Raw genomic sequence first — 115,343 nt, forward strand, 5'->3', positions numbered from 1 at the left:
GAGCCAATCATGAATGTTGACGTGTTCACTCCAGAAGATCACGTTGGTGATGTTATTGGTGACCTTAACCGTCGTCGTGGCATGATGAAAGACCAAGAAGCTGGTTTAACAGGCAGCCGTATTAAAGCTGACGTACCGTTATCAGAAATGTTCGGTTACATCGGTACACTACGTACAATGACATCTGGTCGTGGTCAGTTCTCTATGGAGTTCTCACACTACGCTGCATGTCCAGCTAACGTAGCTGAAACTGTAATCGCTGCAGAAAAAGAGAAAAAAGCTGCTAAGTAATTAGCTCTTTAACTCTTTAAAAAAACCCGCACATGTTGCGGGTTTTTTATTGCCTATAATTTAGGGGAGTAGCGTTATAGAGGAATTTAATACCAATCTGCTTATGTATGGGGTCTATTTAACGTTAAGGAAATTACACTAGAACTAGGCAAAAATTTTTGTATCTAGTTGTTCTAAATAAAAAATTTTTAACGACGTTATAGTGCAATTTAATTCGGTAAATTGATCAAAGATTTATGCAGGTTGGTATAATTCGTTAAATTGCGCAAAGATTTATGCAGATTGGTATTACATAGGTATTAAATTACTTAAGATTATTATTACTGAGTGCATAAAAGATAGCTCTAGGTTAACTAATAGATAGAAAGTAATTTTATTTAGATAACAAAAAGGAGCGATTAATCGCCCCCTTTTATTTTTTAACGCGCTAATTAACCTTTCTTTATAGCTTTAGCTTTTAGCGCTTTTATCTTTAGTCCGCGTGGCTCACTAAAAGACTGTATAGGCATGGTAACCAATTGCTCTTGTGGTAGTGCTGGTATTGTTTGTGGGTAAACACCTTCCTTTGGTACCGAAATTTCTTTTAGGTGAGTTTTAAGCGCTTCTAGTGTTGAATCGTTATCAACTTCGCTAGGGCAAATAAATATACCTAATTTTCTTAGCTGTACACCGAGTTTAATGCTACTGGTATAACGGATAATCGGAGCACCCAGTACCAAGCCTAATAATATAGGCGATAACCACCAGAAGAATACTGGCGTGAAGTAGTAAGCAATACTGCCCCATGCAATAGCTACAATAGTTGAAAATAACGTATAACCAAACGCTTCTTTCCAAGGAACCATACGACCTTCACGAGGCTGAGCATCCCACTTTACTTTTTTACCTAAAAACACGCAAACTACAAAGTAAGCATGAAATACCATCATTAATGGGGCAACAATAATAGCAAATACGGTTTCAATGATTGAGCCTAGTATTAGCTTAATTGAGCCACCAAAGCGTTTGTTTCTATGTATTAGAGTGACAATTATGCCCATTAGCTTAGGCATTAATAAAATAACGATAGTTAAGTACAGCAGTGAATCAATAAGATCCGTTTTAGCTATTTGCCATGTAGGGAATAACTGATAAACACGGTTAAAGTATACATCACTATTTAATGCGCGAGTCACTGCATCAATTGTGCTGAGCGCTAACATTGAGAGCCAAATTAGCGACGAAATATAAGCTGTTGCACCTAATAAAAAGTGTAGCTTACTCATTAGTTTTAATTTTGACGACGACAACAAGCCTAAGTGCTGAATATTACCTTGCACCCAGCGTCTATCGCGTACAGCGTAATCTAGGATATTACTTGGTACTTCTTCGTAGCTACCTTCAATATCTGATAGCAACAATACATCCCAACCAGCACTGTGAAGTAGTGAAGCTTCTACAAAGTCATGACTTAAAATTTCGCCACCAAAAGGTGCATTACCTTTAAGTGTAGGTAAGCCACAGCAGGTTATAAATGCTTCAACTCTAATGATTGCATTATGACCCCAGTAGTTTGCTTTATCAGTTTGCCAAAAAGCAGAGCCAGTAGCGAGCATTGGGCTATACAGCACTGATGCAAACTGTAAAAAACGGCCAAAAAAGGTATCTTGACGAACAGGGATCGGAATTGTTTGAATAAGGCCTGCTTGTGGGTTATTGAGCATACTTGTAGTAAGCTCTAACATACATTTTCCGGTCATTACGCTATCTGCATCAAGCACAATCATATGGTCGTACTTACTGCCCCAGCGTTCACAAAAGTCGGTTAGGTTACCAACTTTACGATGTTTGTTATCTTCTCTGCGACGATAAAAAACGTGTTTTGCTGTATCACCTAAACGTTCACACAATGCATGCCATGCACTTAGCTCGTTTTTAGCTATTTCTGGGTCTTGCGTGTCACTTAATAAGTAAAAATCAAAGTTTGCAAGTTGACCTGTTTCTTTTAACGATTGCAGACTAACTTCAAAACCCGCGATAACACGGTGAGTGTCTTCGTTATAAATAGGCATTACAACAGCGGTTTTTTGGGCGTTAATTGCTTCACTATTAAACTCAATGGGTTTAATACGCTTTAGCGTAAGTGGGTCAATTCGCAATAGCTGTAATACAAAGCCGATTGTTCCACTACAAAAAGCAGTTACAATCCATGCAAAGGTGATTGAAAATAATACAAGTAAAGCATACTCAAGCAATGTCATACCGTTTGAGTTTAAAATTTCAAACATGATAGATATGCCGTAGCCCGATGTGCCAAGTGCCGCAATAGCAAATAGCCATACTCTTAGTGTTTTGAATGGCATTGGAGTGCCCTTACCTTTATTACTTGATGTCATTTGGGTACCAAACATAACTCCATACCTCGCTAATTTCTTTATCACGTAGTTTTAACAATAAACGCATATCAACGGGTTGATCGTCCTGTGGTGCAATTTTAAAGGCGACACGCCATCCTCGTGAATCAGGTAGTTTTTGTACGTTTACATCGGTTACTTCGCCCGTTGTAAGTTGAATGTCTGCATCGAGTTTTAATTGATCAGAAAGTTGATTTATTTCTGGACCTGTAAAATCAACAGTAAATTGACGATGACTTGGCGGCGGCGGGTTGTCTTCACCAGGTAAAGCGGCGCTACCGATTCTTGTGCGTAGTACGCGTGCTTTTTCGTGCTGAGTTAAAGCTGCATTAAAGGTCGTCATTTTGTAGCTTAGCTTTAATGAATCTCCAGCTTGCATTGGCTTTTCTGGTACCCAGTAACTGACGATATTGTCGTTAGTTTCTGTATCAGTAGGTATTTCTACAAGCTCTACACGGCCATTTCCCCATTCACCTTGTGGTTCGATCCATAGGCTAGGGCGGTTGTGATAATGTGCTTCGGTATCTAGATAATTATTAAAATCTCGGTCGCGCTGTGCTAAACCAAAACCTTTAGGGTTATTGTATGAAAATGATGTAACACTCAGTTGTGAAGGATTGTTAAGCGGACGCCATACCCATTTATCATCGGCAGATTGCGTTAGTAAGCCATCTGAATCATGAACTTCAGGGCGGTAATCGTCAAAAAATTTGGTGCTGTTTTCGCCGTGGTAAAACATGCTCGTTAGTGGCGCTACGCCGAGCTTTTTAATATCTTTACGCGCAAAAATCTGCATATCTACATCAACAAGCATGTTTGTTGTTGGATCAACATTAAACTTATAGGCACCAGATATAGATGGGCTATCAAGTAATGCAAAAATAGTAATATTTGTTTGCTCAGCTTTTGGCTTAACTAACCAAAATTCTTTAAATACTGGGAATTCTTCACCTGAATTTTCAGCAGTATCTATTGCTAAACCACGGGCAGACAAACCATAAACTTGATTAGGACCGACTACTCTAAAGTACGATGCACCCTGAAATACCATTACTTCATCTTTATATTCATTAGTATTTAACGGGTAATGTAAACGAAATCCTGCATGGCCTAATTGAGTGCCCGCTACACTTTTAGCTATTTCTTCTTGAAGTGGCGCTGCAGTTCCATCGTATTGATAAAAATCGGTGCTAAAAGGCAAGCGACTACGTTTTGAATCGCTATCAACTGTATTTATAGTGACAGGTGTTTTGTATAAAAACCCCGGATGGAATAGCTGTAGTTCGTAAAGACCTTCATCTTTCCAAACCGCTTTGTCCTTTTTAAAGCGAATTGAACGGTAATCTTGATAATCAATATTATTTAATGCTTCAAGCTCGATGCTTTTAGGCGCCACGTATTCTTCACTTGCTAACTTTTTAGCGCGAGCGCTAATTACGTCAAATAAGCTACTTTGTGGGATTGCTACATCAACGGTTGCAGCAATCGCTTGGTTGCTATTGCCCCAAGTCGAAAAAATAATAAGTAGACCCAGTAGTGGTGCTGACTTTTTTTGCCATTTAGGCAGGTTTTGGGTTAATTGTTTCATTCTCATTCCTTTATAAAAACACGACTTATTTTTACGTTCAGGGTAAATATTAATTTCTTTGTAAGTATCTTCTAGATTACTAATAGCAAGAAGTGGACCCTTTAAAAGTTTATATTTTTCAGTAGGTAAACTTATCACATGTAACTCATTGAGGTTTTTTGTATAAAATTCACTCAAATGTATGTAGTTGTTACTGATTAATTACTAGAAGATTTACAGATCGTATGAACATAGTACGTGGGGTTTAATGAAGCTTGTCTGAATTACATTTGTATAAAATAAAAAAGCCGCATGCGCGGCTTTTTAAATGTTGAGATTAAAGTTGGTTATTTCTTTTTGAATCTACGCACTATTGATAGTGGTGCTAAAAGAAGTGATAACCATAATAATGAACCTGAATCGTCATCATCAGAGCTCGCTTCAGTGATGTTAATTGTCACCGCTACCGAATCAGACACGTTATCTGCGCTATCTTTTGCTTGCACTGATAGTGCAATTGTACTTTCAACGTCAAAATCAAGTTCACCGGTTACAATAAGTTGACCTTGTTCATTAACTGTAATTATCTCACTACCCGACACTATAAATTCAACCACTGGCGATACATCCGCATTCGGATCACTGAATTCAAGCGTGCCGATAATTGTGTCAATTGCGCTATTTTCATCAATTGCAAAAACTTGGTCAGCAGCAATTATTGGTGTTTGTTCCTCAGGAGTTAAAATTACCTCAGATTTAATATCAATAATTACAGGATCGTGATCTGATGCGCGGTATGCACTTTCAGAGTACAAGCTAGATTGTTGCCCTTCGCTTTTAAACTCTACATTGTAATCAAGTGAAATAGGTTCATCTGCGTTGATATGCCAATCTGTTGCGGAGACAATTTTGTTTAGTAGTGATTGGGTCGCTACTGCATGATCTAAACTACCTGCACGACCAGAGAAGCTATAAGAGTAACCAAGTGTATTGCCATCAAGCTCTGCAACTACATTTTTATATCCTTTATCTGCAAATGCACGTATTGGATCTTCCATTGCGTAAGCATTCATATCGCCGACTAAAATAGTATCTTCATCGTCAACACCGGTTGGTTTGCTATCAAGCCAATTTGCGAATGCATTAGCACCTTCTGTGCGTATTTCATTCCAACAGCCTTGTCCATCATCTGAATCTGCATTGTTTCCAGAAGCACTACCACAGCTTTTAGATTTAAGGTGTGACACAGCAACAGTAAATACTTCATCAGTTTCTAAAGATTTAAAGCTTTGTGCAATTGGAGCACGGTTACTAAAATCAAATGGAGCCTCAGTCGTAATAGCAGCAGTACCTACTTCCTCTACCTTGTTAGCACGATAGATAAGTGCGGTAGTAATTGCATCGGTACCAATTTGATCTACGTTAAAGTCAACAAATGCATAGTTGTTAGTACTATCAGCTTCGTTTAATGCATTTACTAAGCTTGCAATTGCACTAAATTCGCCAAAGCCATCATTTTCGATTTCCATTAAACCAACAACATCGGCCTGGATAGCGCTAATTGCACTTACAATTTTAGCTTCTTGACGAGTAAGTTCAGCTTCTGAATCTGCACCTCGAGCTGTAGGAAACCCTTCACCTTGGCCATCACCATTAAAGTAATTAAGCACGTTAAAGCTAGCCACACGTAAATCTGCTTCAGCATTAAGCTCTGGCGCATCTTCACGTGCATTTGTCGCAATAAACTGAGGCGCTAAAGTTGGGTGAATTCGGTAAAGGCCAAAGCTATAAGCAAGTGCCCCTGTAACAGTATTTACTGTATCGCCAGTGCGTAATGTATTTTCTGCAGATAAGCCTGGAGCTGGGTAAGCTGTCGGGTCTAAGTTTTGTACTGTAGAGCCATCATCTAGTAAAATCTTTTTAAGTAGATTTTCTGTTTCAACTGCATTAGCTGCATCTCCAGGTAATGCAATTTGAGTCCCTTGATATAAGCGCTCTGTAGCTAATTCAACTTCACCATATCGACCAAGACCAAAGTTATTAGTGACTATTAATGGTTGCTCTAATGTAACTAGCATACCTTCAAAAGCTTCTAAATCAGTTGTATCAGCTAAAGGTAAAGTGATTTTTGTAGCTGCTACAGCTAAACCTGTATCACAAATTGCTACTTGGCTTACGCTGCCAATTTGTGTTGCATCAAAATACTCTTCAACAGTCCCTTGTACGCGCACATGGTCACCAACATTTACATCAGTATCTGCATAATAAACAAATACACCTTCAGAGCTTAGTGGGTTGGCATCTATATCAGCAGCAAGTGAGCTAACAAAAAAGCCTTTTAGTTGATCATCACCTTGAAGATCTGCGGTTACAACACCCTCAAGTTCTACTAATGTATCAACAAGTGGGCTTGCAGAGCCATCACCTTGAATAGCGTTAATTAAAACTTTCTCTGCACCACAAACAAGTGGAACAAGTGGTTCTGGCTCAGGCTCTGGTTCAGGTGTTGTTCCACCATTACCTGCGTGCGCACCTAATCCATCAAAATCATCTTTTTCAAACTGCACCCATTCTTCACTTGGATTAAATGCTGCATCTGGTGTTGTTCTACCTACAGTAATGCTGTCTTTACGACGAAGTGTTTTATCTTGTGTTTGTACTCCACCTTCAGACCAAAAAGAACCTGGATCTACACCACGCTGCCCAAAGCTGTCCACTACAGTACTGCCTTGTATTAAAACTAATGCATCATCACCATTAAAGTTAGCAACACTATGTTCTAAATCGGCTTTGCCTTTTAGATCATCATTTGAGCTTGAATTAACAATAACTAAGGTGCTGTTAGCAGCTAAAGTACCAGACAGATCAAGAGTTGATTGAATTGTTGTTTTACCATTTACATATAAATTTAATGAGTATTGATCAAGGGCTAGCGCAGATGACGAGTTATTATAAAGCTCAATCGCTTTATTATTACTGCTTCCTTCAACATATTCAGAAATGATTAGATCAGCGGATGCTGGAGCACTTAAACTTGCTATAATAAGTGCGAGTGGCGTTATTTTTGTTTTAAACATTTTTTATTATTCCCGTGTATTTAAACCCCAAATGGGGCACCAGTTTAGAGAATAAATATGACGGAAATAATACAAAAATGTAAACGAATGTGAATAAAAAGGCGGTTTTCCGCCTTTTTATAAATTTTTTACTTTTTAGCGAGGTATTGTGCGGCTTGCTTTGCAAAGTAGGTTAAAATTCCATCGGCACCTGCGCGTTTAAAGGCAAGTAAAGATTCCATTATAGTCGCCTCTTCGGCCAGCCAACCATTATCAATTGCCGCCTTGTGCATTGCATACTCTCCACTTACCTGATATGCGAAAGTAGGTACACCAAATTCGTCTTTCACACGGCGTACAATATCTAGATAAGGCATGCCAGGTTTCACCATGACCATATCAGCACCCTCTTGTAAGTCTAATGCGACTTCACGTATTGCCTCATCAGAGTTAGCAGGATCCATCTGATAGGTTTTTTTATTGGCGCCTTTTAAGTTTCCAGCAGAGCCTACCGCATCTCTAAAGGGTCCATAGTAGCTAGACGCATATTTAGCAGAGTAGGCCATAATACGAGTATGAATAAATCCATCTGCTTCAAGTGCTTCACGAATTGCAGCAATACGACCATCCATCATATCAGAAGGGGCAACAACGTCGGCACCTGCCTGTGCATGAGAGAGTGCTTGTTTAACTAAAATCTCTGTAGTGACATCGTTAATAACATAGCCTGAATCATCAATGATGCCGTCTTGCCCATGCGTCGTAAATGGGTCAAGTGCTACGTCAGTAATTACACCTAACTCAGGAAAGGCTTCTTTTAAAGCTCTTACGGTACGTTGCGCTAAGCCATCATCGTTATATGCTTCTTCGGCAAATAATGATTTTTTATCCGTAGGCGTTACCGGGAAAATAGCTATTGCCGGTACTCCAAGTTCGACCAACTCTTTAGCTTCAATGAGTAGCAAATCTATTGATAAGCGTTCAATACCTGGCATTGATTCAATTGCTTCGCGACGATCTTTACCATCAAGTACAAATACAGGGTAAATTAAATCGTTTACGCTAAGTTGGTTTTCGGCCATTAAGCGGCGAGAAAAATCGCTGCGACGCATTCTGCGCATGCGAGTATACGGGAAAAGGTCTAATCCTGATTGGGCCATATTAATATGCTCCTACTGTGGTAATGGAAAAGTGATTACTTGATTACGGCCATGCTGCTTTGCGTAATAAAGCGCTTTGTCGGCGCACTCAGTGAATATTTGAGGATTGCTAACATCATCAGCAATACTGGTGTATATACCTGCGCTAATTGTAAATTGAATATCGTTATTGGCAACCGTTACAGTGCTTGCTGAGATAGCAGATCGTATTTTTTCTGCTATATCTTGTGCACCTTCATTGGGGGTATTAGGTAATAACACCACAAACTCTTCGCCGCCGTAACGGGCAACTTCATCTAGTGGGCGCTTTAAATGATCTTTTATAAGGTCAGATACAGCTCTAATAACTTGGTCGCCAATAATATGTCCGTATGTATCGTTGATGGCTTTAAATCGGTCTATATCTAGCATAACAATGCTAAGCGGTGTTTGTTCTCGACGAGAGCGGCGAAGCTCCATTACGAGTTTTTTATCAAAAAAGCGTCTGTTTTTTATTCCGGTTAAAGCATCTTCGGTATTAAGTAGCTCAAGGGCCCGGTTTTTTTCTTCAAGCTCTCTGAGCGTAATTTGCAATTCAAAGGTGCGTTCGTCCACTTGTGATTCTAGTTCTTGGTGTGTTTTTTCTTGTAACTTTAAGCGCTCTTTAAGTAGCGTATCTTGGGCTGCATTTTTAGCAATCAAGGTTTGTTGAGCAGTTACTTCTTCATCACGCTGTAAAATAAATAATTTCATAACGCTGTAGCATAGACAAACAGTGCAACTAAAAAAGCATACAAATACAAATGCGAGCGAACTTCTGCTAAATGCGTATAGCCCCACTACTGCAACAGTAAAATAAAGCATCACAACCAAGAAAAAAACTAATACGAGCAGTAGCGCTTTATTAGGTTTAGAAGGCGTTATACGCATGCACATAAGTGTAGTTGCAATATAAAAGCCTAAAACGATTGGGATAGTAGTTAAGCAAAATACTGTCACTATATGGTTTGGAAGTAACCAAATAAATAATAACGAAATGGCAAAAGCGTTAACTATAACTTTTTGAACAGTTAGTAAAAACGATGGCCGTGGATGGCAAATTTGCTTTTGCAAGGGCAAAAACATTAAAGTAATAAGCATGAGTAATACAGGGATCATAACTTGCTGTAACGCTGGCAAGTTAGGATGAATATATCTTAAGCCAAAACCACAAAGATAAGCTAATACACTGTCTAACGTGAGAGTTATAACACCAGTATAAATAAAATACCGTTTACGTGAAAAACCATATAAAACTAAGCAGCTGACACCTAAAGAAAATATAAAACCAATTAATAAGCCATAGAGTAAATTAAGTTTACCTTTATGTGCTAAATAAGCTTCTGGTTGCCATAGTGTTAAAGGGACTCGCAAACCTGAGCTATTCGCCACTTTCATTATAATAACCGTTTCGCTATTTGCAGGGCTGATCAGTTTAACTAATAAAGATTCACTCTTGATCGTACGTTTATCAAGGGTATAGGCATCACCGATTTGGGTGTAAGAAAGTAATAGCGAGTTATGTAACTGATATACTTGGACGTCGTTTAGCAGGGGATTGTTTAGCGATAATAGTTGCTCGGTATTATAACCAAGAGGGTTTTTTATTTTAAATTTTATCCATACAGAACGCTGCTCAAGGCCTAAATTAAGAGGTTTTCCTATATTTTTTTGCCACTTTATATCGCCACTTTGCTGTGCATTTAATAGCGACGTAGGTTTAAATGAGTAGTATAGATTATTGATGTTTTGAGATCTGAAATCATCTTTTATTACGACGGGGTTTGCGAAAGAGCAAAAAGTGCAAAGGAATATTAGTAGGCTTAATAATGCCTTTGCATAGGCCATTAACGATCTAATAAACCAAAAACACGATAAAAGTTTTCTGTAGTTTTGCGAGCTATTACTTCTTCATTTGTTTGATAAAGTTGTGCGACTGTTTGGCAAATGTAAGGGAGTAGGGCTGGTTCATTTTTACGTGATTTAGGCTTTGGTTTAACTGTTCGTGGGATTAAAAATGGCGCATCAGTTTCTATTAATAATCGTTCTAGAGGAATACTAGGCACTAGCTGTTGTAGCTCTTTACCACGGCGTTCATCACATACCCAACCTGTTATACCAATATAAAGACCTAAATCTAAATATTGCTGAAGAGCTACTGAGTTACCCGTAAAGCAATGAAGTACACCGCGAATATCAAATTCTTTGAGAATACTCAACATATCGTCACTTGCATCACGTTCATGTAAGTAAACAGGTAAATCTAACTTTTCGGCAAGTACTAACTGGCGTCTAAAAACACTACGTTGTACATCGCGAGGCGAAAAGTCACGGTTATAATCAAGGCCGCATTCACCAATCGCTATGACCTGCTTATTATTTGCAAGGGTAGTTAATTGTGCTTCTAATTCATTCGTCGCCGATTTAGCATCATGCGGGTGCACACCCGCCGTAGAATATTGAAGATGTTTTATCGCAAGTTCAAGTGATTGCTGACTACTAGCAATATCACAACCTATAATAAGCATATTTGTAACACCCGCTTCATTGGCATGGGTAATTACATCATGATGCTGGTCATCAAATTGATGATTAGTTAAGTTAACTCCAGCATCAATTAAAGTATATGACATTATTTAGTGCGTTTAACGCGAATAGAGCGGTTTTTACCCTCTTTCTTCAATAGAAAAGAGCTGAATGCACCGCGGCTAATTACAATTGTATCGTCTTCTTTTAAACGCATGCTGTCAGAGCCAATTTGACGCCATTGTTGACCGTTATCTAGCGAAATAATTAACTCGCCATAAGCTGCTTCTTTCACTGAAGTAACCATAGCTTTAATTTCAGTCTCTTTTTCTACCTGTGATTCTTTGTGCTCTAAGCCAAAATCGTCAGTTTTTGCCTTTACTTGCATTGGTGCAGCAGCTACGACTTGAGGTACATTGTTAGCTGTTGGTGGGGTGAGCGTTTTTGTTATTGTTGGCTTTGTTAGTGATTTACCAGCAATTGTATTGTCATAGCAAAGCAATCGGCTAAAGTCATTTTCAATAAAGCTACATGCTTGTAACGCTTGAGTATTAAATTGCGTTTGCGCAGCAAAGGTAGGTGCACTTATTAAAACCAATAATGAGAGTAGTTGTTTTTTCATTTTATTCCTCAGATTCTTTTTGTGGTTTGGCGGTATAAAATTTTGCTAAAATCAGACCTAGTTCAAACAAAAGAAGCATCGGAAATGCTAATAATGTTTGTGATAATACGTCGGGCGGTGTTAAAAACATTGCTACTACAAATACACCCACCACAATATAAGGGCGCTTTTCTTTTAAGCTTGTTGTTGTTGTTGCACCACTCCAGCATAGCAGCATTATTGCCACTGGAATTTCGAAAGCGACACCGAATGCAAAAAATAGTTTTAATACAAACCCTAAATAGCTACTTATATCTGGCGCAAGAGTCATCATCTCTGGGCCGGTACTTGTAAAAAAGCCTAAAATAATTGGCAGAACTACAAAATAACAAAAAGCTATGCCGCCATAAAATAATATTATACTTGAGGCGAGAATGGGCATGAGCATTTTCTTTTCGTGCTGATATAACCCCGGTGCTATAAAGCCCCAAATTTGATGCAATATCCATGGAATCGACGCAAATAAAGCGACAAATAAAGTAAGTTTGAAAGGTGCAAAAAAGGGTGCAGTTACATCGGTTGCAATCATAGTCGCAGTACTTGGCAAATGCGAAACTAACGGCTGTGCAACAAAGGTGTAAATGTCATTCGCAAAATATACAATGGCAATAAAAATAACAAAAATACTCAATAGTGCTTTTATTAGCCGATCACGTAACTCAATTAAATGCGCTACAAACCCCGATTTTACTTCCTCAGCCATTATTTTTTATACCATGTAGTAAGTTGACCGCAAAGTGAGAGATAAATTTCACTTTTTTTCATCAAGTTGTTGGTTATTTGGTGTATCAGGTTGTTTTTTCTTGTAGCTGTGAGTAACTGACTCAGCTGCTTTTTGTAGCTCTGTTAATGAGCTTTGTAGCTCAGGGCTTAAATCTTTTAGTTCTTGTTGTTCTGCTTTTTTAAGGTTTTCGTGAAGTTCATGAATACGCAGTTCTTCACTTACCTCAGCTTTTACCGAGTTGGCAACCGACTTAGCTGTTTTAATCCATTTACTCACTGTTCTAATAGCAACAGGTAAGCGCTCAGGACCGAGCACCACTAAGCCAACAATAAAAATAACAACAAGTTCCCACATACCCATACTTATTAAACCTTATTGTTATCTTTGGTTTTTTCAGTATTGATTGATTCGTCAGCGGTGCTTTTTTCTGATTGTTGAATTTGCTCTGATTTTTCTTGCTCGTTAGCTTGATCATCCGACATTGCTTTTTTGAAGCCTTTAACAGCGCCGCCAATGTCTCCACCCATACCGCGTAGCTTTTTTGTGCCGAAAAGTAAAACTATGATCGCCAAAACAATTAATAATTGCCAAATACTAATACCACCAAAACCCATGGTTTTCTCCAATATATAAAATGGTTAAATTTTTATTTTAAATACTAATTATACGCCCAATAGCGTAAATAGCACTTAGTTTATGCGCTGCGCCATGCTGCTATAAAGCTAATGGACGATAAGCCTATTGCAATACTTGCAGCTATTAAATCGTGTTGTAAATAACAAAGTGTTGCCATAATCATTGTAGCACTACCAAATAAACCTAAAATTAAAGATTTATAAGATACCTTTTGTTCTAGAGGCTGAACGTGTGGTGCACGCTTTAAATTTTGGTAAATTAGATCGGGTAACTCAGGCATTTTTTCAGCCCAAAATGGTAAGTTAGCATACATTTGTTTCAATATAGATAATGGGCCGACTTGTTGCTTTACCCAATCTTCTAGAAAGGGCTTTGCGGTTTTCCATAAGTCGAGTTGCGGATACAACTGACGCCCTAATCCCTCAACGTATAATAAGGTTTTTTGTAGTAGGACTAACTGTGGTTGTACCTGCATGTTAAAACGACGTGCAGTATTAAATAAATTTACGAGCACGTGACCAAATGAAATTTCAGCAAGGGGCTTATTAAATATAGGCTCGCATACAGTGCGAATCGCAAATTCAAATTCTTCAATGCTAGTATCGTGTGGTACCCAGCCAGAATCAACATGCAACTGTGCAACTTGGCGGTAATCGCGATTAAAAAAAGCGATAAAATTTTCAGCTAAATAGCGTTTATCTTCTTTGCTTAAAGTGCCAACAATGCCGCAATCAATACCGATATACATCGGGTTTTCAGGATGCTCGCGAGAAACAAATATATTACCAGGGTGCATATCGGCATGAAAAAAGCTGTCTCTAAACACTTGCGTAAAAAATACCTCTACGCCGCGTTCAGCCAATAACTTCATATTGGTGTTTTGCGCCATAAGCGCATCTTTATCAGATACGGGTATACCGTAAATACGCTCCATTACGAGGATATTACTGCGGCTGTAATCACTATACACTGCAGGGATATACAATGACTCAGAACCTTCAAAGTTACGCTTTAGCTGTATGCCATTGGCACCTTCTCGCATTAAATCGAGTTCATCAAGAAGCGTTTTTTTATATTCCTTAACAACCTCTACAGGACGAAGACGCTTTGATTCGTTATGGACTTTTGCAAGTACCTCTGCGAGCTTTTCCATCAGCGCCAAGTCGGCATTAATTTGCTCGTGAATATTTGGTCGAATGACTTTAATTACGACATCTTGCTCAATGCTGTGTTCATCAATCAGCTTTGCTGTATGTACTTGTGCTATTGATGCTGACGCTAATGGTGTTTGTGAAAACTCACTAAACAATTCGCTTATATCGTTAATTTCGAGTGCTTTTTCAATTATTTTTTGGGCTAGCTCACCTTCAAAAGGTTCCACTTGGTCTTGTAAAAACGCCAGCTCTAAAGCGATATCATGCGGAAGTAAATCACGACGGGTTGAGAGCATTTGACCAAATTTAATCCAAACAGGGCCAAGCTCTTGCAGTGCTAAACGTAAGCGCAAACCATGAGATTTTTCTTTGTGTTGATTACGTAGCCAAAATAAACTGCCGCGAGCTACTTTACCAAACCAAGGTATCTTATGTTTCGGAATTAGCTCGTCTAACCCATAGCTAAGTAACGTTTTGGTGATGTTATATAAACGTGCAGTCGACACAAAAAATCCTTAGCGGGTGTTTGAAGGTAAAAAAGAGTTTAAAAGGGCATTAATACGTTGCTCAACGGCAGCCACTTGCCCTTTGAGCTCTCTATTTGTTTGTTTAAACTGCTCAAGCTCTAATGGATGAATAGTAATTGCGAGCTCATCTTGGCATAAACTTGTAAGCATTGTACTTATTTTAGTGTTGGTTTTACTGCCGTTTTGTTTTAGTTTTTTTAAGTGCAGGTATAACTGCTGAGCGGGGGTATCGCCAATGTATTTAGAAAACTGCTCAGGCCAATCAATATCAATGCCTGAAAACGCATTACTATAAGTTTGCGCAATATTTAAGTCGCCTTGCAAGTCGAGCTTATCTTGGCGAATTAATTGGGTAAGCATTGCTGGATTTTTGAGCGCTAAAAGCGTCTCTATGTCGGCGCTGATCATACAATCTGCATTTTCATTGCTTTGGGCACTGTATAAGTGTAATTGCTCAGCGCTATAAACAAGTTGGATGCTTTGTTTCCAGTCTCTTACTTCAACCACTAAGCGCTGATGTTTAACTGAGCTTAGCTTTTGAGGTAATTGTGGGTCAAGGCTAAGTGCTTGATTTAGTATACGCTCAATAAGCGAGAGTACAAAGTTAGGTAACATAAAAAACTCAGATGTCATTGCACCATTATTGCTTTTTGCTGTTTTCTCAAGCGCCATAACTGCTAGCCTTAATATTTAAAACCACGATGCAGCGCAACAATTCCGCCAGTGAGGTTTTGATATGTTGTTTGCTCAAAGCCCGCATCTTCCATCATCGCTTTTAGCGTATCTTGATCTGGATGCATACGAATCGATTCAGCCAAATACTTGTACGACTCACTGTCGTTAGCAACAAGTTTACCCATTGTTGGCAATAAATTAAATGAGTAAAAGTCGTAAGCTTTGCTAAGTACTTCATGCTCTGGTTTCGAAAACTCTAAAACAAGCAATCGGCCACCTGGCTTTAAAATGCGGTACATAGAGCGCAGAGCTTTGTCTTTATCGGTAACGTTACGTAAACCAAAGGCAATAGTGATCACATCAAAACTATTATCTGGGAATGGTAGCATTTCGGCATTCATTTGTACGTAGTCGATATTGCCCACTAACCCAAGGTTATGTAGTTTCTCACGACCAACCTTGAGCATAGATGAGTTTATGTCACCTAATACTACTTGACCGGTTTCGCCCACTAATTGACTAAACTTTGCGGTTAAGTCGCCAGTGCCGCCGGCTAAATCGAGAACATGATGCCCTTTACGAACACCTGAGCTTGCAATAGTCTGACGTTTCCATAAACGATGCACCCCAAAAGACATTAAATCATTCATTACATCGTATTTTGCAGCTACTGAGTGAAATACATCAGCAACCATAGAAGCTTTATCGTTCTCGGCTACTGTTTTATAACCAAAATGCGTGGTCTTTTGTTCGGTTTCGTTCATGATTAATCTCTATCGTGACAATAGAGGTTAGTGTACTTTATTGTACGCAGTAGGTGCAATTTTAATATGATTTATCAGGTAATTTATTGCCCTGCAGTATAACTACTTTGACCTAATGAGCGTGCTTTAAAAGCGGCATGAGATGCTTTTTTTGCCAATTGATTAAAATCATCATCTTGTTGATGCTGAGCAATTCCAAGCGATAATCCTATGCTAGGCAATTTGGTGCCTGTTTTTGAACTAACAAAGCGAAGCTTTTCGACTCCATTTCGGACTTTCTCAGCAATAACATTGGCTGTATCTGGGTCTATGTCGGCTAATAAAACAGTAAATTGATCTTTCGCTGTACGGCCAGGTAAACCACTTTGAAAAACATATTTTTGTACTTGCTTAGCTACTTTATTCAAAATGACTTCACCAATAATATCACCGTGATTTTCAGTAAAATGATCAAGATTATCTATTTGAATCGCTATAGCGCAGATAGATTTTTTCTGATTAGTCCATACTTGGGTTTGTTGGGTTAAATAATGGCGCTTATAAAGCCCTGTTTGGCTATCAACTATATATTGTTTTCGAAGGTATGTTAGCTGCTTTTGTGTTTTTTCGTGTAGTTGCTTAGCTTTACCTAGTTCTTGCTTAAATTGCTTATGTTGATTTAGTAATTCAGTGGTTTGATTATGAAGTACCTCAAGCGCTTGACGGCTTTGCTCTATGTTGTTCTCATCTAGCGAATGTACGCAATCACTTACATGACCCGCAAAGCGAATTATTTGCTTTTCAGTGGCTTGAGAATTTTGAGAAAGTGAATTTATAACACCATCAACGTTTTGAATCATGCTGACTTGCGCTGCGTGACCCGTATTTAAAAACTCAGCATGTAGCTGTTCAATTAAAACGCTGTCAATACTATCTTCAACCGCAATAGCGCGATCTAAGGCTTTATTGAGCTTAATATTAGTCTGGCTGGTGTAGGTATAAACAACCTGATAATTAAGTGGCGTAGGAGGGAGCGAATAGCGCTCTAAAAACATACACACTTTAGTCATTTTTTCTTGAGCAATAGCCATGGAATCATGGAACATCATTTTAAATACCAACTAAGTACGCATAAGTGCAAATTTTAAATATCTCATTCCATGAGGCGGTTATGCATCCAGCTTTTTATTATTTTTTACTACAGTAATCGTTATGCGAACTATTTAAAAGTAAAAAAGGAGAGTTAGGATACTTAAATTTAACTTTAACGACTCAACCGCTGCTTTTCTCATCAATTAGACTGGTTTTTAGCTGTGTTAACGTAAGTAATACTTTAATTACACTTATTGTTTGTAATGTTTTAACGCGTCAGTTTGTCTCATTTACTTGCTATTTATTTACCCTACGATAGTTTTATGAAATCTATTGCATCATCAAGTTACATAATAATGAATTATTTTTTACCAAAAACGCTTCGCCAATCTCTTCTTGGTATAACAATTTTATGCTCATTAAGTGCATGTCAAATAACCATGCCTAATGCGAATGAACAGTTTACTCAAGTCGCTCAATCTATTGTTCAATATAGAGAAAGTATAAATCCTTATAGTAGTTCAAAGGGCGTTGACGGTTACCTACTAGCAAATTTGTCGCCAGAATCTTTAGCGCAGCAATATAAAAATAAAACGCAATTACTCGCTGATTTAGATGCCGTAAACGCAGCGAAACTGAGTGACGAAAATCAGATTAACTTAAGTATTATTCGCGCTCAGGTACAAAATAGCGTGGACGAATATGTGTTTAACGCACATTACATGCCGCTTACATCAGAGTACGGTTTTCACTCTGGGTTGTCGTACATCATTAATAGCTCTCAATACAAAGAAGAGCAAGATTTAGAAACATATCTTGCACGTTTGGCGCAAATACCGCGATTTTTTCAACAAAACATACATTGGATGAAAAAAGGACTCGAAACCGGTCTCACCCAACCAAAAGCTGTATTAGAAGGGTACGAAGACTCTATAAATACGTATATTGTTGATGATGTAACCCAATCAGAATTTTATAAACCGTTTTTAACTAATACTGCTAGCATAAGCGAGAGTGATTTTTATGCACTTCAACAGCAAGCTAAAACAGTTTTAAAAAATAAAGTAATACCAGCATATAAAGGCTACTTAACGTTTTTCACTGAGCAGTATCGGCCAGGTGCTCGCACAAGTATTGGTATTTCAGAAACTCCTAACGGTAAAGCTTTTTATAAAAACCGTACTAAGTATTACACCACTACCGACATGACACCAAAAGAGATCCACGAGTTAGGCTTAAAAGAAGTTGCTCGTATTCGCGGTGAAATGGAAGATGTAATTAAAGAGGTGGGATTTAAAGGCACGTTTGCCGAATTTATCCACTTTTTACGTACTGATCCGCAGTTTTACGCAACAACACCTGAGCAGCTTTTAAAGGAGGCAGCCTACATTGCTAAAAAAATGGATGCGCAACTGCCTAAGTTGTTTCATACCTTACCGCGTAAACCTTATGGCGTAGCACCCGTACCAGCAAGCATTGCCCCTAAATACACAACAGGTCGATATTCTGGTTCTAATCGAGATGATGAAGCCGGATACTACTGGGTTAATACCTATGCATTAGATAAACGTCCACTTTATGTTTTAGAAGCGCTGACTCTGCACGAAGCTGTGCCGGGACATCATTTGCAAATATCACTCAATGCTGAGCTTGAAAATCTGCCGAGCTATCGTCGTGATGCCTATTTATCGGCATTTGGCGAAGGCTGGGGGCTTTACTCTGAGTATTTAGGTTTAGAAGCGGGCTTTTATCAAGACCCATATAGTCGTTTTGGTCGCTTAACTTATGAAATGTGGCGAGCAGCACGTTTAGTTGTTGATACGGGTATGCATATGTATGGCTGGAGTCGCGAGCGTGCAATGAACTTTATGAGCGAGAACACAGCGCTTTCGCTGCACAATGTTAAAACAGAAACAGATCGTTATATATCGTGGCCAGCACAGGCACTATCATACAAAATTGGTGAATTAACTATTAAGCGTTTGCGTGTTGAAGCCGAGCAAGCACTTGGGAAAAATTTCGATATTCGCGAATTTCATCATCAGGTTTTGCGCCATGGTTCAGTGCCCTTGTCGGTATTAGAAACACAAGTACGTTTATACATAAAAAATGAGCTTACTAAGTTACAAAACTAGTCTTGTAAGGGGTATAAACCTTGAACAAACAAAGGTGTTGTGTCATTTTGACAGCAACACCTTTTTTATACCAAGAGACTTAGGGCGTGTTGACCTTTCGTGATTGATTTTGCAGCAGACTGTTTGGTATTTAGGGAAGGCAGAGCCTATGTAGTGTGGTCATTCCCCATAAATAGGCGATAACGCAGCATAAATGCCAAACATGCGCTGCCCTTTGGGTTCTTTCTAGGGGCGATTAACTTTTTGTTGCTCGGTTTTTACTTAGCGCACTAGGTTACAAACCTCGCGCCGCGATTTAATCGACCCTAGATTGAACAAATTTCAATCCACAAAGATCAATACGCCCTAGTAATAGAGCTTATTTTAACGACTCTAATCGTCAAAATATCCACAGACTAGGCAAATTGGTATTGTTTAAAAATATAGCCATCAAGGGGCCTTAGATGAGCAGTTTTATAATGTTTAGTATTGACGTATTTGCGAGTATTTTTATTATCGCACTTGGGTTAATTGTTCTTACTATTATTGTTTTTTACTTTCGTGATATTACGCAAACAAAACATGCTATTAGGCGTAACTATCCAGTAATTGGCCGTTTCCGGTATTTTTTTGAACGCCAAGGTGAATTTTTCAGACAATACTTTTTTGCTCTCGATAGAGAAGAAATGCCGTTTAATCGTGCTGAACGTAATTGGGTTTACCGCGCAGCAAAAGATGTTGATCGCACAGCTTCATTTGGTTCAACACAAAGCTTAGAAGTAACGGGCACGGTAATGTTCATGAATTGTGCGTTTCCTACTTTAGATGAAGAGGCACTCGATCCAAGTAATGTAACGTTGGGTCCATATTGTAAAAAACCTTACACAACGAATTCGTTATTTAATGTGTCAGGCATGAGCTTTGGGGCGCTTTCAAAACCAGCTGTACGTGCTTTATCAAAAGGGGCAAAACTAGCGGGTTGCTGGATGAACACCGGAGAAGGGGGGTTAAGCCCTTACCATTTAGAAGGTGGCGCCGACCTAGTATTTCAAATTGGTACTGCTAAATACGGTGCTCGTGATGAACATGGAAATTTAAGTACCGAAAAACTGAAAGAAATTGCAGCTCACGAACAGGTTAAAATGTTCGAACTAAAAATGAGCCAAGGTGCAAAACCTGGTAAAGGCGGAATGCTTCCAGGACGTAAAGTTAATGCCGAGATAGCTAAAATCAGAGGTATTCCAGAAGGGCAAGACTCGATTAGTCCTAATGGGCATCCTGAAATTAAAAAGCCAAGTGATATTCTCGATATGATTGCCACTGTGCGTAATGCCACCGGTAAGCCAACGGGCTTTAAAGCGGTTATAGGTGACTACACGTGGTTAGAAACTTTATTTGCAGAAATAAATCACCGTGGCGTTGAATCAGCCCCTGATTTTATAACCATTGATAGTGCAGACGGTGGCACCGGTGCCGCACCGCAACCGCTTATGGATTCAGTGGGTTTACCTCTTCGCGAAAGCTTGCCGCTTGTCGTTAATATGCTTGAAAAGCACGGCCTTAGAGAGCGGGTAAAAATTATTGCTTCGGGTAAATTAATCGTTCCATCAAAGGTTGCATGGGCATTAGCGCTCGGTGCTGATTTTGTTGTATCGGCCCGTGGTCATATGTTTGCATTAGGGTGTATTCAAGCTATGCAATGTAATAAAGATACCTGCCCTACAGGGATTACTACGCACAATACACATTTACAAAAAGGTCTTAATGTAGCTGATAAGGCGCAGCGCGTAGCTAACTATAATAAGTATATTCATTACGGAGCTGGTTTAATTGCTCACTCATGCGGTGTAACTAGTGCGCGTGAGTTAGGTCGTAAACATGTTCGAATAGTCCAAGAAAGTGGGCTTTCAGAGCCGCTGGATAAAATTTACGAAAATTATAAATAGATTTCTTTAGAGAATATTAAAGGCGTATTTAGCGCCTATTCAACATCAAAGGAACTACTTATGCCAAATTTAACCATTACAGCTTTGCAAAGCTCGCTTCACTGGCTTGATAAAGACGCTAATTTAGCCATGTTTAATAAACAACTTGAGGCAATTACTAATCAGCCCGATTTAATTTTATTACCAGAAACATTTTCAACAGGCTTTGCTATTAATTTAGATTGTGCAGAACCCGAAAACGGTAAAGTACTTACTTGGCTAAAGGCACAGGCTCATAAACATAATGCGGTTATTGCGGGTTCAGTACTTGTTGCGCAAGGTGATAAAAAAGCCAATCGGTTTTATTGGGTAAAGCCCGATGGAGAGGTGAGTTATTACGATAAGCGCCATTTATTTCGTCTAGGTAGTGAGGGCGATTACGTTGTAGCAGGGCAAGCGCGCAAAGTTTTTGAAATCAACGGCTTTAAACTGTTACCACAGGTATGTTACGACTTACGTTTTCCGGTATTTCAACGTAATAATAACGACTACGATGTAATGATAAACGTAGCCAATTGGCCTGCTGTGCGCCGCCATATTTGGGATACGTTACTTATGGCACGTGCAATGGAAAACCTATGTTACGTAGTAGGCGTTAATCGCGTGGGTGAAGACGGTAATAATATCGCACACAATGGCGGTACAGCAGTATACGACTTTAAAGGCGATGCTTTGACTAAAGCGCAAGATAACACCGAGCAGCTAGTAACTATAACACTTGAAAAAGCACCACTGGATGAGTTTAAAGCAGCGTTTCCTGCTTACTTAGACGCTGACTCTTTTACATTAATATAAATACGTTAATTTAGTGCAGAGCCAATAAAGTGTTAAAATAGTCGCTGATATTTTTTGTTGGCGGCTAATGTACATTATGAACACTTTGATCACTCCTGTAATTTTAGCCGGTGGCATAGGCTCTCGCTTGTGGCCGCTTTCTCGCCAAGCAATGCCTAAACAATTTTTACCACTGCTTAATGGAAATACGTCATTGCTGCAAAGTACATTAGCGCGAGTTTCTAATGACTTGTTCGATAACGCTATTTTAGTGTGTAATGAGCAGCACCGATTTATTGCTGCAGAGCAAGCAGCAAGCTCAACTCCTACTGCATTATTACTCGAACCCACAGGTAAAAATACAGCTCCTGCTATCGCATTAGCCGCCCACTATGCACTGCAAAATGGTATTACCGGACCGTTATTAGTGATGCCTGCCGATCACCATATTGAAAACTTTGGTGTATTAACGGCTAAGCTTCCAGAAGCTGTAAAACTTGCTGAGCAAGGTAAGCTTGTTACGTTTTCGATTACGCCTAAAGAGCCGCATACTGGCTATGGTTATATAAAACAAGGCGCAGCTATCGCGGGTACCGGTTGTTACGATGTTACCCAATTTAAAGAAAAGCCTAACCTAGATACAGCGAAATGTTATTTAACCCAAGGTGGTTATAGCTGGAATAGCGGCATGTTTTTATTTACCCCTGCGGCATACTTAAAAGAGCTCGAACGATTTGCGCCAAAAATAGCAAAGAGTGTCGCTGCAGCGGCACAGTTTATTAAAGATTTAGGCTTTACCCGCCCAAGCAGCAGTTCGCTTGAACATTGCCCAAGTGATTCAATAGATTACGCTATTTTAGAGCGCAGCAATAACGTAGTTGTTATGCCGGTTGACTTACAATGGAGTGACGTAGGCAGCTTTTCATCTCTTGATGCACTTACAAAAAAAGATGAACACGGTAATAGTTTAAATGCTAATTATATGGCTCAAAAAAGTACTAACAACTTAGTAATAAACGAAGCGGAGCACACAATTGCCACGCTTGGAGTAAGTGATTTAGCGATTATTCATACTCATGATGCCACGTTAATAGCAAATCAAAATGAGCTAGATTTACTGCCTTTGTTGCTTAAGCAAGTTGCGACAACACAGGCTGATAAACTTAGCCACCATCAAGTCGTTTTTCGCCCATGGGGGAATTACCGCACTTTAGTTGAAGGCATTGGCTTTAAAGTTAAAAAAATCACTGTTAACAGCGGTGCTAAGCTTTCGACACAGCGCCATCAGCACCGAGCCGAACATTGGGTTGTGGTTTCAGGTATTGCAGACGTGTGTATTAACGAGCAAGCGCATACGTTAACTCACGACCAATCATGTTATATCGCCGCAAAGCAAATTCATAGCTTGGCTAATAATCAAAAAGAGCCGTTAATAGTCATTGAGGTGCAAACCGGTGCTGTACTTGATGAAAGCGATATAGAGCGATTTGATGATAAATATGGAAGAGGCTAATAATTAGCTATTTTTTAAAGCTAATTAACTATTACTCTAACTGCCCACGCACAAACTTTAAATACTTCTCTAAGCTTCGTTGCCACAGATCTAACGCTTCATCAAGCATGTCGTTGTGTGGTTTTTTATCGAGTAAACGGCGCTCTATTTTTTTAAGCTCTATACCATAGCGATTAAAACCCAACTGCAGCGCGGTACTTGCTTGGCGATGTAAAAGCTTAATGCATTGCTCTGGCTGTTGATCAATGAGCTTTTGACAGCGAATTAGCTTGTTACGCGCCGAAAGCACAAATTCATTATAAATCGAAGATACTTCATCTTCACTAAATGAGCTGGTGAGTGTTTCGGCTGCTGTTTTATCATACAAGGTATCAATTAATTCTACGGCTATGCTAGCGGTTTGATTTGACTGCGAATCGCTAAGTGCTTGTCGAAGCTTTTCGTGCTTAATAGGCTTACCTACAATGTCTTTTATTCCTAATTCTAAATATTCTTTTACTTCGTCAGGGCTAAGGCTTGCAGTAAATGCGAGTACTGGAGTTCGTTGATTTTTATGATCAAGGCGTTTTAGACGTTTAAGTACTTCTTGGCCTGTTAAGTCAGGTAGGTTCATATCAAGTAAAACAACATCAAAGTGATGAGCTTGCATGAGCTCTATGGCGCTTTTCCCATCTTTTGCGAGCTTAATTTTGTGCTCATCGTCGGCCATAAATTCTATAGCAATTTTTTGGTTTAAATCTAAATCTTCAACCAGTAGTACATCAAGACCTGTTAAGTAATCTTTAGTTTGATGGCGCTGCTCTACAAGGCTCAATTCACCTAAAGTAAAGGTAACGGTAAAGCTAAATACACTGCCTGTACCAAGCTGGCTGGCTATTTCGAGTCGGCTACTGAGCTTTTCAAGCAGGCGACTGGTAATAGCTAAGCCAAGGCCAGTTCCGCCTTTCTCTTTTCCAGCACTACTTTGTACATAAGGTTCTGTTAAGTATGCTATTTCATCGTTTTCGATTCCTGGTCCTGAATCTTTTACGCTAATTTTTATGGTGTGTTCAAGTTGCTTTTCTAAGACCAAATCAACTTGAATTTTAACGGTTCCGTGGTCTGTAAACTTAATGGCATTACCCACTAAATTAATAATTATTTGCCTAAGCTTTTGCTGGTCGCAGTAATAACAGGCCTGCTCAGGAATATTATAGATAAGCTCAAATTTTAGCTGTTTTTGCTCGGCGAGTGGGCTTAGTAATAAGCATAAATTATTAAGCCACGTTTTAAACTCTACATCTTCTTCGTAAAGCGCTTCATCACTTTGATCTAAGCTCGCGTAATCAAGGACTTTATCTACCAATAAGTTAAGTGATTCGGCAGAATTTATAATCGCCTCGCAGTAAGCTTTATTACGTGTATCACTTGTTTGGTTCATAACAAGTTGAGCGCTGCCTAAAATACCGTTAAGTGGAGTACGAATCTCGTGGCTTATCGTTGATAAAAAGAGTCCGCGTATCTCTAAATCTTTTTGTGCTTTATCGGCTAATTTATTAAGGTGCTGCTCTCTGCGCTCATTACATAATAGCGCCATACCCGAAGCGTAAAACATGGGAGCAATTACCCCATTTAAAAATAATAAAGCGCTAAACCAGCCGTTTGTTAAAAGGTTTTTTTGTTCAATGTTATCCATAAATAACGAGCGGCCAATAAAGCTAAAAGTAACAAGCGTTAAAATGGTTATGTATACAATGCTGCCGTTAGGGTAGGGCTTGCGGGCATATTTAATAAATATAAAGAGTAAAAACCCAGCTTCTGCTATGTGCTGTAAATCGGATGCAATAATTCTTTCGCGCAAAGATGGGTCAAAAAAGGTGTAATAACCAAGCGTTATAGCGCTAAAAGCGGTAACGGAGCAAAGTAATTTAAAACCTATACCATGATAGTTTAAAAACTGGCTGAGCGATAAACAATGTACTACTGATGCGGCAAACATCATGCTACTCGCTACGCTAATAATAACTAAATTATGTGCCTCACCAACAAGAGTAAAACCAATAACAGAACCTAATAGTAATAGAGGATAAAAAATGTATAGCAGTGTGCCTGGAATTTGTTTGTTTGTTCGCCATGTTAAAAAGTTAAGTAAGGTCATTACAACCATAATGGCTATGCTGGCAAAGTAAAGAGTGAAAGAATCGAGCATTAATATTCCAGCAAAGTAGTTTTTAAACCAAGATTATCAAAAGTATACATTTATACCAATCCTCAAAGTAGTTAACTTCGTAAGCGAATTGGTATTAAATAAATATGTAACACATACAAAAACAGACACTTAAGTGTCTGTTTTTTAATATTTAGTTGAAATACGTATTTAGCGAATTTCGTCAGGTATATTTTGTTGTGCCCAAGACAGTAGCTCAATACGGTTACGACATTTAGTTTTTCTAAATGCACTGTATAAATGTGTTTTTACAGTATGTGGGCTAATGCTAAGTTCTTCAGCGATTTCTTTATTTTTAGAGCCATTGCTCATTAATGAGATAATTGCTTTTTCTCGCTTAGTAAGCTTAACCGGCTCTATATCACCTTCAGTAAGTTTGTGTAGTGCGTCTTTGTTAAACTGCAACATACGATTTAATGCATTACACATAATATCGCGACGATACCAAAGTTGATCTTCCATGAGTAGGCGTATACCTTTCATTAATACATCCGCGTTATCGGTTGTATAAAATACGCCGCGAATACCACTCAATAGTGCACGGTTAGCAAGCTCTGGGTTTTCGTCTAGGTTGAATAATATGATATCGCATTTAATACGTAGGTTTACTAGTTGTTCTTTTAGTTTTCCCCATGCATCTTTACTTGATGTTTCAATAAACAGAAGTCGAGTCCCTTCAGGCACATCTAAGATATTTGTACCGGTAGTTACGTCAAGGCCTTGCGTCTTTAACAAAGGTTCTAAAACGTTTATGCCAATAGTGTTAATTGGCTCTTGATCTAATAACAAAAAGGCTGAGCTGCTCATGTTTTTTATACTCTTTTATAAAGCTGACTGACTAAGTTTACCACGACCTCCGCAACTTTTGTATTAGAAAATCACTGGTGTACTCAATAACAAATACGATTTTACGATTATTTAAACATAAAATGTTGCAAATAAGTAACTATTTCTTATTTATAACTATGAAACCCATAGTATTTATAACTAATTAATTGAGCTGATAATATAATAAAATTTTAGTTAATTTCCTTTTTTTTATTTTGATAAGGGGGCCATCCCATTTCTTTACCGCCAAGCATATGTAAATGTATGTGATAAACAGTTTGGCCTCCATGCTCGTTACAGTTCATAACCAGGCGGTATCCATCGTCAGCAAAATTATGCTCTTTAGCTAATTTAGCCGCAACAACGTATAAATTGCCTACTAAATGTGAGTTTTCAGGATTTATATCATTTATAGTAGCAATTGCTTTTTTGGGGATAATCAACACATGGAATGGCGCTTGTGGGTTTATATCTTTAAATGCGAGGGTATCTTCATCTTCGTAGACAATGTCAGCCGGAATTTCACGATTAATTATTTTGGTAAAAATAGTTTCTTGGCTCATAGTGTGTTCCTAATTAAGTATTATGAATTTTAAGCTCACTAATGACAAACTTTCAAAGCAGTGTCAAACTGAAATCAAATAAAGGAGTTAATATGCTTAAACCAATTTTAATAAGTAGTGCAGTTGCATTACTACTTAGTTTTTCGGCTAATGCTGAGAATATTCACTTTCCAGAAGAAATTGTACCACTGCAAGTGGGCGATAAAATGCTAGAAAGCTCTTTGTTTAGCCGTATTGATGATGTAGAGCTTGCACCAGGCACTTATCAGCTTAGGCTAAAGTACACCGATTTATATGAAGATGATTACGACACGCATGAAGTTGTGGAGTCTGAGCCATTTTGGGTTGATGTAACCGTTGAAGCGGGTAAAGATTATACCTTAGTGTTTAATCGTGCAGCGAATGCAGTATCTGCAAAAGTATTTGCAGAAGCCCCTCAAGTGAGCTTAAAAGCAAAAAGTAGCGCTATTGCTAAACCTTTAAGTGTTATTCCTGATACGCAACTAGCAATCAATAAACCGGCAATGCAAAATACGATGCCAGCAGAGCCTTCGCGTTCAAGCCGACCAATAAAGCCAATAGCACCAGTTACAGGTAAGGGCATGCCAAGTGCGCCGCAAATGCTTGATTTTTGGTGGCAACAAGCCACAACGGCGCAGCGCAAAGCTTTTTTGGAAAAAGTGACAAAGTAAAAAACAGGAAAACAAAAGGGCCAAACTTGGCCCTTTTTAGTTTCTAATTAACGCTATTACTTATTCAAACAATGCGTCAATAGTACCTTGTGCAAGAGGGTGATACCCAGGGCGTGCTTTTAAGTACACGCTTTGTGCCCAATCTTTTTTGCCGTTAGTGATAAGTGATTTATATAACGGCACAATTAACTTACGACGGCCAATACCTGATAAGTGCTTATTAAGCGCCGGGTAAATTGGTTGATAACCATTACCTACTGCTAGCATAAACCAAGCAAACGCACGTTCAGCGTTAGTTGATTGCGTTAGGTTAAATTCACTATCAAGCTCGCTCATTTTCTCTATGCTTAAATCACGTGGTAAGTTATTTAAAAAGTGTAACCACTCATGCACAGACCAATCAGCCGTTGGTAGTTGAGCTGCTGTTGTGTCGCCTTTTAACCATGCTGCTGTTGCAGTATCTACTTTATCAAATGCATCAGAAGTAGGGTTTGGCGCATCACTTGGTAAGCCAGGCTCAAATATCCATTCGTTTACTTTGTCCATGCTTACAACACCAGGATACTTTTCAATTAAGTTAGCTTTTAAGTAAGTAACAAATTGTGCAGTAGTCAGTGATTTAAACGAAAACTCTTTAAAGTACGCTTTTACAAATGGGTCAAATTTATCGCGACCGTATTTGTTTTCTAAGTAAATTAAGAATAACTGACCTTTAGTGTAAGGCACTGAGCTAAATGCATCGTCTGGATCGCGTCCGTTAAGTTTTAAATTAAGGCGAGTGTCTGGCGCGTCAATTGTTTTAAGTTGCGCACGTAGTGATGCAGAATCAAGTGCTTGTTCCATAACCGCACGGTCACGGCCAAATACTTCTTCCATAATGCGGTTTTCAACGTACGAGGTAAAACCTTCGTTTAACCATAAATCTTCCCAAGTTGCGTTAGTGACTAAGTTACCTGACCAAGAATGAGCAAGCTCATGGGCAATAAGGTTAACTAAGCTTTTATCACCGGCAACAACCGTTGGGGTTATAAATGATAAGCGTGGGTTTTCCATGCCACCAAACGGAAAACTTGGCGGTAGCATTAATAAGTCGTATCGACCCCATGCATATTCGCCGTACATAGCGTTTGTTTTGTCGATCATGGCTTGGGTGTCGTCAAACTCAGCAACTGAGGCATCTAAAATTGTAGGCTCAGCAAATATGCCCGTTTGACGCGACATTGCTTTAAATTCTAAGTTACCTGCGCCAATAGCAATTAGGTAAGGTGAAATTGCTTGTGGCATATCAAAGATATAGTCGCCATCTTTATAAAGCGCATCTTTGTTATCGGCACTCATTACAGCACGTATATCTTTTGGTGTATGAATTCGCGCAGAGTAAGTTACACGCATTGCAGGTGTATCTTGCACTGGGATCCAACTACGCGCATGAATTGCTTGCGATTGGCTGTACATAAATGGATGCGTTTTACTTGCCGTTTGCTCTGGTGTTAACCATTGCAGGCCAGATGCTTCTGGACGACTGTTGTAATAAATACGCACTACTTCAGCTTGGTTTTTAAACTTAATAGTAAGCTTTGAACCTTTAACGTCATCACGCTTAGCTAAATCAAAAGTTGCTTTTTTCCAGTTACCGCTTTGATCTTTGTACATTACTTTATCAATGTCTAAGTCGCGGGTATCAAGTACAAGCGTTCTACTTTTGCTGTTGTTCCACTGAAGAGTATGCTCAACAAAACCTTCTAACTGCTTGTCGGCAAAGTCGACATCTAAATCAAGGTTTAAGTGAGTAGTAACAACATCATCAAGGTTAGCATACGAGTTTTGGTCAATCGCATTAGCCATTGCTTGCGAACACATACCCGCCATAGCGAGGCTTAAAAAAAGAGGTTTAATTTTCATCATTACTCTGAACACAAATAAAAAAAGTGCTGGTTTTATATCACGATTGAGACGGTGGGTTGAGTGATTTTTACAATCTAGTGCCACATTTGCGACGATGAGGTAAACTATTGCGATTAGTTACCGGTATTATTTGAGAGCTTTGTGGCGCATTCATTACACTCCTTACATACATTCGCATTAAACAGCCAATGCCAAAATTTTGTTGAAATTACTCAGCTTGAGCAGCTTAAAACGCAAAGCTTTAACACGCCATTTTGCTTATTAGGTGAGGGCAGTAATACTATATTTTTAGACGATTACGTTGGTAGTGTTATTAAAATGGCAACCAAAGGTATTCAAATTACCGAACGTGAAAGTGATGTGTTAGCAAGTGTTGCCGCAGGCGAAAACTGGCATAAGTTAGTAAGTTACTTACTTGATAAAAATATTCCCGGACTTGAAAATCTAGCGCTTATACCGGGTACGGTTGGCGCATCGCCGGTGCAAAATATTGGTGCTTATGGCGTTGAGATAGCTAAATTTATTGAGTCGGTAGAATACTTTGATATAACCACTAAAACTATGCACTCGCTAAATAATACGCAATGTGAATTTGCCTACAGAGACTCAATATTTAAACATGCTCTCAAAAATAAAGCGGTGATCACGCAAGTGCATTTAGCGCTTCCAAAAAAGTGGCAACCAGTTTTAAATTATGGCCCTCTGCAGCAGCTAGATGTTATTACACCGCAAGCAGTGTTTGAGCAGGTTATAAAAACGCGTAATAGTAAATTACCAAACCCATATACATTGCCAAATGCGGGCAGTTTTTTTAAAAACCCAATAATAACCAACCAGCAATTAGCTGAGCTATTAAAGCAATTTGCAGATTTACCTCATTACGAATATGGGCACAGCCATCACAAGGTAGCGGCTGGTTGGTTAATCGATCAAAGTGGTTTAAAAGGATACCGCGAGGCAGGTGTAGAAGTGCATCAACAACAAGCGCTAGTGCTTGTTAATCACGGAAATAGTGAAGGCAGTGACCTAATAAAAATGATTAAACATATTCAGCAAGTTGTTTATACGCGCTACAACATTATGCTTGAGCACGAAGTACGTTTAATTAATCAAACTAGCGAATGCCATATTAACGCGGAGCCTGAGCAATGAAAGCACCTGATGGAAACAAACTCGCTATTTTAAATGCACTCAACCAAGGGGGCTTTGTATCTGGGCAAGCTTTAGGTGAAGAGCTTGGAATTAGCCGGGCTGCGGTTAGTAAACATATTAAAACGTTACAAGAAATGGGTTTGGATATTTTTAAAGTAACCGGCAAAGGCTATTGCTTAAATAGCCAAGTGGGCCTTTTAAATAAAACACAAATTGATCAGCACTATAAAGCATTAGGTGATAATACGGCCAATGTAGAAGTACACCCTATTATAGATTCGACCAACAGCGAGCTTATGCGCCGCATACAGGCTAAAACTGAGCTTGGGTCTGGCACTGTAATTGTTGCCGAAATGCAGCAAGCAGGGCGTGGCCGACGTGGCCGTGTTTGGCAATCGCCATTTGGTGCTAATTTGTATTACAGTTACTTTTGGCGTTTAGATGACGGGCTTCAAGCTGCAATGGGTGTATCAATTGCGGTAGGTCTTGCTGTTTATGATGCAATTAAAGCGTTATACCAAATTGACGTAGAGCTTAAATGGCCTAACGATATTTATATAAATAAGCAAAAGCTTGCAGGTGTATTAGTTGAACTCGACGGACAGCCGCAAGGGCCTTGTCAGCTCGTGATTGGTATAGGTATTAATTTACAAATGCCAGACAGCTTTAGCCAACATATAGACCAAGCATGGACCGATTTAAATCAACACACCCAAAAGCTTGATAAAAATCAGCTGGTGGCGTCACTTACTCACCACTTAGAGCAGCGTTTAGCAAAGTATCGTCAAACTGGCTTACAAGATATGTATGAGCAATGGAATTCGCTTAATGCGTTTGCTGGCGAATACGTTGAGCTAAATACTGGGCACAGAAGCTGGCGTGGAATATGTGAAGGCATTGACCCACAAGGTGGAATACGAATTCGCCAAGACGGTGAAGTAAAAAGTTATTACGGCGGGGAAGTCTCTCTTCGAAAGGCGCAAGTATGAGATTACTGATCGATGTAGGAAATACATCACTAAAAGCTGTGCTGTGGCATAACGAGCAAGCACAACCAGCAGATATAAATAATCTACCTTGGGTGCAAATAACCGAAGTGATTTATGCGTGCGTAGGGCGCAGTGATTTACTAAACAATATTCTCGCGCAAGCGGCTAGCAATAATATTACTTGCTTTGAAGCCAAGGTAACCAAAACGCTTAGAGATCTTGTATGCGCTTACGAACATGTGGGTAACTTAGGTATCGATAGATGGCTAGCGCTTATTGCAGGCTTTATGCTATACCCAAATAAAGCATGTATTGTTGTTGATGCAGGCACTGCGACCACAATTGACGTGCTTAATGGCGAAGGACAACATTTGGGTGGCTGGATTTTACCTGGGCTTGATTTAATGACCTCATCGCTTACACAAAACACCCAACGTGTTTTTGATGACGGTAAAACACCATTTACTAATGAATTGGGTAAAAACACGCCAAATGGTTTAAAAAACGGTGCTTTAGTAGCAACCATTGGTGCAATTGAGCAAGCTAAGGTACATTTAACGGCTCAAAAAACAGAACAAGCAACACAAATTATTTTTGCTGGTGGCTATGGCTCACTATTACAGCAGCAATTTGCAGGAAGTATTTTTGATTCATTACTCGTAATGAAGGGACTAAATTATTGGCGCGAACTAAGCAAAATAGTATAAAAAAGTGCAAAAAACGTGTTTTCGCGTGAATATTGAGCATTTAAACTAAAAATTTACACTTTTTTTAATTTTATTGTTGCATCCCAATAAACCTTACTCTAATATCTCGCCCCGTACTAAAGCAGTGCCGACTTAGCTCAGCTGGTAGAGCAACTGACTTGTAATCAGTAGGTCAACCGTTCGACTCGGTTAGTCGGCACCACTTTCCTTTTACCGGAAGTGAATTAGTAGAGAATTATCGTGGAGGGGTTCCCGAGCGGCCAAAGGGATCAGACTGTAAATCTGACGGCTCAGCCTTCGCTGGTTCGAATCCAGCTCCCTCCACCACTTTATTCTTGACGGTTAGAGGTAGTTTAAGAACAGATTTTTATGCGGGCATCGTATAATGGCTATTACCTCAGCCTTCCAAGCTGATGATGCGGGTTCGATTCCCGCTGCCCGCTCCAGTTCTTGTGTTGCTGATATAGCTCAGTTGGTAGAGCGCACCCTTGGTAAGGGTGAGGTCGGCAGTTCGACTCTGCCTATCAGCACCAGTCCTAAGAATCTCCTTGATTACTTCCTTTATCTGTCAGAAAATACTATTTGAAAAAAATTAACTTAATCTACCTCTGGTGGATTATTTTCATATGTAATTTAGATACACAAAACTGATAGGTTCCGTCATGGCAAAAGAAAAGTTTGAACGCGTAAAACCGCACGTAAACGTTGGTACAATCGGCCACGTTGACCACGGTAAAACTACACTAACTGCAGCAATCACTAACGTACTTGCAAAAGTATACGGCGGTGTTGCTAAAGATTTCGCATCAATCGACAACGCTCCAGAAGAGCGCGAACGTGGTATCACTATTTCAACGTCTCACGTTGAATACGATACACCTACACGTCACTACGCACACGTAGATTGTCCTGGTCACGCCGATTATGTTAAAAACATGATCACTGGTGCTGCTCAAATGGACGGCGCGATCTTAGTAGTTGCTGCGACAGATGGCCCTATGCCACAAACGCGTGAGCACATCCTTCTTTCTCGTCAAGTTGGCGTTCCTTACATCATCGTGTTCATGAACAAATGTGACATGGTAGATGACGAAGAGCTACTTGAACTAGTAGAAATGGAAGTTCGTGAACTTCTTTCAGAATACGATTTCCCAGGTGATGACTTACCTCTAATTGCTGGTTCTGCGCTTAAAGCGTTAGAAGGCGAGAAAGAGTGGGAAGATAAGATTGTTGAGCTTGCAAACGCACTTGATTCTTACATCCCAGAGCCAGAGCGTGACATCGATAAGCCATTCATCATGCCTATCGAAGACGTTTTCTCAATCCAGGGTCGTGGTACTGTTGTAACTGGTCGTGTTGAAGCTGGTATCATCCGCATCAATGACGAAGTAGAAATTGTTGGTATCAATGATACAACTCGTTCTACTTGTACTGGTGTTGAAATGTTCCGTAAGCTTCTAGACGAAGGTCGTGCTGGCGAAAACATCGGTGCACTTCTACGTGGTACTAAACGTGAAGACGTTGAACGTGGTCAAGTACTAGCTAAGCCTGGTTCAATCAACCCACATACTACATTCACTTCAGAAGTATACGTACTTTCGAAAGATGAAGGTGGTCGTCATACTCCATTCTTCAAAGGTTACCGTCCACAGTTCTACTTCCGTACAACTGACGTAACTGGTGACGTACAGTTACCAGATGGCGTAGAAATGGTAATGCCTGGTGATAACATTAAGATGACAGTAACTCTAATCGCACCAATCGCGATGGATGAAGGTCTTCGTTTTGCTATCCGTGAAGGTGGTCGTACTGTAGGTGCTGGTGTTGTAGCAACTATCGTAGCGTAATTATTAGCCTAGCTAATTGTTACCAAAAAACCCGAGCTTAGTCTCGGGTTTTTTAATGCCTGAAGAAAAGTGTTATATGAAGGTGGCGCTCTTACCTTAGGCGTAGGTACTTTGTAGCAACTATCGTAGCGTAATAATTAACTTTAAAGTTAATTATTAGAAAAAGGTCACTTAGGTGGCCTTTTTTAATGCCTGAAGAAAAGTGATTGGCTTTTCGTTATAATTTTCTTGGCGTAGCTTGGGTTGAGTTTTACGAAACCCGAGGAAAAAGATTGCTGAAAATAACTGAGCTATTATACCAATCCGCAATAATACTTAATCATTTTGCGGTGCTAAACGTGTAGCTACCTGCGTTAAAAAATTCTCATTTACGACTGCATGGATGCAGAAGGTAGAGCAATGCAGGAGCAATTGCCGAGAACAACTAAATAGCAAATTTTTTGCCTAGTTATCAACACGTTTTTCCATCCTCAAAATAGATCACTTAATTAAGCGAATTGGTATTAAATATAAAAAAGCACGGCTAGGCCGCGCTTATATTGAATTAGCTTTTGGTATTTTAGCCAATAACTAATATATGCTAAAAAGCTTTAATTTTTCTTCGCATATTCTTCAGCTTGCTTTAAAACTCTTAATAAATTACCGCTAAGAATTTTTTTAATATCAGCATCGCTGTAATCTCTATCCATTAAGCCTTGAACAAGGTTAGGGTAGCTAGATACATCTTTTAAACCGATAGGCAATGAATCGCCAACTCCATCATAATCAGAGCCAATACCTACATAATCAATACCAATTAGCTCAACTACGTGATCAATATGATCAAGTACTTGCTCAAGGCTTGCAAATGGGTAAGGGTTTTTAGCACGGTATGCAGCATCAAAATCTTTGCTTAATTTAGTCCCGTCTTTTTTAACCGACTCTTTTGTGCTTTTTAATTGCTTGCCCCAACTACCTGCTTTAGCGGTAACAAAGCTTGAGCCAAAGTTGATTTGAATAACGCCGCCATTTTCTTTAAGTGCCAATAGCATGTCGTCATTCATATTACGCTCAAAGCCTGGCGTGTATTTACGAAGTGATGAATGCGAGGCAATTACGGGGGTTTTAGATAGCTCCATTACTTGATAAAACGCATCATCAGAAATATGTGATACGTCAATTAACATACCAATATTATTCATTTCTGTAATTAGCTTTTTACCAAATGGGCTTAAACCTTTCCATTTACGGCGAATATCATAAGACGAATCTGAAATATGGTTGCTCTGCGAGTGCGCTAGCGTGATGTAGCGAATACCACGGTCGTAAAAGTGCTGAAGGTTTTTCATATCCCCTTCAATTGGAGAGCCATTTTCCATACCCATCGCAATAGACAGCTTACCTTGCTTAAACTGCTCTTCTATATCAGTGCTTGAGCTGGCAATAGCAAACTTATCGGGCGCGCGCTGGGCTATAGCTTCCATACTATCAATCATTTGATTGGCTAGCTGATAGCTTTTTCCTTTACCTTCAAATTCCAAATGCGCAGGAATATAAATCGACATAAACGGTGCGTTTAAACCGCCTTTTACAGCGCGAGGGTAGTCAAAATCGCCATCAGTTGTTGCTTTGGTTACATCAACCCAATTTTCGTGAATTCGATAAGGTACATCAATGTGGGTATCAATTAAAATGGTGTCTTTAGCGAGTTTAATTGCTTTGTCGGATGCTGTTATTGTTTGTTCTGCATGGACTTGACTAGTTAATGCTAGTGATACGGCTACCACTAGAGTGCTGAGTTTTATCATGTTTTGGCTCTTTGGGTAAAAAGCCATTGTGTACGTTCAATTCAAAAGTTACAAGTGCTAATCAAACGACTCTGCTTGATGCTCTTCACTTTGCAGCGCTTTAAATTCGCCCTTAGAAATAATAGTAACTGACTCATGTAATTCTGAGAAAAACACCATTGCTTCGCCATTTTTAAGCTGCGCCTTAACTTGGTTAACTTTAGATTCAATGCTTGCTTCTACTTCACCATAATCAGTGCCTTCACGCAGTACATAGCTTTCTATTAGATTGTAAAGAGTGTCTTTATCGAGTTGTTCAAAAGGGATAATCATTACTGCTCGTTACTCACTTTATTTAGTACATGTTCCCCAAAGTAGCTGGGTACGGCTTTCTCTAACCAAAATATAGGTTTAAACGGATTTTTACCGCTAATAAAACCAACGTGTCCGCCCTTGTCAGAGATGCGCAGCGTAACATGCTCACTAACATCTTGCCTACTCGGTACGGCCTTAATTGAGAGCATAGGGTCGTCTTTGGCATGAATAATAAGTGTGGGTACAGCGATATCTTTTAAATACGGCATAGCACTGGCTTTACGATAGTAATCGTGGGCATTTTCAAAGCCATGTAACGGCGCTGTAAGTTGGTTATCAAACTCTAATAAATCATCAATATTCATTAATTGATCGGTAGTTATAGGAATTTGCTGCTTAATTTGCGGCAACTTACGTTGCATCGACTTTTTCATTCGATCGAGCAAATATTTTTGGTAAATTTTACCTAAGCTTTTACGAATAACATCACTTGATGACGACAAATCATAAGGCGCCGATACCACTGCAGCTGCATTAAGGGGGCAGTTTGTATTCTCTTCGCCTAAGTACTTAGCAAGCACATTACCACCAAGCGAAAAGCCTACGGCAACCATCGCTCTATCTGGGTATTGCTGCTTAAGATGATTAATAAAAAAAGCTAAATCGGCAGTATCACCACTGTGATAAGCACGTGGAAGGCGGTTTACTTCAGTTGAGCAGTTTCTAAAGTGCATAAGCACCACTGCGTAACCTTGTTTTTTTAAAGCTTTCATCATGCCTTTGGCATAAAAGCTATTTATATTGCCTTCAAGTCCATGCAAAACAACGGCAAGTGGAGCTGTTTCGTTATGTGGAAGTGACCATGCGAGCTCAATAAAGTCACCATCGGGCGTATCAAGTTGCTCAAGTTCGTAGCGAGTGTGGTGAAATGGGCGGAAAAAACGCGGCATTATGGTCTGAACGTGACGATTGGTCATCCACCATGCTGGTTTGAACTGAGAGATCATGTTTGTACTACGCACTTTGTATTAAACGAAAAGCTAGTGTACCAAATTTTTCGCTTCAGAAAATAAAAAGCGCCTAACTAGTAAACTAATAAGGCGCTTTAGTGCGTCGTGCTTAATTTTGGTCAGGAATTTCTGCATCATGTATTTTTTTCAGAAAGAAAAAAGCAAAAAAGATACACAAAGAAACAACGATAGTTAAAAATCCAAAAGACATAAATAAAACTGGATCTGTAAAAAAATCTCTAAAGAATACGCTCATGATTTGCTCCCCTCGTTGTTGATGGGTTAATCATAAGCGGTGTTTAGAAGGCCCAACGTGATCGAGATCAAGTTATTTACATAAGCAGATGTAGGAGCGAAGCTAAGTTGATTTAGATCATATTTTAAGGGCTAATAAGTTATTACTACTGAGAGCAAGGATGATTTTTGCACAAAGAAAAGAGAATGAGCAGTGAAAGGGGGGTATAAAAACGAGCAGCCTAAGTGGCTTTCACATATAGCTCAATATTGTTTGGCTCTGCATGCTCGACTAATTCAAACTCATTTACTGCTTCAATCAATATATGTTGCTGTTGTTTTTCAAGCTTTAGCTCAGCGCTTAGTAACTCTGCGCGTATCGTGGCGTAATCATTTATTGTATTTTGGTTCGTTTTTAAATAGCTACGTGCAGCACGTAGCGGTTGCAAAGCTTGGTTATCAAACTCATTAATTACGTTTATTAACGTACTTAATTGCTCGGCGTTAACGCTTAAATTTAATGAATCTAAATAAAGTAGTAACAAGCACAAATTTACATTTTTACCTTGCTGGTTTTGTAGTGCCAGCAAGGTTGTTTGTTGCCCAGGCTTTGCGTACAAGGTGCACGCAAATTGCCAAAAATGGTCGCTATTGAGCAAGTTCATCGGCGAATGCCTGTTCTTTTTCTTCCATTTCTTCAAGTGCCATCAGTAGCTCTTCTTCAACGTCGTTAAGTTTAGGCGTAAGCGTTGCTTGCTTGGCCAATAACTCTTTGAGTTTGGCTTTGTTGTCGTCGTTGTAGAGTTCGTTGTCGCCAAGGGCTACTTCCACTTCGCTAAGCTCTGCAGTAAATTTATCGAGTTGCTTTTCAAGCTTTTCAATTTGCTTTTTAAGTGGCTGAGTGGCTTTTCTAAACTCAGCCTCTAAGCGCTTTTGCTCTTTACGGTTAACACCAGGATTAGCTTTAGGCTCGTCGCTTTGCTGCGCTTTAACAGCTTCTTTATTGGCGTTAAGTAGCCATTGATAATACGCATCTAGGTCGTAACCAAATTGCGTTACTTTGCCATCATCGACTAAGTAAAACTCATCGGCGGTATTTTTAAGCATATGGCGATCGTGCGATACGGTAACCATAGCGCCTTCAAAACCTTGTAGTGCCATAACAAGCGCGTGGCGCATTTCTAAATCAAGGTGGTTAGTTGGCTCATCGAGTAGTAATAAGTTTGGTTTTTGATATACCAACATGGCAAGCACTAAACGTGCTTTTTCGCCGCCCGAAAACGGGGCTACAGGCTCAAGGGCTTTATCGCCAATAAAGGCAAAACCACCTAAAAAGTCACGTAGTGATTGCTCAGTAGCTTTAGGATCGAGTCGTTGTATATGCGTTATTGCACTGGCTTTTAAATCAAGAGATTCAAGCTGATGCTGCGCAAAATAACCAATATTTAAACCATGGTGCTGCACAACTTCGCCCGCTTGTGGCTCTAAGTCGCCAGAAAGCAGTTTAATTAACGTTGATTTACCCGCACCATTTCTTCCAAGTAAAGCAATTCGGCTGCCTGGTACTAGGTTTAGTTCTATATTATTTAAAATGGTGACGTCACCATAACCCGCTTTGGCTTTATCTATTGTCATTAGTGGGTTTGGTAATGCTTTTGGCTCTGCAAACTCAAAGTTAAATGGCGAGTCGGCATGTGCTGGTGCTAATTTTTCCATGCGTTCAAGCGCTTTTACACGGCTTTGTGCTTGTTTAGCTTTACTGGCTTTTGCTTTAAAGCGCGTTATAAACTGCTCAAGGTGCGCAATTTGATCTTGTTGCTTATCAAACATTGCTTGTTGCTGTAGTAAGCGCTCAGCTTTTTGGCGTTCAAACTGCGAGTAGTTACCTTTGTACACGTTGATAAGTTGTTTATCTACATGCCAAATTTGATCAACCACGGCATCTAAAAATTCACGGTCATGCGATATAAGTACAAGTGTGCCGGTGTAAGCACGTAAAAAGCGCTCAAGCCAATAAACAGCATCTAAATCAAGGTGATTCGTTGGCTCATCGAGCAGAAGTAAATCGGCGTCGCGTATTAATGCTTGGGCAAGGTTTAAACGCATACGCCAACCACCCGAAAACGAGCTTACAGGGTTTTCTATTAGGTTATTAGCAAAGCCTAAGCCGTGTAATAGCTCACCAGCGGTTGATTCAATGCTGTAGCCTTTAATGTTCTCAAGCTGAATATGTACTTTGGCTTGTGTGTCGCCATCGTTGTTTTTCTCGGCCTCACGCAGTGCTATACGCATTGCATAGTATTCTGGGTGGCCTTGAAGTACATAATCAATGGCGCTTATTTCAAGGGCAGGGGTTTCTTGTTTTACTGAGGCAATAGACCAATCTTTTGGGATACTGCAATTACCGGCATCCAGTTGTAATTCAGATTTTAGTAAACCAAATAACGTAGATTTACCACAGCCATTAGCGCCAACAAGGCCTACTTTGTGCTCTGGGAATAACGTAGCTGATGCGTTTTTTAATAAGGCTTTTCCGCCACGAAGTAGTTCTATTTCTGATATTTGGATCATGAATGCGTTACTTTACTATGCCCTTGTTAAGTTGGCGCTATCATAACATAGAACTTAATGCTCTTATCAAGCGTATCAACAAGTGAAGTTATACGATAAAATAGCGACAGTTCAAACCACAGGAAAAATGTTGTGAGACAAAAGAAGAGATTTATTGCTGGTGCATCGTGCCCTGAGTGTAAAGCCATGGATACTATGATGCTATACAGAGAACATGATGTTGAAAAAGTAGAGTGTGTTGAGTGCGGTCATAAAATGGCGCAACCCGATAACGCTGTTCAGGCGTCTACTCGCCAATTTGAACAAGTAATTGGTGTATTTAAACCGGGCGACTAACCCGGTTTTTTATTGCCTGATTTTTACCGGCTTTAGTAATGCGGTGGAGGCGGCTCAGGTACTTCAGACATCATAGACGATGATGACTGCGACTCTTTAATTTTTTCTGCTAGCAGCTCTGTTTGGCGTTTCATTTTTGCTAAAAGTTGCTGATGCACTTTTATTTCATCATTTAAAACTTCAATCGTTTCGTCTTGAAAAGCCACTTTGGCTTCAAGTTCCATTAAGCGATGTTCAATTGTGTTCATTATTCTCTCGTATAATAAATCGCTCTGCGATACCGCTGGAGCTTTCGGTTAACAACGACTTATCGTTATCTGTAAATGTCACATCTAGCACCACCGCCGATTTAGGCTTACTGCCTTCGCGCGGGGTAACCTGCCAAGTTTGAATTTTTTCGCCGCTTAGTATTTGCCATAAATCAACGCGCTTATTTGGCGAGCCGGTTGCAAGCAAAGTGCCTTGTTCGTTAAAACGCACGGCAGTAAAAATTTTCTGACGCGCAATATACTTCAGTTTACTCACAAGATCACCTGTAGTCAGCTTCCATACATTTGCTTGTGCCATACTATCGGCCGTAAATGCATAGCGACCTTGTGGATCGAGCGTTACTTGGGTAACACGCGTTGGGTGATTAAATCGATGAATTACTTGCCCTGTACGTGTATCCCAAAAGTAAGCAACATAATCGTTAGAGCCACTTAAGGCGTAGCGTCCGTTAGGAGACAGGTCAACAGTGTTAACTTTATCCTGATGACCTAAGAACTCAATACGACGTCCAGTTTCTAGGTTTACAAATACGACAACGCCATCACTACGGCCGTATAAAACACTACGACCTTGATTACTAATGGCAATATCGCGAATACTGGCTTTTTGTATTTTGTAATAACCTTTATTTTTACCTGTGGTTATATCCCACACAGCAAAGGTGGTTTTTTCGGCGGTAACAGCCACGCTGTTATCAAAAGCAATAGCAACGGCGTATACCAAACTGTCTTGATCTTGCTGCTGAAACCATTGGTATTTTAGTACCTGCTGTTGATTATCCCACAGGGCGACCCCATGGTTGATAGAGGAGATTAAACTGTATTTACCATCGTTTGACAGCGCTGATGAAAACGCACCTTGTGCAGCATGTTCGTAACTTGCTACAGCGTGTTGTTTTTTATCGGTACAGGCGATGGCTAAAAAACAGCTAAATACGATTAAAAAAGTACGAAATATCGACATATTACAGGTATTTCCCCTTAACTCTTAGTGACTGAGAGGTTAGACTAGGACGCGTTAAATGCCTAGGTTGTTTGTCTAATCACTGGATATGTTTTTAGTTTAGCTAACAATGTGGAATTTAGTCATTAAACAAGCAGCCTATCATGTGGGCCGTTAATCTTTAACTAGTAATAATACATTAAAATGACAACTGCAAAGTGTGTCGGAGATTTAAAATGAAAAAGACGATTAGATTGTCATTGATTGCAGCGTCAGTTTTAGCGCTTACAGCTTGTAATCAAGAAGCAAAAAAAGAACAAGCTGAAGTTAAATTAGACACTGTAGAACAGCAACAAGCATACGGTATTGGTGCATCTGTAGGTAACTTTTTAAATAAAGACCTAGCAGACAAAACAGAAATTGGTATTGAACTAGACCAAGCACTTCTAATCCGTGGTTTTGAAGATGCACTTGCTGGTAATGCAAAACTTGACGAAGAAAAAATTCGCGAAGTATTAACTGAACTAGATACATCAGTGCGTACTAAGCAAGAAGAAAAAGCAAAAGTAGAATCTGAAAAAAGCAAAGAAGCCGGTGTTAAATACCTAGCTGACAACGCTAAAAAAGAAGGCGTTACAGTAACTGAATCTGGTCTACAGTACGAAGTACTTAGCGAAGGCGATGGCGAAAAGCCAGTAGCAACTGATGTAGTTAAAGTACACTACAAAGGTACTCTATTAGACGGTACTGAGTTTGATAGCTCATATGCACGTAACGAACCGACAACTTTCCCTCTTAATCGCGTAATTGCGGGTTGGACTGAAGGTTTACAACTTATGTCAGTGGGTTCTAAGTACAAGTTCACTATTCCTTCAGAACTTGCTTACGGCGATCGCGACTTAGGTAAAATTCCAGCTAATTCAACACTTGTATTTGAAGTTGAATTACTTGAAATTCAAAACGAAGAAGCACCAGCACAATAATAAGTTTATTGTGTAAATGCAAAAAGGGACCTTAGGTCCCTTTTTTAATACGTGTAAACAACGTCTTAGCTTGCGTGATTAGAAAACAAGTTATCAATAAGCTCATCTTCAAGTGCAAAACGTGCTTCTAATGCCTCACCAATAACAGATAAGTCATTATCAAAGTCTTTCAATAAGTCTTCTTTGTCTACTTCAGCGTACTTATCGTTAAAATCAAGCGCCACATCGGTTGTACTAGAAATGCGCGGGTAAATAGAGTTGGCTAACTCTTGGCTTTGCACGCCCTTTTTTTCACATGCTTTTGCTATATCGTCATATACTTCAAAGTGGCCTGCAGATAGGTAGTCCATTAAAAGCTGACAAAAAGATTCAATTAGCTTTGGCTCTGGCAATGCCTGATCTTGTTTTTCGTATGGCGTAAAGCCTGCAATTTTACAATAAAGTACAATAAGGTCTTGGCGTTCGTTTAGCCATTTATCAATTACCGTGTGGCTACCACCCCATTTCTGTTGAGCTTTTTCTACACGCGTCAGCATAATTGTTCTCCTAGCTGGGTTGGTCTTTCAATTAGAATATAATAAGTTTATGTACATCAAGATATATTTAATTTGCGCGTATATCAACAAGTAAAATTGAGCTACTTTGAGAGGGGTACCTTTTTATATAAACCGAGGTAGGGATTTTATTTTAGGCAAGAAAAAACCACCAGTTACGGTGGTCTAATTTCTTTCAGTGACTTGTTATAACAAGCTTTCTTATTTTTATGAGATGATTTTTATTGTTATTATTTTAAAACTTTTATTTTTATTGTTTTAAGATTTTTATTGTTGTTTTTGTTAACGCGGGACAAACAATACCAAGGTTTTCTTTATGTTGCAAACATATTAATGGAAAGTTTTAAATGTTATTCTTTTTTGCTTATTTTATAGTCAAAATGGATTGAAACACTCCATTCTATTGATCTACCTCTAGGTAAAGCTGTTTTCGTCCCTAAGCAATAGAGGGTGGATGAATATGGTGGTACAATCTTGCACAATTTATACAAGTCTTAGGATCATTTACGCCATGAGCGAATTAAAAAACGACCGTTATTTACGTGCACTTGCAAAACAACCTGTTGATGTAACTCCGGTATGGATGATGCGCCAAGCAGGACGCTATTTACCAGAGTATCGCGCTACACGTGCACAAGCGGGCGATTTTATGAGCCTGTGCCGTAATGCAGAACTTGCATGTGAAGTAACACTACAACCACTTCGTCGTTACCCGTTAGATGCCGCTATATTATTTAGTGATATTTTAACCATTCCAGATGCGATGGGCTTAGGCTTGTACTTTGAAACTGGCGAAGGCCCTAAGTTTGAACGTCCTATTTCATCACTTGCTGATGTTAAAAAAATTCCAAAGTTAGACCCTACAGACGAGCTTGGCTACGTAATGAACGCAGTAAGCACTATTCGTCGTGAACTTAAGGGCGAAGTACCACTTATTGGTTTTTCTGGTTCACCTTGGACGCTAGCAACGTATATGGTTGAAGGCGGTAGCAGTAAAGTATTTGGTAAAATCAAAAAAATGGCGTTTGCAGAGCCGCAAACACTTCATTTATTACTCGATAAGTTAGCTGATTCAGTTATTGATTACTTAAATGCTCAAATTAAAGCTGGCGCGCAATCGCTAATGGTATTTGACTCATGGGGTGGTGTATTAAGCCCACGTGATTACAACGAATTTTCACTGCAGTATATGCATAAAATTGTAGATGGCTTAATTCGTGAATACGATGGTCGTAAAGTACCGGTTACTTTGTTCACTAAAAATGGTGGTCAATGGATTGAAGCAATTGCAGCAACAGGTTGTGATGCAATTGGTCTTGATTGGACTATTAATATTAGCGACGCTAAGCGCCGTGTTGGTGATAAAGTAGCGCTACAAGGTAATATGGACCCGTCTATGTTACACGGTACACCAGAGCGTATTCGCCAAGAAGTAGGCACTATTTTAGAAGACTTCGGTACAGGCAATGGCCACGTGTTCAACTTAGGTCACGGTATTACACCAGATGTAGATCCTGAAAATGCCGGTGTATTCATTAATGCCGTACATGAGCTAAGTGCTAAGTACCATAAGTAATAGCCACTTAAACAGCATTAATGCTGTTTAAAAATAAAAAACCCGCTTAGTGCGGGTTTTTTGTTATCTATTTATAAAGGCGTTTAAAAACCTTATTTAAGCAGTTACTTAAATAAACGATTTAAACCATTTAATGCCGCAACACGGTAGGCTTCAGCCATGGTTGGGTAGTTAAATGTGGTATTTACAAAGTAGTCGATGTTATTGCCGCCATTTTTTTGTTCCATAATGGCTTGGCCAATGTGAACAATTTCAGACGCACGCTCACCAAAGCAATGTACACCAAGTACTTCTTTGGTTTCAGTGTGGAATAATATTTTTAAACTACCTACTTCAGTGCCTGCAATTTGCGCACGTGCCAAATGCTTAAACTGAGCACGGCCAACTTCATAAGGTACTTTAGCGGCTGTAAGTTCTTGCTCGGTTTTACCGACTGAACTCATTTCTGGAATGGTATAAATACCGGCCGGAATATCGATAATCAGGCGGTCATCACAGTTACCGCATGCAATGGCATCAGCAGCTATACGACCTTGGTCAAATGCTGCACTAGCAAGGCTTGGATAGCCAATTACATCACCAACAGCATAAACGTTATCAATTTCTGTTTGGTATGTTTCGTTCACTTTTAGCTGACCACGGCTATCGGCTTTTAAACCAATGGCTTCAAGGTTTAGCGTATCAGTGTTACCAGTACGGCCATTAGCAAATAAAATACAGTCAGCTTTTACGCGTTTGCCTGATTTTAAATGCATAATAACGCAGTCGTCACGGGTCTCTATTCGGTCAAACTCTTCATTATGACGAATAACAATACCGCTGTTCCAAAAGTGATAGCTAAGCGCGTCAGATATTTCAGCATCCATAAAAGCAAGCAAACGATCGCGCGTATTAACTAAATCAACTTTAGCGCCTAAGCCTTTAAATATAGAAGCGTACTCACAACCAATAACACCTGCGCCATAAATAAGTACGCGATGAGGATCGTGTTCAAGGCCTAGTATCGTGTCGCTTTCGTAAATACGAGAATGCGTAAAATCGACTTCAGGCGGGCGGTAAGGGCGTGATCCTGTTGCTATTACTATTGTTTTAGCAGTTAGTCGCTCGGTTGAACCATCATTTCTTTTTATTTCAATTGTGTGCTTATCTACAAAGCTCGCATCACCTTGAAACATATGAATGCGGTTGCGATCGTAAAAGCTGCTACGTAAATTAGATTGCTTAGAAATAACAGAACTGGCATGACGCAAAATATCAGGAAATGTTAAGCGGCTAGGGCGCTCACCAACATTAAATAACGGATTTGCTTTGTATTCAATATAACGGCTAACAGAGTGGCGAAGCGCTTTTGAAGGAATTGTTCCCCAATGTACACAACCGCCACCAACAGCTTCTTGGCGCTCAATAACCGCTACTTTTTTGTCATTTTTTGAAAGGTTCATGGCGGTACCTTCACCGCCAGGACCCGTGCCAATAATTATTGCGTCATATTGGTATGTCACGGGTACTTTTTTTTGTTCTGGTTGTTTGGCCACAGCCACTCCTAAATTAATTAAAAGAGGCTTTTAATAACCTCGCATTAAGTGCTAGCCATGCCTGTTTTTGATTTTCCCAGGCGGCTTCCAACTCATGGTATTGTGCCATTAATGCTGAGCGTTCACACTGCTTTGCCATGTTATTTTTTTTAACTTCTAACACTTGTTTTTGTAGTGAACAATAATTTTGCAGTTTTTTCAGCAGTAAATCGTACTCTTGTTGTAATAATGTAATCTTATCTTGCGCTAAAGGCAATTTTGCAAGACGCGTTTGCGTTTTACTCATTAGCGTTTCGGCTTTCGCTTTTTCGATGCGTTCAACTGGCGTACGCTTTAATTTATTAGCTAAACCAACAGCTGCTAAAGAGCGAATCATCCATTTTGTTGGATCGTAATGAAACCATTTAATACCGTTACGGTAGTCGCTTGCAAAAATATGGTGGAAGTTATGGTAACCCTCGCCATAAGTAAATAATGCTAAAAAGCCGTTATCGCGTGCCGTATTTTTTTCGGTGTATGGGCGAGAACCCCAAATATGTGCAACCGAATTAATAAAAAAGGTAAAGTGTTGGCTTAGTACTAAGCGTAGTAAACCTGCAAGAATTAACATACCCCATACATCACCTACCATTAAGCCAAGTGCGAGTGGCAAACCTACGTTCATAGCAATAGCAAGTTTTAAGTAGTGCTTGTGTTGCCACATAACCACTTTATTACGTTGTAAATCACGACAATTACTATAGTCGTTATAGCTATCGCCTTGGTAGTCACGTAACATCCAGCCAATATGGCTGTACCAAAAGCCATTAGTAGCTGCGTAAGGGTCTTTTATTGGGTCGTCAACTTGGCCGTGGTGTATACGGTGATCGCTACTCCAGTGCAAAGCACTGTTTTGTAGTGCAAAAGCACCGCCAAGCGCAAAAATAAATTCAACCGCAGGGTGTGCGTTATAGGTTTTATGTGCCCATAATCGATGGTAACCGGCAGTAATAGATAAGCCCGCATAAAACATGCAGCCTACAAAAGCAATCCAATGCGCGCTGGTAAATCCGTAGCTAATAGCGTACCAAGGTACAAGTGTGGCAGCCGCCAAAAAGGTTAGGCTAAAAAATAGGACGTTTGTCCAAATAATCGGTGGTTTATTCATAATTCTCAATCTCAGCGTACAACTGTAAGCTAAAATAGTATTTCAAACTCTTGGCGTCAAGTATTAGACTAGGGAATTAGGCACATTTTCACTAAAAATTCACATAAATTCATTCTAGGAGCTGTTGATGTCGGGTGTTAGAGCGCAACAGAAACAAAAAACACGACAGGCTTTAATTGAAGCGGCATTTAATCAGCTGAGTGCTGATCATAGTTTTTCGAATTTAAGTTTACGCGAAGTAGCACGAGAAGCCGGTATTGCCCCAACTTCTTTTTATCGTCATTTTAAAGACATGGATGAGCTTGGCTTAACCATGGTAGACGAAGCAGGTTTAACTCTTCGCCAACTAATGCGTCAAGCACGTAGGCGCATAGCAAACGATGGCGGCAGTGTTATAAACACCTCAGTGGTTACGTTTATGGAGTTTATTGATAACTCAAGTAACCAATTTAGATTATTGCTACGAGAACGCTCTGGTACGTCTAAAGCATTTAGAGCCGCTGTAGCCCGCGAGGTAAAACATTTTATTTTAGAGCTGGCTCATTATTTAGAAAGCGAAACTAAATGTAATGCTATGCATGCCTATATTCAGGCTGAATCTATGGTCACTCTGGTATTTAATGCCGGCGCAGAAGCGCTCGACATAGAAGGGCTACAACGCGACGAATTGATTGAGCGCGTTATTTGGCAATTACGTTATATTACTCGCGGCGCGTCGCATTACGTAAGAGAAACGAATAAAGAGGCATAGCTTAAAAAAATTGCAAAAAGTTAATATAAGCACGGTATATTGCAGTGCTTATTAATTTAAGCGCCACTAGTTGCGTATTTGTTATTTTAATTCTCCATGTTGACCTATGTTAAATTAAAAAACCCAATTGAATCGTTTTTAAATCTATTGTGTGGAATATTTATGCTTGCTTGGTGCGGCTATGAATGTTAAAAATAGGCTTCACTGAACACACACACAAGAAAACAAGATGCATATTATTCGTTTAATTACACTAAAACTTAACCTCTTACTGCTATGGCAAGTAAGCGGGGATTAGTGTGTTTGCATCGAGTTAAACACTAAAAACCCCGCAATTGCGGGGTTTTTTTTATCTCGCGGCTGGGATTAATTGAAATTTGGGTAACATAGGAATGAGGGGCAGTTATGCAAGAGCAAGATAAAGTATGGATTTTTGATACCACCTTACGTGATGGCGAACAGGCGCTTAAAGCAAGCCTTACTGAAGATGATAAAATTCAATTAGCACATACAATTAGCCGCTTGAATGTGGATGTGATGGAAGTGGGTTTTCCGGTTTCGAGCCCTGCTGATTTTCGCTCGGTGCAACGTATTGCAACCGAAGTAAAAGGCCCGATTATTTGTGGTTTAGCGCGCTCAGTTGCTAAAGATATTGAAGCCTGTGGCGAAGCACTTCGCACAGCACAACAAAGCCGTATTCATACTTTTATTGCAACTAGCCCTTTGCACCTTGAACATAAATTACGTATGAGCTTAGACGATGCAACGGCAATGGCTGTTAAATCAATTAAATTGGCACGTAACTATACTGATGATGTTGAGTTTTCGTGTGAAGATGCTGGTCGTACGCCGCACTGGGATTTATGTAAAATTGTTGAGCAGGCAATTAACGCCGGAGCTTCAACTATTAACTTGCCAGATACCGTTGGTTTTGTAACGCCTGACGAATACGCCGCTATGATCCGCCATTTAATGAATAACGTGCCAAATATTGATAAAGCGCGTTTAAGTGTGCATTGCCACAACGATTTAGGTTTAGCAGTAGCAAACTCGGTGGCTGCAGTGCAAGCAGGCGCACGCCAAATTGAGTGTACTATTAATGGCATTGGTGAGCGTGCTGGTAACTGCTCGCTTGAAGAAGTGGCGATGATCATGAAAATGCGCCACGACCACTTAAAAGTATACACCGACATAAAAAGTGAAGAAATTTACCGCGCATCTCGCCAAGTGGCTAAAATTTGTAATATGCCAGTACAACCAAATAAAGCGATTGTTGGCGAAAACGCCTTTGCACATAGCTCAGGCATTCACCAAGACGGTGTATTAAAAGCGCAAAATACTTATGAGATTATGTCGCCAGAAAGCGTGGGTGTGCCAAGCAACCAATTAAATATGACTTCACGTTCGGGCCGTCATGTTATTGAGCATCGCTTAGAAGAGTTAGGCTATCAAAAATCTGATTACGATATGGATGGCTTATACAAAAGCTTTATTGAGTTGGCTGACCAAAAAGGCACCGTATACGATTACGACCTTGAGGCAATGATTTACTTTAATCAAATTAACGACAAAGACGAAAAATACCAATTAGAATTTGTTAACTCGGCCTCTAACTCGCAATCGGTAGCAAGCTCTACCATTGGCATGCGCATTGATGGCGAAGCTAAACAAGAAGCCGCGACAGGTAATGGCCCAGTTGAAGCCTCGTTTGCAGCTATTGAGCGCTTAACTGGTATGAGCGTTGAAATGATTGAATATAACTTAGAAGCGACAGGCCAAGGCGCAAGCTCATTAGGCCAAGTAAATATTATAGCTAAATACGATGGCCGACCTTACCACGGTGCGGGCATTGCAGCGGATGTGGTTGAAGCGTCGGTACGCGCCATGATCCGTGTTTATAACTTAATTTATCGTGCACAAAAGGTGTCTGATTTAAAACAACAAAGGAAAGCAGGATGAGTAAAACAAACTACAGCGTTGCCGTTTTAGCTGGCGACGGTATTGGTCCAGAAGTAATGGCAGCAGCAGAGCAAGTATTGGATGCTGTGAGCGATAAGTTTGGTTTTACCCTAAACCGTCAGCATCATGCAATTGGCGGTGCAGCCATTGATGAATTTGGTGAAGCATTACCACCAAAAACACTAAGTGCTTGTGAAAACGCCGATGCTATTTTATTTGGTTCGGTAGGCGGTCCTAAATGGGAAAACTTACCACCAAATGAGCAACCGGAGCGCGCATCGTTATTGCCGCTTCGTAAGCACTTTGGTTTGTTTTGTAATTTACGCCCTGCACAGTTATTACCTGCATTAAGTGCAGCGTCGCCACTTCGCGCAGATATTAGCGAAAAAGGCTTTGATATTTTATGTGTGCGCGAACTAACTGGCGGCATTTACTTTGGCGAAAAAGGCCGCAGTGGTGAAGGCGCAGAAGAGTTTGCATTTGATACGCAAACATACTCACGAAAAGAAATTGAACGTATTGCACGCTTTGCTTTTGAGGCGGCAAAACTACGTAGTAACCACGTAACATCTGTTGATAAAGCCAATGTATTAGCATCAAGCGTATTATGGCGCGAAGTAGTAACCGAAGTAAGCAAAGACTACCCAGAAGTAAGCCTAGATTACATTTACGTAGATAACGCCGCTATGCAGTTAGTTAAGCAGCCTAGCCAGTTTGACGTACTACTTTGCGATAACTTATTTGGCGATATTTTGTCAGATGAGTGCGCTATGATCACAGGCTCAATGGGCTTATTACCTTCGGCAAGTTTGAATCAATCAGGTTTTGGATTGTACGAGCCAGCAGGTGGTTCAGCGCCAGATATTGCAGGCAAAGGCGTTGCAAACCCAATAGCACAAATTTTAAGTGCCGCATTAATGCTACGTTACTCGCTAGGGCAAGACGAAGCTGCTCGCACGATTGAAAAAGCAGTGGCAGAAGCTGTAGAAGCAGGCGTTGGCACACCAGATATATATCCAAATGCAGGTTACAGCACAAGCGATGTGGCAGCAGCCATCGTTTCACGCATTTAATAACATATTAAAGTTGCAGCACCGTTATGCTGCAACTCAAACAGATTAGGGAATTAGCAAGTGGCCCAAACGTTATACGAAAAAATTTGGCAAGCACACACCGTTGCCAGCATAAACGAGCAAACCGACTTACTTTATATTGACCGCCATTTAGTGCATGAAGTTACTTCTCCTCAGGCTTTTGCAGGCTTGCGTGAAAAAAACCGTACTGTACGTTGCCCAGAAAAAACCTTTGCAACGATGGACCATAATGTATCGACTAAAAGCCGATCACTTGATGCCGCAAGCGAAGTATCTAAAAATCAATTAATGGCGCTTGATAAAAACTGTAAAGAGTTTGGTATTGTACTTTACGATTTAAACTCAATTAACCAAGGCATTGTGCACGTAATGGGCCCAGAGCAAGGTATTACTTTGCCAGGCACAACCATTGTATGTGGCGATAGCCATACCTCTACGCATGGTGCGTTTGGCGCATTGGCGCATGGTATTGGTACGTCTGAGGTTGAGCACGTATTAGCAACACAAACGCTACAGCAAAAAAAGGCGAAATCGTTAAAAATTCAAATTAATGGTGTATTGCGTCCAACGGTTACTGCTAAAGATTTAATTATGGCTGTAATTGGCAAGTTAGGTACTGCTGGTGGCACAGGTTATGTAGCAGAGTTTTGTGGTGCAGGCATTGAAGCGCTTTCGATGGAAGCGCGTATGACGCTATGTAATATGAGCATTGAAATGGGTGCTAAAGCGGGTTTAATTGCATCTGACCAAATTACTTATGATTACTTAAAAGGTCGCCCATTTGCACCAAAAGGCGCAGATTTTGATGCAGCTGTAGAATACTGGGAAACATTAAAAACGGATGAAGGCGCACACTTTGATTTAGTTGTTGAGCTAAATGCTGACGACATTCAACCGCAAATTACCTGGGGCACAAGCCCAGAGCAAGTAATTGGTGTTGATGAGTGCATACCTGATCCAGATAAAGAACCAGATTTAATTAAAGCCGATGCTATACGCAGCGCCCTTAAATACATGGACTTAAAAGCGGGCGATAAATTATCAAGCGCAAAAGTAGACACGGTATTTATTGGCTCATGTACAAATAGCCGCATAGAAGATTTACGCGCAGCGGCAAAAATTGTTGAAGGCAAACAGGTGGTAGCCGGCATTGAAGCGTTAATTGTACCGGGCTCTGGCTTAGTTAAAAAACAAGCAGAAGACGAAGGCTTAGCCGATATTTTTAAAGCCGCAGGCTTTGAATGGCGCGAACCGGGTTGCTCAATGTGTTTAGCAATGAACGATGACCGCCTAGAAGCAGGTAAGCGCTGTGCGTCTACTTCTAACCGTAACTTTGAAGGTCGCCAAGGTCGCGGCGGGCGTACCCATTTAGTTAGTCCAGCAATGGCTGCAGCTGCTGCAATACATGGTCACTTTGTTGATATTAGAGGAGAAGCCTAATGAGCGTATTTTTTAGTGGCTTAATGGCCCCACTTGATAAAAACAATGTAGATACTGATCAAATTATTCCTAAGCAATTTTTAACATCAACTAGCCGCGAAGGCTTTGATGCGGCATTGTTTTATGATTGGCGTTACCTAGATAACGACGAGCCAAACCCTGACTTTATTTTAAATCGCCCGTGTTACCAAGGCGCGCAAATATTATTAACGCGCGATAACTTTGGCTGTGGCTCATCTCGTGAGCATGCACCATGGGCACTTAAGCAATATGGTTTTGAAGTGATTTTAGCTGAAAGCTTTGCAGATATTTTCTTTAATAACTGTGGTAACAACCAAATGTTAGCCATAGCGTTACCTGCCGATACGCTTGAGCAATTGTTTGTACTTAGCGAGCAGCACGACGATATTAACATTGAAATCGATCTTGAAAATCAAACACTAACAAGCAGTAAATTTGCGCCAATTAACTTTGATATTAGTAAAGAAGTAAAAGAGCGCTTATTAAGTGGCTTAGATTTTATCGGTGTAACCGAAACGCTAAACCCACAAATTGATGCGTTTGAAAAACAACTCGCTGCTGAGCGTTCTTGGCAGTAACGCTAAATATATTTGACATGATCGTCAGCATACAGTAAATTTGATGTATCGGCTCGGCACAGCTCATATCCATATTTTTAGCGGATATCAGCAGTCCCGGGCTTTTTGCGTTTTTGTGAGCATATAAATGGATAATAAAATTGCAGTTTTTGTAGACGGAGGGTTCTTTGTAAGGCGGGTAGAGTTCTTTAGCCGGAAATACTTTGGGGCTCAGAAAGTCTTACCTGAACATATGGTTTCCATAATGTTGCACATCATAGACCAACATCAAGTCCATTTGAAAAAAGATATTCTCTATCGTATTTATTACTACGACGCACCTCCTTTTACTGAGCAGTTACGCGAACCGGTTGTACGACCGGGAGAGAAAGGAGGGGCAAGAACGAAGAACTTTAAGACAGATCCTAGAACTATTCGACAGCTAGACCTTCACCAGCAACTATCGAAAACGAGAAAAGTTGCTTTGCGAATGGGTGAGCTTGCTGCTACTAAGCGTTGGATTCTCAACGAATACGCTCAAAAAAGTTTGCTAAAAGGGGATAAGCGTATTGACGAACTCACGCCCGAGGATTTCCATCCTGATTTTCAACAAAAAGGCGTAGATACGCGTATAGGTATAGATATAACCACTCTTACTCTTAGCCAGTTTGTAGATACTATGGTTCTAATAGCTTCTGATGCTGACTTCGTTCCGGCTGCAAAGTTAGCTCGTACTCATGGTGTAGATGTTGTTCTTGATCCGCTATTCGGCACTGTAGCAAAAGGTCTTGAAAAGCACATCGATGGTAAAAAATCTTTTGATATTGTGAAAAAGTTATCTGAACTTTTTAATGTTCAACCAAACCCTATACCAGAATGGTGGGGTGTTGGTGATTGACATTCTTCTAATCGAAGCGAGTTAAATAAATATCAAAAAAGCACGGCAATTGCCGTGCTTTTTTGTGGGTAAATATTAGATATGGTAGCTAAAGATTAATGCCTAAATTCAGCCATTAACGCAGGTATGCCAGGTAACATGCCTACAATTGCCATTACAGTGGTAAGTAGCACAAACATAATAAGTGGAATCACCCAGCGGCTCATTTTAGTTAACTCAGCGCTGCGCTCTTTACAGCCAATTAGCCCTAAGTTATCAAGTAGCATAGTAAGTGACCAGCCAAAGGCCGGATTAACCAAGGTTGAAGCAAATACCACAATAGCGGCTGATTGCGTTGTTTTACCTTCGCGTGTCATTTCCATGCCAGCTTCAAGTAGTGGGATAAACACGCCCACAATAAGTGCTACACACAATACAGGCTGCCAAATTGCTAAATCCATAGGGTAACCCCATAAACCAGCAATAATACAAAATAATGCAGTTAAAATAGCGCCAGCAGGAATAGGGCGCTTAGCAATAGCGGCAGGCACAATATAAGTCCCCCAAGAGGACGCAAAGTTAGCACCGCCGGCAAGTGAGCCAAACGTTTGTCTAACCGATGCGCTTAGCATGGTATCGTCGATATTCATTTGCACTTTTTCGGTGCGTTGTGGATAGCTTATTTTTTGAAATACTTGATGGCCTAAAAAGTCTGGCGACCACATGGCGACAGCAAGTACAGCGAAAGGGAGTACAACAACAAAGCTTTCAAGTGTTGGTAGGCCAAGCATCCAACCTGTATTTTCGCCCCACCAGTACCCAGGATTCATATTTGGTAAACCCGGTGCAGTATGAAATTCAAATGGGGCACCTAAAGCAAAGGCAACCACGCCACCAATAAGACAGCTTAACGGCACCGCTAACCAACGCTTTTTAAAGTGCTCTAAAAGTGCATACAATAAAATGGTGGCTAAAATAACAATAAATGCAATGTGTGCCATATCAATGGCTTCAGCCCAAGCAAACAGCTTTTTAACTTGCGAAATAGTGCCAATAAAGCCCAAATAAATGAGTAGTCCGCCACACACACCTTTACTGGTTAGGCGCGCGAGCATACTTCCTCCCTTGGTTATGGCTAAAATAAAACCAAAGGCACCAATGAGTAAGCCAAACGCCATAGGGTGACCGCCCGCAGCAACTACAATAGGAATTAATGGAATAAGCGGGCCGTGAGTACCGGCTAAGTTAGCCGTGGGTAAAATAAAGCCCGAAAATAAGATGATAAAAATAGAAACAATGAGTAATTCGTAACGCACATTTTCTAAAACAAACGCATCGCCTAAACCAAGAGGTGCCGCAAATGTTGCTGCAATAGCGCCCACCATAACCACTTTACCAATAGTGCCGGCCATTGCTGGAATGGTGTCTTCAAATTCAAATCGGTAATCTCTAAACGGTAAATTAGGACGCCAACGTTTAGGCTGCATAATTTGTAATTCATGTTCGAGATACTCGTCGCGAGTATTAAACTCTGAACTCGGTTTATGAAGCTGCTCGTAGCTTTGAGCGTCCTTGTGCGTGTTTGATGGTGCATCACCGGGCGGTGTAGTTTGCATGCGTTCTCCTGCAACATTGTTGCTTAGTCAAATAAATACGGCTTTTGTTAAAGCAAATGAATATTGAATATGCAGGGTAAATCAGCTTTTAGGCTGGGATGTATAGGCAAAAGGTCGTGCATGGTTGTTTTTAATACAGTTAATCTGAAAAACAGCTTTACGTTAAAAATTATAAAATTACAGATATAGGTTGAAAACCACTAAAAATCAAGTGTTTGCGTTTTATTTTAAAGGGGTGAAGGACTGTTTGCAGAATAGTATCGTGTTAATGGCAGGTTATTATCCTTTAGTCTTAGTGGTTGTTAAAGCCGTTATATTTCAAGCTATTTTTTTACAGCAGCCGTTAATTTCGTTTTATTTGTGGTGAAATAATACTTCTGTTACTTTCGGGTTGTTAATAACAATAATAAAGAATAGAGATGCAACTCAACTCCCCTAAATCAATTGGTATTTTACTTGGTACGCTTTACGGCATATTTATGCGGCTATTTGTAGAGCTAGTCAATGCTTATAATTTAGGTGATCTTGTCTCTATATCATTTATGTTTTTAGTGCCTGTTGCTATTGGTTATATTCGTATTCACTTTGAGTATAACGAATCAAAAACATTAACTAAAAGGCAAATGATCACGATTGCTTGGCAGCCAATTTTTGTTTTTTTACTTGTAAGTGTTATTACGTTACTGGAAGGTAGTATTTGTGTGGCAATGGCTTTGCCTGCTTTTATGTTTTTTTCCAGCATTGGTGGATTACTTGCGGGCTTTGTTAGAAAGCGCAAAATAAAAAAAGCGAATAGCTCCTTATTATCAATTGCCTTGTTGCCTATATTGCTCTCACCTATTGAAGTTAATTTTTTACATTCATCAAAAATATACGAAGTAACAAACTCTATAACAATTAATGCACCCATCAATGTTGTGTGGCAGCAGTTAGCAAATGTGAGTGATATAAAACCACAGGAAGTGCCTTTTTCACTCACTCAATTAATTGGTGTACCAAAGCCATTAAAGGCAAGTATGAATGCTAGCGGTATAGGCGCTGTTCGCACAAGTACTTGGCAAAAAGGCGTTGTGTTTAAAGAAGTAATAACCGACTGGCAGCCAAACAAAAAAATGCTTTATAAGTTTGAAATAAACCCAGATTTAATACCGGATGATGCACTTGATAAGCACGTAAAGCTTGGCGGTGAATACTTTTCTCCACTTTATGGAGGTTATCAGCTAAGTGAAGGTAAAAGCGGCAATACGATTTTAACATTAAAAACGACCGTGCAAGATAATACAAATTTTGGTGTTTATTCGCGAATATGGGGTGAGGTGATATTTCAAGATTTTCATCACTCACTGTTAACGCTGATGAAAAACAGAGCTGAAAAATCGACTACCGCAGCTGTTTCCTACAATTAGCTTAAATCATTGTGACTATAAAAATATTACACACTAAAAGTTAAAAGCCTTTGCAATTGCAAAGGCTTATGTTTTAGCTGCTAACTTTTACCAAATCATTTCTACAAATTCAGGGTGGTCGATATACGGGTTACGATTACCTTGAAACTCAAACGCCGCTTGGTTACGGTCAAGTTCCATTTGGCTTACAGGGTCACTGTTATGCCAATTTAATAGCATGGCTACAACCCAGCTTTCAAAGACTTTATTGCTTGAGCCATTAAGTACCGCATTACTTGAAGTTGTTTTAGTTTGCCAAGAACCAATTACATTTTCGTAGCGCGTTGCCATGTAAAAATAAGCGCGAGCAAAGTCACCTTTAAATTCGTCAATTGGCTCAAACACAGTACCTGAGTAATTTAACGAACTTGCGGCAGAACCTAATTTACTTCCGTTAGTTGATGTAAATGAAGCGCTTGCTACTTCACCAAATGGGAAATTACTGCGTTTTGAGTTTACATAACCGTCGGTTGCGTAAATATGATGCACATCTGAGTTCATTGGCTCAATAGTGCCGCCAAACCAGCTTTTAGGGAATGAATGCTCACGGTTGTAACAGCCGCCTTCTCCACTATAGTTACCACATTGATCGCTCACAGCAGCATAATTGTAGCTGTCGGAACCGTTTGGTTTTTCGCTATACATATCTAAAATGCTGTTATCGTTTTCAAAGTATTTATCACGTGCTGATGAGTCGTAAAAATTCCAAATAGCCGAGTAACCCTGTGCATTATGATCTTTAATAATATTATAAAGCTCAGTTTTTAGTGCATAACCCGATAACCCTTGAGCAGTAACATAGTAGCCAGTGGGTGTTGGGTTGGTCCCGCCGCCATCACCAGAGCCACCACCTAAAGTAAATGCCGTGCTGTCTGTATTATTAAAACTTGCACCGCTAGCAAGTGTGGTAGAGCCTTGTTTAAGCGCATAACTGCCACTACCTGTTGAACAACACATGCCATCGCCGTAGCTGTCGTTAATAACAAGTGTGTAAACACCATCAGTTAGGCATATTTGTTCATCATACTGAGTGTTTGATGCGTAACCACTGCCATTGGCAATTGCACTACCTTGGTTATTATTAACGGTCCAGCTAGTTTCGCTACCGTAGTTATCGGTATTAAGCGTTAAGGTAAGGTTATTGTCAGTACAGCTTGTAGATGAACCACCATCGGTATTAGGTAAAAAGTTATCTACGTATACGGTTTCGCTGCCATCAAATCCACTTACATCGTAAAAGCGCAGGCCGACATTAATCGTTTTATTACTGCTTGCTGTGTAACTATGGCTAATAGTTTGCCATTGATTAGTTTGTGCCTGATTTGAATAGCCTTGGTAACCATCTACATACAAGCGCGCTTTAATTTTTCCTTCGGTGTGGTAAACATCAGCCGAAAAGTTATAGGTTTTACCTACTTCTACAGTAACTTGTTGTAATAAATCGGTGTTACTTTGCGATCCTGTATTTACATTTACAGCGGCAGAGCTGCTACCACTTTTAACTGTGCTGGTTGAGCGCGTTAAGCTGATTCCGCTATCAATAGTGCTCCAAGAACTAGGTGTATTACCTGACCATTGCTCAAAGCCGCCATTAGTTACATTGGCCATTACAGGTAATGATCCCAGCAACAATGCGGTACTAAGTAGTCTATTTTTATATTTCCCGTGTAACATGGTTGTTCCTATTTTAATTTTGAAAGTGAAATATACCCTACATTAGTTTAGTTACAAAATTGTTAATTTAAAATGCAGTAAAAAGCAATAATTGCTCTTTAAACTGTTTTTGAAGGTGTTTTTATAAATTAATAACTAAATGGAATATCAAAGCAGATTCTATTCTTTTTTTATCTATGCTGAGCCCGTTATCCTACAAACTTAGAAAACCTCAACAGACACGCTCTGGATGAGGTAAAACTCATTTTTAACAATACACAAAGTGTGTTGTGTTTAATTTTCAGGGTTATGGGGAATCGATTCATGTTGTTAGGTCAACTAAATGCTGCGGCAAGCCCGCTATCGCAAGATCAAGTACAAAAGCTGCAAGGTTTAGTAGCTGAGCTTAATCCAATTCAACAAGCATGGGTAAGCGGTTACTTAGCTGCAAATGCTAACTCAGCTGCATTAGGTGCTCATACTGCTGGCGTACCGGCCGCAGGAGATGCAGCAGCGCTAACTATTTTATATGGTTCGCAAACAGGTAACGCAAAAGGCGTAGCAAGCAAAATGAAAGAGCAGGCTGAGTCGCGCGGCTTAGCCGTTAAGCTTGTTAGCATGTCAGATTACAAACCAACCGCCCTGAAAAAAGAAAAGTTTTTAACTATCGTTGTATCTACTTACGGCGAAGGTGAGCCACCAGAAGACGCAGAAACACTTCACGAGTTTTTGGCAACTAAGAAAGCACCAAAACTAGACGATGTAAAAATAGCCGTTATTGGTTTAGGTGATTCTAGCTATGAGTTTTTCTGCCAAACAGCGAAAGATTTTGAAGAGCGTTTAAATAAACTAGGTGCGCAAACTATATATCAACGTGCTGATTTAGATGTAGATTATGAAGAAGAAGCTGCAACATGGATTGCGGGCGCAATTGATGCATTTGAACCTGATTTAAAAGCGCAACAAGATGCAGCCGGTGGCCAAGTTGTATCAATGCCATTTGGTGCACCAACAACAGCTTCAAGCCAATATACAAAACAAAACCCATTTGAAGCAGAGCTATTAACGGTTCAAAAAATTACCGGTCGCGACTCAACTAAAGATGTACGCCATGTTGAAATTTCGCTTGAAGGTTCTGACATTACTTACACACCAGGTGACTCATTAGGTGTTTACTTTTTAAATGACGATGTATTAGTTGATGAAGTACTTACACTTACTCAAATAGATGCAACAAGCATTGTAAAAGTAGGTGATGAAGAGCTAAGTGTACGTGATGCACTTATTGAAAAACTAGAGCTGACTCAGTCATACCCTGGTTTTGTAGAAAAATATGCAACAGCAACAGGTACGCCTGAATTATTAAAGCTTGTAGAAGATAAAGCCGCAATGCGTGCGTATATTGAACCTCGTCAAATATATGATGTAATTCGCCAAAACCCAGCAAAGCTTGATGCGCAAACATTAGTAGATTGCCTACGTAAATTACAAGCGCGTTTATATTCAATTGCATCTAGCCAAGCCGAGGTTGAAGACGAAGTACATTTAACACTAGGTCTAGTGCAGTTTGATGCATTTGATAGCGAGCATTTAGGTGGCTGTACTGGTTACTTAACTCGCCGTGCTGAAGAAGGCTGTAAAGTTAAAGTATTTAGTGAACATAACGATAATTTCCGCTTACCAACAAACGATGATACACCTGTGATCATGGTAGGCCCTGGTACAGGTATTGCGCCGTTCCGTGCATTTTTACAAGAGCGTGACTCGCGTGAGGCACAAGGCAAAAACTGGTTGTTTTTTGGTAACCCACATTTTACCCAAGACTTTTTATACCAAGTAGAAATACAGGGTTATTTAAAATCGGGTTTACTTAACAAAGTAGATGTAGCATTTAGCCGCGACCAAGCCGAAAAAGTATACGTACAAGACAAGTTACGCAGTAACAGTAAAGCCGTGTTTGAATGGTTAGAAGCGGGCGCTCACTTTTATATTTGTGGCGATGCAAATCGCATGGCAAAAGATGTGCACAACGCCTTGCTTGATATCGTTAAAGAAAACACAGGTAAGAGTAACGAAGACGCAGAGCAATACTTAAAAGATTTACGTAGCGCAAACCGCTATCAGAAAGACGTGTATTAATCACGTTTCTTATTTTATTTAACAGCTAACAGCCGTCACTGTAACAAATTTAGGATTTAAAATGAGCGAACAAGATAAAAACGTAAAACTTTCTGATAACGAACGTTTGAAAAGAGAAAGTAACTTTTTACGTGGCACCATAGAGCAAGATTTAAAAGACGAAATTACCGGTGGTTTTACTGCCGATAACTTTCAGTTAATACGTTTTCATGGCATGTACCAACAAGATGACCGCGATATACGTGGTGAGCGTGCTAAGCAAAAGCTAGAGCCGCTACATAATGTAATGTTACGTGCACGTATGCCGGGCGGTATTATTAAGCCAGAGCAGTGGTTAGCAATCGACAAGTTTGCAGATGACAAAACAAGCTACGGCAGCATTCGTTTAACAACGCGTCAAACGTTTCAGTTTCATGGTGTATTAAAGCCAAATATTAAAGGCATGCACCAAATGCTTGATAGCGTAGGTATAGACTCTATTGCTACAGCGGGTGACGTTAACCGTAATGTGCTTTGTACTACTAACCCCGTTGAATCTGAGCTACATCAAGAAGCATACGACTGGGCTGCAAAAATTTCTGAGCATTTATTACCAAAAACGAAAGCGTATGCCGAAATTTGGTTAAATGGCGAAAAAGCAGAAACCACAGAAGAACCAATTTTAGGGTCTAATTACTTACCGCGTAAATTTAAAACAACGGTGACTATTCCACCTAACAACGAAGTTGATGTTCACGCTAACGATTTAAACTTTGTGGCAATTGCTGATAACGGAAAGCTTGTAGGTTTTAACGTATTAGTAGGTGGTGGCCTAGCCATGACCCACGGCGATACAGCAACGTATCCGCGTAAGGCTGATGACTTTGGCTTTATCACACTAGAAGATACTTTAAAAATTGCAGAGCATGTTGTATCTGTGCAGCGCGATTGGGGTAATCGTTCAAACCGTAAAAATGCTAAAACAAAATACACACTAGACCGTGTAGGCGTTGATGTATTTAAAGCTGAAGTAGAAAAACGCTCAGGTGTTACGTTTGCACCAAGTCGTCCGTTTGAGTTTACTCATCGTGGCGATCGCATTGGTTGGGTTGAAGGTATTGATGGTAAGCACCACTTAACGTTATTTATTCAAAGTGGTCGTATTTTAGACTACCCAAATAAGCCGCTTAAAACAGGTTGTCGTAAAATCGCTGAAGTTCACCAGGGTGATATGCGTATGACGGCAAACCAAAACTTAATTATTGCCGGTGTACCTGCCGATCAAAAAGCAGTGATTGAAGAAATTGCTCGTAGCCATGGCTTAATTGATGACAATGACTCACAGCAGCGTAAAAATTCTATGGCGTGTGTTTCACTGCCAACGTGTCCACTTGCAATGGCTGAGGCAGAGCGTTACTTACCAAGCTTAGTTGAAAAAACTGAGGCACTGCTTGCTAAGCACGGTATACCAGATGACAGCATTATTATGCGCGTTGTGGGTTGCCCGAACGGCTGTGGCCGCGCAATGCTTGCAGAAGCAGGCTTAGTAGGTAAAGGCCCAGGTAAATACAACGTTTACTTAGGTGGTAATTTAGAAGGCACGCGTATTCCTAAATTGTACCTTGAGAACGTAGGCGAAGATGTTTACCTAGAAGCATTCGATAAGCTAATTGGGCAATGGGCTAAAGAGCGTAACGACGGTGAGTGTTTTGGTGACTTTGTTATACGCAAAGGCATTGTTGCTGAAGTAAAAGTATCAGTAACCGATTTTCACGCATAATTTAATACCAGCGCTTAGCGCTGGTGAGGCTTGGAATTTTCCATGAGTGAATTTAAAAATATTTTACAGCTAGATAAACAAAGCCAAACGGCAATGTTAGCTGATGCTAATGGTTTACTAGAGGGTATGAGCGCTGAGCAGCGCGTTGCATGGGCGCTTGATAACTTGCCTAATACGGCATTTTTATCATCTAGCTTTGGTATTCAAGCAGCAGTGATGCTGCATTTAATGACCTCACAACGCCCAGATATTCCTGTTGTATTAACCGACACAGGTTATTTATTTCCTGAAACGTATCAGTTTATTGAACAAATGAGTGAGCGTTTATCGCTTAACTTAAAAGTGTATAAAGCGCAGTTGAGCCCAGCATGGCAAGAAGCCAAATTTGGTAAGCTATGGGAGCAAGGCGAGGATGGCATTAAGCAATATAATCAGCTTAATAAAGTAGAGCCGATGACCCGCGCGCTAAAAGAGATTGAAGCCGGTACTTGGTTTAGTGGCCTGCGCCGCGATCAATCATCATCGCGTGCTGATAAACAGTTTGTAGAAATTAGCCGTGGCACGGTTAAAGTGTACCCAATTATTGAATGGTCTAACCGCGACGTGTATCAGTATCTTACTAAGCACGATTTACCTTATCACCCATTATGGGAGCAAGGTTATGTGTCGATGGGCGACGTGCATACAACGCGTAAGTTAGAACCAGGAATGACAGAAGAAGAAACTCGCTTTTTTGGTTTAAACCGAGAATGCGGACTACACATGGATGGTGACGGTATTTAACGTTACTACGGTGTAGTTAAATCAATAATAACAACGCAGCTTAGGCTGCGTTTTTATTTTCTTTAATTAGGGTACAAAAATTGCCTAATTAAGTATTTTTTATTAAACTCAAGGAAATAAAGGATTAATTAAAGCAGGAACGCTATGAAATACTTTACCTATTTAGCTATATCAATCATGGCTATTGCAGTCATCTCTTTGTTTTATTTAAAAAAGCCCGATGGTCAAACATGGCTTTCTGCATCATCTATTAGTAATGAATCTCAGCAAATTAAAGAAAAAATGGTCGCGCTTTCAAGCAATACTCTAGATCAAGCTGTGCAGGGTGTTAAGCAAGCAGGCGATAAAATTGCGAGTAGTATTTCTGATGAACCAATGCCTGCAAGTACTACATCAAGTAGTAAAATTTTTAAGTGGCAAGACGAAACCGGTCAATGGCACTTTTCTGATACACCTAACCCGCATGCAAAAAGTATTGAAGTAAAACTCGATCCTAAAGATATTACTGTTATTGCCGCAGAAGACACGTCTATTTTAAATACCTCTCCAAGTACAAATACAATGTCGGCTGCACCAGAGGGGATCAGTATTTTGAATCCTGAGTCTGTTAAAAAGCTATTTAATGACGCCGAAAATGTAAAAGACAAACTAGAAAAACGTAATAAAGAAATTAATAATTTAAGTGCACTTTAGCTATTCTGAGTTAGGGCTTTTATGGTTTTTTAAATAACGTTTTTCGGCTTCCATTAGCAGTATGGTTAAATATATTTTAGTGGGAAGTGATAATAGCACCCCTATAGCAATACATGCTGCCGCTATAATTATTCCTTTAATACCATGATCTATAGTGAAGTAGCTCGACACAATTAAAGTATGGCCAGTCACAATAAGGCATAATCCAAACACTATTGATGTTTTAAGCAGTCGAATAATCATTATTTGCGACATAGTCACCTCATTAAGAGTAACCCTAGTGTAGGCAGGCTTTAAATATTCGGCATTGATTTGAAACAACAAACAGCTCACATAAAAAAGCCCAGCTTATTAGCTGGGCTTTTAAATACACTAATTACAGCGCGTATTAATCAAGCATATTACGCAGTACATATTGTAAAATGCCGCCGTGTTTGTAGTAATCCCACTCTTTAGGGGTATCAATACGTACATCAGCACTCAAGGTTACTTTTTTACCTTCGGCATTGGTTGCAATGACGGTTACTTCATCGGTTTTATCGTACAGGCCATCAATATCAAATTGTTCTTGCCCTGTTAACCCGTGTGACTCGTAGCTTTCACCTTCTTTAAATTGCAGCGGTAATACACCCATGCCAATTAAGTTAGAACGGTGAATACGCTCATAGCTTTGTGCTACAACGGCTTTTACACCAAGTAATAGTGAGCCTTTAGCCGCCCAATCACGAGATGAACCTGTACCGTACTCTTTACCCGCTAAAATAATGAGTGGAGTATTATTTTTTTGATACTCCATAGCAGCATCGTAAATGCTTGCTAAATCGTTTTCTGGTTGCGTACGTGTTACGCCGCCTTCAGTACCTGGGGCAAGTAAGTTTTTAAGGCGAACATTGGCAAACGTTCCGCGCATCATTACTTCGTGATTACCACGGCGTGAGCCATACGAGTTAAACTGCGATTTTTCTACACCTTTCTCTTGCAAGTATAAACCTGCTGGCGCTTCTGCTTTAATAGCACCCGCTGGAGAAATATGGTCAGTGGTTACTGAATCCCCAAGCTTAGCTAAACAACGTGCACCTTCAATAGTAGGGATGCCCGGTGGTTCTACTTTCATACCATCAAAAAATGGTGCTTTTTTAATGTAGGTAGAAGCATCGTTCCAATCGTAAAGTTTGCCATCTGGTATTTTAATTTGCTGCCAACGGCTATCGCCTTCGTAAACGTTAGCGTAGCTTTTTTCAAACATTTCTTTAGTTACTGTTTCTTTAACTAGGTCACTTACTTCTTTAACGCTTGGCCAAATGTTTTTAAGGTAAATATCGTTACCGTTAGCATCTTGAGCAAGGGGTTCGTTGTATACGTCAATATCGGTTCTACCTGCAATGGCATAAGCTACAACAAGCGGAGGAGAGGCTAAAAAGTTCATTTTAACATCTTGATGAATGCGTCCTTCAAAGTTACGGTTACCCGATAAAATAGAACTAACCACTAATTTGTGCTTTTGAATGGCATCTGATATTTCAGTTGGAAGTGGGCCTGAGTTACCAATACAAGTTGTACAACCGTAGCCAACAAGGTTAAAGCCTAAGCTTTCTAGGTCATCCATTAGGCCTGCTTTTTCCAGGTAGTCGGTAACTACCTTAGAGCCTGGCGCAAGTGATGTTTTAACCCAAGGTTTTACATTAATGCCTAACTGTTTTGCTTTTTTAGCGACTAAGCCTGCGGCTAAAATAACACTTGGGTTAGAAGTATTAGTACAGCTGGTAATCGCAGCAATAACACAAGCGCCATCGTTTAGTTCAAACTCTTGGCCTTTAAATTTAACCTTAGCGGCACCCATAAACTGCGCTTCGTCAACTGGTTCGTCTGGGTTTGTTGCTGGGCCTTCACTTTCAATACGAGCTTGTTCTTCATCGCTTTTATCGCGACGAGCCATACGTTCGTCTTGGAAGCCTTTTAAATGATCGCCAATAACTTTGCCAGCTTCGTTTAGGGCAATTCTATCTTGTGGACGTTTAGGCCCTGCAAGGCTCGGTACAACATCATCTAATTTAAGTTCAAGTGTATCTGTGTAGCTAGCTTCGTCACCATCGTTACGCCATAAGCCTTGATGCTTAGCATAATCTTCAATTACTTTTAGGTGTTTTTCGTCGCGGTTTGTTAAGCGAAGGTAGTTAATGGTTTCATCATCAATCGGGAAAATACCACATGTAGCACCGTACTCTGGTGCCATATTAGCAATGGTTGCTCTATCGGCAAGTGGTAGGTCAGCAAGGCCGTCACCATAAAACTCTACAAATTTACCCACTACGCCGTGGTTACGCAGTATTTCGGTAACTGTTAACACTAAATCGGTTGCGGTAGTACCTTCAGGTAATCTGCCGCTTAGCTTCATACCGACTACTTGTGGAATCAATAAACTAATTGGCTGACCCAGCATAGCTGCTTCGGCTTCAATGCCGCCTACGCCCCAACCAAGCACACCTAAGCCATTGATCATGGTTGTATGAGAGTCGGTACCTACAAGCGTATCTGGGTAAGCGTATTTTTTGCCATCGCGGTCTTCATTAAAAACAACGCGTGCTAGGTATTCTAAATTTACTTGGTGAACAATGCCGGTTGCTGGTGGCACTACTTTTAAATTATCAAAAGCGGTTTGTCCCCAACGTAAAAATTCGTAACGTTCTTTGTTTCGGTCATATTCAAGTTTTGCATTTAAATCAAATGCACCATCATTGCCGTAACCATCTACTTGTACCGAATGGTCAATAACAAGCTCAGCAGGCGATAACGGGTTTATTTTTGCAGGATCACCACCTAGCTTTTCCATTGCGTCACGCATCGCGGCTAAATCAACAATAGCGGGTACGCCGGTAAAGTCTTGCATAACTACGCGAGCGGGGGTAAAGGCAACTTCAGATGCAGGTTTTGCTTGAGGGTCCCAATTAAGGAGGGCTTGAATGTCTTGTTCTTTAATATTTGCGCCGTCTTCGTTACGAAGAAGGTTTTCAAGTAATACTTTTAAGGAGAAGGGCAATCGTTTCGCTTTGTCGCCAAGTCCTTTTAGAGAATGAATATGATATTGCTCACCATTTATTGTGAGCTGATGTTGGGTATCGAAACTATTATTCATTATTTGCCCCTTTATGAATTATAAAAATATTTTGAAGAGTGACCTCTGTAGTGCTTGAGTTGCAAAGTGCATACCAATGTAAAAAGCCGTATTTAGAGAACGAATTTTATACAGTTATTATAGTAGAGATAATGCTGAAAAATTTAATTTCAAGAGATGATTTAAATGAGGGATGAAGGGTCAAAATTTATTTCGACCCTTATTAATTACCGTAACCAGCCCTGCTGCTTACCTTTAATACTTAAATAAAGTAGAGCAATGGCAATAAGGATTACAAAAATAGGCATAAATACAGCACTTGCGCCAAGCAGCTCAATACTGTTTATGACCACAAAATTATAATATTGCTGAATTAAAATAGCGCCGAGCGATAGCGCAAAAGTGGGCGTTGCCAGCGCGTTTTTGGCAAGTAAAAAAATACAACCCAAAGTGCTTCCAAATACAGCTATAGCAAATGCAACAGTTGACCAAATAGGAACGTTAGAGTAGGCAGCTTGTTGATCTAGCGGAAGTTTACCTATCATTTCGGGTGTCATCATCATGTGCATAGCAAATGCAATAACGCCAAGTAAGTTCCAAATAAGTGCAGCCCAAGCAAGCAGTTTTAACCAATTGGGTGTAGACATGTTATTCCCCTGTTTTTATTGTTATTTACAAGGGAATTAAAGAGCAAAAAGGCCAACTATACAAGTTGACCTTTTTATATAAAAAGAGGGTTTTTAAATACTTAACCAAACGAAATAGGACGACGACCTGTTTTATCATCTACCTTTGGCTTTTTAGTTCGCTTGCGCTTAGCTTTAGCTGGCTGATTTGTTGGTTGTGGTGCAGCTTGCTTTGACTCTGTTTGAGTGTGTGCCGCAGGTTTTTCTGCAGGAACTGCATCTTCACTTAACGCAAGTTGAAAAAACTCACCATCGAATTCTAGTACATCGCCACTGTATAATTTTTTCCGCTTTATTGTACAAATTTCATGGTTAACACCCACATAGCCTTCAGTAATTAGGTTTTTAGCTTGGCCGCCACCTTCAACTAAGTTTAATACTTTTAATAATTTACAAAGCTCAATCGGCTCTTCTTCTAACTCTATTTCTATATATTCTTCGTTCATATTTGCTCTCGGTGGGGTAACGCATAGGCTTTAGTATAAAGGCTTACAGCGACTTTTGCACCAAAGCAAGTAACTTTAGCTAGCGGTAATACATAATTAGTTATGAAAGTTTTTAGGTATTTTATCTGTCTTTAAAAAAACTGAAGCAATTAAAAGTTAAGCTTCGTTGCAATCTTTTTTACGTATGGCTCGCTAATTGCTAAAACTCTGGCGGATTAATCAATGTGTAATGAATACATATAAACGGAGTAGAAAATGGGCGTAAGATTAGCAATGAAAAAAGAGCTAATGGGCTTAGATAATTCAGATATGTTGACCGCAGATGATGTTAGGTCACATCTTACTAATCAAGTAAAAGAGCAAAAGGAAAATGCTGAACGTGGTTTTTCTGTGATTTCAAAATTTAACGATCACCATAGCCGCTTAGTGAGTGGCGATATGAAAAAAAAATCGGTACTTGAATTTCAACGTCATCGTTTATTTAAAGAAGTTTTATACACTCGTAAAAGTGTTGATGCGTGGTTAAATAGCCAAACAAATTAAATTGCTATAAATAGTTACCTTTAATAGACTACGATTGTAATCAAAAGAGGGTAACTATGAAAAATGGAATTTTAATATATGTGTTGGCATTACTATTAGCTGCGTGCCAACAACCTACCGTGCATGTATTTAGTGAAAACTTGCAAGATGAACAGCGCGATCAGCTCGATGCTGCGCTAAAAGCACAATCGCTCCCTTATGAATATGTACCGCTGGCAATCCCATCAGGGTTTGGTGAGGCTACATTACTCTTATCAAGTGACAAAATTTACCCAAAAGAGACTGAGCAATTAGCTACTATTATGCAGGGGCTAGGTTACGAGCCACAAGTTAGCTATACAACGCGTTCAAATCATTTTTATGGTGATGGCAATATAGGCTTTTATCTAAAAAATGCAGTGGCGGGTACAACCTTTGTTATACCTAAAAAGTTACGAACAACTCAATGCAGCGAAGACAAGTACAATGATTTACTCGTCACATTTACAGATAAATATGCTGACTTTACCTTACCCAGTGGCGCTGTTGTAAGATTAGGTTGGGAGTTTTTATACGGTTACGTTGTCATTTATTACAAAAATTATTCGCAAACATACAGTCACTCGCAACCACTTGTAAATACGCCTTTTGGCGCCAAACCATCCGATACTTACAGGTTTACAGCTCATGTTAATAACCCCAGCTGGCTTGATTGCTCATTACAAATTGTTTATATGGACTGAGTGATAGAGTTAACCGTGGGTTTCTATATGCTCGCTAAGTTTTGCAATACGCAGACTCATACCTTCTATAATTCGGTCTTTAATTTTTTCACGGATAACGTTAGGTAAACGGGTGAGTGCTTCAGGGGTAATGGCAAGGACTATACTGTCGGTTTTAGCGCGTGCGCTAGTGCTACGCTCTCGGTTATTTATAAAAGCGCCTTCACCTATAAATTCACCAGGTACTATCGTTCCAAGCTCAAGCAAATGGTTGTGCTTAAATACTAACAACGCGCCGCTAAGTACAATGTACAAACGTTTGTCGTTATCGTATTGCTTAAATAAAAATTGATGCTGGCTTACTAAATATAACAGGCCGAACGACTCTAATAAGACTTGGCGCTCGCTGAGCGTAAATTCTTTAAAAAAGTGCAGCCTGTTTATAATTTCCATTTGTTTGAATAATGGAATATGTTCGATTAGCTTCATCAATAACCAAATGTGTTAAAAGCGTTTAATCAGCTAATATTGCGCTCTTTTAATTTTCGGGTCAACGTGTTGCGTCCCCAACCAATTTTTATAGCGGCATCTTGCTTATGACCAGAGCAATTAGCCAGTGCGGTTTTAATTAAGCGGGTTTCTAGCTGAGCTTGAATGTCAGGCCAAATATTTTCTTTGCCTTGTTTAAGTTCCTGATTAAGCCATTGCTGAAACGCATCTAACCAATCACCTTCTTCTTGAGTTGGTGTGGCATCAAGGATTTCAGGCGGTAAGTCTTGCTCGCTCACAAGCTCACCCGGTGCCATTACAGTAAGCCAGCGACAGGTGTTTTCTAATTGACGTACATTGCCTGGCCAATTAAATAAACGTAACTGCTCAGTCGCTTTAGGGCTCAGTACTTTGCTTTCTACCTGCAGCTCTTTAGCGCTTTTATGTAAAAAGTGTTGCGACAAGCTTTCTATATCTTCAGTGCGTTCTCGAAGTGCAGGTAAGCGAAGGCGTACTACATTGAGACGATGAAATAAATCATCCCTAAATTTGCCCTGCTTAACTAAATCTTCAAGGTTTTGATGCGTAGCCGCAATAATACGCACATCTACTTTTATACTTTGATGACCACCAACGCGATAAAACTCACCATCGGCAAGTACGCGCAATAAACGTGTTTGCACATCAAGTGGCATATCACCAATTTCATCTAAAAATAGTGTGCCGCCATTGGCTTGCTCAAAACGGCCTTTGCGTACGCTGTCGGCACCCGTAAATGCGCCTTTTTCGTGACCAAACAGCTCTGACTCAACAAGCTCTTTTGGAATAGCCGCCATGTTAAGTGCAATAAATTGGTTTTCTTTACGTGGACTATGGTTGTGCAGGGCACTGGCAACTAGTTCTTTACCTGTTCCAGATTCACCATTTATTAATACGCTCATGCTAGAGGCCGATAGCTTACCTATCGCTCTAAATACTTCTTGCATGGCGGGTGCTTCACCAATTATATGCGCACTTTTTGGTGGAGCTTGCTTACGCTTAGTTTTTTTAGTGGAATTTGCTCTGCATGCGCTTTCGACTAGTGCTACCGCTTCGTTTAAATCAAACGGCTTAGCGAGGTATTCAAAAGCACCTTTTTGAAATGCATTAACGGCAGAGTCTAAATCTGAATGCGCGGTCATTATAATAACGGGCAATCCAGGGTTTTGCTCTGCAATAAGTTCAAGCAACGCCATACCATCCATACCAGGCATTCGTACGTCCGAAACTAAAACAGTAGGTTGGCTAAACTTTAATGCGCTTAATACATCTTGCGCGTTAGAAAAGCTTTCTGCGTTAAACCCTGCACGGGTTAGTGCTTTTTCAAGTACAAATCGAATAGAAGCATCATCATCTACAAGCCAAACTGTTTTCATGCAAACTCCAAACATTAATCTGCAAAGGGCAGATAGATATTAAATTCAGTATGTCCAGGCCAGCTATCACATTCTATATAGCCATCATGTTGATCTATCAGTGTTTGCGCTATTGAGAGTCCTAACCCAGAGCCACCTTCTTTATTGGTGATCATCGGGTAGAACAGTGTTTCGCGTACACTGGGATCAATACCTGGTCCGTTATCAGATATTTGGATCAACAAGGCTTTTTTAGGTGCTTTACCCGGGCGACGATGCTGATGATTTATGCGGGTTTTTATTGTTATTTCACCGCCATCCACAAGCGCCTGTTGGGCATTTCGAACAATGTTTAATACTACTTGCTGAATTTTACCTTGATCAATGTATACATCAGGAATACTTGGGTCGTAATCTTTAACCAAGTTAATGTTAGAGCAATTATCTAACGTACTTAGTCTTGCAACTGATTCAAGTGATTGATGTATGTTGCCATACGATTTTTGCGGAAGTTGATTAGGCCCTAAAAGCCTATCTACTAATTCGCGTAATCGGTCGGCTTGCTCAATGATGAGCTCAGCACATTGATCTCTTTCTTGTTGATCAACCTCATACTGCAATAACTGCGCCGCTCCGCGTATTCCACCTAAAGGATTTTTAATTTCGTGTGCTAAACCTCTAATTAGGTTTCGAGCAGCTTGGTATTGATGCATTTGATTAGACGCTTGGTCGTGCTTAATTTCATCATCAGTTTGGCGCCACTCAAATAAAATATAAAGCGAGCCATTAAACTTAATTTGTCGTGTACTTACGGCTACTTTTGCATGGCGAGAATCGCTAAAAACCACATCAGCTCTATGTTGCTGGCAATCTACGCCTTCAATCAATGAGTACTGCTCTATACGTTGTAAATCGATTGAATGGTAGTTAAAAAGGCTATCAAAAGGCTGATCTAATAGGCGCTTGTTACCAAGACCAAGCAGTTCACTGGTACTGGTATTGGCATAGACAACGGTGAAGTTTTTATCAAGCAACATGATAGCGGTTGTTTGATTTTGCCAAATGGCATCGAGTAGCTCAGGGCTAAAGTTTTTATTATTAATCATAGCTGCACCATTTTAGTGCGTGGATATTTACAAGCAAGTTATATGATTAAATACACTGCTGCACGTTTAGTAATGCCCCAATTTAATTACCTAGGTTTAGCCCTTTTCGGTGCATAAAAAATATGCAGGGCTCACTTGTAGCAATAACTTGGTTTTTACTATTAAAAAGCTTTAATTGTAGTGTGTGCTGACCACGTTCTACATCTCTTATTGCAAAGGTTGAGCTGTCACTGGCGGTGCCATGTGCTTTACCATCAATAAAAAGTTGTATAGTAAAACCAGTTTCAAAGCGTGGTTTTATTAGGCTAGTAACATAAACACTGCCGGTATTTTCACGAATAGTCTGGTTATGATCAGGTGAGGAAATGGCAATACTAAAGGCCGCTTGTTGAGGCTGGGGTTGCTCGTCAAAAATGTCAGTATTTGTTGCAGGCATATTAAGATCTTGGCTGGTGAGTTTTACCTCTTTAGCCCCTTTATGAGGGGTGTCTGAGAACACTAATACGCCATTTTTATCTTTCCAAGCGTATATTTTTGTTTCACCTGCGTAACCATAATTACTTAATACTAAAGTAATTAATAGTAATAAAATCTTGTTATTCACTCTGCAGCCCTGCATTTTTATCGGTAACTTAACTTTAGTGGAGTTTGTTTAATTTTACCATTAAAAAAGCCCGCAAAGCGGGCTTGAGAACACACATATTTTAAACAGCTAAATTAACAGCTGTAGTACATTTCAAACTCAACTGGGTGAGTTGTCATGTTAAGCTTTTCAACTTCTTGAGACTTAAGTGAGATGTAAGCTTCGATTAAGTCGTCAGTGAATACACCACCTTGAGTTAAGAATTCACGGTCTGCGCTAAGTGCAGATAGTGCTTCGTCAAGTGATGCTGCAACAGTTGGAATCTCTGCTGCTTCTTCAGCTGGTAAGTCGTATAAATCTTTATCCATTGCATCGCCAGGGTGGATCTTGTTTTTGATACCATCAAGGCCAGCCATAAGCATTGCTGAGAAAGCAAGGTATGGGTTAGCAGTTGGATCCGGGAAGCGTACTTCAATACGACGACCTTTTTCAGATGGAACCACTGGGATACGGATTGATGCAGAACGGTTACGTGCAGAGTATGCAAGCATAACTGGTGCTTCAAAACCTGGTACTAAACGTTTGTACGAGTTAGTAGAGGCATTTGCAAACGCGTTAATTGCTTTAGCATGCTTAATAATGCCGCCAATGTAGTAAAGTGCGTCTTCAGAAAGACCGCCGTACTTATCACCAGCAAAAAGGTTAACACCATCTTTAGCTAAAGACTGGTGACAATGCATACCAGAACCGTTATCACCAACAACTGGCTTAGGCATAAACGTTGCCGTTTTACCGTATAAGTGAGCCATGTTGTGGATAACATATTTCATTTCTTGGATTTCATCCGCTTTTAATACCATTGTATTAAAGCGAGTAGCAATTTCGTTTTGACCTGCTGTTGCTACTTCGTGGTGATGTGCTTCTACTACTTGGCCCATTTCTTCTAGAACTAGACACGTAGCTGAACGCCAATCTTGGAAGTCATCAACTGGAGCAACTGGGAAGTAACCGCCTTTAACACCTGGACGGTGACCTGTGTTGCCATCTGCATATTCTTTATCTGAGTTCCAAGCAGCTTGCTTAGAATCAATTTTGTACATAGAACCAGACATGTCTGATTTGTATTTAACGTCGTCAAATACGAAAAATTCTGGCTCTGGGCCAAATAAAACTGTATCTGCAATACCTGTAGAGCGCATGTAGTCTTCAGCACGCTTAGCAACAGAACGCGGGTCGCGCTCATAACCTTGTAGTGTAGAAGGCTCTACTACGTCACAACGTAAAATTAATGTCGCTTCTTCTGTGAAAGGGTCTAGTTTGATTGACTCAGGCACTGGCATTAATACCATGTCTGATTCGTTTATGCCTTTCCAGCCTGCAATTGAAGAACCGTCGAACATTTTACCGTCTTCAAAAAAGTCTTCATCAACTTGGTGATGAGGAATCGATACATGTTGTTCTTTACCCTTAGTGTCAGTAAAGCGTAAATCAATGAACTTGACGTCATTTTCTTTAATAAAATCTAAAACCGATTGTGACATGTGTCCTCCAACTATTGGGTTTTGTTATTGCTGCATAATTGCTTTGGTATTTACTAAGCTGATTTTGTGCCATTATTGTAACTGGCTGTTTATAAATTAAAAAAATATCATTGCATCAAAATGGAATATACAAACGCACCATATTGGTGCGTAAATATTCCATTTCGGTGCAAAATTTACAGAGCGTAATTTGTTGTTAATTTAATCAGCTGAAATTAGCATAACCTAAATGCAAAAGAGTAACAAAAAGATCGGAAAAATAGTCAAAAAGAGGTTTTTTTGAAAAATAATTAAAATTTAATTCATATAATTGTCATATAAAAAACAGATACTTAGTAAAAGTATTGAGAAAGTTTTAAAATATATATTGGATAAACTTTCATCCATGTCATTAATGAGGGATAATATGCGCCCTTTTAAATCCTATGCTGGGACATCTCGCGAAAGCGTGGATGAGTGCGTAGATCTTGCAGGATCATTGAGAATTTAATTTCTCTGAGTAAATATATGAGCATCGAAAAGTTAAGAAATATAGCGATTATCGCGCACGTTGACCACGGTAAAACAACTCTGGTTGACAAACTACTTGAGCAATCAGGTACATTAGAAACACGCGGCGGTAACGAAGAGCGCGTGATGGACTCAAACGACATTGAGAAAGAACGTGGTATTACCATTTTGGCTAAAAACACAGCCATCTCTTGGAACGACTACCATATCAATATCGTAGATACTCCGGGACACGCCGATTTCGGTGGTGAAGTTGAACGCGTACTTTCGATGGCTGACTCAGTATTATTACTTGTTGATGCTCAAGAAGGTCCAATGCCACAAACGCGTTTCGTTACGCAAAAGGCATTCGCGCAAGGCTTAAAGCCAATCGTAGTTATCAATAAAATTGATAAGCCAGGTTCACGTCCTGATTGGGTTATGGATCAAATCTTTGATTTATTCGACAATCTTGGCGCAACTGACGAACAGTTAGACTTTAAAGTAATCTACGCTTCAGCTATCAACGGCTGGGCAACATTAGATTTAGACGAGCCATCTGAAAACATGGAACCTATGTTTAAGATGATCGTTGAAGAAGTATCACCACCGGATGCAGATCCTGAAGGTGACTTCCAAATGCAAATTTCTCAACTAGATTACAACTCTTATGTTGGTGTAGTTGGTATTGGTCGTATTAAACGTGGTTCTGTTGCTCCTAACCAACAAGTTACTATTATCAGTGCTGATGGCACTACACGTAACGGTAAAATTGGTGCAGTACAAAGCTACTTAGGTCTTGAGCGTATCGAAACTGATAGAGCTTACGCTGGTAACATCGTAACTGTAACAGGTATTGGTGAGCTTAAGATTTCTGACACAGTTTGTTTCCCAGGAAACGTTGAAGCATTACCACCACTAAGTGTTGATGAGCCAACTGTAACAATGACATTCTCTGTAAATAACTCACCTTTCTGTGGTAAAGAAGGTAAGTTTGTAACGTCACGTAACATCCGTGAACGTTTAGACAAAGAATTAGTACACAACGTAGCACTTCGCGTTGAAGATACTGCTAGCCCAGATAGCTTCCGTGTTTCTGGTCGTGGTGAATTACACCTAGGTATCTTAATCGAGAACATGCGTCGTGAAGGTTACGAGCTTTCAGTTTCTCGTCCAGAAGTTATCTTACGTACTGTAGATGGCGTTCTAGAAGAACCGTTTGAAACAGTTACAATTGACTGTCAAGACGAGCATCAGGGTTCTGTTATGGAACAAGTTGGCCTACGTAAAGGTGAACTTACTAACATGACTCCAGATGGCAAAGGCCGTATGCGTTTAGATTTCATGATCCCTAGCCGTGGTTTAATTGGTTTCCAAACTGATTTCATGACGCTTACTTCGGGTTCTGGTCTTATGTACCATACGTTCGATCATTACGGTCCTCACAAAGGTGGCGACATCGGTGTTCGTAAGAACGGCGTAATGATTGCTAACGCAACGGGTAAAGCACTTACTAACGCATTATTCAACTTACAAGAACGCGGCCGTTTATTCATCGGTCACGGTGTTGAAGTATACGAAGGTATGGTTATCGGTATTCATAACCGTGATAACGACCTTACAGTTAACGCCCTTAAAGGCAAGCAGTTAACTAACGTACGTGCATCTGGTACTGATGAAGCGCAAACGCTTTCTCCACACCTTAACTACTCACTTGAGCAAGCGCTTGAGTTCATCGATGATGACGAGCTAGTTGAAGTTACTCCACTAAACATTCGTATCCGTAAGCGCCACCTTACTGAAAACGAACGTAAACGTGCGGGTCGTGCACCTAAGTCATAATCTATTAATTTAGAATTATGATTTTAAAAGCCGCTGTATTGAAAAATACAGCGGCTTTTTTGTGGGTTTTAGTTAGCGAGTTTAAAGTCCAGTTAGACTTTGAAGTGCTTTATCTAGTGTATTTTATATAAATGCATATTTGGTAATCTCCAATACTCAAATAAGTAGCAGATATGAGTTGAATATACTAGTCAAAATAACGTTTTGTGTATATTGTATATCATGTTTTGTGATTAGTTTAATGATATGTAATGACCGACTTTAATAAAGCTTTCCAACTAGAAAAGCTTACAGTTAATCCAACGGTAGATAAGTTGAGTCGCGATGGGGAATCGATAGATATTCAATCTATGGCGATGAGGATTTTATGTCACCTCGCGAGTCGAACCGGACAGCTTGTAACAAGAGATGATTTGAGAAATCATATTTGGGGGAGTGCTACAGTAAGTGATCATACAATTAATAATCACATTTATAGTTTACGTCGAGCACTGGCTCAAGTAGAACCAAATAATAAATATATTCATACGGTAACAGGTACAAGTGGTAGTGGGTACAGATTGAATGCTTCAATATTTCAAAGCAGGAATATTGAAGCTAATAGCCTAAGTAATGAACTCTTTAATGTTATAGGAGCCATTACAAAAAGAATTTCTGAGATTAAGAGTCAGTATCATTATCGCTATATATATTTAAGTGTAATACTTGTCTTAATTATTGCTCTTACTTTTTATCTATATATGGCTAAGCCTAATAAATATAGCTTAGTTACCTCAATGACACATAATGATGGGAGAGTCCAAAGTCTTTCTTTAAGCGATGATGGCCAGGTTTTATTCTTTTCACATCATTCAGCCCAGCATAATGCCTGGCAGCTTTATGCAAGCTATACAGACGATTTAGAGAGTGTAAGCAAAGTTTTTAGTAGCTCATTCAATAACGATAACTTTGCTAGTGTATCTCCTGATAAAACTAGGGTTGCATTTGTTCGGTATAATAGTAAATTTGCTGGCATTTATTTAGCCAATTTTGACTCAAAAGAGCTAAGAGCAACTAATGCTAAATTACATATAACTCTACCTATTCATAATATCTCACCTTCAATACATTGGCTCAATGATGAGCAGTTCTTCTTCAATATGAGTGAAGTAGCTACAGCGCCTTTAAAGCTTTATTTATATGATATCTTTCAGGCTAAGTTAGAACAAATAAGCTCCCCTGAATTAGCGTCTCAAGGTGATTTGTTTGCCTCTATATCACCAGATAAGCAGTGGCTGGCTGTAATGCGCGCTGATAATATGCAAAGTTATACAATTAATCTTTTCAATATTATGGATAGAGAATTTATACCGACCCCTATTTCTCTTTATGAAGAGAGAGCAGGGTTTAGTTTTAGTGATAATAGTAAATCACTTTTTTTTGTAGATGCTGAAGGGTATTTGTCAAACTATGATATTGCGACTCAGCAAGTAATCAAAATTACAGAGAGAGCATATTTAGGCTACTGGCCAACTAAAATAATAGGAAAGCCGTATATAGTCATGCAGCAAGAGGGGAGAAATGAGTCGTTTGCAAGGCAAATAGTTAAATATGCTAACCCATTAAAAGGTGGTGATGGGGTAGGTAAAGTTCTTGTTAGAAATAAAATGTCCCTCCACGGCATTGCAGAAGTGGGCAGTGGTAGGCTAGTCTTTGCTGCTGTTACCCCCAGTAATAAAGTGCAATTATGGCAATATGATAAAGGTAATATAAATCAACTAGCAAAGTTTAAAGAGCGATCGAAATATTATTCACCACTTAGTATTAATTGGAAAAAAGGCACAAATAAAGCGGTGCTATCGATAAACCACACATGCCAGCTTATAAATATAAAAACGGGCAAGGCTACCCCTCTTTGCCCTGATGGAGAAAATTTATATACAGGTAGGTTTTCTGTTTCAGGTAATGAGTTTCATTTTATTGAGTCAATATATGGCAATTCTAGAGTCATGAAAATGGGAGACTCAGGGTACCCATTAAACATAGTTACTGCGATACCAAATGCAGACAGTATTGCACAATCTCCTACGGGGGATTTCTTTTACAGTAGGGCTGATAATAATGATATTTACCACTACAACCCAATCACAAAAAGTCATACTAAAATCATCTCAAGAGTCCTTAGTGCCAATAAAAATGATGTAAATGACTTTGTTGTATTTAATCATGGGGTCTACTTTATCGACAAGAGTGATGCAGTGAAAAGTATAGTCTCTTATTATAATTTTGATAAAAAAACAATTGAAGAACTTATCTATAGCAAAGCTAATTACTTCGAAGTTGCTTTGAGCGATGATGAGCAACACCTGTATCTAATCGAGTCATATGATAAGAAGAGTCATTTATTATTAATGAAAGAATAAGCACGCAAGAGATTTTTATCAATTAACAGACCAGGTATTTAAAAATGTTAACTAATATTGATGGTAATTATTATCTTCAATATTAGCCTAACCCTCAAACTTTACTTTTACTCGCCTCACTTGCACTTTATAGAGCTTGTTATTAGCTGCTTTAAAGATATCTTTTTTAATCAGTTGTCATCATTTAGCTCTGATTCTTAATTACCCTGTTTACATTCTGGTAACTTTCATTTACCTTTTGTGTATATTGCATTCAATATATTTTATTTTGTAAATGTTGAATAGCTCTATTTTATTAATCCTTGAGATTTGAAGATTCTCTTGGGAAGTAAATGAAAATACCTAAACTGTGAAACATAAGTTGAGAAATGTTTCTTCTAAAGATCGAAAAGAATGTACTGACACAGGAATGTCTTGATTCTTCACTTTCAAATAATACTTAAAGAGAAAAGTGCATGATTAAAACTATAAACTCAGTGGGGGCCATAGCTGCATTTATGCTTTGTGGCTTCCAAAACGCATCTGCGGCAACTATAAATCAGGTGTTTACTGAATCTTATCAATGTAATTCTGTGAATTTACGAGCGCAAAGCGGTATAACACAACAGCAATTAAGAAGTAGTTGCGATGAAATATCTGAAACTGAAACGGATTTTTACAGTTTTTTTAATACGAATGCTAGTTCCCCGCTGCCCAATGACAATAATACTACCTTAGATGTTTATATTTACTTATCAAGTGCAGAGTATAAAGCTAATGGCCAAGCGCATTTTGGAATTAACACTGATAATGGAGGAATGTACTTAGAGGGGTCGCCATCAAACTCGGCAAACCAAGCGAAATTTATATCGCACATTTGTGAGGATAGTTGGGTACCTTTTTCTTGTGCTTATACAGGGCAGGTATATAACCTACAACACGAATATGTACACTATTTAGATGGTCGTTTTAATGTCTCAGGCCCCTTTGGTACTTTTACATATAATGCGGGATTGACTGAAGGCTTAGCTGATTTTCTAGCTAATGGTACAAACTATACAAGGACACTCAATAGCTTCTCCGGTAAGGAGATTCCTCCTTTCTACAATATTTTGAGTGCGGACTATAATCACCCTGATTTATATCAGTGGGGTTATATGGCGATTCATTATATGAATGCAAATCATCGAAGTGATTATGACGATATAATTAATGCGCTTCGGTCTGGGAGTACTGCAACTTATCAAACAACCTTAAAAAATGTTTCAGACCGTATAGGCGATGGTTTTTCTGATTATGTGCAATCATTAACATCTGCGACAGCTATGAGTTATGTTGCACTTCCTGAAGATAATAACTTTGGCTCATGTAATTTGGAGCAAAGGTATATTCGATATGTAGATGATTCTTCTACATCTAATCTGTCAGTGCTAAATAATACTTCAGTCCCGTTAAGATTAATGTGGATTGATAATGTTACTGGAAGTGCAGGAACACAAGAAATAACATTATTAACGCAAGGTCAGCACTACAATAATAGCTTTTGGCGTGAAAACGATCGCTTTGTCATGATGAGCGAAAATCGAGAGTGTGTTGGGGTTGGTATTGTTGGGCAAACAGCTAGTTTTTCGGTAGAGCCTAGTTTAGTTAATAACTTAGTGCCTGACACTTTGCCTGCAGCTAATGAGATTGGTTCATGTAGTTTAGAAAGGCCTTATTTTAAAACTACAAATACCACTAATGTAACTGTTACAAATAACTCAAATGAAGTCATGCAAGTACGGTGGGTTAACTATGTAACTGGTGCGCGCTCTGATACTGTTTATGCAACACTAAACGTAGGTGAAAGTTATACAGGAACTACATGGCAGGCTGGTGATAGAATGGTGTTTGTTGATTCATTGAATAGCTGTAAAGGGGTGGTTTCTCTTACACCAGGTGAAAATGTATATTCTATAAATGGTGATGTTCAAAATAATGCGCCAACAGCAAATATTAACGGTACTTATAATGGGGTTGTAAATATAGCCGTTAACTTTACCAGCGCGGGTTCCAAAGATAATGATGGTTCGATAGAGGCTTTTCGTTGGGATTTTGGTGATGGTGCCGTGAGTACACTTGCCAACCCTAGCCACGCTTATAACTCACAAGGGGTTTATGATGTGCGTCTTACTGTAACTGACAATGAAGGGGCAACAAACACTACAAGTACTAAAGTGACTATTTCAGCAGAAGATATTATACCAGGGAATACCTTACCAAATACATGTACTACACAGGCACCTATTACTGGTGGTAATTTAGTAGCTGGTAATACTGTTTGTTTAGGTAATTCACCAGTAATTTGGCTTAGTATCGCAAATATTAGTGGCCATGACAGTGTTAAAATCAGAACGTCACACGGTTCTGGTGATTTAAGTATTAATTATGATAATTCAGGTTGGCCTACAGGCACGAATAGTGATGATGGTATTTCGAATGATATTGGAAACAGTGAGTGTATTTATGTATCTGGAGGGAGTAACTACTGGGGTAATCTGAAAATTTCTAATTCGAATGGAACTGCATCTATTTTAGTTGAATTTGACACTCCTGGATGTAATGTTAATGAAAATCAGAATACGCCCCCAACAGCTTATTCTAATGGTTCATATTTAGGTACTGTGAATAACTCGATAAGTTTTAGTAGTGCAGGTTCATCAGATACTGAAGGGCCAATAGTTTCATATAGCTGGAACTTTGGCGATGGAAAAATCAGCACTTTAATGAACCCTAGCCATACTTATACAGCTGTAGGTGACTATAATGTGGAGTTAACAGTTACGGATAGTGATGGTGCTACTGACACGGTAGTAACTACAGCTTCTATAAGTGCTGAGCACAGTGGTGGTGATACAGTGATCGATGCTTGCGCAATAGAAAGCCCTATATCAGGTTGGATTGAGCAAAGTGATGATATTTGTGTACCCAGCGGCTCTTGGGTTAATGCAATCGCATATTACGGTATTAACGTTCCATTGGGCACAAATAAAGTTGTTATAATGACAGCGCATGGATCTGGTAACGGAAATTTATATTATAAATCATCTGGTTGGGCTAGTGGGAATAGTTATGATCAAAGGTCTGACAACCCGGATAATGCAGAATTCATTACGATAAATAATCCTCGAGCAGGTTATCATTATTTCAGTATTGTTGGTGAGCATAATGGGATGTCAATTAAGTTTGATTTTGAATGATTCTTAGCTTATTAGCACTAGGGGTTGGAGAATCCTTTGTCCAGGTTGTATTGAGGTGAACTAGTCGTAGTGTATTGTTTTACAGGTAAGAAAGGTCTGATATGTGCCCCATTCAAATAATGATAGGGGCGCAGCATAGCTAATCACTACGTGTTGAACTACGGGTCTTTATATAGCGACTAACTTTTTGCCTAATGAGGTTAAACAAACGGCTTAACCTCAATGTTTTCTTAAGTATACCAGTGGAAGGCGTAGTCCCCTGATTAGCTTACATACTTTATTGTACGGCTAAAATGCTATTTGTTTAAGTAAATCTAACCTCTTAGAAGTCAAAAAACCTTAAGCAGCACTCTTCATGTAGCAGAACATTTAATCTCGAAAGATAATTATACCTAATTTAATCTGAATTCTGCATAGTGAATCTATCTCCAACGGTTACTTTCAACGCGAGCTACGTTGATTTTACTTTTAATTAGAAAAGCGTCTAGCATGTAAATTACCCTCGTTATTCCTAATATTATTCGCTAGATAATCAAAAATTTTTCAGATATCCATGCCTTACTTCGTAAATTAACCCAAATTAAAATAAATAAATCGTAAATGTTTTGCATTGGCTACGGTTGAAAATTGACTCGTTAGCAGGTGAAGCCTAGGGCTTATTTGATATCAGCTATTTTATAGTTAATTGGTGGAGTAAAGCATTGTGCTCACTTTTACTCTTTGGAATTTCTATGTAGATTTATTTCATAATTATGTTGAGTAAGAAAAAAATTTAGCTCTGTTTAGTAATTCATGTTCATTATGTTTTTTAAAGTTTACCATTTTATATCATCTATCATCATGATTTATCACTATTAATTATAAGCCCTTTAATTTCAAGGGTTTGCGGTGTTTTTGGTTTTTGTTTTTAGTGTTTTTTGAATGCTTGATTCTATGTTTTATGTAAGTTAGTTTTTAAAATTCAGTTGTAAATGAAACGTAAATTTTATGTTTTCAAACTAAAGCATAAAGAATAGTTAACTAACTTAGAATGGTGAAAAAATGAAACGACCCTCATTAAAACTTGTGAAAAGCCTGATAGGCTCTTTTCTATTTATTTCATACTATACATCCGGTGCAGAGTTACCAGATATGTGTGCAACTCAAGGGGCGTCGACTTCTATAAGCGATGGATCCCCTGTTTGTATCAATGATGATGGAGTTGCATATTTAAGTATTGCAGGAGCAAGTGATCATAACAGTATTGCTATCAGCACAGCACATGGTACGGGAGATCTTAACTTATATGTAGATCAGGGCCGTTGGCCTAGCACTGCATCAAACAGTACTGCTTATAGATCACTAACCACAGACTCAAATGAAGAATGTGTAATTATTAGTAATCCAAATCAACATTGGTTAATGATTGCTATATCTGGAGAGCGAAGTAATGCATCCCTTGTTGTTGATTTTGGTGCGACTACTTGCCGAAGCAATAACGAATTACCTAACGGCGGTAGTGAAAACACAGGTACTTTAGCTGCTCCTAGCAATTTGCAAGCAACAGTTAACGGAACAACCATTAATTTAAATTGGGATGATAATTCAAATAATGAGAATAGCTTTGAGATTCAACGATCAAGCGCAGGCTCTTCTTGGCAAGTAATATCAACGGTGGGTGAGAATACCACAACTTATACAGACACAGGCTTAGCTGAAGATACGACTTATTATTATACAATGTTTGCTCAAAACAGCACGAATAGGTCTGGTTGGAGTAACACTATAAGTATGCAAACCAGTTTGTCAGATCCTATTAGCCCTGAACCCAACCCTAACCCCAATATATTACCAGATATTTGCGCTACTCAAGATCCAACATCAGCAGTTTCATTACAGGATGGTGTTCCTGTTTGCGTTCCTGCGGTATCGTATAAGCTAGGTTTTAATGTTTCAACATTCAACAAAAATATAACTAGTATTGCTTTCAGTACTGCCCATGGTTTAGGAAACTTAACGCTTGCAGCAAGAACAGATGGTTGGCCTGTCGATGGAGATGATAGTACTAGGTCGTCGCATATAGGTAATACTGAGTGCGTTATTTTAACGCAGCCAGCAAATGGCTGGAATAATGTCAGTTTAGAAGGGTTATTTAAAGGGGTTAGTGTTGTTGCCGACTTCAATGCAACTAATTGTCGCGTCACTCCAGGGTTAGTAGATCCAGGTAATGATGGATACGATTATGAGAGTGTCCATGTCTTAGTTTATCCAATTAGATTTCCTGATCAAGATTTAGAGTTTAGTACTGCTCAAATTAATGCTGAAATGCAAAAAACTAAAGAATACTTTACTGAGCAATCATATGGTAATTTCAATTTTACGTGGGAGATAAAGTCAAAAATTACGATGCCCCATGACCATGACTATTATAATTATGATAAGTCTAAGTGGAGTTCAGGTTATAAAGAAGAATTAATTAATACTGGCATAGATCCTAATTTTCCAGGTGAAGGCACCATAATAATGGTAACGGCACCGCCTGTAGGTACACAAGCAAGTTACTTTATTAACTCTCAAGCAGCTCCTCCTTTAATGGAAATCTATACATATAAAGCTGGCACTATTGCCCATGAAGCGGGTCATGCATTGGGTTTGCATCACTCAATGTCTATCGAGGGTGGGAGCAGTACATTAAACGGAAATAGTAATGACATAGTTACTAATTACGGGAATGTATTTGGTTTAATGGGAATGGGTGCTCACTCTTTAGAAGAAATGAACTTAATGTATAAAGGGTATTTTAAAAATTGGATCACAGAGACTGATGTACCCACTGTCACAACTTCAGGAAAGTATAGAATATATGCTTTTGATCATGGCACCAGCAATGGCCATAATGCGCCTGGCCCGATAGGCCTAAAAATAAAGTCAGGGGATGGAGATAAAACATATTGGGTAGAATATAGAACCACACAAAATGGTGAAACAAATACACCTCCAGAGTCTCAATTACGTACTCCTTTATTGCAAAGTGGTATTCTTATAAATTTACAAAACTACATGGATGAAAACGCGGCTCCTTGGTATAACCATAACTCATTATTGTTGGATGCAACTCCAAACTCTCGAAGTTCTGGTTGGTCGTTAGAGGACTTTAATGATTCACCATTACTTCTGAACCAAACGTTTATAGACCCTTGGAATGGCTTTAGTATTTATCCAGTTGAGGTTGGTGGTACATTAGGCACTGCAAACGCTTGGATTGATGTTCAAGTTACTATTTACTAATACGAGCTTAGAAGAAATACACATTTTTAATGTGTATTTCTTTGTTGCTTAATAGTTAATTTGACGACTACTATTTATAAAATTTAGAGTTTTACAGCTCATACCTCCAATGCTAAAGAGCGGCTAGCGCACCAAGGTGATTTTGCCAAATACGTCTGCATCTATAAAACCACGGTTTCTGTCGCCGTTTACTGGTTGTACTTCGTGTGAGCCCATAAAGTGCTCGCGCACTTTGCTGCCGTCGTTATCGCAATACGCTAACATAAAGCCAATGACTTGCTTTTCGCTAAGTGTAATTGGTGTATTTACAGCACCTTCTTTGTAGTCGTTAGGGTAGAGCTTTATCGCTACTTCCCACGTAATGTTAAAAGGTGCAGTAGTGTTACGCTTCCAATTACTGACTAGGTGGTCGGTGTACAAATGGGCTTTTTTATCAGGGCCGTAATCGGCGGCTTGGTTATCAAGGCCAATATGGTACGCCAAAGCGGTGTGATTAAATTGGTGGTTTCCGCCCGATGCATCGCTATCTATAAATACCTCAAGCGCGTCGTCATCCCAATATTTATAGGTTGGATCGGCGTGTGTATCAATTAAAACATCATCCACAATATCGGCTTGTAGGTATAAATAGTTTTGATCCCACAGTAAACGGTAACGCCCTTTAAAATCTGCATCGTTTGATGGCAGAGTGCCATCCATTAAATAAGGCATATCGTGCCAAGCGGCTTTATCCCACGCGCTTTCTGATACGCCATCGACAGTAATTGGGGTTGATGTATGTTCAACATCAATCGCCATTGCAGGCGCGCTTAATAAAAAACTTAAGGCGAGTGCTAATTTTTTCATTAATATCTCGATTTTATTATGTATTTTTATTGATGTAACAGCCAGCTTAAAGTAGCTAAGTAATTAGTTACAGTGAAATCCTTTCACCTTCGTTTAGTATATACAGAGGAGTTTTAGTATCCATTTTTTTAGCCATATGCAGTAAGCGCAGTAAGGCTGAATGACTAGTGCGGTCGCCCATTTTCCACGTTGAGTTACCGTATCCCCAAGGTATCATTACTTTACAGTTAAGATCATTCGCGGCGTTTAGTGCATCCTCTGGTGTTGTGTGCACATAACGATACCAATTAGGGCTCTCTTCACTGTAATAAGACGCTATTGGCATTAAGCATATGTCTATATCACCATATTTTTGCTGAATGTCCTTAAAGTGCTTTGAGTAGCCGGTATCGCCTGCAAAAAATAAGGTCTTGCCGTTTTGATCAAGGAGCCAGCCATTCCATAGGTCTTTATCGTTATCTTCATAAATAAAGGGTATCATTACTCGGCTACTAAAGTGATGAGCAGGTAAGGCATGAATAGCTAAATCGCTAATATTTGTTTTTGCGTACCAAGCCATTTCGCTAATGTTAAACCCGCCAGTTGGGAAGTTGTCGGCCATACCCAGTGGTGTTAAGTAGCGAGGTTTATTACCTAACTCTTCTATATCTGCTTTATTAAAATGGTCGTAATGAATATGCGAGTACATCACAGCGTCTAAGTTTTCGAGTTCACTTTGTGTTAGCCAATCGCCGGGTTGTCTATAAAACCCTGAGGCCAGCCTAAAGGCTAAATCAACAGGTGAATCAAATTGCTCTTTAACAGGGTCAAATAGCATTTGCTGCCCGTTAGGTGTGCGGATCATAAATCCTGCATGCCCAAGCCAACGAACAGTGTATCCGGTATTTAATTTTGGAATTACTTGATCAGCAATATATTGGCAGTTTTCACTGTCTGTTTCGCACTGTAGTTTAGGGCTCGTTGGATAGCAGTCAGCTTCGCAGGTGGTAGGGTAAGTTTTTTTACCGGGGTAAAGATTATGAAAGCGTCCTTCTCGTTCGCCATCTTGATGCAGTGGAGTAACGGTACCTTCCCCTGCAATGACTTCAATGTGATTGGCTGTTTGGCAAGCGCTCAGCAGCATACATGTAGTGATGAGGCTAAAGGTGGTTAGTTTCATTGTCGTAATCTAGTTATTATTTTGTAAAAGTATAACAACAACAGCAGATTAACGAATAATTCAAAGGTAACAAAAAGTAACAACAAAAAAGCCTGCAATTTTGCAGGCTTAGTAAAAAAGTTTAAACTGATTAGCCTGCGCTATTCATTTGCTCTATAAATTTGTTTGAATCGGCAATCGATTTGTTCATATCGTTCATCAACAATTGAATATCGCGTTTAAGGTTAGTGAACTCGCCTTTAATAGCCGATACCGCTTGTGCGTTTAAGTTATGCTTTAAGTACAAAACGTTATCATGAAGCGATGTTAATACTGGCTCCATTTTGTCCTCAGCACTGCGCATTGAACGTAATAGCTGATCAAATTGGCGCTGAGTTGCAGCTAGCTTTTTGCTACTTTCACGTTTAAGTGATGCACTTTTATATTGCTCTAGCTCATCGCCCCATTCATCAAATAGCGCTTCTGCTACGTCTTCTACTTTATTAATGTTAGTTGACACTTCGTTAGCGGCTTTTAAGCTCGACTCGTAGTCATCGTTTAACTGATTATAAGTGTCTTGTAGTTCGCCACCATTAAAATCAATAAGTGTAGTTAAACGTTCAAGAGCCGATTTAAATTCTTCTTGCGACTCTTGTTGAGAGTCTTTGGTTTCTTCTACGCGGTCAATAAGAATATCGCGTTTGTGAACACCTACTTTTTCCATTGCAGAATAATAAGCTGATTGGCAACCAGTTAAAGTGAGTGTTAGTACAAGCATTGAAACACTAAGTAATGTTTGTTTTTTCATTTGAATTCCTATTTACGAGTGTTAGTGCTGTAAATTATGGCGCTGATTGTTATTATAATCAAAATTATATAAGCACAAGTCAATTGTATGAATGATAAGCTCTCCCATTACAAACAGCAAGTTAAGTCCTTTATACGCCAACAGCCTTCATGGTGGATGCAGTACGTTAATCGCTGCATAGACGATCAAATAACAGTGAATGCAGGTTATTTAGCCTACGTTACCTTGCTTTCATTAATACCGTTAATTGCCGTAGGTGTTGCTATATTCTCAGCTTTTCCGGGGTTTGAGTCGACTCGCATGGAAATAGAGAGCTTTTTGTTTACCAACTTTGTTCCTACCTCTACCGATGTTATTAGAGAGCATATTAGCTCCTTTGCGGGGAACGCGAACCAAATGACGGCGGTAGGTATTGGTTTTTTAGCGGCCATTGCTTTGCTGTTAATACGTAATGTTGACGCCACACTAAATCGTATTTGGCGAATTAAGAAAAAACGCCCAATGATGATCTCATTTGCCGTGTATTGGATGGTTTTAAGCTTAGGGCCAATGCTTTTAGGTGCCAGTATTGGTGTTACTTCTTATATTGTGTCGTTGGTGTCGTTTGCTGATCAGGGAATTCCGGGGTTTAGTGGGTTTTTGTTAAAGCTATTACCTTATGGTATTTCGATGGTGGGCTTTATTATGCTCTACACCTTAGTGCCTAATACAAGGGTGTCGTTTAAAGCGGCAATACCTGGCGCTTTTTTTGCGGCACTTTTATTTGAGCTAACTAAAAAGGGATTTGCACTTTATATTAGCCATTTCCCTTCATACGAAGTTATTTATGGCGCAGTAGCAACCATTCCTATTTTGTTTGTATGGGTGTATTTGTCATGGATTGTTGTGCTGCTAGGTGCTGAATTTACAGCATGCATTAGCCCAAATGATATTGAAGATACTCCAGAAATAGAGCTTGAAGATGACGAGCCAGCAGTAAAGGACACAGTGTAAATGCAAGGTTTAATACAACGCGTAAAGCATGCCAAAGTAGAAATAAATAACCAAGTGGTAGGCGAAATTAGCCAAGGTATATTGTTGTTGCTGGGCGTTGAAAAACACGACGATACGCAAACGGCCGATAAGCTTTTACATAAGGTAAGTAACTATCGTATTTTTACTGACGAAAACGACAAAATGAACCTAAGCCTTAAAGACATTGGCGGTGAGTTATTAGTGGTGTCGCAATTTACATTAGCTGCTGATACTAAAAAAGGAATGCGTCCTAGTTTTTCATCTGCGGCAACCCCAAGCCAAGCTAATGAGCTTTACGAGTACTTTGTAGCTCAAGCTAAAGAGTTGGGGCTTACAATAGCCACAGGTGAGTTTGGTGCCGATATGCAAGTAAGCTTGTGTAACGACGGACCCGTGACGTTTAACTTATCTGTTTGAGCTTTTGGTTACCACGACAATATGATTTACATAGCCCGTAATTTTTTGCGGGTGAGCGTTACAACCAAATACATCGAGTAATAGCTGCTGAAGTTGCTTTAATTGCGACTCATGCTGCGATAAAAAGTTAATAAATAGCACGCCGTTGTTATTTAAAGCCGAGTAGATTTTTTTATAAAATGCCTCTTCAAATAAAAATCGAGGTGCATCTATTTGGCTAAATAAATCGAGAATAATCCAATCAATATTTTGTGCACTTTTTAAAACCTGTTGTGCATCAGCGCAAAGCAATCGCTCATTTTTATTTGACGAAAAAAATTGGCTGTAGCAATCAATAATATCGGCATTTTTTTCAACGGATGTTATTTGTGCTTTAGGGTATTTGTGCTGTAAATAATTACGAATTGCACCGCCGCCAAGGCCGAGTTCTAACACTTTTTGTGGCGGCTTAAGAGCCTGCCAATGCTTACCTAGGCACAATAAATGTGGGAAAAGTAATAAACTCGGGTTATTTAAATCAATAACAGATTGAAGAGTATCGTTAATAAGTAGCCAGCGTAATTGTTCGTGCTCACGTACTTGAATGTGATCGCCACTGTGCTTATGCCAATAAATTAAGTGCCCAATACGGTGGCTGCTTTCAATAAATTGATCGCTTAGCAAACCAGTTAGTGAATTTATGTAATTGCTTTTTTCAGTCATATTCTCAGCATAAACTAGCAACGTTAAAGCGCAATGACCTTTGTTATTATTTTTTTTACGTTATTTTACAGCCATCACCAAAGTCGTATTTGCAGTTTTTTTAAGATGGAGTATGGTATTTGCCATAATAATGCCAATCAATTTAATTATTTTATTTTTTTAGCTTGGTAGATAATCAATACGATTAGTATAGCGCCGTAGCTTTTTTTTGACTTTTATTTACGGCTTATATACGACTTATATAACAACAGGAGTATGTATGTTTCAGGTAAGCACCCCACAAAGTAGCGAAGATTGGCAAGCATATTACCAATTGCGTTGGCAGGTATTACGCGCACCTTGGGGCGAGCCTCGTGGCTCTGAACAAGACGATATGGAACAAGACTCTGAGCACCGCTTTATAAAAAATAAAGAAGGCGAAGTGCTAGGTGTAGCACGTTTGCACTTTAACAGTCATGAGCAAGCACAAGTGCGCTATATGGCCGTTGCGGAGGGTAATCGTAATCAACATATTGGTAGCCGATTACTTCACGAACTTGAAAAAATAGCTTGGACACAAAATGCCGGTGAGCTTGTGTTATTTGCACGCGAACGTGCGCTTGAGTTTTATAAGCGCCACGGTTACGAGTTAAAAGAAAAAGCACATTTAGCTTACGGCGATGTACAGCACTTTAAAATGATAAAGCAAAAGCCAAGTGAGCCAGGTTGGTTTCGCCATCCAAATTGGACTCAAGTGCTGCAAAATATATGGCGCGAATCAATTCCAATTAGTGATGCGATGGGCATTAAAGTAGAAAGCTACACCGATTGGCAATTTACAACCAGTGCAGATTTAGACGCTAACTTAAACTTACATAACACGATGTTTGCAGGTTCTATTTATAGCTTGGCAACACTTACGGGTTGGGGCGCAACATATTTAGCGCTTAAAGAAGCAGGGCTCGAAGGTAATATTGTGTTAGCCGATGCTAATATTAAATATTTAAAACCACTAACTACAGACCCGCGTGGCTGTGTAGATTTACAAGCCTGCAAAGGTAAGTTGAGCGATTTAGAAACCGAAGGTAAAGCAAGTTATGTTGTGCCTGTTACTATTTATGATGGTGACAATATAGTTGCAGAGTTTGAAGGTGTGTTTGCGGTTAAAAAATAACGGTTTAATTTAATGCCGAAAAGCAAAAAGCCAAGCCGTGGAACAATCCACATAGCTTGGCTTTTTTGTGAGCTTGTTTTACAACAAGTCAGTTAATAATATACCTACACCAATACGCTCAATATCGGCGTTGTAATCAATTAAGCTTTCGCCATAACCGTTAAAGTATTGTGCATAACCACGAACGCGACCCCATAAAGGAAATGACCAATCGAGTTGAATTGCACCACGGTTTTCTGAATTTAGGTTGTTACGTGTCATGAAACTAAACTCGTGCTCATTAAGGCGATATGCACCACTAAATTCAAAGTAACCCATGTATTTGTATATGTCTGGGTTATCGTCGCCACTGGCATCAAGTATATCTTCTTTAGTATCTTCGCTTATGCGGTACCAAGGTTTAAAGCTAAAAACAAAACCCTCATTTTCCCAAATAAAGTTTGCATAAATACGGTTCCACGAACGCGAGTTTGGTTGACTACGACCATTTGATTGATGCGAAATACCTAAAGCAATGGCCATTTCGTCGCCCCACAATACGTTTTCTGGGTCGAGGTAATTTATCCAAAATATTTCCGGTTCGTAGTTAGTTTCGCGAAATGGTGAAGATATTTCTGAGTTATAAAGCTGCCAATATGATTGCAGTGTGAAGCCAAAGAATATAGCTTGGTCTTCATCAGAGAAGTCATCGTAAAGAGGCACTTTAATCGATAACTGATATTTTGCTTCTACATTGTCTAGAGGCTCGCCGTCGTTTTCGTCAGTTAATGCATCAAAACCATCAAATGGGCGATCGTTAGGATGTGACACGTACGAAATTGGTAAAATATAATTACGTTTATGTGGGGTAATTACATTTCTATTTTTTTTACCTACTTCTTCACGCGCTTGACGTTTATCAAGCGCGGTAAGTTGTTTGTTTTCTTCAAGAGCTGAACATTTTTTACGAAGATCGTCTAATGTTTGTTTACCATCTCCGCCAATTACCTCATTTAAAATACACTGTTTTACAAGCTCAATGTCGTTGTTTTGCTCGTTTTTAGCAACGTCTTCTTGTGCGAAGGTAGCTGTACTTATTAAAGCAGAAAGTGTGATCCAGTGGCGCCAGCTCATTGTAATTCCTTGTGAGTTCGGGTTGTTGTATGCGTTAATTTAATTATAACGTCTTTTTACATATGTAACGGTGAACTTTTGCTGAATTTGTATTCAAAGCAAATTGCATACGTATATAAAGTAAATATAGATCAGAAAAAAAGCGACCTAAGCCGCTTTTTTAATGCAAATTAACCATTTTGGCTAATTTATACCAATTTTATTAAAAACATGATCATTCTAGCGTATTAAATAACTCACTAACTACGTTAAAAATTATTTATATAGAACAACTATGTACCATAATTTTAGCCTTGTTATTAAGCTATTTCCTTATCGCTATAATAGATCACTAATTTAATGCAATTGGTATTACTCTCACGCAATGAGAAGGGTGAGCTAAAGCTCAAATATGTTAGTAAAAAACTTATAAAGCTCGGTGCCTTGGTTAACACTCGCTGAGGCAAAGTGCAAAATAGCAATTGCATCGCAATCTAGAGCAAGTGTTTGCAGTGGTTGCTCACTTAAGTAGCGCTCCATGCGTAAAATATTGGCAATAGGCTCACCGGCTTTAATGTGTCCGCCAAGGGGAGCTATGTATTCAACCATGCCGCCAATAGGGGCGTAATAAGCAAAGTAGTCATCTAAATTACATGCATAGCGAGTCATATTGGCTGGCGTATGCGGTGCGTTTTGTAATACGCCTTTGTGATTTAAGTAACTTAAAATGCTGTTTGCATCGTTTAATGCTTCTTTTAAGTCTATTTTTTCTTGGCTGCCTAGCTCTACAGTAAATGCTTCTACAGGTATTGATAATTCGCGACCTTGTCCGCTAAGCGCATCACTTAAATGCCACCATGGGCAAAAGTTAGCTTCATCCATCGCGCCGTCAAAATCACTAGGAATAAGTAGGACATGTTCAATATTAAAATAACGTGCGCTGTCGGTTGCGTAGGTTGGACAGTACAAGTGTTTGCTTGAAATAGGACCTGTGTGTAAATCGAGTACTATATCAGCTTGATGAGCAAGCTTTTGTAAGTTAAGCGCAATGCGTTTACCCGTATTAAGTAAATAAGCGGGGCCGTTAAGTTTGCTGTCTACTTCGTCAATAAGCGCCTGTTTGAAGTTACTTTTTAATGTAGCGTCGTCATACTGAGTATGATTTTGTGCAAACTGTGCCACTAAATTTTTATTGTAGTGATACATACGATTCCAATTAGTACCCGTAATCGGATCGAATCGGCCAAGGGTAAACTCGCCAGATTTTTGATTACAACCTATTGGGTTGGCATAAGGCACAAGGGTAATATCGCCACTAAGGTTAAGGTGTTTTAGTTGCTCAAGCAGCTGAAAAATAACTGCGTTACCTTGCACTTCAGCGCCATGCATATTGGCCTGAATGTAAACACTTGGCCCTGTGCCATCGCCTTTTAGGCGATATACTGGAATTGTAAGCGGTAAGCCGTTTGCAACTTCCCCTACTACAATGTTCTCTTGGCTGATGTGTGTTGTATTACTCATGCTTATTACCTTAAGTAGTGGCTGGCATTTTCGGCTTGGCGAACACAGGTAAGTGTACCGTTTTGAAGAGTGTACTCTGCGGCTAGCTCATGGCATAAAAAATACGGCATACTTTCGGTAAAGCCGTAAGCACCGCATTGGCTAAACACTAGCCAGTCGTGCTCATTTAAATCGCTTGGTAAGTTATGTTCACCCAAGCAATCAAGCGCTGTACAAAGTGGGCCGTATAAAGTGACCGCTTGAGTTTTAGCACTGGATTCACGCATTAACGCAGCAGGAAAATCTTGGCTGGTAACAGCAGGGCGTAATAAGTGATTTATACCGCCGCTTAAAATGACTTGCTGTTGATTATAGTTTTGTTTGCGCTCTATTACTGGGTTTGCGTAATGACCACATTCGCCAACGGCATAACGACCAAGTTCCATCCATAATTCTTCTACGCCAGCATCATTTTTAATTTTAGCGAGTGCAGCTATTAAGTCATCCCAATCAAGTGTTGCTTCATTTTGTGTATAAGGAATACCTAAGCCGCCACCTAAATCTAAAATTTTAAGGCTAATATTTAAATCGCTGGCAAGTTGGCTAAGAGGTGCAATCATTTGTGACCACAATTCGCTTAGTTTTTGCGTGCTAAGCATGTTGCCCCACTGAAAAATATGTAAGCCGTCAAACTTAAGTGCAGGGTAGTCGGTTACATTGAGTGCTTGCCACTCATCACAACCCAAACCAAACGGCGTAAGGCTGTCGCCGCCCAGTGGATTTTTTTCACCTTCAGGCCAGCGTAATTGCACTCGCAGTAATACTTGTAACTGCGTATTTTGTAGTTGCGCTTGTTGGTTTAACCAACGTACTTGATTGAGGCTTTCGGCCACGAATATACGCACGCCGCGCTCAATAAAGTGTTTTATTTGTTTAGGGCTTTTTGCAGGCCCTGTGTTGAGCACGCGCTGTGAGCTAATACCTTGTGCTAGCACTTGCTCAAGCTCACCTTTACTTGCTACGTCAAAATTAAAGCCAGCGCTGTCTAAGCTTTGAATAATTTTAGACAGTGGATTTGCTTTTACCGCGTACCACAGTTTTACATCGGTTTGCGCAACTAAACGTGCAAGATGCGTGTTTAGTTGATCTAGGTCGTAAACAAAAAAAGGGGTATCAAGTTGTTGTGTAATTGTATTTACAGCAGTTTTGATAGGCGTGCTCAAAAAGCTCATTATCGTAAAACCTCTTCAAGTAATAATGATGCATCGCTTTGCTCGTCGCGGTATTTAACAATTAACGCACACGACATGCTTAGGCCTTGCTCGCGCGCCCATTCGTTTGACGCAGGGCGAGAGCCCGGTATTACAATCGCGTATTCTGGGATTGGCTCGCCTTTATCGAGTTGGCGCTCGTTTACGCAGTCGTATACCGGAATAGTTGCTGATAAACGCACGCCTGGGGCAAGTACTGCGCCTTTTTTAATGACTACGCCTTCAACAATAATACAGCCAGCGCCAATAAAGGCGTCGTCTTCTACAACGACTGGGCTTGCACCAATTGGCTCAAGTACACCACCAAGCTGCACTGCAGCACTTAAATGTACGTTTTTACCTACTTGTGCACACGAGCCAACTAATGCGTGGCTATCTACCATTGTGCCTTCGTCGATGTATGCACCAATGTTTACATACGCTGGTGGCATAATAATCGTGCCTTTAGCAACATAAGCACCACGGCGAACACTAGAGCCACCCGGTACCATACGCACGCCATCTTCAGTGCTAAATTCTTGCGGAGCTAGGTTATGCTTATCAACAAAACCACCTGTAAACTCAGTATTAGTGCCATTTTTAAAGGCTTCTAAAATGCCTTGTTTTACTTCTACATTAGCTTGCCATTGGCCGCTTTCGTTTTGTGATGCTGCGCGTACTGCGCCCGATTCTAAATTATTTAATAGTTCTAACCAGCTCATTATAAAAACCTGTATTTAATGCCAAGATAAAATGGTGTTGTTTGCAGTTGTGATGCAATCGGTTTGAGTTAACTCAAGATGTGTTAAAGGTGGACGAAGTTGCGGGCTGCTTAAGCGACCTTGCAAATGCATTAATACCTTTACGGGAATAGGGTTTGCGACAGCAAATAGGCTATTAATAGCGCTTGACCACTGGGAAAATAAATTAGGGTGTTGACCAGTTAAGCTGCGTTTAACAAACTCGTGAGTTTGTGCGGGCCATGCGTTTGCAGCTACCGACACTAAACCTTTTGCGCCAGCTTGAGCAAAATAAGGCATCAGCGCATCGTCGCCACTAAAAATAGCTAAATTAGGTGCTGCTTGGCGGTAAGCTTCAAACTGAGCAATACTGCCGCTCGCTTCTTTTAGTGCCCATAAATTTTTATTGTTTTGTAAGTTTTGAATTGTTGCCGCTGGGATGCTAATAGCACTGCGCCCTGGTACGTTATAAAGCATACATGGGTGAGCGCTTGCATTAAGTAGGCTTTCAAACCAATGAGTTTGACCTATAGCGCCAGGTTTTGCATAAAGCGGTGAGCCAAGTAAAAAGCTATGAATGGGCAGCGTATTACAGAAGTTAACCCACTCAATTTGTTGTTTTAGATTACTACCGCCCACAGCAACCATGAGTGGTACTGCGGGTTTTAGCCGACATACGTGCTCAACAATGGCTTGTTGCTCTTTTTGCGTAAGCGCTAAACCTTCGCCCGTACTGCCGAGTAGCAAAATACCGTTATGTGCGGCCTCTTGCTCCCTAACCAGCTTAGTTAACGTGTTGTAGTCAACATCGCCGTGTTGATCAAATGGCGTAACAAGCGCGGTCCACAATGAGTAGTCGTTTAAATTGAAATTGTTGATCATCTCTCACGAACTTATAATTTGTACCAATTTTATTAAATACGTGATCATTTTAGCGATGACTAATTTAATGCAATTGGTAGTATTCGAAGAGTTAAAAAGCTTTATGGAAGGAGCCGCATTAACGTCGTTCGAACTAATAATTCGAAGAGCGAATGGGCTTAAAATAATAGGGCGCGCGGCCTTAATATTTAAGACCAGAAGCTCTCCACCAAACTAATAAGCTGCTTGTTATAAGCAGCTATTGGTGACAGTCGCTAGGGTTCAACCTAGTCGCCCGAAATAAACACCTCGCAAAAGTGATTACTTCTCGGCGTTAATTCCCCTCACGTATGCTCATTGGAGTTTGCGCTCCTAACATACGCTACCTGAATAACGCACCTCTTCTAGCCCTTTGCACCTGTTTGTAGAGTAAAAACTTACAAACCTATGCAATTTAAATAGGGTAATTACGGCGATTAAAGCATTTTAGCCGTCTGGGTGTCAAGCGACTAAATGCATATTCATTCATCCATAATGGGAGTGGTTACGTATTGGCTGCTTTTCTCGTACACTAGCAATATAAGTAGTGAGGTATTTAATTAGTATGGAAAAATTTAGCGATATTTATAAGCGAGCGGTAGAGCGAAAAGGCTCTGAAAAAATGCTTAAGTTATTACTTGCAAAACCGCTATCTAAAAAACAACTAAGCACGTTAAGTGACGACGATTGGCTTGAAGAATTTACTCGAAAAGTATTTCAAAGCGGCTTTTATTGGTCGGTTATTAATAATAAATGGCCGGGCTTTAGGGAGGTTTTTTGGGATTTTAGCGTTGATAAGTTACTAATGATGCCACCCGATATGCTGGAACAAAAAGCAACGGATGAGCGTATTGTCCGTAACTATAAAAAAGTAAAAACAATTACCGAAAATGCGTATATGATCCACGAAATAGCAGAGGAACATGGCAGTTTTAGTCAGTTTGTCGCTAATTGGCCAACAGACGATATTATTGGTTTGTGGGCATATTTAAAAAAGCATGGTTCGCGTTTAGGTGGCAATACAGGCCCTTATGCGCTGCGAGCACTTGGTAAAGATACTTTTTTACTATCACGCGATGTAGAGAATTATTTACGCGCCCATAAAATTATAGATGGCGGCCTACAAACTAAAAAATCACTGAATGCAGCCCAAGCTTTTTTTAACGAAATGCAAAAACAAAGCGGCTTAAGTATGCAAGAGTTGAGTTTAATTGTGGCCTATGGTGTAGGTGACAACCGCGTTGGTATAAGTCAGCAATAAGAGGAATTACCATGAAATTAGTGCCAAGATACACAGACATTGCGGAAAACTTCGCAATTGAAGATTTTCCTGCAAGTGTTGCTTCTCCTCAGTTATTGCTGTGGAACGAGAGCTTAGCAAAACAGTTTAATATTAACGTTGCTGCTGATTTGCGTGCCAATACTTTTGGTGGTAACGAAAAACAGGCGATTCCTGCAGTAGCACTTGGTTACTCTGGGCACCAATTTGGGCATTTTTCGCCGCGTTTAGGCGATGGGCGAGCACATTTATTGGGTGCTATTAATGATGATAAAAACCAGCTATGGGATATTCAATTAAAAGGCTCTGGTGCTACTCCTTACTCAAGAGGAGGGGATGGGCGTTGTGCACTTGGTCCTGCTATTCGTGAATACGTAATGAGCGAGGCAATGCATGCACTGGGGGTTAAAACCACCCGATGTTTAGCCGTCGTTGGCAGTGGTGAAACGGTTTATCGTAATCCGCCACAAGCAGGTGCAATAGTGACTCGTTTAGCAACGAGCCATATTCGTGTTGGCTCATTTCAATATTTAGCGACACAAGGCGATGTTGAAGAACTTAAAAATTTAGCTGATTTAGCTATTGAACGACATTACCCAGAAATAACAGATACAGGGCCACAGCGCTATTTAGCTTTTTTAGGGGCTGTCATTAAAAGCCAAGTTGAATTAGTGGTTAGTTGGATGCGTGTTGGTTTTATTCACGGAGTAATGAATACCGACAATACGCTAGTAAGCGGAGAAACCATTGATTACGGCCCCTGCGCCATGATGAATAATTTTGATTTTGACACCGTGTTTAGCTCTATCGATAAACAAGGTCGTTATGCCTTTGGTAACCAGCCTAATATAGCTAACTGGAACTGCGCACGCTTAGCTGAGAGCTTAATACCACTTATTAGTGATGATGACGAGCAAGCTGTTTCGTTAATGACGCCATACATCAATAGCTTTGCTGAGCAGTTTAATGCTGAGTTTACGGCTATGTGGGAGAAAAAACTGGGCTTGAGTGCAAAAAATGCAAGCGGAAGTAAGTTAATTTCAGAGTTATTAACGCTATTAAAAGATAACCAGCTCGACTACACCAATACCTTTGATGCGCTTACTGAATCCTTAAAGGGAGAAACAGTAGTCCCCGAGTCGCTAATCGAATGGAGAGCTAGGTGGGTAAACTTAACTGACAATAATAGTTATGAAGTAATGAGAGCGGCAAATCCTCGTGTGATTCCTCGTAACCACATGATCGAAAAAATGATTTCAGAGTATAATGCTGCAGGGTCTAGTGAGTTATTAGAGCGCTTTATGAAAATAGTGGGAAATCCGTATTCTGATGATGAAAAACTATCAGAGTTTCAGGTTGCACCGATAAATGATAATGATTACCAGACTTTTTGTGGTACTTAATTGTTAGTATTTAATGTAACTACATGATTCAAAAGAGTCATTTTTCAACCAAATATGAGCATATATGTTTGGGAATATAAACACGGGTGCTATTATGCGCCGAATTAAGATCCAACAATCTTCTATGATTTATGAGTACTTTTAATTTAATTGCTCTTATATCTCTTACTGAGTACTAATTTACAAAAACGACTATACTTATTTTTTATCAAGACTTTAATTTTGTCTATAGTAAGTAGTTGTGTGTTGTTACTGCGTACTGAAGAAAGTTATAAACTTTATTTTTCGTTAAGTATCGATTAACAAAAGCTCATGTAATCTGTATAAAACTGGTTGAGCTAGAGTTCATTAGCTACAATTTATTAGTTGTTAAAAATGGGAAGAAAACAATGAAATTAAAATCACTTACACTTGCGATCGCACTAGCTGCAACTAGCGCATCTACATTCGCTGCTGATAAAGAAGAAGGTTTCTACATTGGCGCATTTGGCGACTACTATGACGCATCTTGGAAAAACATGCGTGATCAAGCTGGTCTTGACGTAAACGAATCAACTGGCTGGGGTGTTGAAGCTGGTTACCGTTTCAGTGATTACTGGAGCGCACGTCTTGAATATGCAGATATGGATTTTAATGCTTTTGATAAAGTTGCTGGCAACCGAAATAATATCGATGGCGAGCGTTACGGTATTGATGCTCTTTACCATTTAAATGGTGGTCCTTTCTACGGTCTTTTCGGTATTAAAGAAATTGACGTAGTTGATGACAACACATTCTTAAATGCAGGTGTTGGTTACCAACACTTCATTACAGATGGCTTATTTGTAAATGCTGAAACAGCTGTATACCAAGGTCTTGACCGTGGTTACACAGATGTAGGCGCTAAAATTGGTATTAACTACTTATTTGGTCAAAATTCAGCTCCTGTAGAGCCAGTTAAACCAGCTCCTGAAGTTGTTGAAGTAGCTGTAGCTCCTTTAGATAGCGACAACGACAACATTGCTGATGCAGATGATAAGTGTGCTAACACACCTATGACTGATGCAGTTGATGGCACTGGTTGTACTTTATATGAAGATAAAGAAGTAACTGTAAGCTTATTAGTGACTTTCCCTAACAATGCTTCAGCAGTATCTACTCAGTACTTAAACGATATTGAAAAAGTATCTGCATTCTTAAAAGAGTACCCAGATACAACAGTACTTTTAGAAGGTCACACTTCTGCTGTAGGTAAAGCAACTTACAACAAATGGTTATCTAAAAAACGTGCTGATGCTGTAGCTAAGCAACTTGTTGCTGATGGTATTGCTGAAGACCGTATTACTACAGTTGGTTTAGGTGAAGAGCGTCTTAAAAATGATGCTAACACTAAAGCTGCAAACGCAGAAAACCGTCGTGTAGAAGCGCATATCAAAACTATCAAAAACGTTAAAGTTTTACGTTAATTAAATAGTTTGTAATAGAAACCCAGCCAAGTGCTGGGTTTTTTTATGCCTGTAATAAATTAATATTAGTTAATGGTAATGATTCTTACTTAATAAACATTCATGAAAATAGATTTTACTACAACTACTATTCATAGTATTTATAATCGGTATAATCAGTTGCGTAACTGGATGGATTTTCATCTATCCATAAAAGCTTTATAATTACGCGTTAGAATACTATAAGTATTGGGTAACTTATTTGCGCTTGAAGCGCTACCGGATACTTTCACGTCACCAAGAGGGCAATATTGTGCTACAAGAATATCGTAAACACGTAGAAGAACGTGCCGCGTTAGGTATCGTACCAGCGCCATTAGATGCTCAGCAAACTGCTGATCTTATTGAATTAATAAAAACTCCACCAGCAGGTGAAGAAGAATTCATTTTAGATTTGTTCATTCAACGTATACCAGCAGGTGTTGATGATGCTGCTTATATTAAAGCGGGATTTTTAGCAGCTGTAGCTAAAGGTGAAACTAATTCTCCACTTGTTTCTAAAGAAAAAGCGGCAGAATTATTAGGTACAATGTTGGGCGGTTACAATATCGCACCAATGATTGACCTACTTGATGACGAAACACTTGCACCAATCGTAGTTAAAGGCCTTTCAAATACATTACTTATGTTTGATGCGTTCTACGATGTAGAAGAAAAAGCAAAAGCGGGTAACGCATTCGCTAAACAAATTATCGAGTCTTGGGCAAATGCAGAATGGTTTACTAATAAACCAGCTGTTGCTGAAAAGATCTCAGTTACTGTTTTTAAAGTAACTGGCGAAACAAATACTGATGACTTGTCACCTGCACCAGATGCATGGTCTCGTCCAGATATCCCACTTCATGCTTTAGCAATGCTAAAAATTGAGCGTGATGGTATTACACCTGATAAAGCGGGCGAAGTTGGTCCAATTACTCAGCTTGAAGAATTAAAAACTAAAGGTTTACCACTTGCTTACGTAGGTGATGTTGTGGGTACGGGTTCATCTCGTAAGTCTGCAACTAACTCTGTACTTTGGTTTATGGGCGATGATATCCCATTCGTACCAAACAAGCGTGTTGGCGGTGTATGTTTGGGTAATAAAATTGCTCCAATCTTCTTCAATACAATGGAAGATTCAGGCGCATTACCAATCGAATTAAATGTTGATGAACTCAACATGGGCGAGCAAATCGACATTTATCCGTACGAAGGTGTTGTTAAGCAACATGGTACTGATAAAGTAATTTCTACTTTTGAACTTAAATCTGATGTGATTTTAGATGAAGTTCGTGCTGGTGGTCGTATTCCACTAATTATCGGTCGTGGTTTAACTGATAAAGCGCGTACATCACTAGGCTTAGGTGCAACTGATATATTTAAAGTACCAACAGCAACAGAAGTTTCTGATAAAGGCTTCACACTAGCGCAAAAAATGGTTGGTAAAGCATGTAACGTTGCAGGTATTCGCCCAGGTCAGTACTGTGAGCCTAAAATGACAACTGTTGGTTCGCAAGATACAACAGGTCCTATGACACGTGATGAACTTAAAGATCTAGCATGTTTAGGTTTCTCTGCAGATTTAACAATGCAGTCATTCTGTCATACATCAGCTTATCCTAAGCCTATCGATGTAAACACTCACCATACGCTTCCTGATTTCATCATGAACCGTGGCGGTGTTTCACTTCGTCCAGGCGATGGTATTATTCACTCATGGTTAAACCGTATGTTATTACCAGATACCGTAGGTACTGGTGGTGATTCACATACACGTTTCCCATTAGGTATTTCATTCCCAGCAGGTTCGGGTGCAGTAGCATTCGCAGCAGCAACGGGTGTTATGCCACTTGATATGCCAGAATCTATTTTGGTTCGTTTTAAAGGCGAAATGCAACCAGGTATCACGTTACGTGACCTTGTTCATGCAATCCCTTACTACGGTATCAAACAAGGTCTATTAACAGTTGAGAAAAAAGGTAAAATTAACGAATTCTCTGGTCGCGTACTAGAAATTGAAGGCGTTGAACATCTTACTGTTGAGCAAGCATTTGAATTATCTGATGCATCTGCAGAGCGTTCTGCAGCTGGCTGTACAGTTAAACTTTCTAAAGAGTCTATCTCTGAGTACCTTGAGTCTAACATTGTTATGCTTAAGTGGATGATCTCTGAAGGTTACGGCGATGTACGTACAATTGAACGTCGTATTACTGCAATGCAAGATTGGTTAGCTAACCCAGAACTAATGGAAGCTGACGCTGATGCAGAGTACAAGCATATCGTTGAAATTGATTTAGCTGAGATTAAAGAACCTGTTCTTTGTGCTCCAAATGACCCAGATGATGCGCGTCTTCTTTCTGATGTTGCTGGCGAGAAAATTGATGAAGTATTCATCGGTTCTTGTATGACTAACATTGGTCACTTCCGTGCTGCTGGTAAGTTGCTTGATGGCTTTAAAGGTCAACTTCCAACTCAACTTTGGGTTGCTCCACCTACTAAGATGGACAAAGACCAACTTACGGAAGAAGGTTACTACGGTATCTTTGGTCGTGTTGGCGCACGTATCGAAACTCCAGGTTGTTCACTGTGTATGGGTAACCAAGCACGTGTTGCAGATAAAGCGACTGTAGTATCTACTTCTACACGTAACTTCCCTAACCGTTTAGGTAATGGCGCAAACGTATTCTTAGCATCATCTGAGCTTGCTGCAATTGCTGCAATCATTGGTAGACTACCTACAGCTGCTGAGTACCAAGAATATGCAGCGAAGATCAACGCAACGGCTTCAGATACATACCGTTACTTGAACTTCCACCGTATGCCTGCTTACACTAAGAAAGCAGACAACGTGATTATTCAACAAGCTGTATAATTTTTAGAGTTTGTTTAAAAACCCGCTTCGGCGGGTTTTTTATTGGCTAAAATAAATATTAGATAGTTAATGCTCTATTTTGTGGTTTATTACATATAATTTAGCTAATAATTGATTTAAATGTAAGTAATAAAGCAAAAAATCCTCTCTAAATGCATTAAAATCCTCACCAATATTCTCATTATTTTAGGCGAGATTTTATGACAGCATTAAACAACCAGAATCTACTGCAACTACGTTTTGTTAACCAAGCAAATATTGATTTGGTTAAGCCTTCTTTTGATAACCTACCTGCTAATCCTTATGCAGATGGTGCCTTTCGTAAACGTCGTTACTCAGTAGTTAAAATGCAAAATGGTGAAATAAAGCTACAACAAGCCAAAGCATTTGTTCAAGACGATTCAATTAATACTTTTCAGGGTAATGTAGAGCGTACTTACGAAAACCTAGCGCAAAGTTTACTTGAGTCAGAAGGCATGAAAAGCATTGTGAATGAGTTTCGCCAACTTACCGGTATTGATGAAGAACGTGATATTGAAATCCATCAATTCCGTATGCTTGCCATTGATAGCGATACACCTGCAGCGCCAGAGGGCGTGCATCAAGATGGTTTTGACCATGTATGTATATGCGGTGTTTCTCACGAAAATTTAGAAGGCGGCGAGCTACTTGTATATGAAAACAAGCAAGCTGAACCGTGTTTTAAAATGGAAATAAAAGACGGCATGTTTGCATTAATAAACGACCGTCAAGTGTGGCATAACGCAACACCAATGAACAAAATTGATGCTAGCAAACCAGGTTACCTGGATTGTTTCGTATTAACGTCTTAAGGAATAAGCATGAACATAACGCAATTACGTGAGCAGTTTCCTGCATTGATGCAAAACGTTGATGGTAAATCGCCAATATTTTTAGACGGACCAGGCGGCTCGCAAGTACCAACATCAGTGCTTAATGCGATGACCGCTTATTTAGGTCATTATAATTCGAACTTAGGTGGCGCGTTTTTTTCAAGTGATAAAACGGTTGAGTTAATGGCGAATGCGCGCCAAGCAGCCGCTGATTTACTTAATGCACCTAGCTCACAACAAATTGTGTTTGGTCCAAACATGACCAGCCTTACGTTTAGTTTCAGCCGTGCTATTTCACGTGACTGGCAGCCTGGCGATGAAATAATTGTAACCAATGCTGATCACTTCTCAAATGTGTCGTCGTGGCAACAAGCAGCTGAAGATAAAGGCGCTAAAGTTAACACTGCACTTATTAACGAAGCTGATTGTAGCTTAGATATGGCGCAATTTGAGAGCTTATTAAACAGCAATACTAAGCTTGTAGCAGTAACGTATGCTTCAAATACCACAGGCTCAATTAACAATATCAAACGTATTGTAGAGCTTGCTCACGCTGTAGGCGCACTTGTTTATGTTGATGCGGTACATTACGCACCACACGAACTAGTAGACGTACAAGCACTTGATTGCGACTTTTTAGCGTGTTCTGCGTATAAGTTTTTTGGTCCGCACTTAGGTATGGTTTACGGTAAAAAAGAGCATTTAGACGGGTTTACACCTTATAAAGTAGAACCCGCTAAAGACGTAGCGCCAGGTCGCTGGGAAACCGGCACACAAAGCTTTGAAGCTATGGCGGGTTTTATTGCGGCTGTTGATTACATTGCAGCAATTAGCGAACTTGACGATAGCCATTCACGCCGCGAAAAGCTAAGTATCGCCTTTGCTAAAACTAAACAGCACGAAATGGCACTTAGTGAGCACTTTTTAACGCGTTTGGTAAATTACCCGCGTATTAAATTATTTGGTATTGATGATTTTGATCGCTTAAACGAGCGTACACCTACTTTTGCTTTAACGTTTGAAGGTTTAGACCCACGTGAAGTGTCTGAATTTTTAGGTAAGCAGCATATTTGCGTGTGGGATGGTAACTTTTACGCGCAAGGTTTGTGTAAACAATTAGGTGTGCTTGATAAAGGCGGCGTAGTGCGTATAGGTTGTATGCACTACAACACCATTAAAGAGCTAGATCAGTTGTTTGACTTGTTTGATGAACTACTCGGTTAATCATGTAAGTTTTGGTGCGCTAACTCTTTGGCGCACCATATATTTGTTCTGCACGATTAAACAGTACCCACGATGTTAAAATGTACTTATCGTTTGATACTGGCTTATTACCTCTGTGGGTATGTGTAAAGTAGCCAGGGGCTATTACCATAGTGCCTTTTTTAGGTGCTATTTTACGATTTTGATAGTAAAACTCAGTCTCACCACCTTCTTCTACATCGTTTAAATAAAACATAAATAGCAACACGCGATGCAACGCCTCGTTATGCTGTAACTGAGGGTAAACCTCACTGTGCCAGTAAGGGTAGCCACCTTTGTTTACTTCGTATTTTTGCGCTTGAATATTACCAAGTCTAAAAATTTGCTGAACTAGCAAAGGTAATTGCGGTTTACCCACTTCTTCAAAGTTCTCTTGGGTTAAGTCAACTACGTCACCTGTTTTTGGATGATAGACCTTTAAGCCAAACGCTCCAATCATCATAAAAATATGATCATCAACATACTTAAAAACATGTTGTGCAGTCGTTTGTTGTATATGTTTTAATTGTTGTGCATATTCGGGGTGATTGTTTAGGTGTAGGTCGTGGCTGTCTTTTTTCTTTAAGTCGACACCGCCCGATGTTACCCCTTGTTTTACATGCGGGCTTTGCGTAAATGTGGTAATAAATTCATCGCAAAACTCATCGCTTAATGCGTTATCAACAACGCGTATAAAGTCCGTCATGGTTTACCTTTATATAATTATTATTGGATTTTTATGTTTATTGAAAAAGTGATGCCGCGCTTTAGCGAAACAGATGCACTCGGACACATTAACAATACCGTACTCCCAGTATGGTTTGAAGTCGCACGTGGACCTATTTTTAAGTTTTTTACACCGGACTTAAATCCACACGATTGGAAATTAATTATCGCCAAAGTTGAAGTATCATTTGTCGGTGAATTATTTTACGGCCATGAGGTAACAGTTAAAACCTCTGTAGAGCATATAGGCACTAGCTCTTTCGTATTGCGTCAAGAGGCATGGCAACACGATAAATGCTGCGCAATAGGCAAAGCGGTTATGGTGAGATATGATTTTATCGCCAAATCAAAGCAAGCGCTTAGCATGGACGAAAAATCATCACTTAACGAGCATATTTACCAAGGTAGTTAACCTTTCAAAGCTTATATTTAAGCTCATGCTGAGCAGAATGAGTGTAAATAAATAATGGTAGCTGTAAATTTTTATCAAGAAATTTTAACGCAATTAGACTGCGTTAGTAGCTTCAGTTACATGCTATTTATATTACAGATTGTTGCGCCGTTATAACAATAAATGTTACTTCGGTAGTTATACCAATTCCAATAAATAGCTGATCTATTTTACTTGCTAAAACAACCCATTTCTTTGTTGTAAATTTCGAAAAGGGAACAACCATTTACATCAATTTATACCAATCTGCTTATGTATGGGGTCTATTTAACGTTAAGGAAATTACACTAGAACTAGGCAAAAATTTTTGTATCTAGTTGTTCTAAATAAAAAATTTTTAACGACGTTATAGTGCAATTTAATTCGGTAAATTGATCAAATATTTATGCAGGTTGGTATTACGCCTAGAACTGAATTGTTTTTTCGGCGTAAAATTTAGATCACATACTTAATGGAATTGGTATTAGATTGGAGAGTGCGTGTGATATCTATTAGCAATAACCCTCCTTTCCAAGCTATTGTGCTCAGTGATGGTCAAAATTTAATAGTTGAAACTTTGTCGTGTAGTGCAATAGTAAAAAGCATCAAATTCAAACAACAAGAAATGACACTCGGCATAGGTGACCCTTAGCACTACCTTGAAAACCTATTTTATTTAAATATTGTGGCAAAGCGGTACACGAACGGTGTAGTTGAAGGTCGCTTTAGTTTATCGGGGGTACATCATCAGTTAGAGACCAACAAACAGCCTTAGCAAACTATTAGCGCTAAAAATGGCGCACTTAGCTTACGCTTGCGCGTAGTTTTGCTTGTTACCTAACCAGCGCTGAATCAGTGGGTCAACAACCTCAGGGTGTTGCTTAAGCATTTGCTGTGCAATCGGTCTTACTTGGTTGAGTATGTGCTTATCGCGGGTAAGATCGGCAATTTTAAATTCGGCTAAACCCGTTTGTTTTGTACCGAGTACTTCACCTGGGCCACGAATTTCTAAATCGCGCTCTGCTATCACAAACCCATCGTTACTATCGCGTAGTACTCCTAATCGCTTTTGAGCGGTGTGAGACAACGGTGCGTGATATAAAAGCACACAATGCGATGCCGTAGCGCCACGGCCAACGCGTCCACGCAATTGATGCAATTGTGCTAATCCCAAGCGCTCAGGGTTTTCTATAATGATTAAGCTCGCGTTAGGTACATCAACGCCAACCTCAATAACGGTCGTAGCCACTAAAACATGTATATTACCTGCTTTAAACTCGCTCATAATGGCTTGCTTTTCAGCTGATTTCATTCGCCCATGTACTAAACCTACGTTGAGCTCTGGTAGTGCTTCTTTTAACTGCAGTGCACTGTCCTCCGCTGCTTGGCACTGCAGTACTTCAGACTCATCAATAAGTGTACACACCCAATAAACTTGGCGGCCTTGCTCGTTACACGCTAATTTAACGCGGGCAATAATATCGTCTCTGCGAGTATCAGGAAGTGCCACTGTTGTGATTGGCGTACGCCCTGGTGGCAGCTCGTCAATCACAGAGGTTTCTAAGTCGGCATAGGCTGTCATTGCGAGCGTACGTGGAATAGGTGTTGCGGTCATGACTAGTTGGTGAGGATAACAATCACCAAATTTACCTTTTTCACGCAGTGATAAACGCTGGTGGACACCAAAGCGGTGTTGTTCGTCAATAACGATAAGCACTAAGTTATTAAACTTTACTTCATCTTGAAATAAAGCGTGAGTACCTACAATCATTTGCGCCTCACCAGAGGCTATTTTTTCAAGTGTTGCTACGCGCTCTTTGCCCTTTGTTTTACCGCCAAGCCACGCAACTGTTATACCTAGTTGATTAAACCACGTTGTAAAATTAACCCCATGTTGCTCTGATAAAATCTCTGTTGGCGCCATTAAAGCTACTTGAAAGCCCTGGGCAATGGCTGTTAGTGCACTAAGTGCTGCTACTAGGGTTTTACCTGAGCCTACATCGCCTTGTACTAAACGCATCATGGGATACGCGTGTTGCATATCACCTTTAATTTCAGCAACTACGCGGCTTTGTGCATTTGTGGGTGCAAAAGGAAGTTGTTCTAAAAATTGGCTTTCTAATGTATTTACCGGATTTAATGCCACGGCTTTAACTTGTTGCCCTTGCTCTCGCACTTTTAATAAGCTGAGGTTTTGAGCAAGTAACTCTTCAAATACAAGACGTTGCTGAGCAGGGTGAGTTCCTTGCTCTAATGCAGTTACATCAACATCATTAGGTGGGCGGTGCAGTAATAATAAGGCGTCACTTAGTGGCATATTTGATGGCTGCCACTGTGAAGGCAGTAGTTCTTCTACTGAGTATTTATGTAGTAAATCAATAGCCTGTTCGCTTAAAGCTCTAATCGATAGCTGCTTTAAACCTTCGGTTGTTGAATACACGGGGGTTAAGGTCGTGGCTACTGGTTGTTCGTTAGAAGTATCGCTGATGCTGTATTCAGGATGGCTCATTTCAAAGCCAACGCGGCCATGGCGCACTTCACCAAAACAACGTATTATTTTACCAGCGCTAAATGCATTTTTTTGTGCGGCGGTAAAATTAAAAAATCGTAGTGTTAGCCTGCCAGTACCATCATTGATTTGGCAAACAAGCATGCGCCTTTTACCAAACGTAATTTGGCTTGTTTCAATTGTTGCTTCAACGCTTACGTGGCTATGAAGTGACAACTCGCTAATCGCGTATAAGCGAGTGCGATCTTCATAGCGAAGTGGCAAATGAAAAAGCATATCTTGCACAGTTAAAATACCTAGCTTTAACAAACGCTCAGCCATTTTTGGGCCGACCCCTTTGAGCTCTGTAATTGGGTATTGATTTAAGCTAGGTTTAGACAAATTATATCAATCTTATTATTTGTGAGTAGGCTAAGTGTACTTACAGAGCTTTAGTCCATCAAGTATGTTTTAAAGCTTGCCAAAATTGCTCGTCAGCGACTATTTCGCCGTTTTCATCAAGTGCAGGATAAGGTAATTTTTTTTGTTTACATTGCCTTGCGATAATAGGGTGGCAGCCTTCAAAGTAAAGTGGATGTTTAACTTCGGCGCTCAGCATATCTCTATTATATAAACCAGCCAGCTCGCGTTGGCGCTGTGCTTCAAACAATATTAGCGCAGCAGCAACCGAAACATTAAGCGATTGCACCATGCCTTGCATTGGAATAATAATATTTTGATCGGCATATTCTAGGGCTTTTTCTGAGATCCCGGTTTTTTCTTGTCCAACAATAATAGCCGTTGGCTTGGTGTAATCTACTTCTCTAAAATCAACGGCATCTTCTGATAGATGCGTCGCGAGTATTTGTATGTCTGGATTGCGTTCACGCATTGCCACTACGGCATCATCAATATTTCTATGCAGGTGCGTCTCTAGCCAGTTTTTACTGCCACCAGAGGTGTTATTTGTTAGCCATTTTTGTTTTTCAGGCCATACAGCATGTACGTGATGGCAACCAACCGCATCAGCACTTCGTACTATTGCAGATAAGTTATGATGTTTATGCACGTCTTCTAAACACACGGTTAAGTCTGTTTGACGGCGCGAAAGTACGTCTTCGATTCTTTGATAGCGAGTTTGCTGCATGGTTATCCTCTTTTTTCGGCAATTATACGAGATTTTTACAGTTAAGGCATTACCGTACGGCTAATTGGGTTTTGTAGAGAAATAAGTGTTTCTGTTGATTGGATTGCTTCTATTGCCTGTATTTTATTAATCAGCACATCTTGTAAGTGGTCAATGGACTTTGTCATTACCTTTATAAATATACTGTAGTTACCTGTTGTGTAATAAGCCTCTACCACTTCCTCTAATGCTTCTAGCTTTATAAGCGTTTGCGGGTAATCACGTGCGTTATTTAAATTAATACCTATAAAGCAACATACATCGTAGCCTAGCTGTTTAGTATTAATCGTTAATTGCGTTCCTGTAATGATCCCTGCTTGCTTCATTTTTTCAATTCTTACGTGAATTGTCCCTGCGCTTACATTAAATCTTTTTGCTAATTCGGCGTACGCAGTACGGGCATTTGCCATTAACGCATGAAGTATCTGTTTATCGAGATTATCGATTAAATAATTTTCCATTATATTTTTCTCATGAAATTATCGAATATATGGTTTTTATACCACTTAATTAATGGTTTTTATATATTAAAGCTATTTTTGTTATGGGATATTGAATTAATCCTTTAAATCGTTACATTAACCTCATTAAAGGCGCAGGTTAGAGTGCTTTTTATCAATTAAGCAAGTAACAATAACTGGGAATGAGGCCAATTATTATGAGTTCACACTATGTGCAGCAACAGCAGCAAATAAGTAAAGTTAAGCAATTTTTTTCACAGCAGCTAGAGCTGCAATTAGGTCTAGTTGAGGTGCAAGCTCCTATATTGGCTAAAGTAGGCGATGGTACGCAAGATAACTTAAGCGGTCATGAAAACGCAGTTGCTGTAAATGTGAAAGCGATTACAGATAGCCGCTACGAAGTGGTGCATTCACTGGCTAAGTGGAAGCGTAAAACACTGGCAACGTATGGTTTTAGTGTTGGTGAGGGGATTTACACTCAAATGAAGGCTTTGCGCCCAGATGAGGATTCATTAAGTCCTATTCATTCTGTATATGTTGATCAGTGGGATTGGGAAAAAGTAATTAACGAAACCACAGAGCGTTCGCTGGCAACGCTCAAGCAAACTGTTCAATCTATTTATAAAGGGATAAAAGAAACGGAAGCTTTTGTAAGTGAGTCTTATGGTTTAACGCCATTTTTACCAGGCGACATAAAGTTTGTGCACAGTGAAGAGCTACGTAAAATGTATCCTGACTTTAGTGCTAAGCAACGCGAAAAAGCTATTGCACAAGAATATGGTGCTGTATTTTTAATTGGTATTGGTGGCGCGCTTGGAGATGGTAAAATTCATGATGTAAGAGCCCCAGATTACGATGACTGGTCTACACCAACATGCGATCAATACATGGGTTTAAATGGTGATATTTTAGTATGGAACCCAGTACTTGAAGACGCCTTTGAAATTTCATCAATGGGTATACGTGTAAGTCCTGAGGTTTTAAAAGCGCAGTTAAGTACAACTGGAGATGAAGACCGCTTAGAGTTTGATTGGCATAAAGCGCTACTACAAAGTAAATTTCCGCAAACGATTGGCGGTGGAATAGGGCAGTCGCGGCTAGCTATGCTATTGCTACAAAAGCAGCATATTGGCCAAGTACAAGTGGGTGTATGGCCGCAGCAAACACATGCAGAGGTAAGTGACTTACTATAGTAATAAAACCAAAGTGCTTCTAGCGCTTTGGTTATGACGTTTTAAATTCAATTGCTATTTTATTATTTTCTAATTTAACGGTACATGGCGGATAATTACGGGTTGTTTTAAAAACTTTATTAAATATATGGATTTCTACGCCAGAATGCAGAATATAGTTCGCAGTAAAGCGTGCGTCGTTAAGTAGGTTATGTAAGTCACGCTCTAAATTAGAAAGTTGTTTTTCTAATTGCTCGGATTGTTGGCAATGATGCTGCTGGGTTGCGCCAATTTTATTAATGAGTAAATTCTTTTTTTCTATGTCGGCGACTAAACTTATTTTTTCTAATGCGGCTTGAAGCGTATCTAATTGCTCATCTGTTTTAGCTAAATCTTTAAAGCAACTATCGGTCTTTGCCGTTATTTTAGCAGCTGATACTGCCAAGTTAATTATCATTTTGGCCCCTGATTCATTGCCTATTTCACCAGCAATGAGCATAGTTGCATCAAGTATTTCACCACCGAAAATCTTCCCATTGGGCAGCTCAGATTGACCTACTTGCAATAAGCGCAGAGCTTTCATTACACAGTGGCTTGTTTGGCGGTCAATAAATATGTTATTCGCTTCTAGATAGCTATATTGTGAATGAGAAACGTGAATATCACCCAGTGCAATTAGTTTGCAAGAAAGTGACTTATTATCTGATTGTTGATGGCCAATAATACCTTGTTTAACAGTTATGTTTCCGCCTGCGGTAAGCTCGCCTGATTCTACAGTACCAAATATTGTAATATCACCTTTGGCTTTTACTTTCATACCTGGTTCTATATTGCGGGTGACAATAACACTGCCCTCAAAATCAATATGACCACTTTTTACATTCACATCTGAAATGGTGAAAATATCATCGACACGCATGCCATTGTTTATTTCAACGGGGACCCCAGTAATAGTTGAGACTAACTCAAGCGGGTTTGTTTTTGATATTTCAGTACCATCGCCAGCGACTAGTTGCTTATTTTCTCCAGGTTTTGCGGGCAGTATGTCACCTACTACAGTAAAGCCTTCTTTTCCGGGAGTTGCTGGTTGCTGACGAATAAGTACAGAGCCTGGCTCTACACTTGCCAGCTTGCCAAAATCACGCATATCCACACTGCCATCTTCTTTGAGCTTGGGTGTTTTTAAGCGATCTTTTAAGGTTTCTACTGTTGCAATTAATTTAGTTGCTAAGCCATCACTTGGGAGCCTGCCTTTTGCTAATACTCCTTTAACTACAGAACCCGCTGTGTTCTCAAATTGCTTTTGCAGTAACAGCTCTAAAAATGCTTGTTTATAGCCACGAACAATTCCTGCTTTGATAAGCTGTTTTTTTGCATCTTCTAGGCTTAATAGCTTTCCGCCTTGGGCAAGTGTTAACTCGCCAATAGCCAGCATTTTATCGTCGCTAATAGTTACATTTAAAGTGGCATTGTGTTTTGTTCCTACAATCAGAGTTTGTTGTGTGTTTTCGTTTTTAAAAAAATCATTAATAGCATCATGATTTATTTTACAGTCGCAAAAAGCTGACTTTTCGAGAGCCTCTAAAATAAATGCAGCGCTGGGAGGAATATGTTCTTTTACATCAAGTAAAACATTTCCATTATTTGCAAGCTTAAACACGAGCCAATCCTTTTTTACTACTTAAGTTAAATTTTTTATAAAAACAACTACAGAGTGCTAGAAAATAGTATTTGAGTCAAGAAATGAGAGAGAGTGAATTTTAAGAGGGAAATAAGGCTATAGAGAAGCTCTATAGCCTGTAATACTTAGTTGGTAGAAGGTAGTTCCATTATGCCGTCTATCTCAACTTGCGCACCTTTTGGT

97 protein-coding genes, 4 tRNA genes and 1 riboswitch (2 of these 102 cut by a window edge) are annotated in these 115,343 nt (G+C 39.6%); of the genes, 46 read left to right on the forward strand and 55 right to left on the reverse strand.

The features are described 5' to 3' along the window. Positions 1-291, forward strand: partial view of an elongation factor G gene (gene fusA, locus PX700_RS09280; RefSeq protein WP_479520559.1) — the 3' end only. Its footprint begins 1,794 nt before the window's first position; 291 of the gene's 2,085 nt are visible here — the last part of the coding sequence; its start codon lies beyond the left edge, outside the window; its stop codon occupies positions 289-291. 431 nt (positions 292-722) lie between these two features. On the opposite strand, the gene mdoH is transcribed toward fusA, so the two are convergent. From mdoH to PX700_RS09350, 14 genes are all read right to left on the reverse strand, one after another. Continuing rightward, entirely contained in the window at positions 723-2,681 is a 1,959-nt protein-coding gene (mdoH, locus tag PX700_RS09285) for a glucans biosynthesis glucosyltransferase MdoH (protein ID WP_479520560.1), read from the reverse strand. Then, a complete protein-coding gene (locus tag PX700_RS09290; RefSeq protein WP_479520561.1) occupies positions 2,653-4,272 on the reverse strand; it encodes an OpgD/OpgG family glucan biosynthesis protein in 1,620 nt (539 codons plus the stop codon). The genes mdoH and PX700_RS09290 overlap by 29 nt, the downstream gene beginning before the upstream one ends. A gap of 326 nt (positions 4,273-4,598) precedes the next feature. Next, the gene (locus PX700_RS09295) at positions 4,599-7,328 is read right to left on the reverse strand and encodes an ExeM/NucH family extracellular endonuclease (RefSeq protein ID WP_479520562.1); all 2,730 of its coding nucleotides are present in this window, start codon (positions 7,326-7,328) and stop codon (positions 4,599-4,601) included. Positions 7,329-7,456: 128 nt separating this feature from the next. Then, positions 7,457-8,467 (reverse strand): porphobilinogen synthase, encoded by a 1,011-nt coding sequence (gene hemB / locus PX700_RS09300; protein WP_479520563.1) that lies wholly within the window; start codon positions 8,465-8,467, stop codon positions 7,457-7,459. A gap of 12 nt (positions 8,468-8,479) precedes the next feature. Then, positions 8,480-10,333, reverse strand: coding sequence for a sensor domain-containing diguanylate cyclase (locus tag PX700_RS09305; RefSeq protein ID WP_479520564.1), 1,854 nt, complete (start codon positions 10,331-10,333; stop codon positions 8,480-8,482). Further along, positions 10,333-11,118, reverse strand: coding sequence for a TatD family hydrolase (locus tag PX700_RS09310; protein ID WP_479520565.1), 786 nt, complete (start codon positions 11,116-11,118; stop codon positions 10,333-10,335). The genes PX700_RS09305 and PX700_RS09310 overlap by 1 nt, the downstream gene beginning before the upstream one ends. Then, positions 11,118-11,633: a hypothetical protein gene (locus PX700_RS09315; protein ID WP_479520566.1), complete on the reverse strand. Its 516-nt coding sequence runs from the start codon at positions 11,631-11,633 to the stop codon at positions 11,118-11,120. Before PX700_RS09315 ends, PX700_RS09310 begins: the two co-directional genes overlap by 1 nt. Position 11,634: 1 nt before the next feature. Continuing rightward, positions 11,635-12,375 carry a twin-arginine translocase subunit TatC gene (gene tatC, locus PX700_RS09320; RefSeq protein ID WP_415638477.1) on the reverse strand — a complete coding sequence of 247 codons (741 nt, stop codon included), beginning with the start codon at positions 12,373-12,375 and terminating at the stop codon, positions 11,635-11,637. A gap of 48 nt (positions 12,376-12,423) precedes the next feature. Then, positions 12,424-12,756 carry a Sec-independent protein translocase protein TatB gene (gene tatB / locus PX700_RS09325; RefSeq protein WP_197181250.1) on the reverse strand — a complete coding sequence of 111 codons (333 nt, stop codon included), beginning with the start codon at positions 12,754-12,756 and terminating at the stop codon, positions 12,424-12,426. A gap of 5 nt (positions 12,757-12,761) precedes the next feature. Further along, complete coding sequence (gene tatA / locus PX700_RS09330) at positions 12,762-13,010, reverse strand: Sec-independent protein translocase subunit TatA (RefSeq protein ID WP_479520567.1); 249 nt, start codon at positions 13,008-13,010, stop codon at positions 12,762-12,764. A gap of 80 nt (positions 13,011-13,090) precedes the next feature. Further along, positions 13,091-14,692: a ubiquinone biosynthesis regulatory protein kinase UbiB gene (gene ubiB, locus PX700_RS09335; protein ID WP_479520568.1), complete on the reverse strand. Its 1,602-nt coding sequence runs from the start codon at positions 14,690-14,692 to the stop codon at positions 13,091-13,093. 9 nt (positions 14,693-14,701) lie between these two features. Beyond that, the gene (locus tag PX700_RS09340) at positions 14,702-15,385 is read right to left on the reverse strand and encodes a ubiquinone biosynthesis accessory factor UbiJ (RefSeq protein ID WP_479520569.1); all 684 of its coding nucleotides are present in this window, start codon (positions 15,383-15,385) and stop codon (positions 14,702-14,704) included. Between the two features lie 11 nt (positions 15,386-15,396). Beyond that, positions 15,397-16,152, reverse strand: a complete 756-nt coding sequence (gene ubiE, locus PX700_RS09345) for a bifunctional demethylmenaquinone methyltransferase/2-methoxy-6-polyprenyl-1,4-benzoquinol methylase UbiE (RefSeq protein WP_007579859.1) — start codon at positions 16,150-16,152, stop codon at positions 15,397-15,399. Between the two features lie 83 nt (positions 16,153-16,235). Continuing rightward, positions 16,236-17,222: a GGDEF domain-containing protein gene (locus tag PX700_RS09350; protein ID WP_479520642.1), complete on the reverse strand. Its 987-nt coding sequence runs from the start codon at positions 17,220-17,222 to the stop codon at positions 16,236-16,238. Between the two features lie 357 nt (positions 17,223-17,579). Here PX700_RS09350 and PX700_RS09355 point away from each other — a divergent pair, with 357 nt between their 5' ends. The 4 genes from PX700_RS09355 (at position 17,580) to PX700_RS09370 (ending at position 23,609) form a co-directional block, all read left to right on the forward strand. Beyond that, positions 17,580-19,358 carry a DUF885 domain-containing protein gene (locus tag PX700_RS09355; RefSeq protein WP_479520643.1) on the forward strand — a complete coding sequence of 593 codons (1,779 nt, stop codon included), beginning with the start codon at positions 17,580-17,582 and terminating at the stop codon, positions 19,356-19,358. A 443-nt stretch (positions 19,359-19,801) separates the two neighbouring features. Next, positions 19,802-21,283, forward strand: coding sequence for an FMN-binding glutamate synthase family protein (locus tag PX700_RS09360; protein WP_479520570.1), 1,482 nt, complete (start codon positions 19,802-19,804; stop codon positions 21,281-21,283). A 60-nt stretch (positions 21,284-21,343) separates the two neighbouring features. Further along, on the forward strand, positions 21,344-22,117 hold the full coding sequence (locus tag PX700_RS09365) for an amidohydrolase (RefSeq protein WP_479520571.1): 774 nt from the start codon (positions 21,344-21,346) through the stop codon (positions 22,115-22,117). Positions 22,118-22,193: 76 nt separating this feature from the next. Further along, on the forward strand, positions 22,194-23,609 hold the full coding sequence (locus PX700_RS09370; RefSeq protein ID WP_479520572.1) for a mannose-1-phosphate guanylyltransferase/mannose-6-phosphate isomerase: 1,416 nt from the start codon (positions 22,194-22,196) through the stop codon (positions 23,607-23,609). 31 nt (positions 23,610-23,640) lie between these two features. Here the strand turns inward: PX700_RS09370 and PX700_RS09375 are convergent, their stop codons facing one another. The 3 genes from PX700_RS09375 to PX700_RS09385 form a co-directional block, all read right to left on the reverse strand. Beyond that, the gene (locus PX700_RS09375; RefSeq protein WP_479520573.1) at positions 23,641-25,797 is read right to left on the reverse strand and encodes a response regulator; all 2,157 of its coding nucleotides are present in this window, start codon (positions 25,795-25,797) and stop codon (positions 23,641-23,643) included. Between the two features lie 168 nt (positions 25,798-25,965). Further along, positions 25,966-26,622, reverse strand: coding sequence for a helix-turn-helix transcriptional regulator (locus PX700_RS09380; RefSeq protein ID WP_415638486.1), 657 nt, complete (start codon positions 26,620-26,622; stop codon positions 25,966-25,968). A gap of 212 nt (positions 26,623-26,834) precedes the next feature. Further along, the gene (locus PX700_RS09385) at positions 26,835-27,206 is read right to left on the reverse strand and encodes a histidine triad nucleotide-binding protein (RefSeq protein ID WP_415638487.1); all 372 of its coding nucleotides are present in this window, start codon (positions 27,204-27,206) and stop codon (positions 26,835-26,837) included. A 92-nt stretch (positions 27,207-27,298) separates the two neighbouring features. On the opposite strand from PX700_RS09385, the gene PX700_RS09390 reads away from it, so the two are divergent. Continuing rightward, complete coding sequence (locus tag PX700_RS09390) at positions 27,299-27,898, forward strand: DUF2057 domain-containing protein (RefSeq protein WP_415638488.1); 600 nt, start codon at positions 27,299-27,301, stop codon at positions 27,896-27,898. 60 nt (positions 27,899-27,958) lie between these two features. Here PX700_RS09390 and PX700_RS09395 read toward each other — a convergent pair whose 3' ends face one another. Further along, entirely contained in the window at positions 27,959-29,800 is a 1,842-nt protein-coding gene (locus PX700_RS09395; RefSeq protein ID WP_479520574.1) for a M1 family metallopeptidase, read from the reverse strand. A gap of 144 nt (positions 29,801-29,944) precedes the next feature. Here PX700_RS09395 and murB point away from each other — a divergent pair, with 144 nt between their 5' ends. From murB to tuf, 8 genes are all read left to right on the forward strand, one after another. Then, positions 29,945-30,955: a UDP-N-acetylmuramate dehydrogenase gene (murB, locus tag PX700_RS09400; RefSeq protein ID WP_479520575.1), complete on the forward strand. Its 1,011-nt coding sequence runs from the start codon at positions 29,945-29,947 to the stop codon at positions 30,953-30,955. Further along, on the forward strand, positions 30,952-31,944 hold the full coding sequence (birA, locus tag PX700_RS09405) for a bifunctional biotin--[acetyl-CoA-carboxylase] ligase/biotin operon repressor BirA (protein ID WP_479520576.1): 993 nt from the start codon (positions 30,952-30,954) through the stop codon (positions 31,942-31,944). Before murB ends, birA begins: the two co-directional genes overlap by 4 nt. After that, positions 31,941-32,651, forward strand: a complete 711-nt coding sequence (locus PX700_RS09410; RefSeq protein WP_479520577.1) for a type III pantothenate kinase — start codon at positions 31,941-31,943, stop codon at positions 32,649-32,651. Before birA ends, PX700_RS09410 begins: the two co-directional genes overlap by 4 nt. Before the next feature lie 126 nt (positions 32,652-32,777). Further along, positions 32,778-32,853, forward strand: a tRNA-Thr gene (locus PX700_RS09415). Between the two features lie 40 nt (positions 32,854-32,893). Then, positions 32,894-32,978, forward strand: a tRNA-Tyr gene (locus PX700_RS09420). Between the two features lie 44 nt (positions 32,979-33,022). Further along, a tRNA-Gly gene (locus PX700_RS09425) sits at positions 33,023-33,097 on the forward strand. Positions 33,098-33,108: 11 nt separating this feature from the next. Then, positions 33,109-33,184: transfer RNA gene (locus PX700_RS09430), tRNA-Thr, on the forward strand. Positions 33,185-33,313: 129 nt separating this feature from the next. Then, on the forward strand, positions 33,314-34,498 hold the full coding sequence (gene tuf, locus PX700_RS09435; RefSeq protein ID WP_002958888.1) for an elongation factor Tu: 1,185 nt from the start codon (positions 33,314-33,316) through the stop codon (positions 34,496-34,498). 590 nt (positions 34,499-35,088) lie between these two features. On the opposite strand, the gene PX700_RS09440 is transcribed toward tuf, so the two are convergent. The 6 genes from PX700_RS09440 to PX700_RS09465 all read right to left on the reverse strand — a co-directional run bounded on the left by PX700_RS09440 (position 35,089) and on the right by PX700_RS09465 (position 40,394). Further along, positions 35,089-36,285, reverse strand: coding sequence for a dipeptidase (locus PX700_RS09440; RefSeq protein ID WP_415637897.1), 1,197 nt, complete (start codon positions 36,283-36,285; stop codon positions 35,089-35,091). 57 nt (positions 36,286-36,342) lie between these two features. Continuing rightward, a complete protein-coding gene (locus tag PX700_RS09445; protein WP_166421876.1) occupies positions 36,343-36,597 on the reverse strand; it encodes a YheU family protein in 255 nt (84 codons plus the stop codon). Then, positions 36,597-37,586, reverse strand: a complete 990-nt coding sequence (locus tag PX700_RS09450; protein WP_479520578.1) for a hydrolase — start codon at positions 37,584-37,586, stop codon at positions 36,597-36,599. The genes PX700_RS09445 and PX700_RS09450 overlap by 1 nt, the downstream gene beginning before the upstream one ends. Positions 37,587-37,698: 112 nt before the next feature. Continuing rightward, positions 37,699-37,845, reverse strand: a complete 147-nt coding sequence (locus tag PX700_RS09455; protein ID WP_479520579.1) for a hypothetical protein — start codon at positions 37,843-37,845, stop codon at positions 37,699-37,701. A 220-nt stretch (positions 37,846-38,065) separates the two neighbouring features. Continuing rightward, a complete protein-coding gene (locus PX700_RS09460) occupies positions 38,066-38,488 on the reverse strand; it encodes a TIGR02444 family protein (protein ID WP_479520580.1) in 423 nt (140 codons plus the stop codon). After that, the gene (locus tag PX700_RS09465) at positions 38,472-40,394 is read right to left on the reverse strand and encodes an ATP-binding cassette domain-containing protein (protein WP_415637902.1); all 1,923 of its coding nucleotides are present in this window, start codon (positions 40,392-40,394) and stop codon (positions 38,472-38,474) included. Before PX700_RS09465 ends, PX700_RS09460 begins: the two co-directional genes overlap by 17 nt. 132 nt (positions 40,395-40,526) lie before the next feature. On the opposite strand from PX700_RS09465, the gene PX700_RS09470 reads away from it, so the two are divergent. Then, the gene (locus tag PX700_RS09470; RefSeq protein WP_004589620.1) at positions 40,527-40,730 is read left to right on the forward strand and encodes a YheV family putative zinc ribbon protein; all 204 of its coding nucleotides are present in this window, start codon (positions 40,527-40,529) and stop codon (positions 40,728-40,730) included. Between the two features lie 32 nt (positions 40,731-40,762). Here PX700_RS09470 and PX700_RS09475 read toward each other — a convergent pair whose 3' ends face one another. Together PX700_RS09475 and PX700_RS09480 are read right to left on the reverse strand one after the other, a co-directional pair. Further along, positions 40,763-40,978, reverse strand: a complete 216-nt coding sequence (locus tag PX700_RS09475) for a SlyX family protein (RefSeq protein ID WP_004335946.1) — start codon at positions 40,976-40,978, stop codon at positions 40,763-40,765. Next, positions 40,965-41,963, reverse strand: coding sequence for a WD40 repeat domain-containing protein (locus PX700_RS09480; protein ID WP_479520581.1), 999 nt, complete (start codon positions 41,961-41,963; stop codon positions 40,965-40,967). Before PX700_RS09480 ends, PX700_RS09475 begins: the two co-directional genes overlap by 14 nt. A 215-nt stretch (positions 41,964-42,178) precedes the next feature. On the opposite strand from PX700_RS09480, the gene fkpA reads away from it, so the two are divergent. Further along, on the forward strand, positions 42,179-42,925 hold the full coding sequence (fkpA, locus tag PX700_RS09485) for an FKBP-type peptidyl-prolyl cis-trans isomerase (RefSeq protein WP_024595253.1): 747 nt from the start codon (positions 42,179-42,181) through the stop codon (positions 42,923-42,925). Between the two features lie 65 nt (positions 42,926-42,990). Here the strand turns inward: fkpA and rsd are convergent, their stop codons facing one another. Continuing rightward, entirely contained in the window at positions 42,991-43,461 is a 471-nt protein-coding gene (rsd, locus tag PX700_RS09490) for a sigma D regulator (RefSeq protein WP_415637904.1), read from the reverse strand. A 529-nt stretch (positions 43,462-43,990) separates the two neighbouring features. Here rsd and hemE point away from each other — a divergent pair. Beyond that, on the forward strand, positions 43,991-45,055 hold the full coding sequence (gene hemE, locus PX700_RS09495) for a uroporphyrinogen decarboxylase (protein ID WP_002961084.1): 1,065 nt from the start codon (positions 43,991-43,993) through the stop codon (positions 45,053-45,055). A gap of 104 nt (positions 45,056-45,159) precedes the next feature. On the opposite strand, the gene sthA is transcribed toward hemE, so the two are convergent. Further along, the gene (sthA, locus tag PX700_RS09500) at positions 45,160-46,590 is read right to left on the reverse strand and encodes a Si-specific NAD(P)(+) transhydrogenase (protein WP_346774264.1); all 1,431 of its coding nucleotides are present in this window, start codon (positions 46,588-46,590) and stop codon (positions 45,160-45,162) included. Between the two features lie 13 nt (positions 46,591-46,603). Then, positions 46,604-47,737, reverse strand: a complete 1,134-nt coding sequence (locus tag PX700_RS09505) for an acyl-CoA desaturase (RefSeq protein ID WP_197159967.1) — start codon at positions 47,735-47,737, stop codon at positions 46,604-46,606. Between the two features lie 127 nt (positions 47,738-47,864). On the opposite strand from PX700_RS09505, the gene fabR reads away from it, so the two are divergent. The 6 genes from fabR (at position 47,865) to PX700_RS09535 (ending at position 54,457) form a co-directional block, all read left to right on the forward strand. Further along, positions 47,865-48,488 (forward strand): HTH-type transcriptional repressor FabR, encoded by a 624-nt coding sequence (fabR, locus tag PX700_RS09510; RefSeq protein ID WP_479520582.1) that lies wholly within the window; start codon positions 47,865-47,867, stop codon positions 48,486-48,488. 405 nt (positions 48,489-48,893) lie between these two features. Beyond that, a complete protein-coding gene (gene leuA, locus PX700_RS09515; protein ID WP_008171909.1) occupies positions 48,894-50,447 on the forward strand; it encodes a 2-isopropylmalate synthase in 1,554 nt (517 codons plus the stop codon). After that, a complete protein-coding gene (gene leuB, locus PX700_RS09520) occupies positions 50,444-51,520 on the forward strand; it encodes a 3-isopropylmalate dehydrogenase (RefSeq protein ID WP_479520583.1) in 1,077 nt (358 codons plus the stop codon). Before leuA ends, leuB begins: the two co-directional genes overlap by 4 nt. Positions 51,521-51,580: 60 nt before the next feature. Next, positions 51,581-52,981, forward strand: coding sequence for a 3-isopropylmalate dehydratase large subunit (gene leuC / locus PX700_RS09525; RefSeq protein ID WP_170072909.1), 1,401 nt, complete (start codon positions 51,581-51,583; stop codon positions 52,979-52,981). Beyond that, a complete protein-coding gene (gene leuD / locus PX700_RS09530; protein WP_024600011.1) occupies positions 52,981-53,580 on the forward strand; it encodes a 3-isopropylmalate dehydratase small subunit in 600 nt (199 codons plus the stop codon). The genes leuC and leuD overlap by 1 nt, the downstream gene beginning before the upstream one ends. A gap of 127 nt (positions 53,581-53,707) precedes the next feature. Then, positions 53,708-54,457, forward strand: a complete 750-nt coding sequence (locus PX700_RS09535; RefSeq protein ID WP_479520584.1) for an NYN domain-containing protein — start codon at positions 53,708-53,710, stop codon at positions 54,455-54,457. A 95-nt stretch (positions 54,458-54,552) separates the two neighbouring features. Here the strand turns inward: PX700_RS09535 and PX700_RS09540 are convergent, their stop codons facing one another. Then, positions 54,553-56,052, reverse strand: coding sequence for a DUF3360 family protein (locus PX700_RS09540; RefSeq protein WP_479520585.1), 1,500 nt, complete (start codon positions 56,050-56,052; stop codon positions 54,553-54,555). Between the two features lie 419 nt (positions 56,053-56,471). On the opposite strand from PX700_RS09540, the gene PX700_RS09545 reads away from it, so the two are divergent. Beyond that, on the forward strand, positions 56,472-57,458 hold the full coding sequence (locus PX700_RS09545) for an SRPBCC family protein (protein WP_479520586.1): 987 nt from the start codon (positions 56,472-56,474) through the stop codon (positions 57,456-57,458). An 87-nt stretch (positions 57,459-57,545) separates the two neighbouring features. On the opposite strand, the gene PX700_RS09550 is transcribed toward PX700_RS09545, so the two are convergent. Beyond that, on the reverse strand, positions 57,546-59,171 hold the full coding sequence (locus PX700_RS09550) for an endonuclease (RefSeq protein ID WP_479520587.1): 1,626 nt from the start codon (positions 59,169-59,171) through the stop codon (positions 57,546-57,548). 303 nt (positions 59,172-59,474) lie between these two features. On the opposite strand from PX700_RS09550, the gene PX700_RS09555 reads away from it, so the two are divergent. The 4 genes from PX700_RS09555 (at position 59,475) to PX700_RS09570 (ending at position 64,524) form a co-directional block, all read left to right on the forward strand. Continuing rightward, entirely contained in the window at positions 59,475-61,289 is a 1,815-nt protein-coding gene (locus tag PX700_RS09555; RefSeq protein WP_479520588.1) for an assimilatory sulfite reductase (NADPH) flavoprotein subunit, read from the forward strand. A 61-nt stretch (positions 61,290-61,350) separates the two neighbouring features. Further along, a complete protein-coding gene (gene cysI, locus PX700_RS09560; RefSeq protein WP_479520589.1) occupies positions 61,351-63,048 on the forward strand; it encodes an assimilatory sulfite reductase (NADPH) hemoprotein subunit in 1,698 nt (565 codons plus the stop codon). Positions 63,049-63,090: 42 nt separating this feature from the next. Beyond that, positions 63,091-63,831 (forward strand): phosphoadenylyl-sulfate reductase, encoded by a 741-nt coding sequence (locus PX700_RS09565; protein WP_479520590.1) that lies wholly within the window; start codon positions 63,091-63,093, stop codon positions 63,829-63,831. 144 nt (positions 63,832-63,975) lie between these two features. Beyond that, the gene (locus tag PX700_RS09570) at positions 63,976-64,524 is read left to right on the forward strand and encodes a DUF4124 domain-containing protein (RefSeq protein WP_479520591.1); all 549 of its coding nucleotides are present in this window, start codon (positions 63,976-63,978) and stop codon (positions 64,522-64,524) included. On the opposite strand, the gene PX700_RS09575 is transcribed toward PX700_RS09570, so the two are convergent. The 4 genes from PX700_RS09575 to PX700_RS09590 all read right to left on the reverse strand — a co-directional run bounded on the left by PX700_RS09575 (position 64,525) and on the right by PX700_RS09590 (position 68,768). After that, complete coding sequence (locus PX700_RS09575; protein WP_479520592.1) at positions 64,525-64,779, reverse strand: hypothetical protein; 255 nt, start codon at positions 64,777-64,779, stop codon at positions 64,525-64,527. A 133-nt stretch (positions 64,780-64,912) separates the two neighbouring features. Continuing rightward, the gene (acnA, locus tag PX700_RS09580; RefSeq protein ID WP_479520593.1) at positions 64,913-67,657 is read right to left on the reverse strand and encodes an aconitate hydratase AcnA; all 2,745 of its coding nucleotides are present in this window, start codon (positions 67,655-67,657) and stop codon (positions 64,913-64,915) included. Positions 67,658-67,863: 206 nt separating this feature from the next. Continuing rightward, entirely contained in the window at positions 67,864-68,283 is a 420-nt protein-coding gene (locus tag PX700_RS09585; protein WP_479520594.1) for a hypothetical protein, read from the reverse strand. A gap of 101 nt (positions 68,284-68,384) precedes the next feature. Further along, positions 68,385-68,768 carry an RNA-binding S4 domain-containing protein gene (locus tag PX700_RS09590; protein ID WP_415637918.1) on the reverse strand — a complete coding sequence of 128 codons (384 nt, stop codon included), beginning with the start codon at positions 68,766-68,768 and terminating at the stop codon, positions 68,385-68,387. Between the two features lie 255 nt (positions 68,769-69,023). Here PX700_RS09590 and PX700_RS09595 point away from each other — a divergent pair, with 255 nt between their 5' ends. Both PX700_RS09595 and PX700_RS09600 read left to right on the forward strand, forming a co-directional pair. Next, positions 69,024-69,311 carry a hypothetical protein gene (locus tag PX700_RS09595; RefSeq protein ID WP_165739228.1) on the forward strand — a complete coding sequence of 96 codons (288 nt, stop codon included), beginning with the start codon at positions 69,024-69,026 and terminating at the stop codon, positions 69,309-69,311. Positions 69,312-69,367: 56 nt separating this feature from the next. Beyond that, complete coding sequence (locus PX700_RS09600; protein WP_415637919.1) at positions 69,368-70,033, forward strand: hypothetical protein; 666 nt, start codon at positions 69,368-69,370, stop codon at positions 70,031-70,033. Positions 70,034-70,042: 9 nt separating this feature from the next. Here PX700_RS09600 and PX700_RS09605 read toward each other — a convergent pair whose 3' ends face one another. The 5 genes from PX700_RS09605 to glnA form a co-directional block, all read right to left on the reverse strand. Next, on the reverse strand, positions 70,043-70,501 hold the full coding sequence (locus PX700_RS09605; RefSeq protein WP_166421825.1) for a cyclic nucleotide-binding domain-containing protein: 459 nt from the start codon (positions 70,499-70,501) through the stop codon (positions 70,043-70,045). A gap of 29 nt (positions 70,502-70,530) precedes the next feature. Beyond that, entirely contained in the window at positions 70,531-71,916 is a 1,386-nt protein-coding gene (gene ntrC, locus PX700_RS09610) for a nitrogen regulation protein NR(I) (RefSeq protein WP_165739232.1), read from the reverse strand. A 14-nt stretch (positions 71,917-71,930) separates the two neighbouring features. After that, positions 71,931-73,001 (reverse strand): nitrogen regulation protein NR(II), encoded by a 1,071-nt coding sequence (gene glnL, locus PX700_RS09615; protein ID WP_415637920.1) that lies wholly within the window; start codon positions 72,999-73,001, stop codon positions 71,931-71,933. Positions 73,002-73,083: 82 nt separating this feature from the next. Then, positions 73,084-73,605: a DUF4124 domain-containing protein gene (locus PX700_RS09620; RefSeq protein WP_479520595.1), complete on the reverse strand. Its 522-nt coding sequence runs from the start codon at positions 73,603-73,605 to the stop codon at positions 73,084-73,086. A gap of 113 nt (positions 73,606-73,718) precedes the next feature. Further along, positions 73,719-75,125 (reverse strand): glutamate--ammonia ligase, encoded by a 1,407-nt coding sequence (gene glnA / locus PX700_RS09625; RefSeq protein ID WP_166421828.1) that lies wholly within the window; start codon positions 75,123-75,125, stop codon positions 73,719-73,721. 507 nt (positions 75,126-75,632) lie between these two features. Between glnA and typA the strand changes: the two genes are divergently transcribed. From typA to PX700_RS09645, 4 genes are all read left to right on the forward strand, one after another. Continuing rightward, a complete protein-coding gene (typA, locus tag PX700_RS09630; protein ID WP_024596972.1) occupies positions 75,633-77,456 on the forward strand; it encodes a translational GTPase TypA in 1,824 nt (607 codons plus the stop codon). Positions 77,457-77,707: 251 nt separating this feature from the next. Continuing rightward, positions 77,708-79,858 (forward strand): winged helix-turn-helix domain-containing protein, encoded by a 2,151-nt coding sequence (locus tag PX700_RS09635; RefSeq protein WP_479520596.1) that lies wholly within the window; start codon positions 77,708-77,710, stop codon positions 79,856-79,858. A gap of 455 nt (positions 79,859-80,313) precedes the next feature. Continuing rightward, positions 80,314-83,076 carry a collagenase gene (locus PX700_RS09640; RefSeq protein ID WP_479520597.1) on the forward strand — a complete coding sequence of 921 codons (2,763 nt, stop codon included), beginning with the start codon at positions 80,314-80,316 and terminating at the stop codon, positions 83,074-83,076. A 1,041-nt stretch (positions 83,077-84,117) separates the two neighbouring features. After that, positions 84,118-86,343: a fibronectin type III domain-containing protein gene (locus PX700_RS09645; protein WP_479520598.1), complete on the forward strand. Its 2,226-nt coding sequence runs from the start codon at positions 84,118-84,120 to the stop codon at positions 86,341-86,343. 123 nt (positions 86,344-86,466) lie between these two features. On the opposite strand, the gene PX700_RS09650 is transcribed toward PX700_RS09645, so the two are convergent. The 3 genes from PX700_RS09650 to PX700_RS09660 all read right to left on the reverse strand — a co-directional run bounded on the left by PX700_RS09650 (position 86,467) and on the right by PX700_RS09660 (position 89,135). Beyond that, positions 86,467-87,189, reverse strand: coding sequence for a CBM9 family sugar-binding protein (locus PX700_RS09650; RefSeq protein WP_479520599.1), 723 nt, complete (start codon positions 87,187-87,189; stop codon positions 86,467-86,469). 67 nt (positions 87,190-87,256) lie between these two features. Beyond that, positions 87,257-88,348 (reverse strand): MBL fold metallo-hydrolase, encoded by a 1,092-nt coding sequence (locus PX700_RS09655; protein ID WP_479520600.1) that lies wholly within the window; start codon positions 88,346-88,348, stop codon positions 87,257-87,259. Between the two features lie 130 nt (positions 88,349-88,478). Then, the gene (locus PX700_RS09660) at positions 88,479-89,135 is read right to left on the reverse strand and encodes a DUF2959 domain-containing protein (protein WP_479520601.1); all 657 of its coding nucleotides are present in this window, start codon (positions 89,133-89,135) and stop codon (positions 88,479-88,481) included. Between the two features lie 87 nt (positions 89,136-89,222). On the opposite strand from PX700_RS09660, the gene PX700_RS09665 reads away from it, so the two are divergent. Beyond that, entirely contained in the window at positions 89,223-90,128 is a 906-nt protein-coding gene (locus PX700_RS09665) for a virulence factor BrkB family protein (protein ID WP_479520602.1), read from the forward strand. Then, complete coding sequence (gene dtd / locus PX700_RS09670) at positions 90,129-90,566, forward strand: D-aminoacyl-tRNA deacylase (RefSeq protein ID WP_479520603.1); 438 nt, start codon at positions 90,129-90,131, stop codon at positions 90,564-90,566. Here the strand turns inward: dtd and PX700_RS09675 are convergent. Next, a complete protein-coding gene (locus tag PX700_RS09675; protein WP_479520604.1) occupies positions 90,555-91,268 on the reverse strand; it encodes a spermidine synthase in 714 nt (237 codons plus the stop codon). The two genes, dtd and PX700_RS09675, sit on opposite strands and share 12 nt — an antisense overlap. A 259-nt stretch (positions 91,269-91,527) precedes the next feature. On the opposite strand from PX700_RS09675, the gene PX700_RS09680 reads away from it, so the two are divergent. Next, the gene (locus PX700_RS09680) at positions 91,528-92,421 is read left to right on the forward strand and encodes a bifunctional GNAT family N-acetyltransferase/hotdog fold thioesterase (RefSeq protein ID WP_479520605.1); all 894 of its coding nucleotides are present in this window, start codon (positions 91,528-91,530) and stop codon (positions 92,419-92,421) included. A gap of 78 nt (positions 92,422-92,499) precedes the next feature. Here PX700_RS09680 and PX700_RS09685 read toward each other — a convergent pair whose 3' ends face one another. The 5 genes from PX700_RS09685 to dapA form a co-directional block, all read right to left on the reverse strand. Continuing rightward, positions 92,500-93,534 carry a phospholipase A gene (locus tag PX700_RS09685; protein ID WP_479520606.1) on the reverse strand — a complete coding sequence of 345 codons (1,035 nt, stop codon included), beginning with the start codon at positions 93,532-93,534 and terminating at the stop codon, positions 92,500-92,502. Positions 93,535-93,912: 378 nt separating this feature from the next. Then, the gene (locus tag PX700_RS09690; protein ID WP_479520607.1) at positions 93,913-95,034 is read right to left on the reverse strand and encodes a succinylglutamate desuccinylase/aspartoacylase family protein; all 1,122 of its coding nucleotides are present in this window, start codon (positions 95,032-95,034) and stop codon (positions 93,913-93,915) included. A 5-nt stretch (positions 95,035-95,039) separates the two neighbouring features. Continuing rightward, positions 95,040-96,245: a PLP-dependent decarboxylase gene (locus PX700_RS09695; RefSeq protein WP_479520608.1), complete on the reverse strand. Its 1,206-nt coding sequence runs from the start codon at positions 96,243-96,245 to the stop codon at positions 95,040-95,042. Further along, positions 96,245-96,985: a 2,3,4,5-tetrahydropyridine-2,6-dicarboxylate N-succinyltransferase gene (locus tag PX700_RS09700; RefSeq protein ID WP_479520609.1), complete on the reverse strand. Its 741-nt coding sequence runs from the start codon at positions 96,983-96,985 to the stop codon at positions 96,245-96,247. Before PX700_RS09700 ends, PX700_RS09695 begins: the two co-directional genes overlap by 1 nt. Before the next feature lie 15 nt (positions 96,986-97,000). Next, positions 97,001-97,885 carry a 4-hydroxy-tetrahydrodipicolinate synthase gene (gene dapA / locus PX700_RS09705; RefSeq protein WP_479520610.1) on the reverse strand — a complete coding sequence of 295 codons (885 nt, stop codon included), beginning with the start codon at positions 97,883-97,885 and terminating at the stop codon, positions 97,001-97,003. Between the two features lie 190 nt (positions 97,886-98,075). Next, positions 98,076-98,276: riboswitch (Lysine riboswitch) on the reverse strand. A gap of 192 nt (positions 98,277-98,468) precedes the next feature. Between dapA and PX700_RS09710 the strand changes: the two genes are divergently transcribed. From PX700_RS09710 to PX700_RS09735, 6 genes are all read left to right on the forward strand, one after another. After that, entirely contained in the window at positions 98,469-99,164 is a 696-nt protein-coding gene (locus PX700_RS09710; protein ID WP_479520611.1) for a DNA-3-methyladenine glycosylase I, read from the forward strand. Between the two features lie 11 nt (positions 99,165-99,175). Next, positions 99,176-100,585 (forward strand): protein adenylyltransferase SelO, encoded by a 1,410-nt coding sequence (locus PX700_RS09715; protein WP_479520612.1) that lies wholly within the window; start codon positions 99,176-99,178, stop codon positions 100,583-100,585. Between the two features lie 389 nt (positions 100,586-100,974). Beyond that, positions 100,975-102,030: an OmpA family protein gene (locus PX700_RS09720; protein ID WP_415637941.1), complete on the forward strand. Its 1,056-nt coding sequence runs from the start codon at positions 100,975-100,977 to the stop codon at positions 102,028-102,030. A gap of 292 nt (positions 102,031-102,322) precedes the next feature. Further along, entirely contained in the window at positions 102,323-104,920 is a 2,598-nt protein-coding gene (gene acnB, locus PX700_RS09725; protein WP_479520613.1) for a bifunctional aconitate hydratase 2/2-methylisocitrate dehydratase, read from the forward strand. A gap of 200 nt (positions 104,921-105,120) precedes the next feature. Continuing rightward, complete coding sequence (locus PX700_RS09730) at positions 105,121-105,753, forward strand: 2OG-Fe dioxygenase family protein (RefSeq protein ID WP_415637943.1); 633 nt, start codon at positions 105,121-105,123, stop codon at positions 105,751-105,753. A 9-nt stretch (positions 105,754-105,762) separates the two neighbouring features. Beyond that, entirely contained in the window at positions 105,763-106,998 is a 1,236-nt protein-coding gene (locus PX700_RS09735; protein WP_479520614.1) for a cysteine desulfurase-like protein, read from the forward strand. Between the two features lie 19 nt (positions 106,999-107,017). On the opposite strand, the gene PX700_RS09740 is transcribed toward PX700_RS09735, so the two are convergent. Continuing rightward, positions 107,018-107,722, reverse strand: coding sequence for a 2OG-Fe(II) oxygenase (locus tag PX700_RS09740; RefSeq protein ID WP_479520615.1), 705 nt, complete (start codon positions 107,720-107,722; stop codon positions 107,018-107,020). Between the two features lie 33 nt (positions 107,723-107,755). Between PX700_RS09740 and PX700_RS09745 the strand changes: the two genes are divergently transcribed. Together PX700_RS09745 and PX700_RS09750 are read left to right on the forward strand one after the other, a co-directional pair. Then, a complete protein-coding gene (locus PX700_RS09745) occupies positions 107,756-108,154 on the forward strand; it encodes an acyl-CoA thioesterase (protein WP_415637946.1) in 399 nt (132 codons plus the stop codon). 520 nt (positions 108,155-108,674) lie between these two features. Continuing rightward, positions 108,675-108,824, forward strand: a complete 150-nt coding sequence (locus PX700_RS09750; protein ID WP_415637947.1) for a hypothetical protein — start codon at positions 108,675-108,677, stop codon at positions 108,822-108,824. A gap of 156 nt (positions 108,825-108,980) precedes the next feature. On the opposite strand, the gene recG is transcribed toward PX700_RS09750, so the two are convergent. From recG to asnC, 3 genes are read right to left on the reverse strand one after another with little or no spacing between them, the layout of a single operon-like run. Further along, entirely contained in the window at positions 108,981-111,062 is a 2,082-nt protein-coding gene (gene recG / locus PX700_RS09755) for an ATP-dependent DNA helicase RecG (RefSeq protein WP_479520616.1), read from the reverse strand. Positions 111,063-111,120: 58 nt separating this feature from the next. After that, the gene (trmH, locus tag PX700_RS09760) at positions 111,121-111,807 is read right to left on the reverse strand and encodes a tRNA (guanosine(18)-2'-O)-methyltransferase TrmH (protein WP_479520617.1); all 687 of its coding nucleotides are present in this window, start codon (positions 111,805-111,807) and stop codon (positions 111,121-111,123) included. Positions 111,808-111,848: 41 nt separating this feature from the next. Next, positions 111,849-112,307 (reverse strand): transcriptional regulator AsnC, encoded by a 459-nt coding sequence (gene asnC / locus PX700_RS09765; RefSeq protein WP_002958822.1) that lies wholly within the window; start codon positions 112,305-112,307, stop codon positions 111,849-111,851. Positions 112,308-112,504: 197 nt separating this feature from the next. Here asnC and asnA point away from each other — a divergent pair, with 197 nt between their 5' ends. After that, positions 112,505-113,500: an aspartate--ammonia ligase gene (asnA, locus tag PX700_RS09770; protein ID WP_479520618.1), complete on the forward strand. Its 996-nt coding sequence runs from the start codon at positions 112,505-112,507 to the stop codon at positions 113,498-113,500. Positions 113,501-113,531: 31 nt separating this feature from the next. Here the strand turns inward: asnA and PX700_RS09775 are convergent, their stop codons facing one another. Together PX700_RS09775 and PX700_RS09780 are read right to left on the reverse strand one after the other, a co-directional pair. After that, on the reverse strand, positions 113,532-115,139 hold the full coding sequence (locus tag PX700_RS09775; protein WP_415637950.1) for a DUF342 domain-containing protein: 1,608 nt from the start codon (positions 115,137-115,139) through the stop codon (positions 113,532-113,534). A 146-nt stretch (positions 115,140-115,285) separates the two neighbouring features. After that, positions 115,286-115,343 carry the final stretch of a RidA family protein gene (locus tag PX700_RS09780; RefSeq protein ID WP_415637951.1) on the reverse strand. Its footprint extends 335 nt past the window's final position, so the window shows 58 of its 393 coding nt (coding positions 336-393); its start codon lies off the right edge, out of view; it ends in the stop codon at positions 115,286-115,288.

The sequence above is a fragment of the Pseudoalteromonas sp. TP27 genome (assembly GCF_056470645.1).

Coding starts and splice junctions, on each gene's coding strand:
- PX700_RS09665 (WP_479520602.1), top strand. CDS start 89,223: ATGAATGATAAGCTCTCCCATTACAAACAGCAAGTTAAGTCCTTTATA.
- PX700_RS09685 (WP_479520606.1), bottom strand. CDS start 93,534: ATGAGCTGGCGCCACTGGATCACACTTTCTGCTTTAATAAGTACAGCT.
- PX700_RS09340 (WP_479520569.1), bottom strand. CDS start 15,385: ATGGCGCTTGAGAAAACAGCAAAAAGCAATAATGGTGCAATGACATCT.
- PX700_RS09475 (WP_004335946.1), bottom strand. CDS start 40,978: ATGAACACAATTGAACATCGCTTAATGGAACTTGAAGCCAAAGTGGCT.
- PX700_RS09385 (WP_415638487.1), bottom strand. CDS start 27,206: ATGAGCCAAGAAACTATTTTTACCAAAATAATTAATCGTGAAATTCCG.
- PX700_RS09570 (WP_479520591.1), top strand. CDS start 63,976: ATGAAATACTTTACCTATTTAGCTATATCAATCATGGCTATTGCAGTC.
- PX700_RS09575 (WP_479520592.1), bottom strand. CDS start 64,779: ATGTCGCAAATAATGATTATTCGACTGCTTAAAACATCAATAGTGTTT.
- cysI (WP_479520589.1), top strand. CDS start 61,351: ATGAGCGAACAAGATAAAAACGTAAAACTTTCTGATAACGAACGTTTG.
- PX700_RS09545 (WP_479520586.1), top strand. CDS start 56,472: ATGCAACTCAACTCCCCTAAATCAATTGGTATTTTACTTGGTACGCTT.
- ntrC (WP_165739232.1), bottom strand. CDS start 71,916: ATGAAAACAGTTTGGCTTGTAGATGATGATGCTTCTATTCGATTTGTA.
- PX700_RS09650 (WP_479520599.1), bottom strand. CDS start 87,189: ATGAAAAAATTAGCACTCGCCTTAAGTTTTTTATTAAGCGCGCCTGCA.
- birA (WP_479520576.1), top strand. CDS start 30,952: ATGAAAGCACCTGATGGAAACAAACTCGCTATTTTAAATGCACTCAAC.
- leuD (WP_024600011.1), top strand. CDS start 52,981: ATGAGCGTATTTTTTAGTGGCTTAATGGCCCCACTTGATAAAAACAAT.
- PX700_RS09540 (WP_479520585.1), bottom strand. CDS start 56,052: ATGCAAACTACACCGCCCGGTGATGCACCATCAAACACGCACAAGGAC.
- PX700_RS09410 (WP_479520577.1), top strand. CDS start 31,941: ATGAGATTACTGATCGATGTAGGAAATACATCACTAAAAGCTGTGCTG.
- PX700_RS09445 (WP_166421876.1), bottom strand. CDS start 36,597: ATGATTATCCCTTTTGAACAACTCGATAAAGACACTCTTTACAATCTA.
- glnA (WP_166421828.1), bottom strand. CDS start 75,125: ATGTCACAATCGGTTTTAGATTTTATTAAAGAAAATGACGTCAAGTTC.
- rsd (WP_415637904.1), bottom strand. CDS start 43,461: ATGCTGACGCGTGTAGAAAAAGCTCAACAGAAATGGGGTGGTAGCCAC.
- fabR (WP_479520582.1), top strand. CDS start 47,865: ATGTCGGGTGTTAGAGCGCAACAGAAACAAAAAACACGACAGGCTTTA.
- asnC (WP_002958822.1), bottom strand. CDS start 112,307: ATGGAAAATTATTTAATCGATAATCTCGATAAACAGATACTTCATGCG.
- PX700_RS09380 (WP_415638486.1), bottom strand. CDS start 26,622: ATGAGCAGCTCAGCCTTTTTGTTATTAGATCAAGAGCCAATTAACACT.
- PX700_RS09555 (WP_479520588.1), top strand. CDS start 59,475: ATGTTGTTAGGTCAACTAAATGCTGCGGCAAGCCCGCTATCGCAAGAT.
- PX700_RS09585 (WP_479520594.1), bottom strand. CDS start 68,283: ATGTCTACACCCAATTGGTTAAAACTGCTTGCTTGGGCTGCACTTATT.
- hemB (WP_479520563.1), bottom strand. CDS start 8,467: ATGGCCCAATCAGGATTAGACCTTTTCCCGTATACTCGCATGCGCAGA.
- PX700_RS09550 (WP_479520587.1), bottom strand. CDS start 59,171: ATGTTACACGGGAAATATAAAAATAGACTACTTAGTACCGCATTGTTG.
- PX700_RS09735 (WP_479520614.1), top strand. CDS start 105,763: ATGAACATAACGCAATTACGTGAGCAGTTTCCTGCATTGATGCAAAAC.
- PX700_RS09295 (WP_479520562.1), bottom strand. CDS start 7,328: ATGTTTAAAACAAAAATAACGCCACTCGCACTTATTATAGCAAGTTTA.
- PX700_RS09505 (WP_197159967.1), bottom strand. CDS start 47,737: ATGAATAAACCACCGATTATTTGGACAAACGTCCTATTTTTTAGCCTA.
- glnL (WP_415637920.1), bottom strand. CDS start 73,001: ATGATTAATAATAAAAACTTTAGCCCTGAGCTACTCGATGCCATTTGG.
- PX700_RS09535 (WP_479520584.1), top strand. CDS start 53,708: ATGGATAATAAAATTGCAGTTTTTGTAGACGGAGGGTTCTTTGTAAGG.
- PX700_RS09370 (WP_479520572.1), top strand. CDS start 22,194: ATGAACACTTTGATCACTCCTGTAATTTTAGCCGGTGGCATAGGCTCT.
- PX700_RS09440 (WP_415637897.1), bottom strand. CDS start 36,285: ATGATAAAACTCAGCACTCTAGTGGTAGCCGTATCACTAGCATTAACT.
- PX700_RS09395 (WP_479520574.1), bottom strand. CDS start 29,800: ATGAAAATTAAACCTCTTTTTTTAAGCCTCGCTATGGCGGGTATGTGT.
- PX700_RS09720 (WP_415637941.1), top strand. CDS start 100,975: ATGAAATTAAAATCACTTACACTTGCGATCGCACTAGCTGCAACTAGC.
- PX700_RS09565 (WP_479520590.1), top strand. CDS start 63,091: ATGAGTGAATTTAAAAATATTTTACAGCTAGATAAACAAAGCCAAACG.
- PX700_RS09680 (WP_479520605.1), top strand. CDS start 91,528: ATGTTTCAGGTAAGCACCCCACAAAGTAGCGAAGATTGGCAAGCATAT.
- tatA (WP_479520567.1), bottom strand. CDS start 13,010: ATGGGTTTTGGTGGTATTAGTATTTGGCAATTATTAATTGTTTTGGCG.
- PX700_RS09635 (WP_479520596.1), top strand. CDS start 77,708: ATGACCGACTTTAATAAAGCTTTCCAACTAGAAAAGCTTACAGTTAAT.
- PX700_RS09710 (WP_479520611.1), top strand. CDS start 98,469: ATGGAAAAATTTAGCGATATTTATAAGCGAGCGGTAGAGCGAAAAGGC.
- PX700_RS09355 (WP_479520643.1), top strand. CDS start 17,580: ATGAATTATTTTTTACCAAAAACGCTTCGCCAATCTCTTCTTGGTATA.
- PX700_RS09605 (WP_166421825.1), bottom strand. CDS start 70,501: ATGAAGCTAATCGAACATATTCCATTATTCAAACAAATGGAAATTATA.
- PX700_RS09290 (WP_479520561.1), bottom strand. CDS start 4,272: ATGAAACAATTAACCCAAAACCTGCCTAAATGGCAAAAAAAGTCAGCA.
- PX700_RS09645 (WP_479520598.1), top strand. CDS start 84,118: ATGAAACGACCCTCATTAAAACTTGTGAAAAGCCTGATAGGCTCTTTT.
- dtd (WP_479520603.1), top strand. CDS start 90,129: ATGCAAGGTTTAATACAACGCGTAAAGCATGCCAAAGTAGAAATAAAT.
- PX700_RS09390 (WP_415638488.1), top strand. CDS start 27,299: ATGCTTAAACCAATTTTAATAAGTAGTGCAGTTGCATTACTACTTAGT.
- hemE (WP_002961084.1), top strand. CDS start 43,991: ATGAGCGAATTAAAAAACGACCGTTATTTACGTGCACTTGCAAAACAA.
- acnA (WP_479520593.1), bottom strand. CDS start 67,657: ATGAATAATAGTTTCGATACCCAACATCAGCTCACAATAAATGGTGAG.
- tatC (WP_415638477.1), bottom strand. CDS start 12,375: ATGGCTGAGGAAGTAAAATCGGGGTTTGTAGCGCATTTAATTGAGTTA.
- dapA (WP_479520610.1), bottom strand. CDS start 97,885: ATGATCAACAATTTCAATTTAAACGACTACTCATTGTGGACCGCGCTT.
- trmH (WP_479520617.1), bottom strand. CDS start 111,807: ATGCAGCAAACTCGCTATCAAAGAATCGAAGACGTACTTTCGCGCCGT.
- PX700_RS09465 (WP_415637902.1), bottom strand. CDS start 40,394: ATGATCCAAATATCAGAAATAGAACTACTTCGTGGCGGAAAAGCCTTA.
- PX700_RS09460 (WP_479520580.1), bottom strand. CDS start 38,488: ATGAACTTGCTCAATAGCGACCATTTTTGGCAATTTGCGTGCACCTTG.
- fkpA (WP_024595253.1), top strand. CDS start 42,179: ATGAAAAAGACGATTAGATTGTCATTGATTGCAGCGTCAGTTTTAGCG.
- ubiE (WP_007579859.1), bottom strand. CDS start 16,152: ATGAACGAAACCGAACAAAAGACCACGCATTTTGGTTATAAAACAGTA.
- PX700_RS09310 (WP_479520565.1), bottom strand. CDS start 11,118: ATGTCATATACTTTAATTGATGCTGGAGTTAACTTAACTAATCATCAA.
- PX700_RS09690 (WP_479520607.1), bottom strand. CDS start 95,034: ATGAGTAATACAACACACATCAGCCAAGAGAACATTGTAGTAGGGGAA.
- PX700_RS09595 (WP_165739228.1), top strand. CDS start 69,024: ATGGGCGTAAGATTAGCAATGAAAAAAGAGCTAATGGGCTTAGATAAT.
- PX700_RS09715 (WP_479520612.1), top strand. CDS start 99,176: ATGAAATTAGTGCCAAGATACACAGACATTGCGGAAAACTTCGCAATT.
- PX700_RS09745 (WP_415637946.1), top strand. CDS start 107,756: ATGTTTATTGAAAAAGTGATGCCGCGCTTTAGCGAAACAGATGCACTC.
- PX700_RS09695 (WP_479520608.1), bottom strand. CDS start 96,245: ATGAGCTTTTTGAGCACGCCTATCAAAACTGCTGTAAATACAATTACA.
- PX700_RS09455 (WP_479520579.1), bottom strand. CDS start 37,845: ATGAGCGTATTCTTTAGAGATTTTTTTACAGATCCAGTTTTATTTATG.
- typA (WP_024596972.1), top strand. CDS start 75,633: ATGAGCATCGAAAAGTTAAGAAATATAGCGATTATCGCGCACGTTGAC.
- PX700_RS09360 (WP_479520570.1), top strand. CDS start 19,802: ATGAGCAGTTTTATAATGTTTAGTATTGACGTATTTGCGAGTATTTTT.
- PX700_RS09450 (WP_479520578.1), bottom strand. CDS start 37,586: ATGATCTCTCAGTTCAAACCAGCATGGTGGATGACCAATCGTCACGTT.
- asnA (WP_479520618.1), top strand. CDS start 112,505: ATGAGTTCACACTATGTGCAGCAACAGCAGCAAATAAGTAAAGTTAAG.
- PX700_RS09655 (WP_479520600.1), bottom strand. CDS start 88,348: ATGAAACTAACCACCTTTAGCCTCATCACTACATGTATGCTGCTGAGC.
- PX700_RS09730 (WP_415637943.1), top strand. CDS start 105,121: ATGACAGCATTAAACAACCAGAATCTACTGCAACTACGTTTTGTTAAC.
- tatB (WP_197181250.1), bottom strand. CDS start 12,756: ATGGGTATGTGGGAACTTGTTGTTATTTTTATTGTTGGCTTAGTGGTG.
- PX700_RS09740 (WP_479520615.1), bottom strand. CDS start 107,722: ATGACGGACTTTATACGCGTTGTTGATAACGCATTAAGCGATGAGTTT.
- PX700_RS09590 (WP_415637918.1), bottom strand. CDS start 68,768: ATGAACGAAGAATATATAGAAATAGAGTTAGAAGAAGAGCCGATTGAG.
- PX700_RS09350 (WP_479520642.1), bottom strand. CDS start 17,222: ATGGCTATTGCTCAAGAAAAAATGACTAAAGTGTGTATGTTTTTAGAG.
- PX700_RS09600 (WP_415637919.1), top strand. CDS start 69,368: ATGAAAAATGGAATTTTAATATATGTGTTGGCATTACTATTAGCTGCG.
- PX700_RS09365 (WP_479520571.1), top strand. CDS start 21,344: ATGCCAAATTTAACCATTACAGCTTTGCAAAGCTCGCTTCACTGGCTT.
- PX700_RS09640 (WP_479520597.1), top strand. CDS start 80,314: ATGATTAAAACTATAAACTCAGTGGGGGCCATAGCTGCATTTATGCTT.
- PX700_RS09305 (WP_479520564.1), bottom strand. CDS start 10,333: ATGGCCTATGCAAAGGCATTATTAAGCCTACTAATATTCCTTTGCACT.
- PX700_RS09480 (WP_479520581.1), bottom strand. CDS start 41,963: ATGTCGATATTTCGTACTTTTTTAATCGTATTTAGCTGTTTTTTAGCC.
- PX700_RS09375 (WP_479520573.1), bottom strand. CDS start 25,797: ATGCTCGATTCTTTCACTCTTTACTTTGCCAGCATAGCCATTATGGTT.
- PX700_RS09660 (WP_479520601.1), bottom strand. CDS start 89,135: ATGAAAAAACAAACATTACTTAGTGTTTCAATGCTTGTACTAACACTC.
- mdoH (WP_479520560.1), bottom strand. CDS start 2,681: ATGTTTGGTACCCAAATGACATCAAGTAATAAAGGTAAGGGCACTCCA.
- tuf (WP_002958888.1), top strand. CDS start 33,314: ATGGCAAAAGAAAAGTTTGAACGCGTAAAACCGCACGTAAACGTTGGT.
- leuB (WP_479520583.1), top strand. CDS start 50,444: ATGAGTAAAACAAACTACAGCGTTGCCGTTTTAGCTGGCGACGGTATT.
- leuA (WP_008171909.1), top strand. CDS start 48,894: ATGCAAGAGCAAGATAAAGTATGGATTTTTGATACCACCTTACGTGAT.
- PX700_RS09675 (WP_479520604.1), bottom strand. CDS start 91,268: ATGACTGAAAAAAGCAATTACATAAATTCACTAACTGGTTTGCTAAGC.
- PX700_RS09700 (WP_479520609.1), bottom strand. CDS start 96,985: ATGAGCTGGTTAGAACTATTAAATAATTTAGAATCGGGCGCAGTACGC.
- PX700_RS09315 (WP_479520566.1), bottom strand. CDS start 11,633: ATGAAAAAACAACTACTCTCATTATTGGTTTTAATAAGTGCACCTACC.